This window comes from Ruminiclostridium herbifermentans, assembly GCF_005473905.2.
GTDB classification, from domain to species: Bacteria; Bacillota; Clostridia; order Acetivibrionales; family DSM-1351; genus Ruminiclostridium; species Ruminiclostridium herbifermentans.
The window spans coordinates 1,140,858-1,256,200 of record NZ_CP061336.1 but is presented as its reverse complement, the minus strand read 5'-3'; the positions used below and the strand labels follow the sequence as shown (position 1 = coordinate 1,256,200).

95 protein-coding genes, 5 tRNA genes, 3 rRNA genes and 1 other annotated feature (2 of these 104 cut by a window edge) are annotated in these 115,343 nt (G+C 32.9%); of the genes, 13 read left to right on the top strand and 90 right to left on the bottom strand.

Annotated features, from left to right (window positions below; all coding sequences use genetic code 11):
• The 19 genes from EHE19_RS05490 to EHE19_RS05400 all read right to left on the bottom strand — a co-directional run.
• Nucleotides 1-167: the start of a hypothetical protein gene (locus tag EHE19_RS05490; RefSeq protein WP_137698438.1), read on the bottom strand. The gene continues 349 nt to the left of window position 1, outside the view; the window shows 167 of its 516 coding nt (coding positions 1-167); it begins with the start codon at nt 165-167; its stop codon lies beyond the left edge, outside the window.
• An 838-nt stretch (nt 168-1,005) separates the two neighbouring features.
• The gene (locus EHE19_RS05485; protein WP_137698437.1) at nt 1,006-1,419 is read right to left on the bottom strand and encodes a VOC family protein; all 414 of its coding nucleotides are present in this window, start codon (nt 1,417-1,419) and stop codon (nt 1,006-1,008) included.
• A gap of 422 nt (nt 1,420-1,841) precedes the next feature.
• Complete coding sequence (locus EHE19_RS05480; protein WP_137698436.1) at nt 1,842-2,699, bottom strand: aminoglycoside 6-adenylyltransferase; 858 nt, start codon at nt 2,697-2,699, stop codon at nt 1,842-1,844.
• A gap of 91 nt (nt 2,700-2,790) precedes the next feature.
• Nucleotides 2,791-3,162 carry a sugar phosphate isomerase/epimerase family protein gene (locus EHE19_RS05475; RefSeq protein ID WP_244648334.1) on the bottom strand — a complete coding sequence of 124 codons (372 nt, stop codon included), beginning with the start codon at nt 3,160-3,162 and terminating at the stop codon, nt 2,791-2,793.
• Between the two features lie 382 nt (nt 3,163-3,544).
• Nucleotides 3,545-4,471 carry a hypothetical protein gene (locus EHE19_RS05470; protein WP_137698435.1) on the bottom strand — a complete coding sequence of 309 codons (927 nt, stop codon included), beginning with the start codon at nt 4,469-4,471 and terminating at the stop codon, nt 3,545-3,547.
• Nucleotides 4,472-4,487: 16 nt separating this feature from the next.
• Nucleotides 4,488-5,195, bottom strand: a complete 708-nt coding sequence (locus EHE19_RS05465) for an MBL fold metallo-hydrolase (RefSeq protein WP_137698434.1) — start codon at nt 5,193-5,195, stop codon at nt 4,488-4,490.
• Between the two features lie 197 nt (nt 5,196-5,392).
• Nucleotides 5,393-6,343 (bottom strand): YwqG family protein, encoded by a 951-nt coding sequence (locus tag EHE19_RS05460; protein WP_137698433.1) that lies wholly within the window; start codon nt 6,341-6,343, stop codon nt 5,393-5,395.
• Between the two features lie 27 nt (nt 6,344-6,370).
• On the bottom strand, nt 6,371-6,988 hold the full coding sequence (locus tag EHE19_RS05455) for a flavin reductase family protein (RefSeq protein WP_137698432.1): 618 nt from the start codon (nt 6,986-6,988) through the stop codon (nt 6,371-6,373).
• Between the two features lie 16 nt (nt 6,989-7,004).
• Entirely contained in the window at nt 7,005-8,783 is a 1,779-nt protein-coding gene (locus EHE19_RS05450) for a glycoside hydrolase family 9 protein (protein ID WP_137698431.1), read from the bottom strand.
• 390 nt (nt 8,784-9,173) lie between these two features.
• Entirely contained in the window at nt 9,174-10,919 is a 1,746-nt protein-coding gene (locus EHE19_RS05445) for an NADH-dependent [FeFe] hydrogenase, group A6 (protein ID WP_137698430.1), read from the bottom strand.
• Between the two features lie 17 nt (nt 10,920-10,936).
• Nucleotides 10,937-12,730, bottom strand: coding sequence for an NADH-quinone oxidoreductase subunit NuoF (nuoF, locus tag EHE19_RS05440; RefSeq protein ID WP_137698429.1), 1,794 nt, complete (start codon nt 12,728-12,730; stop codon nt 10,937-10,939).
• A gap of 46 nt (nt 12,731-12,776) precedes the next feature.
• Nucleotides 12,777-13,145 carry a (2Fe-2S) ferredoxin domain-containing protein gene (locus tag EHE19_RS05435; RefSeq protein ID WP_137698428.1) on the bottom strand — a complete coding sequence of 123 codons (369 nt, stop codon included), beginning with the start codon at nt 13,143-13,145 and terminating at the stop codon, nt 12,777-12,779.
• Nucleotides 13,129-13,725 carry an ATP-binding protein gene (locus tag EHE19_RS05430; protein ID WP_137698427.1) on the bottom strand — a complete coding sequence of 199 codons (597 nt, stop codon included), beginning with the start codon at nt 13,723-13,725 and terminating at the stop codon, nt 13,129-13,131. The genes EHE19_RS05435 and EHE19_RS05430 overlap by 17 nt, the downstream gene beginning before the upstream one ends.
• A gap of 329 nt (nt 13,726-14,054) precedes the next feature.
• A complete protein-coding gene (gene nuoE, locus EHE19_RS05425; RefSeq protein WP_137698426.1) occupies nt 14,055-14,549 on the bottom strand; it encodes an NADH-quinone oxidoreductase subunit NuoE in 495 nt (164 codons plus the stop codon).
• Nucleotides 14,550-14,940: 391 nt separating this feature from the next.
• Nucleotides 14,941-15,225 (bottom strand): DUF1292 domain-containing protein, encoded by a 285-nt coding sequence (locus tag EHE19_RS05420; protein ID WP_137698425.1) that lies wholly within the window; start codon nt 15,223-15,225, stop codon nt 14,941-14,943.
• Nucleotides 15,226-15,348: 123 nt separating this feature from the next.
• On the bottom strand, nt 15,349-15,774 hold the full coding sequence (gene ruvX, locus EHE19_RS05415) for a Holliday junction resolvase RuvX (RefSeq protein WP_137698424.1): 426 nt from the start codon (nt 15,772-15,774) through the stop codon (nt 15,349-15,351).
• Nucleotides 15,775-15,885: 111 nt separating this feature from the next.
• Nucleotides 15,886-16,152, bottom strand: coding sequence for an IreB family regulatory phosphoprotein (locus tag EHE19_RS05410; RefSeq protein WP_137698423.1), 267 nt, complete (start codon nt 16,150-16,152; stop codon nt 15,886-15,888).
• A 126-nt stretch (nt 16,153-16,278) separates the two neighbouring features.
• Nucleotides 16,279-17,658, bottom strand: coding sequence for a tRNA (N(6)-L-threonylcarbamoyladenosine(37)-C(2))-methylthiotransferase MtaB (gene mtaB / locus EHE19_RS05405; RefSeq protein ID WP_137698422.1), 1,380 nt, complete (start codon nt 17,656-17,658; stop codon nt 16,279-16,281).
• A 394-nt stretch (nt 17,659-18,052) separates the two neighbouring features.
• The gene (locus tag EHE19_RS05400) at nt 18,053-19,444 is read right to left on the bottom strand and encodes a TrkH family potassium uptake protein (RefSeq protein WP_244648333.1); all 1,392 of its coding nucleotides are present in this window, start codon (nt 19,442-19,444) and stop codon (nt 18,053-18,055) included.
• A gap of 561 nt (nt 19,445-20,005) precedes the next feature.
• Between EHE19_RS05400 and EHE19_RS05395 the strand changes: the two genes are divergently transcribed.
• The 6 genes from EHE19_RS05395 (at nt 20,006) to EHE19_RS05370 (ending at nt 25,615) form a co-directional block, all read left to right on the top strand.
• Entirely contained in the window at nt 20,006-21,382 is a 1,377-nt protein-coding gene (locus EHE19_RS05395; RefSeq protein ID WP_137698421.1) for a pyruvate carboxylase subunit B, read from the top strand.
• Between the two features lie 12 nt (nt 21,383-21,394).
• A complete protein-coding gene (locus EHE19_RS05390) occupies nt 21,395-21,721 on the top strand; it encodes an OadG family protein (RefSeq protein WP_137698420.1) in 327 nt (108 codons plus the stop codon).
• Between the two features lie 36 nt (nt 21,722-21,757).
• Nucleotides 21,758-22,150, top strand: coding sequence for a biotin/lipoyl-containing protein (locus tag EHE19_RS05385; RefSeq protein ID WP_137698419.1), 393 nt, complete (start codon nt 21,758-21,760; stop codon nt 22,148-22,150).
• 14 nt (nt 22,151-22,164) lie between these two features.
• Nucleotides 22,165-23,304: a sodium ion-translocating decarboxylase subunit beta gene (locus EHE19_RS05380; protein ID WP_137698418.1), complete on the top strand. Its 1,140-nt coding sequence runs from the start codon at nt 22,165-22,167 to the stop codon at nt 23,302-23,304.
• Nucleotides 23,305-23,629: 325 nt separating this feature from the next.
• Nucleotides 23,630-23,695, top strand: a sequence feature (sodium ion sensor (DUF1646 type); this cis-regulatory element may regulate processes involved in with the transportation of sodium ions).
• Nucleotides 23,696-23,953: 258 nt separating this feature from the next.
• Nucleotides 23,954-25,027: a DUF1646 family protein gene (locus EHE19_RS05375; RefSeq protein ID WP_137698417.1), complete on the top strand. Its 1,074-nt coding sequence runs from the start codon at nt 23,954-23,956 to the stop codon at nt 25,025-25,027.
• A 360-nt stretch (nt 25,028-25,387) separates the two neighbouring features.
• Nucleotides 25,388-25,615, top strand: a complete 228-nt coding sequence (locus EHE19_RS05370) for an HPr family phosphocarrier protein (protein WP_137698416.1) — start codon at nt 25,388-25,390, stop codon at nt 25,613-25,615.
• A gap of 47 nt (nt 25,616-25,662) precedes the next feature.
• Here the strand turns inward: EHE19_RS05370 and rnr are convergent, their stop codons facing one another.
• The 12 genes from rnr to pgk all read right to left on the bottom strand — a co-directional run bounded on the left by rnr (nt 25,663) and on the right by pgk (nt 42,928).
• Complete coding sequence (rnr, locus tag EHE19_RS05365; RefSeq protein ID WP_137698415.1) at nt 25,663-28,098, bottom strand: ribonuclease R; 2,436 nt, start codon at nt 28,096-28,098, stop codon at nt 25,663-25,665.
• A 259-nt stretch (nt 28,099-28,357) separates the two neighbouring features.
• Nucleotides 28,358-29,854, bottom strand: a complete 1,497-nt coding sequence (locus EHE19_RS05360; protein WP_244648332.1) for a hypothetical protein — start codon at nt 29,852-29,854, stop codon at nt 28,358-28,360.
• Between the two features lie 169 nt (nt 29,855-30,023).
• Nucleotides 30,024-31,448, bottom strand: coding sequence for a sensor histidine kinase (locus EHE19_RS05355; protein ID WP_137698414.1), 1,425 nt, complete (start codon nt 31,446-31,448; stop codon nt 30,024-30,026).
• Nucleotides 31,449-32,147, bottom strand: a complete 699-nt coding sequence (locus EHE19_RS05350; protein WP_137698413.1) for a response regulator transcription factor — start codon at nt 32,145-32,147, stop codon at nt 31,449-31,451. It abuts the gene before it with no gap.
• A 355-nt stretch (nt 32,148-32,502) separates the two neighbouring features.
• On the bottom strand, nt 32,503-33,552 hold the full coding sequence (locus EHE19_RS05345; RefSeq protein ID WP_244648331.1) for a polysaccharide deacetylase family protein: 1,050 nt from the start codon (nt 33,550-33,552) through the stop codon (nt 32,503-32,505).
• A 325-nt stretch (nt 33,553-33,877) separates the two neighbouring features.
• Nucleotides 33,878-34,435 (bottom strand): HDIG domain-containing metalloprotein, encoded by a 558-nt coding sequence (locus tag EHE19_RS05340; RefSeq protein WP_137698412.1) that lies wholly within the window; start codon nt 34,433-34,435, stop codon nt 33,878-33,880.
• 147 nt (nt 34,436-34,582) lie between these two features.
• Nucleotides 34,583-34,825: a preprotein translocase subunit SecG gene (gene secG, locus EHE19_RS05335; RefSeq protein ID WP_137698411.1), complete on the bottom strand. Its 243-nt coding sequence runs from the start codon at nt 34,823-34,825 to the stop codon at nt 34,583-34,585.
• A gap of 529 nt (nt 34,826-35,354) precedes the next feature.
• Nucleotides 35,355-36,650, bottom strand: a complete 1,296-nt coding sequence (eno, locus tag EHE19_RS05330) for a phosphopyruvate hydratase (RefSeq protein ID WP_137698410.1) — start codon at nt 36,648-36,650, stop codon at nt 35,355-35,357.
• 816 nt (nt 36,651-37,466) lie between these two features.
• Complete coding sequence (locus EHE19_RS05325) at nt 37,467-38,537, bottom strand: hypothetical protein (RefSeq protein ID WP_137698408.1); 1,071 nt, start codon at nt 38,535-38,537, stop codon at nt 37,467-37,469.
• A gap of 581 nt (nt 38,538-39,118) precedes the next feature.
• A complete protein-coding gene (gpmI, locus tag EHE19_RS05320; RefSeq protein WP_137698407.1) occupies nt 39,119-40,654 on the bottom strand; it encodes a 2,3-bisphosphoglycerate-independent phosphoglycerate mutase in 1,536 nt (511 codons plus the stop codon).
• A gap of 200 nt (nt 40,655-40,854) precedes the next feature.
• A complete protein-coding gene (gene tpiA, locus EHE19_RS05315; protein WP_137698406.1) occupies nt 40,855-41,607 on the bottom strand; it encodes a triose-phosphate isomerase in 753 nt (250 codons plus the stop codon).
• Between the two features lie 136 nt (nt 41,608-41,743).
• On the bottom strand, nt 41,744-42,928 hold the full coding sequence (gene pgk / locus EHE19_RS05310; protein ID WP_171003615.1) for a phosphoglycerate kinase: 1,185 nt from the start codon (nt 42,926-42,928) through the stop codon (nt 41,744-41,746).
• A gap of 474 nt (nt 42,929-43,402) precedes the next feature.
• Between pgk and EHE19_RS05305 the strand changes: the two genes are divergently transcribed.
• The 3 genes from EHE19_RS05305 (at nt 43,403) to EHE19_RS05295 (ending at nt 46,875) form a co-directional block, all read left to right on the top strand.
• Entirely contained in the window at nt 43,403-43,945 is a 543-nt protein-coding gene (locus EHE19_RS05305) for an RNA polymerase sigma factor (RefSeq protein ID WP_137698404.1), read from the top strand.
• Nucleotides 43,946-44,375: 430 nt separating this feature from the next.
• Entirely contained in the window at nt 44,376-45,185 is an 810-nt protein-coding gene (locus EHE19_RS05300) for an alpha/beta fold hydrolase (protein ID WP_137698403.1), read from the top strand.
• Nucleotides 45,186-45,990: 805 nt separating this feature from the next.
• Nucleotides 45,991-46,875 carry an alpha/beta fold hydrolase gene (locus tag EHE19_RS05295; RefSeq protein WP_137698402.1) on the top strand — a complete coding sequence of 295 codons (885 nt, stop codon included), beginning with the start codon at nt 45,991-45,993 and terminating at the stop codon, nt 46,873-46,875.
• A gap of 182 nt (nt 46,876-47,057) precedes the next feature.
• Here the strand turns inward: EHE19_RS05295 and EHE19_RS05290 are convergent, their stop codons facing one another.
• From EHE19_RS05290 to EHE19_RS05150, 29 genes are all read right to left on the bottom strand, one after another.
• On the bottom strand, nt 47,058-47,972 hold the full coding sequence (locus tag EHE19_RS05290; protein WP_137698401.1) for an alpha/beta hydrolase: 915 nt from the start codon (nt 47,970-47,972) through the stop codon (nt 47,058-47,060).
• Between the two features lie 19 nt (nt 47,973-47,991).
• Nucleotides 47,992-49,524, bottom strand: coding sequence for a methyl-accepting chemotaxis protein (locus tag EHE19_RS05285; RefSeq protein ID WP_137698400.1), 1,533 nt, complete (start codon nt 49,522-49,524; stop codon nt 47,992-47,994).
• A 570-nt stretch (nt 49,525-50,094) separates the two neighbouring features.
• A complete protein-coding gene (locus EHE19_RS05280; protein WP_137698399.1) occupies nt 50,095-51,006 on the bottom strand; it encodes an alpha/beta hydrolase in 912 nt (303 codons plus the stop codon).
• Between the two features lie 230 nt (nt 51,007-51,236).
• A complete protein-coding gene (fabV, locus tag EHE19_RS05275; RefSeq protein WP_137698398.1) occupies nt 51,237-52,424 on the bottom strand; it encodes an enoyl-ACP reductase FabV in 1,188 nt (395 codons plus the stop codon).
• Between the two features lie 891 nt (nt 52,425-53,315).
• The gene (gene gap, locus EHE19_RS05270) at nt 53,316-54,326 is read right to left on the bottom strand and encodes a type I glyceraldehyde-3-phosphate dehydrogenase (RefSeq protein ID WP_137698397.1); all 1,011 of its coding nucleotides are present in this window, start codon (nt 54,324-54,326) and stop codon (nt 53,316-53,318) included.
• Between the two features lie 146 nt (nt 54,327-54,472).
• Entirely contained in the window at nt 54,473-55,378 is a 906-nt protein-coding gene (locus EHE19_RS05265) for a DUF2156 domain-containing protein (protein ID WP_244648330.1), read from the bottom strand.
• Nucleotides 55,379-55,715: 337 nt separating this feature from the next.
• Nucleotides 55,716-56,210 (bottom strand): tRNA (uridine(34)/cytosine(34)/5-carboxymethylaminomethyluridine(34)-2'-O)-methyltransferase TrmL, encoded by a 495-nt coding sequence (gene trmL, locus EHE19_RS05260; RefSeq protein WP_137698396.1) that lies wholly within the window; start codon nt 56,208-56,210, stop codon nt 55,716-55,718.
• A gap of 135 nt (nt 56,211-56,345) precedes the next feature.
• A complete protein-coding gene (locus EHE19_RS05255; RefSeq protein ID WP_137698395.1) occupies nt 56,346-56,810 on the bottom strand; it encodes a chemotaxis protein CheX in 465 nt (154 codons plus the stop codon).
• A 203-nt stretch (nt 56,811-57,013) separates the two neighbouring features.
• Nucleotides 57,014-57,370, bottom strand: a complete 357-nt coding sequence (gene spoVAE / locus EHE19_RS05250; protein WP_137698394.1) for a stage V sporulation protein AE — start codon at nt 57,368-57,370, stop codon at nt 57,014-57,016.
• A 92-nt stretch (nt 57,371-57,462) separates the two neighbouring features.
• Nucleotides 57,463-58,482, bottom strand: a complete 1,020-nt coding sequence (gene spoVAD / locus EHE19_RS05245) for a stage V sporulation protein AD (RefSeq protein WP_137698393.1) — start codon at nt 58,480-58,482, stop codon at nt 57,463-57,465.
• A gap of 103 nt (nt 58,483-58,585) precedes the next feature.
• The gene (gene spoVAC, locus EHE19_RS05240; RefSeq protein WP_137698392.1) at nt 58,586-59,035 is read right to left on the bottom strand and encodes a stage V sporulation protein AC; all 450 of its coding nucleotides are present in this window, start codon (nt 59,033-59,035) and stop codon (nt 58,586-58,588) included.
• Nucleotides 59,036-59,564: 529 nt separating this feature from the next.
• Nucleotides 59,565-59,723: a hypothetical protein gene (locus EHE19_RS05235; protein ID WP_171003614.1), complete on the bottom strand. Its 159-nt coding sequence runs from the start codon at nt 59,721-59,723 to the stop codon at nt 59,565-59,567.
• A gap of 22 nt (nt 59,724-59,745) precedes the next feature.
• Nucleotides 59,746-60,492 carry an RNA polymerase sporulation sigma factor SigF gene (gene sigF / locus EHE19_RS05230; RefSeq protein ID WP_137698391.1) on the bottom strand — a complete coding sequence of 249 codons (747 nt, stop codon included), beginning with the start codon at nt 60,490-60,492 and terminating at the stop codon, nt 59,746-59,748.
• A gap of 742 nt (nt 60,493-61,234) precedes the next feature.
• On the bottom strand, nt 61,235-61,663 hold the full coding sequence (gene spoIIAB, locus EHE19_RS05225; RefSeq protein ID WP_137698390.1) for an anti-sigma F factor: 429 nt from the start codon (nt 61,661-61,663) through the stop codon (nt 61,235-61,237).
• 287 nt (nt 61,664-61,950) lie between these two features.
• Nucleotides 61,951-62,292, bottom strand: a complete 342-nt coding sequence (gene spoIIAA / locus EHE19_RS05220; RefSeq protein WP_137698389.1) for an anti-sigma F factor antagonist — start codon at nt 62,290-62,292, stop codon at nt 61,951-61,953.
• Between the two features lie 301 nt (nt 62,293-62,593).
• Complete coding sequence (whiA, locus tag EHE19_RS05215; RefSeq protein WP_137698388.1) at nt 62,594-63,547, bottom strand: DNA-binding protein WhiA; 954 nt, start codon at nt 63,545-63,547, stop codon at nt 62,594-62,596.
• A 26-nt stretch (nt 63,548-63,573) separates the two neighbouring features.
• Nucleotides 63,574-65,571 carry an amylo-alpha-1,6-glucosidase gene (locus EHE19_RS05210; RefSeq protein ID WP_137698387.1) on the bottom strand — a complete coding sequence of 666 codons (1,998 nt, stop codon included), beginning with the start codon at nt 65,569-65,571 and terminating at the stop codon, nt 63,574-63,576.
• 64 nt (nt 65,572-65,635) lie between these two features.
• Entirely contained in the window at nt 65,636-66,952 is a 1,317-nt protein-coding gene (locus tag EHE19_RS05205; protein ID WP_137698386.1) for a gluconeogenesis factor YvcK family protein, read from the bottom strand.
• Complete coding sequence (gene rapZ, locus EHE19_RS05200) at nt 66,949-67,824, bottom strand: RNase adapter RapZ (protein WP_137698385.1); 876 nt, start codon at nt 67,822-67,824, stop codon at nt 66,949-66,951. The genes EHE19_RS05205 and rapZ overlap by 4 nt, the downstream gene beginning before the upstream one ends.
• A gap of 161 nt (nt 67,825-67,985) precedes the next feature.
• Entirely contained in the window at nt 67,986-68,906 is a 921-nt protein-coding gene (murB, locus tag EHE19_RS05195) for a UDP-N-acetylmuramate dehydrogenase (RefSeq protein ID WP_137698384.1), read from the bottom strand.
• Between the two features lie 320 nt (nt 68,907-69,226).
• Nucleotides 69,227-69,961, bottom strand: a complete 735-nt coding sequence (locus tag EHE19_RS05190) for a phosphatase (RefSeq protein ID WP_137698383.1) — start codon at nt 69,959-69,961, stop codon at nt 69,227-69,229.
• Nucleotides 69,962-69,990: 29 nt separating this feature from the next.
• The gene (gene hprK / locus EHE19_RS05185; RefSeq protein ID WP_137698382.1) at nt 69,991-70,947 is read right to left on the bottom strand and encodes an HPr(Ser) kinase/phosphatase; all 957 of its coding nucleotides are present in this window, start codon (nt 70,945-70,947) and stop codon (nt 69,991-69,993) included.
• Between the two features lie 361 nt (nt 70,948-71,308).
• Nucleotides 71,309-71,382: transfer RNA gene (locus EHE19_RS05180), tRNA-Gly, on the bottom strand.
• Between the two features lie 51 nt (nt 71,383-71,433).
• A tRNA-Gly gene (locus EHE19_RS05175) sits at nt 71,434-71,508 on the bottom strand.
• 129 nt (nt 71,509-71,637) lie between these two features.
• Complete coding sequence (locus EHE19_RS05170; RefSeq protein ID WP_137698381.1) at nt 71,638-73,290, bottom strand: S8 family peptidase; 1,653 nt, start codon at nt 73,288-73,290, stop codon at nt 71,638-71,640.
• Between the two features lie 3 nt (nt 73,291-73,293).
• Entirely contained in the window at nt 73,294-73,554 is a 261-nt protein-coding gene (locus tag EHE19_RS05165) for a peptide maturation system acyl carrier-related protein (RefSeq protein ID WP_137698380.1), read from the bottom strand.
• A gap of 11 nt (nt 73,555-73,565) precedes the next feature.
• On the bottom strand, nt 73,566-74,681 hold the full coding sequence (locus EHE19_RS05160; RefSeq protein ID WP_137698379.1) for a TIGR04066 family peptide maturation system protein: 1,116 nt from the start codon (nt 74,679-74,681) through the stop codon (nt 73,566-73,568).
• Nucleotides 74,644-76,146, bottom strand: a complete 1,503-nt coding sequence (ccpM, locus tag EHE19_RS05155; RefSeq protein WP_137698378.1) for a Cys-rich peptide radical SAM maturase CcpM — start codon at nt 76,144-76,146, stop codon at nt 74,644-74,646. Before ccpM ends, EHE19_RS05160 begins: the two co-directional genes overlap by 38 nt.
• Nucleotides 76,147-76,285: 139 nt before the next feature.
• The gene (locus EHE19_RS05150; protein ID WP_137698377.1) at nt 76,286-76,456 is read right to left on the bottom strand and encodes a CLI_3235 family bacteriocin precursor; all 171 of its coding nucleotides are present in this window, start codon (nt 76,454-76,456) and stop codon (nt 76,286-76,288) included.
• A gap of 994 nt (nt 76,457-77,450) precedes the next feature.
• Between EHE19_RS05150 and bioB the strand changes: the two genes are divergently transcribed.
• Both bioB and EHE19_RS05140 read left to right on the top strand, forming a co-directional pair.
• Nucleotides 77,451-78,455: a biotin synthase BioB gene (bioB, locus tag EHE19_RS05145; RefSeq protein ID WP_137698376.1), complete on the top strand. Its 1,005-nt coding sequence runs from the start codon at nt 77,451-77,453 to the stop codon at nt 78,453-78,455.
• 87 nt (nt 78,456-78,542) lie between these two features.
• The gene (locus EHE19_RS05140) at nt 78,543-79,085 is read left to right on the top strand and encodes a biotin transporter BioY (protein WP_137698375.1); all 543 of its coding nucleotides are present in this window, start codon (nt 78,543-78,545) and stop codon (nt 79,083-79,085) included.
• Between the two features lie 250 nt (nt 79,086-79,335).
• On the opposite strand, the gene EHE19_RS05135 is transcribed toward EHE19_RS05140, so the two are convergent.
• The 3 genes from EHE19_RS05135 to EHE19_RS05125 all read right to left on the bottom strand — a co-directional run bounded on the left by EHE19_RS05135 (nt 79,336) and on the right by EHE19_RS05125 (nt 82,003).
• The gene (locus EHE19_RS05135; protein WP_137698374.1) at nt 79,336-80,067 is read right to left on the bottom strand and encodes a DUF554 domain-containing protein; all 732 of its coding nucleotides are present in this window, start codon (nt 80,065-80,067) and stop codon (nt 79,336-79,338) included.
• 12 nt (nt 80,068-80,079) lie between these two features.
• Nucleotides 80,080-81,417 (bottom strand): CCA tRNA nucleotidyltransferase, encoded by a 1,338-nt coding sequence (locus tag EHE19_RS05130; RefSeq protein WP_137698373.1) that lies wholly within the window; start codon nt 81,415-81,417, stop codon nt 80,080-80,082.
• A gap of 199 nt (nt 81,418-81,616) precedes the next feature.
• Complete coding sequence (locus tag EHE19_RS05125) at nt 81,617-82,003, bottom strand: hypothetical protein (protein ID WP_137698372.1); 387 nt, start codon at nt 82,001-82,003, stop codon at nt 81,617-81,619.
• Between the two features lie 228 nt (nt 82,004-82,231).
• Between EHE19_RS05125 and EHE19_RS19935 the strand changes: the two genes are divergently transcribed.
• Complete coding sequence (locus EHE19_RS19935; RefSeq protein ID WP_280513965.1) at nt 82,232-82,363, top strand: hypothetical protein; 132 nt, start codon at nt 82,232-82,234, stop codon at nt 82,361-82,363.
• A gap of 163 nt (nt 82,364-82,526) precedes the next feature.
• Here EHE19_RS19935 and EHE19_RS05120 read toward each other — a convergent pair whose 3' ends face one another.
• The 14 genes from EHE19_RS05120 to EHE19_RS05055 all read right to left on the bottom strand — a co-directional run bounded on the left by EHE19_RS05120 (nt 82,527) and on the right by EHE19_RS05055 (nt 98,115).
• On the bottom strand, nt 82,527-83,390 hold the full coding sequence (locus EHE19_RS05120) for a TerC/Alx family metal homeostasis membrane protein (RefSeq protein ID WP_137698450.1): 864 nt from the start codon (nt 83,388-83,390) through the stop codon (nt 82,527-82,529).
• A gap of 546 nt (nt 83,391-83,936) precedes the next feature.
• Nucleotides 83,937-85,031, bottom strand: a complete 1,095-nt coding sequence (locus tag EHE19_RS05115) for an aldo/keto reductase (protein ID WP_137698371.1) — start codon at nt 85,029-85,031, stop codon at nt 83,937-83,939.
• A gap of 79 nt (nt 85,032-85,110) precedes the next feature.
• The gene (locus EHE19_RS05110) at nt 85,111-85,860 is read right to left on the bottom strand and encodes a M48 family metallopeptidase (RefSeq protein ID WP_137698370.1); all 750 of its coding nucleotides are present in this window, start codon (nt 85,858-85,860) and stop codon (nt 85,111-85,113) included.
• 46 nt (nt 85,861-85,906) lie between these two features.
• Nucleotides 85,907-86,242 (bottom strand): arsenate reductase family protein, encoded by a 336-nt coding sequence (locus tag EHE19_RS05105; RefSeq protein ID WP_137698369.1) that lies wholly within the window; start codon nt 86,240-86,242, stop codon nt 85,907-85,909.
• Between the two features lie 34 nt (nt 86,243-86,276).
• Nucleotides 86,277-86,903 carry a PilZ domain-containing protein gene (locus EHE19_RS05100; RefSeq protein ID WP_171003613.1) on the bottom strand — a complete coding sequence of 209 codons (627 nt, stop codon included), beginning with the start codon at nt 86,901-86,903 and terminating at the stop codon, nt 86,277-86,279.
• A 177-nt stretch (nt 86,904-87,080) separates the two neighbouring features.
• Nucleotides 87,081-87,716, bottom strand: coding sequence for a PilZ domain-containing protein (locus EHE19_RS05095; RefSeq protein WP_137698367.1), 636 nt, complete (start codon nt 87,714-87,716; stop codon nt 87,081-87,083).
• 164 nt (nt 87,717-87,880) lie between these two features.
• On the bottom strand, nt 87,881-88,522 hold the full coding sequence (locus EHE19_RS05090) for a PilZ domain-containing protein (RefSeq protein ID WP_137698366.1): 642 nt from the start codon (nt 88,520-88,522) through the stop codon (nt 87,881-87,883).
• Between the two features lie 598 nt (nt 88,523-89,120).
• Nucleotides 89,121-89,237 (bottom strand): 5S ribosomal RNA (gene rrf, locus EHE19_RS05085).
• A gap of 237 nt (nt 89,238-89,474) precedes the next feature.
• Nucleotides 89,475-92,520 (bottom strand): 23S ribosomal RNA (locus tag EHE19_RS05080).
• A gap of 441 nt (nt 92,521-92,961) precedes the next feature.
• A tRNA-Ala gene (locus tag EHE19_RS05075) sits at nt 92,962-93,037 on the bottom strand.
• A 326-nt stretch (nt 93,038-93,363) separates the two neighbouring features.
• Nucleotides 93,364-94,885 (bottom strand): 16S ribosomal RNA (locus tag EHE19_RS05070).
• The 16S, 23S and 5S rRNA genes sit together here with 1 tRNA gene alongside, the layout of an rRNA operon.
• A 1,389-nt stretch (nt 94,886-96,274) precedes the next feature.
• Nucleotides 96,275-96,892 (bottom strand): class I SAM-dependent methyltransferase, encoded by a 618-nt coding sequence (locus tag EHE19_RS05065; RefSeq protein ID WP_137698093.1) that lies wholly within the window; start codon nt 96,890-96,892, stop codon nt 96,275-96,277.
• 32 nt (nt 96,893-96,924) lie between these two features.
• Complete coding sequence (locus EHE19_RS05060; protein WP_137698094.1) at nt 96,925-97,518, bottom strand: uracil-DNA glycosylase; 594 nt, start codon at nt 97,516-97,518, stop codon at nt 96,925-96,927.
• Between the two features lie 42 nt (nt 97,519-97,560).
• The gene (locus tag EHE19_RS05055) at nt 97,561-98,115 is read right to left on the bottom strand and encodes a uracil-DNA glycosylase (RefSeq protein WP_137698095.1); all 555 of its coding nucleotides are present in this window, start codon (nt 98,113-98,115) and stop codon (nt 97,561-97,563) included.
• A 410-nt stretch (nt 98,116-98,525) separates the two neighbouring features.
• Between EHE19_RS05055 and EHE19_RS05050 the strand changes: the two genes are divergently transcribed.
• A complete protein-coding gene (locus EHE19_RS05050) occupies nt 98,526-100,520 on the top strand; it encodes a phospholipid carrier-dependent glycosyltransferase (RefSeq protein WP_244648329.1) in 1,995 nt (664 codons plus the stop codon).
• 135 nt (nt 100,521-100,655) lie between these two features.
• On the opposite strand, the gene EHE19_RS05045 is transcribed toward EHE19_RS05050, so the two are convergent.
• The 13 genes from EHE19_RS05045 to essC form a co-directional block, all read right to left on the bottom strand.
• A tRNA-Tyr gene (locus tag EHE19_RS05045) sits at nt 100,656-100,740 on the bottom strand.
• Between the two features lie 3 nt (nt 100,741-100,743).
• Nucleotides 100,744-100,819, bottom strand: a tRNA-Thr gene (locus EHE19_RS05040).
• Between the two features lie 423 nt (nt 100,820-101,242).
• Nucleotides 101,243-101,917 (bottom strand): hypothetical protein, encoded by a 675-nt coding sequence (locus EHE19_RS05035; protein WP_137698096.1) that lies wholly within the window; start codon nt 101,915-101,917, stop codon nt 101,243-101,245.
• 122 nt (nt 101,918-102,039) lie between these two features.
• Nucleotides 102,040-103,128 carry a hypothetical protein gene (locus EHE19_RS05030; RefSeq protein WP_137698097.1) on the bottom strand — a complete coding sequence of 363 codons (1,089 nt, stop codon included), beginning with the start codon at nt 103,126-103,128 and terminating at the stop codon, nt 102,040-102,042.
• Nucleotides 103,129-103,260: 132 nt separating this feature from the next.
• Nucleotides 103,261-104,163, bottom strand: coding sequence for a hypothetical protein (locus tag EHE19_RS05025; RefSeq protein WP_137698098.1), 903 nt, complete (start codon nt 104,161-104,163; stop codon nt 103,261-103,263).
• Nucleotides 104,164-104,178: 15 nt separating this feature from the next.
• Complete coding sequence (locus EHE19_RS05020) at nt 104,179-105,210, bottom strand: copper amine oxidase N-terminal domain-containing protein (RefSeq protein WP_137698099.1); 1,032 nt, start codon at nt 105,208-105,210, stop codon at nt 104,179-104,181.
• A gap of 650 nt (nt 105,211-105,860) precedes the next feature.
• The gene (locus tag EHE19_RS05015) at nt 105,861-106,208 is read right to left on the bottom strand and encodes a hypothetical protein (protein ID WP_137698100.1); all 348 of its coding nucleotides are present in this window, start codon (nt 106,206-106,208) and stop codon (nt 105,861-105,863) included.
• A gap of 68 nt (nt 106,209-106,276) precedes the next feature.
• Nucleotides 106,277-106,447, bottom strand: coding sequence for a hypothetical protein (locus tag EHE19_RS05010; protein WP_171003601.1), 171 nt, complete (start codon nt 106,445-106,447; stop codon nt 106,277-106,279).
• Between the two features lie 47 nt (nt 106,448-106,494).
• A complete protein-coding gene (locus EHE19_RS05005; protein WP_137698101.1) occupies nt 106,495-107,301 on the bottom strand; it encodes a hypothetical protein in 807 nt (268 codons plus the stop codon).
• 319 nt (nt 107,302-107,620) lie between these two features.
• Nucleotides 107,621-108,763, bottom strand: coding sequence for a hypothetical protein (locus tag EHE19_RS05000; protein ID WP_205314727.1), 1,143 nt, complete (start codon nt 108,761-108,763; stop codon nt 107,621-107,623).
• 29 nt (nt 108,764-108,792) lie between these two features.
• A complete protein-coding gene (locus EHE19_RS04995; RefSeq protein ID WP_137698102.1) occupies nt 108,793-111,693 on the bottom strand; it encodes a phage tail tip lysozyme in 2,901 nt (966 codons plus the stop codon).
• A 122-nt stretch (nt 111,694-111,815) separates the two neighbouring features.
• Entirely contained in the window at nt 111,816-112,124 is a 309-nt protein-coding gene (locus tag EHE19_RS04990; protein WP_137698103.1) for a WXG100 family type VII secretion target, read from the bottom strand.
• 156 nt (nt 112,125-112,280) lie between these two features.
• Nucleotides 112,281-115,343 carry the 3' portion of a type VII secretion protein EssC gene (gene essC / locus EHE19_RS04985; protein WP_137698104.1) on the bottom strand. Its footprint extends 846 nt past the window's final position, so 3,063 of the gene's 3,909 nt are visible here — the last part of the coding sequence; its start codon lies beyond the right edge, outside the window; its stop codon occupies nt 112,281-112,283.

The window sequence follows — 115,343 nt, the reverse complement described above, 5'->3', positions numbered from 1 at the left end:
TTTATAGTAACTGTAGACTTTTTTTGAGTTGCTGTTTGACTGGACATACTTGCCCCGCTTTTACTAGGCTCTGAGCCAGCCTCATTAGCAGTACTACAGCTAACTAAAAAAAGTGATAAATACAATAAAGTAACCACCAAAATACAATGCTTCATAATATTTTTCATAATATATTATTCACTCCTATAATTTCATCCTTACTATTTAGCCAATTGCGCAAAAGTCATCGGTACAGAAATTTATAAATAGTTTATTGACAAATTAATCAATTATTGCACATAAAAGTCTATCGGCGCAGGGACTTATCAAAAAATTTTATTGTCAAATTAATAAAATTCTATCGGCTTAGGGCTTTATTTAACTGATTATATCGGCAATCAATGTACTATTAACCACATTTTTACCAGTAGCATAGTATATTATAATGGAAAATTCTTCGAGTTTAAAGATAAAATTACTTTTGCTGTCTTATGAAACTAATAGAAATAAATAATGCAACACCTACTATAAATGCCGCTATATAAGCAACAACATTATCCGGATCGCTCGCTAGCTGCTAATACAAAAAAACCTTTTTAACTTCACTATAATCGGGACTATACTCCTTAACTGGATATAATAAAATTATTCCACATGTAGCACCAGCATATAAAATTGACTTCAAAATCCTTAATGTCTTATTTTTATGTATTATTTTTGTAGTCTTATTTTATGTTTTTTTCTAGTCTTAGCCATATTAATAGCAGCCTATCCTCAATTATATTAATATTTTTCATTCGCTTAGAATTCATTATTATGCATACCTATAACTTTACTTCGACTAAAAATATGTAGTAAACTTATTCTAAACTAATAGATTTTTTCTCATCCTCATCTTTACTTACGACCCTATTTTAAAGACTTCTCACCTTATAAATCCTTCAAAACAAAAAATAGCCTGCTAAGAATGATCCAAGGTTTCCAACCCTATAACTTAGAATTTGTTGCTTATTCTCTAAAATTAATTTAAAAGTCACACATTAGTTCCCAGTGAACCCCGAAACGATCCTTCACAGTACCAATTATCACCATGTAAGGTGGCCTTTCCAGCGGTTTTATTACTTCTCCTCCCTCGCTAAGTACAGAAAAAGCCTTTTCAACCTCTTCTGCTGTATCAAACCCAACAGCATAAAACACTTTTTTGGTTAGAATCACTTCCTCTTGGTCGGACAAATCATTAATTCTAACCTCTTGCTCACCAAACATAATCTCTGAATGATAAATGAGTGGTTCTTTTTCCGCATTTGGTTGTTCCCAGCCATTTTTCACAGCATCAGAATAATATAATAAACTCCTTACCGTACAGCCAAAAGCCCTCTTATATAGCTCTATTGCTTCCTTTGCCTCACCGGAAAAACATAATTTCTGTATAAATTTCATGTTAGACCTCCTTAAAATGTATGTAAATCAGTTTACCAATTCCTTAATTCCAATATTACTATATCAAACCCATCAAATCATATCATTATCATAAGAATCTATTGATAATCTAATTACTACTCATTTATTTATTAATAATGAATTTCTAATACTTTTTGTTTTAGTGAAATAAAGATAAAGAATGCCCATACTGCTTATCTTACTAAGTTAGCAAACTAAGTATTTAGCTTTCCTGCTTCAACTTGCTGCAACTCTCATTATATTTAACTCCTTGCCATTATGGATTTGTTTTGCTTTTAAGTTTTGCCTTAAAGTCTTGCCTTAAAGTTTTGATTAAATATATCAAAAAAATAATATCTTTTTTCTTCTTAAATTACTATTCTCTCTTATTCGTTTTTCTATTACGCAGAATGCTCTTTCTGTTATAATTCATTATTTTTCATCTTAAGCAAATATTCCATCATATTGTCATCATCACTTTGATTATACTCATATTCAAAGTAATTGCCCACAAAAGATGCAGTTGTGCGGAAAAGTTCACATGATGCGAAAATTGCTGACCATAAATTTTCAAAATTTGTATATGTTTTTGTATATAATTCATATAACTCATAAGGCAGATATTCTTTAAAATATTTGCCCCACATGCCTGTTGTAACTGTGAAATTTGTATTTATGCCAATATACCACTCAAGCATTTTATCAAGTTCTGCATGAACAGTTTCATGATACATTCGCATTGCATAAGGAAGCTGGTCACGTACAATACCTTTCGCAACATTATTTAGACACCACCAAAACTCATTGCAGCAAGAGTCATATTGGGTCTTGGTTGGTTTCTTTATCCAATACCCTGTATCGTTTGGTGATGGAATAGTGGGCAAAATATTATCCTTATCTAAAAGAGGAATAGTTAAACTATCTGCTAGATACTTCTCATACATGGCTTCTATGATTTGTATATGTAAATCAATACGATTGCCATCCTTGAATAGCATTAGCCAACAATAAGAACGGCTATAGTCTGCACTTTGCCCCCAGCCTAAATCATTTGAATCTGGCTCCTGTACCATTGCAATATCCCCAAAATTCAATATCCAACTCTTGTCTTTTAAGAAAGGTGCTGTTTCAGTTACAACATAAACAATATCAAAATCCTGATATTTATCCTTTTTTACATTAGGATTAACTCGAGAACCATTCATATAAACTGCTCGAATGCGCTCGTCGGCTTTTGCAATATTAAGTATCAAATCAAACATTTCTTGTTCTGTTCGCATTATATCTAGCTCCTGAAATATGGATAGTAGTTGAGGTTTGTCTGTTTTTTATTATTTGGTGAATCTTAATGCTTCAAGCCTTTTAGCTCTTTCAAATGCTTTGTATAAAAAATTCCTCATCTTCCAGTTCCTTATAACTCCAATTCATAGCCTCTATTGCAGTTGCACCTGAATAACCCGTATCTGCGAGCTTTTTCATTGCAGCAGGCCAGTCAATTGTACCGTCAAAAGGTAACTGATGTAAGGTGTTTCCATTATAATCATGTAAATGTAATGCCACCAAACGTGAGCCGTACATGGATAAAAGATCAAAGCTCGGATAATATTTATAGTGATGGCAACAGTCATAGCAAAATCCAATACGTTGGGAATCTACTTGCTGTAACATAAAAGACAAATTATTAAAATTCTTTAAATTTTCTTGTGCTACATTGACTCCAAGCTGTTCAGCCTTTTCAGCCATTTTCTTGATTCTATCCAGTCCTATACATTGTATGGTTTATCATCATTTGGCAGATGTACCACCATGGTCGGAATCTCAAATTCGGCACAATCTGCAATGTAACTATTCTACACCAAACCCAAAATCCCTCCCAATATATATCATTTTTCCCAATTGTATAGTTTACACCCAACCTATTTTACATATATTTACAAATAACCTTTTATTTGAAAGCAACAAAAAAGACGCCATTTCCACAACAGCATCTCATATGTTTCACTTATACCATATCAAATTAATAAAAATATTTTACAAACAATTTATACCGCAAACGTTTCGTTTAAATGATTTCTATAATAATAACTTTTGCGTTTCAATATATCCAATTCTAGCAACATCACCACTACCACTCTTCTGTAAAACTAAAATTCATTAGTTCAAATTTTCCTTCGTTATATTCCACATCAGCACTGATTTTACCTATGTAGCAAGCTTGTGGTACGTTTTCGCAAATGATACCCACACCAAATTCAGATTTTAATTTGTTATTTTCACATGTAAATGAGACTATACTTGCAAAATACAATTCTGAACTGATTTTTCCATACTCATCGGTTTGAAATTCCTTAAGGCTTACAGTATATGATTTAGTGTCAATACTGATTTTTCCCATCAATTGACCTGAATCAAGATAAGTTTTAAAAGAAATTTTATCCTTTAACTGACTTATATAATCGTCAGCGCTAAACATATGGTCTTTATAGTCTTCTGTCTTTTTATTTTCTGATTGGTTCTCTAAAGATATGTTAACATTGGACAATTCGATAATATGTAATTCCTGTATTGAAACGCCTGTACCTGAGTCAGTATATAAAATAACGGAAAGTTCATCAAGCCCATCTTTATCAAAATCTCCCAGCTGCATTTGTGGAAGGATAAACCTTGGTGTTAAGCATATCCAATCATAATAACTTTTATTTCCACCAATGCTTAATATTACTTGACCATCTTTCGTGTCATATAGATATATTTCCTTCTCTGGTATAGCTGCTAATAATGGCAGCTTTGACGCCTCGTATTCCTCAGGTGTAGTAATAACCTTTTTATTCTTGTCATTAAACTCTTTTTCGATATCACTTTCTAAAATATCCTTATGGGATAACTCTAATTGTTCCTCTATCGAATGTGAAGAACTTGAAGAGCTCTCTTTCTGGGTATTCATCCCCGCTTGAACTAATATGTTATTGCTATTATCACATGAAGCAACAAACAAGACTATCACTAATAAATACATACTAGCCAATATCTTTGTTTTCGACTTAAATAACATATCTCAAGCCCTTTCTTTAAGCCCTCTCCTCAACTTTTCTATATACCCCACCATGATAACAAATATATGTATTTGCCTCATAGCCTAATATTTTTGAAATAGATTTGTTTGAATTTTCTATATCCAGTGTAAATTGAGGATTTGCTATAACTAACTGATTATTCTCTAATGCAGCAGCATCACCAGTTATTATTGTTCTATGCTTCCTTAAATACAATGATATATGCCCTGGAGTGTGACCCGGTGTGCCGACTATTTCACAGCCCCCGCACCAGTCCATAGTGTCACCATCATTTACAATTATATCTACTTTAGCTGGCTTAACAGCCTTCAAGACCTTGCAAAAAGCCAGCCCAAACGGCTTCTGCTCATCGCTTAAGGTTTCTTGCAAAGCTTCTGCCTGTTTTAGCCTTAATGATACCTTTTCTCCTGAAATATATGGTGCCTCCAATTTACTTGCAACAACCTTTATATTGGGATATTTAGCTTTGAAATCTGCCAAAGCACCCATATGGTCATGGTCATGATGTGTAATTAATATTTTTGTAAGCCTATTACAATCTAGATTTTCTGCTTTTATAGCCTCTTCAATAGCAGATAAAGCCCCTGTATATCCACAATCCACAAGTATCATTTCAGTATCATCCATTAAAATAATAGGATGTATCACATCTTCTATTTCACCAAACTTAAACTTTACATTTAAAACTATTATATTCTTCATAAGAAAATCCTCGTATTTATCATATATGCTATTGACTCAAACTCCGCAGTTGAAAATACTCCTTAAATAATTTTATAAGGTAGCATGGAACAAGCTTACTGAATAAATACAATTCTACCATCCATTAGATAACTTAGTTGTAAGTATTACCCATCAAAAGTGCCTATTATGAATCTCAAATAATTCAGCTTAAATATCTAATAACACTGCAAAATCAGCCAACAGTTATCAAAATTACAATTTTTCAAATCATCTTTCTTTATGTAGAAATATATACGACCGCAATCTCCAAACATTAATTCAAAACTACCCTTTGTAACAGTATCCAGTTGAAAAAGCAGCTGCCACTGTTCACTATTTTCATGCATCTCCTTTAATTTTTGGGATTCAACATCTGTGCTACTACCACAATAAATGCCATTCGTAACCTTTTCACATTCTAGAAGCATTGAGTTTTGAATAATGTCAGCATAACCTAACAATTTACTTATTGTCTCCTCCGGTTCATAGCCTGACAAAACTCTTTCTTCATCATATACATCCCAATTGCTATAATTATATAACTCTGAAAACTCCTCATAATCTGGCAAATCATACTTCTCAGAAAAATTCAATTTAATTTCAGGCAGCCTAAATTCAGCTTCCATATCAACTGGAAAATCTGTTCTTGACAACTCTGATAAATTTCTGTTAAAATAATAAACTCTTGCGCTTCCTTTATCCTTGGGATCAAATCCCCAAGTCATAGTTGATAATTCATAGAAGAAATAAATGATACCCTTTTCTGGTAATAAATTATCCTTATCATATTTTTTAACTTCTTCACAATTAATTTGAGCTAAGAAGCTTAGAGGTCTTTCTTCAGTAATACCCTCATAATTTTCTCCTGTATAATAGTACCAATCAAATCCCTTAGGTAAATCAGGCTTTCCTCCAAACTTTGAGGCTCCTATTGGCAACTCAAGATTATTAACCGCATCAAAATCAATTTTTATTGATGTCTTAGCTATCTCTTCGAACTTCTTCACTAAATCTATTTCAGTTTCCATGCTACTAGCCTCCCTATAGCTACTATAATCTACAGAACTGGATGTACCTAAAACTGACATAATTAATAGCAACAAAAAACTTATTATCTTATTAAACATGCCAACCTCCCAAAAGCACTCCTCTTTCTACTTCCTCTTTCTACCCCTACTCTTCCTCACCAAGTCTGTCCTCTTTAAATTCTTCCTCTTTGTAACCGAATATCCGAAAAAACCTAACGGCTTTGAAAGAGAAAAATATTCACCATGAGAATAACAAATCAAGTCAGCTTTTTTCAAATCTAGCTTTCCCTTATCGTCAAGCAGTTCTTCCTTCACATTGGTTGCAACAACTTCAGCAATAAACATATCATGAGAACCAAGTTCTATGACCTGCTTTACAATACATTCCAAATTTGAAGGGCTTTCTTTTATCATAGGAGCACTTACAATAGAAGCCTTTTCAGGTGTCAGCTTCATGGCTTCAAATTTATCAAGATCTCTGCCTGATTTCACACCACAAAAATCTGTAGCAAAGGCAAGTTCTTTTGTGGTTAAATTAATTACAAATTGGCCTGTCTCTTTTATTAGTGCGTGAGAATAACGTTCTTTTCTTATTGATATTGATACCATAGGAGGATTAGAATTTATTGTACCTGCCCATGCTAATGTAATTATATTGGGTTTACCATTTTTATCTGCACAAGATACCATTACAGCAGGTACAGGATTTAACATGGTAGATGGTTTCCAAACTTGCTTTGCCAAATTAATACCTCCTATATTACCTTTGCTGATTTAAATATCCAAAAACGAATATTGCTGGCGAATTCCAATATGTTGCAACCTCATTGGTTCCATAGGATGACATATCATCAATATAGCATTTTGCAGGAGCAAGTCCTGATAGCTTAGATTTTGATACACTATCATCTAATGTAGAATTAGGGCCGCCAACAACTAAACCAGGTACAGGCTGTTTTACTGTATCACCTAAAGAAGGTCTGTGATGAGGCTGCATAACTTGCTTAGAACCAAAGCCTGTTATATAACATTGGCTGAGCGTATTTCTGCCCATTAAATAGTGTGCCGCATTTTTCGCTGTTTCAGTATATTCTTCATTATTGCTGAGCCTATCAGCCACCAGCAAATGTTTAGCATGGTTGGCAACATTCATATTGCTTCCCCATGTATACTCCAGCTTGTGCATTGCAAGAAAATACCCGTCTTTTTTTGCAGTATCTACAAACATATCAGCTTTTTCTATCCAACTCTTTCTTATTTCTTCAGATTTCTTTAAATCAATCTTATCTGAATCACAAAACATATATGCTATTGCGGCATAACCACTAACATTCTGCCAGCCAAGTCCAAATCCATTTGAGTGAAAATTTTTAACAAAATAATCACCATACTTTTTTTCTCCTGTAGTTCTAAAAAGTTCTGCAGCAGCCCAAGCTATTTCATCTGAGCCTGAATTATCACCATATTCACCAGTTAATATATCAGAAGGATTTTTAAACTCAACAAATTTAGAATTATTCTCAAGCCATGTCCATGCCTTCAGTGATGCATTTAAGCAGCTATTGGAAAATCCAGAATTTATATCCTTATATATTCTTGCAGCCATAGCAGTTACTGCAGCAAAGTCAGCTGTTGCAGTCGTAGATATAGGCATTACATACATATCATCCACATCAATATCTGGCATTAAGGTCATATCGGGAAACCCCATCGCCGTTACCTTGTGATAAACGCCTCCTGATAATTTATCCTGCATTTTTAACATCCAATCAATACCATACTTAGCTTCATCAAGTATATCTGGTATGTTGTTTGAACTTTCAGGAATATTTGTATTATCAGTAAAGCTATTTGGATAAAACTCATATGCCATCAACAAATCAGCCGCTGTAACTGCTGCTGGAACGACATATCGTCCATAATCACCAGCATCATGCCAGCCTCCGCTAACATCTATTTCTTTATCGTCACTACCATATATTTTGGCCATAGATTTGTGACAGGCTCCATGTGTATATTCACCTGCATGATTGCTATCTAACTCAATCCCACAGCGCTGCAAATATAATGCCTTTAACATTCCATCGGCAATTCCCGTGTATATACTCTTATCACCTATTTTAAAAGTGTAGGACTTACCTAACTCTGGTATTGATATGTAGTATTGTCCTGCACTGGTAATTTCCGAAAAATCAGCATAACATACCGTATCTCCACTGGAGTCATCCTTAACCTTTCCATCAAGATTTTTCGTCAAAACTACTTTATTATTAGTAGCATCAACCACATTGAACGAACTATACTGTCCATTAATAACAGCGATTTTTTTGTCTGAACTAAAATAACCTATTTGATTAACATGAATATTTTCACTAACAAGTTGTTCCACAGTTTGATTAACCCCCGTTGTAGCAGCACTTGTACTTTGTGTTGCTGTTGCTTGAGAATCAGTTTCTGATTTTTGCAAAGCACATGAGGTCATTGATAAAATCAAGCTAACAGACAATGAAAGAACTATTGCATTTTTTATTCCATACATAGTACATATACCCTCTTAAATAATAGTTATATTGCATTTTTATAAATGCTAAGTATATTATATAGATTTTTAGTAGGAAAGTATATAGATAAGTGTGTTTTTGATTTTGCAGCAAAATATAATAAACACATAAAAAACACTCTAAATATATAATTCTATTTTTCTTACATAGTACTTTAAAGCAAATTTTAACTAACTATTTTCCTTTACTTACGTCATTTACGCTTTAAAACCTTTACCCCACAAGTTATTGGCATTATGCAAATTAAGTTTTTTAAAGCAAAATGGTTTTGGAAAAGTATCAAAACAATAAAAGGTTCTAAAATCCAAATACAGCAAAAGCTTTACTTGAATCTTAGAACCTTTGTATTATAATACTAACCAAAAAGACTATTTTTCTGGATAATTGGCTCTAGCTGTATAATGAGTATGCAATAACTCATGTGCCTTGTGGCTTCCTGGTTTCTCAAAATACTCTTCATACATCTTCTTTACAATTGGATTTTCATGGGACTTTCTGATTGGTAAGCTTGCATCTTCTTCATATATAGCCTTTGCTCTCTCAGCTCTCAAATCAGTCCAGCTTCTAACAGAAGATGGCTGTATAGGCTGTCCGCCACCATTTACACATCCACCTGGGCAAGCCATAATTTCAACGAAATCATATTCTGCTCCATCCTTCATGCTATCAAGAAGCTTTCTAGCATTACCTAAACCATTTGCAACTGCAGCCTTAATTTTCTTCCCGCCAAACTCAACTGTGGCTTCCTTGATTCCTTCTGTACCTCTAACAGCAGTATATTCAATATTGTCTAGAGATTTACCCTCTAAAATCTCAGCAACAGTTCTAAGAGCGGCTTCCATAACACCACCAGTTGCACCGAATATTACAGCTGCACCAGTTGCTTCACCCATAGGATCGTCAAATTCTCTATCTTCAAGATTATTAAAGTCAATACCAGCCTCTTTTATCATTTTAGCAGCTTCTCTAGTTGTAAGAACAACATCAACATCAGCTAAGCCATTAGCAGATAATTCAGGTCTTGCAGCCTCATATTTCTTAGCAGTACATGGCATTATTGAAACAACAAATATTTTTGCTGGATCAATTCCCATCTTCTCAGCATAATATGATTTTAATACAGCACCAAACATTTCATGAGGTGACTTACATGAAGAAAGATTGTCTAGGAATTCTGGGTAGTTGTGCTCACAGAATTTAATCCATCCTGGACTACATGATGTTATAACAGGAAGCTTTCCGCCATTTTGAATTCTATTGAGGAGTTCTGTTCCCTCTTCCATTATTGTTAAGTCAGCAGCAGTATCTGTGTCAAATACCTTAGCAAAACCTAATTTACTTAATGCTGCAACCATTTTTCCTGTGCATCTAGTTCCTATTGGTAAGCCAAATTCTTCACCAATTGCAACTCTAACAGCAGGAGCAGTCTGAACTACTACATGAAGTTCTGGATTTGCTAAAGCCTTCCAAACCTTATCTGTATCGTCCTTTTCTCTTAATGCTCCAACAGGACAAACACTTATACACTGTCCGCAATTAGTACATGGAACATCTGCCAAGGATAAATCAAATGCACAGCCTATAGCTGATTTGAAACCTCTTTCAGTAGCACTTATAACATTAACAGTCTGCACATCTTTACATACACTTACACAGCGTCTGCAAAGAATACATTTATTCTGATCTCTTACAATTGAAGGTGAGAAATCATCTAATGGATAGTTATTTGTTTCACCCTCAAATCTGAGTTCTTTAATGTTTAACTCTTCAGCAAGAGTTTGTAATTCACAATTTTTGCTTCTAACACATGTTAAGCACTTTTTATCATGATTTGATAAAATAAGTTCTAAAGTAACCTTCCTTGCTTCTCTAACGCTTGGACTTTGAGTATATATTTCTAAGCCTTCTGATACAGGATATACACATGAAGCTTGAAGAGTTCTTGCTCCCTTTATCTCAACAAGGCACATTCTGCAAGCGCCTACTTCGTTTATATCTTTTAGGAAGCAAAGTGTTGGTATTTTTATATTAGCCTGTCTAGCTGCCTCTAAAATAGTTAAACCTTGTTCAACTTGAAGTTTTTTGCTATCTATTGTAATATTTACTGTTGCCATTTTTACACTCTCCTCCCTTATATTTTTGAAATAGCTTTGAATGGACATTTTTCCACACAAGCACCGCATTTTGCACATTTAGCCTGATCTATAACGTAAGGAACTTTCTTTTCTCCACTGATACAGTTCATAGGACAAACTTTTGCACACAATCCGCAGCTCTTACACTTAGCAGCATCAATAGTGTATTGAAGCATAGCTGTACAAACACCTGCTGTACATTTCTTATCTTTAATATGTGCCTCATATTCGTCTCTAAAGTATCTTATTGTACTAAGAATAGGGTTTGGAGCTGTTTGACCCAATCCACACAATGCAGCAGTTTTGATATTCTTTGCTAATTCCTCAAGCTTTTCAATATCTCCTTCTTCACCTTTTCCTTCAGTGATTCTTGTCAATATCTCAAGCATACGCTTAGTTCCAATTCTACATGGAGGACATTTACCACAGGACTCATCAACTGTAAATTCCAAGAAGAATTTAGCTATATCAACCATACAGGTATCTTCGTCCATAACAATAAGTCCGCCAGAACCCATCATAGCACCGATTGAAAGCAATGAATCGTAATCAATAGGTATATCCAAATGCTCTGCAGGAACACATCCGCCTGAAGGTCCTCCCATTTGAGCAGCTTTAAATTTCTTACCCTTTGGAATTCCTCCGCCTATGTCATAAACAACTTCTCTTAGAGTTGTACCCATTGGTACTTCAACAAGACCAGTATTATTAATCTTACCACCAATTGCGAAAACCTTTGTTCCTTTACTCTTTTCAGTTCCGATGCTTGAGAACCACTCAGCACCCTTTAATATAATAACTGGTATATTAGCATAAGTTTCAACGTTATTTAATATTGAAGGCTTCTGCCATAGACCCTTAACTGCTGGGAATGGAGGTCTTGGTCTTGGCTCACCTCTGTGACCTTCAATTGATGTCATTAGCGCAGTTTCTTCACCGCAAACAAATGCTCCCGCACCAAGTCTAATTTCTAAATCAAATTTGAAGCCAGTACCGAGAATATTGTCACCAAGTAATCCATATTCTTTAGCTTGCTCAATAGCAATTTGTAATCTCTTAACTGCTATAGGGTACTCTGCTCTTACATATACAAAACCTTGTGATGAACCAATTGCATATCCTGCTATTGCCATCGCTTCAATAAGTGAATGTGGGTCTCCTTCAAGAACACTTCTATCCATGAATGCTCCTGGGTCACCTTCATCGGCATTACAACATACATATTTAACATCATTTACCTGCTGTGCAGCAAAACTCCATTTTAAGCCTGTAGGGAATCCTGCGCCACCTCTTCCTCTTAAGCCTGATTGTTTCATTACGTCAATAACCTCTTCAGGCTTCATTTCAGTTAATACTTTCTCAAGTGCTTTATAACCGTCAAATGCTATATATTCATCTATGTTTTCAGGATTAATAAGTCCGCAGTTTCTTAATGCAATTCGAGTTTGTCTTTTAAAGAAATCAACACCCTCTAGTGATTTTGATATATCCTCAGCTTCCTTTTCACCAGCAAGCAGCCTCTTTACTATTCTTCCTTTAAGCAAATGCTCTTCTACTATCTCTTTTACATCAGAAACCTCTACTCTAGTATACATTGCACCTTCTGGGTACACTACAACAATAGGACCCTCTGCACAAAGACCAAAACATCCTGTTTTAACTATTTGAACTTCCTTGTCCAATTTGTTTGCTAAAAGTAAAGTGTTCATTTCTTCCATTACTTTTACTGAGTTGGAAGATGTACAACCAGTACCTGCACAAACCAGCACATGTGCTCTATATAAATGCATTTTTTAAAACCTCCTCACAATTATTTAGGAATAAACAATATATTTATTACTTCTCTACCGCTCCAATAGTCAAGTCAAGGCACACTTGGCCGTTAACTATATGTTCAACAACCACTCTCGCCGCTTTTTCAGCAGTCATTTTAACATAGGTAGTTTTATTTCCGTCTTTGTCAATAACCTCTACAACTGGCTCAAGCTTACATACACCAATACAGCCTGTCATAGATACGGAAACGTTATTTAAACTTCTTTTATTTATTTCTTCAACAAATGCATTCATAACTGGTCTAGCACCTGCCGCAATACCACATGTAGCCATTCCTACAACAACTCTGATTCCATCAGCATTTGTTCTCAGAGAAATTTTTTCAAGAGTCTTCTTTCTTATCTCCTCTAATTCAGCTATCGATTTCATTAAGTACACCTCCAAAAATATTTTTTAAACCTTCATTAATATACTCTTTCAACCACTGTATAACTGCGAATTCATTTATACTAATCAAATTTTGCATTTCACTTCCGCCATCTTCACCGTTAAGGGTTTTCTTTATTTCTTCCGTATCAAGTATAAATGTTCCCTTCACGCTCTCTGCCAGCAAAATAAAATGGGTATCCGGACTTGCAGTTATTAATGCAGTCATTGTGCTTCCAACGTCACCTATAGGAAGTCGGTCAATATGGTCAATTGAAAAAGTAGCAAATACTTTTGTTCCTATATTTTTTTCAGAGCAAATATTGAATTCGCCTTCACATTTAAGTGCAGATTCTTTAAGCATAGGTATTCCCAACCCAATTTTCCTAGTGGTCCTTGTAGTTGTAAATGGATCATCAACTTTTTTTAAAAAATCACTGTCCATACCGATACCGTTATCTTCAATTATTAATCCAAGTTTATTGCACTCAGCCTTTTCGAAAATATGTAATTTAACAATTGTTGAATTTGCTTTTAAAGAATTTTGAACTATATCAAGAATGTGAAGTGACAAATCCCTCATAAAAATACTCCGTAATCCGTTCATTAAATTAATATTTGAGTTCTTTTTATAACGCCTAGATTCAAAATGAAATTTATCGATTTTAAATAACTATTATCTTAAAGTTTTTCGTTCCTTAAAACCTCGTTCTTAAAATTCGATCGAAAAAATCTAATCGAAAAAAATCCAATCGAATAAATTTAATCGAAAAATTCAACAGAAAAAATTCAATCTTAAAAAACTTCATTAACATCAGCGGCGTATAATAGAGGCAGGAATCATTCTCACCGTCTAAAATTCAAAGCAGTAACCTCCCCACTTATAAAAGCGGAGGACATTTTCTCGCCTCATTATAGGTCTTTATATTTTTCTAGAATACCAGCAACATCATCAGCTACTAGTCTTCCATGAACATCTTCATTTATTGTAAGTACTGGAGCAAGACCACATGCACCTATACATCTGCATGCATCAAGTGAAAATTTTCCATCTGGAGTACACTGTCCAACATCAATACCCAATAATTCTTTAAATTTTTCGAGTATTTCCCCGGCACCCTTTACATAACAAGCAGTACCTAAACAAATATTAATACTAAAACGACCTTTTGGATTTAGTGAGAACTGGGTATAAAATGTAACAACGCCATAGATTTCAGCCAATGAAACATTAAGTCCCTCTGAAATCTTTTTAAGAACATCAACAGGTAAATAGCCATATGCTTCTTGCGCTTCATGCAGCACAGGAATCAAAGCACCCCTTGTGTCCTTGTATTTTTCAATAATTTCTTTGAGCTTCAAGTCATTTTGATCTACGCATCCGCAGCAACACTTGTTTTCACTCATTAATTAGACCTCCCTTAACAGCATGTTAATATATTCACAATATCGTTAATATTATAACAAATTATTATTACATATACAACAACTTGTTATAAAACTTGAAAGAAATTTAAATTTTTTGAAGATTTTATATTTGTACTCGATTCGCAGTTGAATATAATATTTAAGCCTAGCAATTAAGTGTGACAGCAATATCAAATGAAAAGACATATAATTTCATAAAAATAAGTTAGTTTACTGAATAACAAATCTGGTAAACTTGAGAATAACTTGTCTTTTCATTCGATAGCTAGATTATAAATAATTGCATTAATTAATTTACGAGGCCAAGTTTGAGTTTTTGCACATCAAAAAAAACTATAAGCCTTTCAGCCTATAGTTTTTAATATTCAAATTATTCATCAAAGTCGTATTCTTCTTCCATTCTTTCTTTAAACTCTTCAAAAACCTCATTTAATTCTTCTTCATTATCAACTGTTATAAAGGCATCTTCACCGTCTTCATTGTGGTCTACCTTTAGAATAACAACTTCATCAACTTCCTCATCCTGCTCATCTAATGGAAGCAGAATAACGTATTCATTTCCATTCATTTCAATTGTATCAAGATGCTCGAACTCAACTTCTTCTCCATCTTCTCCAATTAAAACTACAATATCATCTCTTTCATCTTCACCCATATCTATTTCCTCCTAAATATCCGAGTTTATATTTTAGAATCATGTGTAAATATTATTAAGTATTACTACATGAATTATTCAAATACCGTTCTATCATAACACACTTGTACATTATTTCCAACATTAAGTTTTATTATTTGCTTGTCTATCCAAATATCCTTGTAGTATAAACACTGCAGACATCGTATCTACTATATTCTTCTTGTTAGTCGCCTTAATGCCAAGTTCGTTCATGGTTCTGTGAGCAGAAACAGTTGTGAGTCTCTCATCCCATTTAATAATGTTAAACTCTCCAAAGGATAGAAGCTTATTAATAAATTCTTCTGTTCTCTCAGCCCTTGGACCCTTAGTACCATTCATATTTAAAGGGTATCCAATAACAATATCTTTTATATCATATTGGGTAATTATTTCTTGAATTCTAGATAATGCCTTCTTTAGTCCATCCTTGCATTTTACAGTTTCAATACCCTGAGCTGTCCAACCCATAGGGTCACTAACAGCAATGCCTATCCTTGAATCTCCATAGTCTATGCCTAATATCCGCATCTATTTCCTCCATAACCAACACATGCCAGCAATATGCATAACTTGCATAGTCTAATATACAAATTAATAGGCATTCCCATATAGCGAGAATGCCTAATGTGTCATAATTATTTATTCAGCAGCATTATTATTACTCTCTAGATAAAATTTCAAAACCTCTTCAAGAAGTTCATCTCGTTCTAGTCTTCTAATAATACTTCTTGCATTCTTAAAGTTTGTAATGTAAGTAGGATCTCCTGATAATATATATCCTACCATTTGATTAATAGGATTATACCCTTTTTCTTTCAACGCTCCATACACGGAAATCAGTATTTCCTTTGCTTCGTTCTCCTTGTCATTATCTACATTGAACATCATTGTTTCGTTAATACCCATCATATCACCTTCCTACCGCAACTGACTTAAAACTCCATTCTTAAGTATGGATAATCCTACATATCTATACTAATACATCCTGCTTCCTTTTGCAACCAAAAATTGTCCTTTAATGCCTTTAAATAATTATGCCTTCAAAATTATGCCTTCAAAGAAATCACCATTAACCTTTTCCAGCTTTGTGTTTTTTAAAACACCCTTTAACTCTTTGCCACCTTCTGCTATAACCCTTATATAATTCTTTGTAAGACCTTCCATGAATCCTTTTTTGCCATGCAACTCTTGTTCGTAAAGTACTTCCATCTCTCTTCTCACATAGTTATCTAAATACTCTCTTTCAAGATTATTAGATAATTCCAGCATTAGCTGACTTCTTCTTTCTTTTTCTTGGGGGCTTACTTGATTATCAAAGCTTGCGGCAGGCGTTCCAGTCCTTGGCGAGAACTTAAAAACATGTATCTTAGAAAATCCCATTTCTCTAGCAAAATTTAAGGATACTTCAAAGTCTTCTTCTGTCTCTCCTGGAAATCCTACCATTATATCTGTTGTTATAGCAACATCAGGAATATGCCTCTTAAGAAGCTCTACAGAATATCTATACTCATTGGTGGTGTACTTCCTGTTCATTGCTTTAAGTGTGTTATCACAGCCACTTTGCAAAGATAAGTGATAATGAGGACATAGCTTTGGCATCTTATTAGCGGCTTTCACAAATTCCTCAGTAATAGTAGTTGGTTCTAAAGAACCTATTCTTATTCTTTTAATTCCTTCAATTACATTTATTCTTTGTATTATATCAAGCAAGCTTGTTGTTTTTAAATCTTTCCCATATGAAGCAAGATGAATACCTGTCAGTACAATTTCTGTAAAACCATTTTCAGATAACTCTTTAACCTCTTGTATTATAGCCTCTGGTTTTCTGCTCCTGATTGGGCCTCTGGCATAAGGTATTATGCAATATGAGCAAAATTGACTGCAGCCCTCCTGTATTTTCAAGCAAGCTCTGGTTCTCTCTTTATATGAGCTTACCTTTAGTTCTTCAAAATCTCTAGTAGACATAATATTATCAACTGCATTTATTTTACATTCCCCTTCTTCTATTCTGTTAATATAATCTAATATTTTGTCCCTATCTTTAGTGCCTATTACCATATTAACTTCTGGTATCTTCAGAATTTCATTAGAAGAAGTCTGAGCATAGCATCCCATTACTACAACTATTGCATTAGGATTGTTCTTTTTTGCCTTTCTGATTGATTGCCTTGATTTTCTATCACTAAGGCTGGTAACTGTACATGTATTAATTATATAAACATCTGAACTTTGTTCAAAGGGTACAACCTCATACCCATTTTGTTCAAAAATTGATGATACGGCTTCCGATTCATATTGATTTACCTTACAACCGAGAGTAAATATTGACATTCTTTTTTTACGCTTATATATTTTTAAAAACTCTTCATTATCAAGTGATAAGTCTATATTTTCATTATCTAAATTCTGCATTGATACTATTTTCCTTCCGATATTTTAACACAAACTATATTTTTTTAGCGAAGCAAAAAAAAACACTATAACTTTTATGAATTTTTGAAATACTTATATTTCCAGATTATTAGAGTATATTTCTCGCTGAAATACCTCTTATGCATTAAAATTTTCTGCAATCAAAAAAATCGAAAAATTTTATTTTAAATCCAGACGTTATAAAGTATAACATTTTGCGTATAAGCTGTATACGGGCATTATATAATAAAAGAATATAACTCAAACTTTACTGTTATATATCGCTTAGAGACTTTATTAACTTCAGGTGATGCTTCAATATCAAATAAAATCTGTCTGCAGTAACCGTAATAACTTTTGTAACAAAATGTATCCATCCTGTATTAAATCCTTCTTATCCTATTAATATTTTGGCTTCTGGATATACCATATCCGATGTTCTTCTCGATTGCTTTAATGTAAGCGCAATAGCAAAGGATAATGGTCCAACTCTGCCAAGAAACATAGTTAAAATTATTAGTGACTTACTAATATTGTTCATAAATGCAATAGAACCTAATGTTGATCCAGTTGTTCCAAATGCTGATACCGTTTCGTATAATATATTAAGAAAAGAGAAATTGGGTTGCATAGAAACAATAGCTGTTGCAATAACAGTTACAACAATCATGCTTAGACCAGTTATTGACAGCGCTTTGTTTACAGTATACTGATTTATTCTATTTTTAAACAAAACAATACTGTCCGAGCCCCTTACTTGGGAAAAAATAGCCATAATAAGTACGCCAAAGGTAGTTATCTTTATACCTCCTCCAGTTGAGCCAGGAGCTGCTCCCACAAACATTAGGAAAAGTGTGAATACCTTTGACATTTCCTTCATCTCTCCGACATTTATTAAGTTAAAACCAGCAGTTCTTGCTGCTGTAGATTGAAAAAAGGAAACATTAATTTTCTCAATCAAACTCATTGGTCCTATTGTCATAGGGTTACTGTACTCATTTACAAAGAAAAACAAAGTTCCTGAAATAAGCAAAAATGCAGAAATGGCAAGTACCAGCTTTGTATGAAACATCAATTGCTTATTTCTTCTGTACTCATACAAATCTCTCCAAACTGAAAATCCAAGTCCTCCTATAATAATCATTACAGCTAAAGTATATATGATGATTGGATCATTATAAAAAGGTGTCATATTTAGGTATTCGCCTTTGACAACAGCACTAGTAATATCAAATCCTGCATTGCAAAAGGCTGAAATAGAATTAAAAATCCCCATATAAATTCCAATAGCACCAAATTGAGATGCAAATCTTATAGAAAAAATTAAAGCACCAATCAACTCAATTATAAGAGTTACTGTTACAATTTTCTTTATTATTTTGAGAACATCAGAATAACTAAAAAAGTTTATTGACTCTTGTGCCAATATTCTCCCCTTTATTCCAACCTTTTTTCTAAGTAATATTGAAAAAAAGGCTGCTAAAGTTATAATTCCTAAAGCACCTATTTGAACCAGCGTCAAAATTATTATCTGCCCAGCAGTTGACCAATAGGTGTAAGTATCATAAACAACTAAACCTGTTATACAGGATGCAGAAGTAGCTGTAAACAGGGCATTAATAAATGGTGTCCATTCCCCTGTTCTAGAAGAAAAAGGCATAGACAAAAGGATTGAACCAATTAATGTTAACGCAACAAAGCTAAGAACAAGCATTTTTGTTGGAGCAATTTTAAAAAAATATCGTTTTTTATGTTTATCTTTTTTATTATATGTTAAGTAAATCAATTTCTCACCTTCTTAAAATAACAAACTTAAACCCCGCACATAATATTTAGTATATTAAAATGCTAAGTTTGAAAACCAAATAATGTGGTATTATTATAAATGAATATATTAAACTAATATTACAAAAAAAAATAATATTAGTATAGTATATCATTATTATTTTTATAATTAAATGCATAATTATTAATAAAATTTATTTTTATGTTAACCGTATTTATACTATTGTAACAAATCTAAGTAATATTAATAATATATGTCTTGTTGATATGTATAAATAATGGTACAATGTTAGTAATTTCTGATATATCCGATTTATTAACTTAACATTACAATTTAATATAGTAGTTTACGGTTGAACGAATAAAGAAATATAAAAAGTAGTATATTCGTTTGAGAATGTTTAAGGCTTTTAGGGTGGGAAGCTTGTGTTTTTCGAGTTTTTCATCCTTTTGTATAAATATGAAAAATAATTTTTACAAAAAGCCCAATATCTTTTGATAAGTTACACTTATAGTTTTTTCGTTTTACAGCAAAATAATTTATAAGGAGATGATAAAAGATATGAAAGTAAAATTTACCGAAACCGTCTTACGAGATGCCAATCAGTCTCTTATCGCAACACGAATGCCCTTCTCAGATTTTGAAGGTATTTTGGAGACTTTTGACAAGGCAGGCTATTACTCACTTGAGTGCTGGGGTGGCGCTACCTTCGACTCATGTCTCAGGTACTTAAACGAAGATCCTTGGGAAAGACTTAGAAAAATTAAGTCTAAGGTTAAAAAAACACCTTTGCAAATGCTTCTGAGAGGTCAGAATATACTGGGTTACAAGCACTATCCTGATGATGTGGTAAGAAAATTTGTTGCTCATTCCATAGACAATGGAATGGATATTTTTAGAATTTTCGATGCTCTAAACGATTTTAGAAATATCGAAGTAGCCATTGATGAAGTTTTAAAACGTAAAGCTCACGCTCAAGGTTGTATATGTTATACGACAAGTCCTATTCATAACCTAGAAAAATATTCAAAAATGGGTAAGCAATTAGAAGATCTTGGTGTCAACTCCATATGTATTAAAGATATGGCCGGAATCATGGGACCACAAGAAGCCTATGATCTTGTCAAAACACTCAAAGAAAGTGTAAAGATACCAGTATTTTTGCATACTCACTCCACAACAGGTCTAGGTCCTATAACTTATTTCAAAGCAATAGAGGCTGGTTGCGATGGTATAGACTGTGCCATTTCCTCATTTGCTGGCGGTACCTCTCAGCCTGCAACCGAAACCCTTAATTATGCATTAAAGCAATCTGGTCATGAAACCGGACTTGATGAAAAAGTGCTAAAAGAAATAAATGACTTTTTTAAGCCTTTAAAAGCAAAATATGTTTCTTCAGGACAAATGGATGCTTTTGTTATGGGAACAGAAACAGATGCTCTTGTATATCAAGTACCAGGCGGAATGTTATCTAACCTTATTGCACAGTTAAAATCCCAAAACGCAATAGATAGACTGGATGAAGTTTTAGCTGAAACGCCAAAAGTCAGAAAAGATTTGGGATACCCTCCTCTTGTTACACCAATGAGTCAGATGGTTGGAGTTCAGGCCGCTACAAATGTACTAGTTGGAGAAAGATACAAAAATGTTTCAAAAGAAGTTAAATCGTACTTAAAAGGTGAATACGGTCAAGCTCCAGGTGAAATTGATGCAGAACTCATAAAGAAAGTATTAGGTGATGAAAAACCTCTTACAATTAGATACGCTGATACTCTTAAGCCAGAATTTGACAAAGTTAAAAATGAACTTAAAAACATAGCTAAGAATGACGAGGATGTTCTTTCATATATTCTCTTCCCTCAAGTAGCTGAAAAGTTCTTTAAAGAGAGAGAAGAAGCATCAGCTGTTAAGGTTTCTTATTCTATTATTAAAAAGTAAAGGGTGGTGCAAATGAACATAATTGAATCTTTAGTGGTATCAATATTCTCCATTGCACTAGTATTTTTTGTCCTAGCATTCTTATATTTTCTAGTAAAAATATTAACTAAGCTATTAAGTTCTATAAATGCCAAGTTAATTGAATCACAAGGTAATAAAACCAGTGCTCCGGATACTGATACTAACGAGTCTACTAATTCTATTGAATGCTCCTCTGGAGAACTAAAGCTTATAAATGTAGATGAAAGAACCGCTGCTCTGATTATGGCAATAGTTAGTGACGAAACTAAAATTCCTCTTTCAGAGCTTATATTCAAATCTATAAAAGCAGTAGACTAAATTGATTTGCAAATAATCTGAAATGGAGGTTATAAAATGAGATATATTGTTACAATTAACAATAAGAATTATGAAGTAGAGGTCGAAAGAGGACAAGCAAATATAATAAAAACAACTGAAGTAGCACCAGCGGTAACTCCAGCTCCTTCTGCTGCTATATCTGCTCCAGTTCCTCAACCATCACCAGCACCAGCAGCAGCCGTTGCATCTGTAAACGGCGAGCCTATTAAAGCTCCAATGCCTGGGCTTATATTGAACTGTAAAGTTAATCCTGGCTCAAAAGTAAAAAGAGGCGATGTGCTTTTTATACTTGAAGCAATGAAAATGGAAAATGAAATAGTCGCACCTATCGATGGCACAGTTGTTCAAATTCTTGCCGCCAAGGGTTCATCAGTATCAACAGGTGAAATCCTTGCCGTCATTCAATAGAGAGGTGAATAAAGATGTTTTTAGATGCATTAAAAACTATCTGGGAGACATCCGGTTTTGCCGCAATCACTTGGCAAGAATGTATTATGATTGGAATAGCCTGTGTACTCCTATATTTTGCAATAGTTAAAAAGTTTGAGCCAATGCTCCTATTACCTATTGCTTTTGGTATATTGCTTGCAAATTTACCTCTGACTGGACTTATGAGCGCACCTGTAGAAGGTTCAACTGAACCTGGAGGATTATTGTATTATCTGTATAAAGGTGTAAAACTGGGTATTTATCCGTCACTCATATTCCTTGGAGTTGGTGCAATGACCGATTTTGGCCCACTAATTGCAAGACCGTCAGGACTCTTTTTAGGAGCTGCAGCTCAGCTCGGAATATTTATAGTATTTATTATAGCAGTTTCAACTGTTTTTACTCCTCAAGAAGCTGCATCAATAGGCATTATAGCTGGTGCAGATGGACCTACTGCTATATATCTAACCACAAGGCTTGCTCCTGAACTTTTACCAGCCATAGCAATAGCGGCCTATTCATATATGGCATTGATTCCAATGATACAGCCTCCACTTATGAGATTGTTAACAACCCAAAAAGAACGTGAAATAAAAATGGAACAGCTTAGAGAAGTATCAAAGCTTGAAAAAGTATGCTTCCCTATAGCTGTTACAATCTTCTGTGTATTGTTGCTTCCATCAGTTGCACCATTAATAGGAATGCTCATGCTTGGTAATCTCTTTAAAGAGTCGGGTGTAGTAGAAAGACTTTCAAATACAGCTCAAAATGCGTTAATTAACATAGTAACAATATTCCTTGGAGTAACAGTAGGAGCCACAGCAGTAGCAGATAATTTTTTATCGCCTAAGACACTTATGGTTATTGGCTTAGGGTTGGTAGGCTTTGTGTTTAGTACCATTGGCGGTCTGCTCTTAGGAAAGCTTCTTTGCTGGATGTCAGGAGGAAAAATCAATCCACTTATTGGTTCAGCAGGTGTATCAGCTGTTCCTATGGCAGCAAGATTATCACAGGTAGAAGGTCAGAAAGCAAATCCATCTAATTTCTTGCTGATGCATGCAATGGGACCAAATGTAGCTGGTGTAATAGGCTCTGCTGTTGCAGCAGGTATATTGCTGGCATTATTCGGATAAATAATAAATAAGTTCTTGAAAAACAAAACTATGGAGTGGGCATATAAAGCTACGTTCCATAGTTTTTTGTTTTAATTTTGCAGTAATAGTTTATGATTATTGCAAATTTACCAAGAAAATGTTATATTAAGTTATGTTAGCTAAAAAAGTGTAAATGAATCTGTATTAAGCAAGCAAATTCCACAAGTTTTTCATTTTTAATAACTGTAGTAAATATGATTTGCATATACGTTTTTGTATTGTATATTATTCGAATAGTATTATTGAAAATGAAGAAACTAAATTATTATTGAACAAAATTATTATCAATTGAATATATGAATACGGTTGGGCGGAATTACAAAATTGTTTTCGCTTTCAAGAAAATTTAAGTCTTCTGGGGAGGGAAGCTCAATTTTGAGTTTCTTTCCCTTTTTGTATATTAAAATGAATGAACTATGTTTATGTATTTACTAATTTGTATGATATCTGAAAATAATATTTTATTTTCCATATCTAATAATAAATAAGTACACATAATGTGTTCAAAGCATGATTTATTGCTTATACTGATTTAATGTTTTAAAATAATGCTTTCCATTTTTTAATGTGAAATAGTATTATTCAGTAGCAAATTATATAAAAAATATTTACCATTGGAGGAGTAGTAATGATTATAGGTCTTTTAATTGTATTAGCACTAATATTTATACTTCCATTTGCCATCCGCACCATCGAGCACAACTTGGAGTACTTTTTATTAGTAATGGGAATTGCTGCAGTAATTATATCGAAAACAATTTCTTTGGATTTGTTTCTTCATATCTTTACAAATTATCTTTTATACTTTATTACTGCCGCAGTATTAATAGCTGGATTAATTTTCAGAGTATCTGTAAAAAAGATACAGCAGTTTGTTAATTTTGTCACTGTAAAAATGCCTATTGAATTTTTTATATTTCTTTTAGTAGTAATTTTAGGTTTAGTGTCAAGCTTAATAACTGCAATAATAGCAGCTCTAGTATTAGTAGAAATGATTCATGTTTTACCCCTTAACCGTAATCAAAAAACAACACTTACTATCATATCTTGTTTTTCTATAGGCTTAGGTGCAGCATTAACACCTATTGGAGAACCTCTTTCAACTATAGTAATTTCAGCACTTAAAGCTGATTTCTTCTATTTATTAAGAGCCATTGGCATCTATGTAATTCCATGTATTGTTGTACTAGGTTTGTTAGGTGCATTTTATATCGGACGTACAAATAAAAAAGATAAAAATACTGCTAACATTGAAGGAAATGCAGAAATAAACGTAGGTAACGCTGAAATTACTGAAAATAAAGAGGAACCAGAAAGCTTAAAGGATGTTTTTATACGTGCACTAAAAATATTTTTGTTTGTTATAGCACTAGAACTACTTGGTGCAGGTTTTAAACCTCTTATTAATACTTACGTTATCCATTTAGACAGCAGATTACTATATTGGATTAATATATGCTCAGCCGTATTAGACAATGCTACACTTGCAGCTGCAGAAATAAGCCCTAAAATGAGCTTGCAGCAAATACAGGCTATTTTAATGGGACTTTTGTTAAGCGGTGGAATGTTAATTCCTGGTAATATACCAAATATAATATCGGCTGGAAAACTGCAAATAAAAAGTCGTGAATGGGCAAAAATAGGAGTTCCTCTCGGTTTCACTCTATTAATAATATACTTTTTAGTAATATTTTTCATTTAAGTATTACTGATTATATAGCTTGCTAATAGGGTCAAAGCTTAGTATTAATGAATAAGAACTTAATATCTATATTCTTTAAAACGCTATTGTCCTCGTAACAGCTTAGTATTATTGAATGAAAACCTTACAAAATTTTGTAGCCAAGGCATTAGCTAGGCTACTGCTTAATATAATTGAATGAAAACAGAAGTAAAAGTTTGTTAGATATGCACAATATCCACTATAACCGTTATAAAATCAGTACTTTCAAGTTATTTTTGATTCAAAACAGGATTAACTTACCTGCTTTGCCAATTGACTATACTGCAAAAAGCAGTTAATATAAAAGTATATGTTTTAACTATTGTTAGGAGGATGGATATGAAAACTTTTGATATTTCTTTAAAATCTATCAATGATGTAAAGGATTTCGTAAATATTGTTAACAAATATGACTTTGATGTTGATTTATCATCAGGACGTTATATAGTTGACGCTAAGTCAATCATGGGTATCTTTAGTCTTGATTTAAGCAAACCTATTAAGTTAGAAACTCAAGTTGACGATTGCGGAAACTTCATTGAAGAAATTAAGCGTTTTATAATATAATTACGCACACAATAAAGCGAGAGGTTAATACCTTCTCGCTTTTTGTTTTAGTTTATTGCTTTCCTTTTTCTTTTTTTCTTACCAGTTATTTGGTCTAATACTTTTTTATCGATAGCTTTTCCCTTTTTCGTAGTTTGTTTAGTTGTTCCATTGGACTCAGAATTTGATTTTGCTTTCTTTGACTTGCCTGAATTGGACTTACTATTTTGTGTCTTGAATATATTTTCAGATTCTGAAGTTCTAATATCATTTGAGGCTGTTTTCCGTTTCTTTGAATATCCGCTTCCTTTTCTCCTGCGCGTGGAAAAGTCATCTGATGAATAAACATCAAAATCCTCAAACCAGTCGTCTTCTTCTGAGTCAACTAATAAGAATTCAATTTTCTTAGCAGAAATATCAGCTTTCGCAAGTATAACCTTTACCGTATCACCAACTCTATAGGTTTTATTAGAACGTTCTCCTATTAAACAATAGTGGCGATCATCATAATTGTAATAATCATCTTCCATGCTGCTCATTCTGACAAGCCCTTCAATTGTGTTATCTAATTCAATAAACATACCAAAATTAGTTACATTCGAAATAATACCCTCAAATATTTCACCTTCATGGTCTTTCATATATTCAACTTTTTTGAGATCCTCAGTTTCTCTTTCTGCCTCGTCTGCCATTCTTTCTCTTTCAGAACACTGCTTTGCTACCTCTGGCAGAATTCCATGAAGCTGCTCAATTTTTTGCTCACTCAATTGGCCCTTTAAATATAGTTTCATAATTCTATGAATAATTAAATCAGGATATCTTCTAATAGGAGATGTAAAATGGCAATAGTATTTAGCAGCAAGCCCAAAATGTCCTACGCTTTCATCACTATATTTTGCCTTTTGCAAGGACCTTAGCATAACCGAACTAATAATCCTTTCATACTTTGTCCCTTTGACCTTATCTAGCAAGTCCTGTAACGCTCTAGGATGGATTTTGTTGATACCCTTAATACTGTAACCTAAATTATATACAAATTCATTTAATGCGATAATTTTTTCATCATCAGGGTTTTCATGAATTCTATATACAAATGGTGTATTAGTCCAATAAAAATGTTCTGCCACTGTTTCATTACAAATCAGCATGAACTCCTCAATAATTTGATTTGCAATTGTAATTTCATATTTCTTTACCTCAATTGGCTTACCTTGGTCATCAAGAATGACTTTAGACTCAGGGAAATCAAAATCCATTGCACCTCTTTTAAATCTTCTATTTCTTAGAATAAGCGCAAGTTCATGCATAAGGTTAAAGTCTGGCACTAATTTTTTATATCTTTGTATCAGTTCCTCATCTTTATCTACCAATATTTTATATATATTTGTATAGGTCATTCTTTCATCAATGTTTATTACACTTTCAAATATATCATGGTTTATTACTTTACCTGTTTTATCAATATCCATCATAACGGTGAAACTAAGTCTGTCCACCTGTGGATTCAAGCTGCATATCCCATTTGACAGCTTTCTTGGCAGCATAGGTATAACCCTGTCAACTAAATAAACACTAGTGCCTCTTTTCAAGGCTTCTATATCAAGGGGAGAATTCTCTTTTACATAGTTTGAAACATCTGCAATATGAACCCCTAGACGATAATTTCCGTTTTCAAGCAGTTCTACAGATACGGCATCGTCTAAATCCTTAGCATCCTCACCATCAATTGTTACCATTCTCAAATTTCTAAGGTCTCTTCGCCCCTTTAGCATAGCTTCAGTAACCGTATCCGGAATATTTTCAACCTGCTTGTTTACCTCTTCTGGAAAATCCTCTTCTAGATTATAAGACTTAATAATAGATAATATATCAGTCCCTAAATCATCTTTATGACCAAGTATTTCGATAACCTTTCCTTCTGCATTTCTTCTCTGCTCAGGATATTTTACAATTTCAACAACTACCTTTTGGCCCTTTTTTGCCCCATTAAATCCACTCTTGGGTATAAAAATATCTCCTGATATCCTTTTATTGTCGGGTACAACAAATCCAAAGTTCATACTTTTTTCAAAAGTTCCAACCAATGTGACATTTGCCCTTTTAAGAATTCGGACTATTTCACCTTCCATTCTTCTTTCAGAAGTGCTTTTTCTATTTACTCTAGCTGCAACTCTGTCATTGTGCATAGCACCGTTAAGGCTATCGGCAGGAATAAATATGTCCTCTATCATCTCATCGTCAGGAATAAGAAATGCGTAACCTCTCTCATGGCCTTGTATTCTTCCAATTACTAAATTTAGTCTTGAAGGAATTCCATATCTATTTCCATTTGTTTTATATATTCTGCCTTCATTCTCAAGTTCTTGTATAACTTGATTAAAAATCTCAACATCACTAGAAGGAACTCCAAGTATCATTCTAAGTTCTTTTAGTAAAAGAGGCTTATATGCTTCCTCAGTCATAAAGCCAACAATGCGTTCTTTTCTTTCCTCTAAATCAACCATTTATTATCTACCTTTCAATATATTAACTCATCAATGTGTACTTTCGAGCCTAGAATTTCTTGTACGCATCAACTCCACCTAAACCGTAATTGACTAAAGCCATCATACGATAAAACGGATACTTATGTTAATATTATTCTATAATTACTATTATTACAATTATTTTATTAAAAATTCACGCTCTCTTAGTTCAATTATTGGTTAGAAGAGCATATAAAATAAAAATATTACTATTAGAGTGTTTAAGTTCTAGAGTGTTTTAGTTCTTCACCTCGGTGAATATTCTGTCAACCAATCTTGCCCATATATCAGCGTATTTGCCTGTAGCCCACTCTGCCATTATAATCGTGTCTCCCTCTGATAATGGTATTTTCATCAGTTGTTTATTAACTATATTCCTTTTCTGGACAGGATATATATTTAAACTATCTCTTGAAGTAAGAATTGCAATTTCTTTATTTGGTGACATATATGCGTCGATGGTCCACGGCAGCTTGGATTTAATATTATTCCATGGAATGTCCATTTCATCATAGGAAATCAAATTGGACGGAACAACTAAATTTAAATCAAATTCTTCGTATTTTTGACCATTATAGTCTTCCTTGAAATGTAATCTACTTTTAAATATCCAGTGTCCATTACGCCTTTTTAGTGTAAAATTACCCTCATCGAATTCTCCTATAATGTTCTTTAGCTTGTCCTTATCAAAGGTTGAAATAATGTCCTGTCTAGCCTGTTCAAATTCATTTGATACATTAAAGGTATTGTCAAGTATTATATCCGATATTTTAACTGTTCTTCCCGTTCCTAAGCTATCTATAGGCAAAACACTAAGCTTGAGATCATGCTCAATGCCAACATAATCGTTACCTAAAAATAGAATTTTGGCTCCCGGCTTATCTGCAAGAATATTATTCATGCCATCATTTCTCGGTATGAGCTGCAATTTTGAATTTGCAAATGGCACAGCATAAATCTTTTGATCCTTATGGATACCACCTACCTCCCAAAAACCATAAGCTCTAGGCACCAATAACTGTTCTCTATAGCTTACTGTTTTGATTTCCCTGTTCTGTGAGTATATCCAAATTGTACAATATGTGTTATCTGCCGACCTAACACCAATTAAAACACCTGATCTCAATAGTGGATCTTCTTCAAATTCCTCATTGCTTTTATTGTCAGCAACTTTTCCAATGCTGCTTTGCTTTACTTTATCATCCACTGAGTCAGATACTTTCTTTAATACTAAAAAACCATCTTCCATATATACATATGCTGTCATATCATCAGTGACAATGAGTTGATTAAAGAATTTATTTGCTGTAGAGATAGTTACCACATTAACTTTTTCCTTTGTGATTCCTATACTATCATTATTAATTTGATAAGTACTTTTTAGAAAGGTGTCAGCTGCTGTTCTAATTGTCTTGTATTCTGGATTTGTGCATACCTCTATTCCAATTGCACATATTTCATTATCAAATACCGCTTCCTTACCTATATATTTTTTTCTGCTGCTTTCTTCGGCTTCATTTAAATCACTCTGTCCTTTTACTATTGATATATAATTTTCAATCCTCCATGTCCCCTGAATTATTAAATTCCCAATCTCAGGCGGCTTTATAGTTTCCTCAATATTAATCTCAATGCTTGTACAGCCTGATAAAGAGAAAGACAATATAAGTATACCCATTATAAAAGTAGCTAGCTGCCTAAAAAAGCGCACTTTTTGCTTTAATTTATTCCTCAAGATTATTGCCTCCCATACAAGAATCGAAAACGCACTTTGTTTGTAACTATCCAAATATCCAAAACCTTGCGGTTACAGTTCAAAAACACACTATCATTTGTACTTGCACTTACAGTCAAAAAACACTTGGGGTTGTTTCTGCTCGAAAATTCACCATGTTTGCACTAACTTAATTTTCGAGCTTGTAGGGCAGTCTTACCTCTACTACAGTTCCTACATTTAATTGGCTGTTTATAGTAAGGCTTCCGTTGTGCATTTTTATAATTTCATCACATATTGTTAAGCCAAGCCCAGTCTGTGACTTACTTGTTTTCCCTTTAAAAAACTTTTCCTTTACAAATGGAAGTTCTTCGCTGCTAATTCCACACCCAGAATCTTCAACATTAAAAACTAACCAGTCATTCTCGGCAAATACTTTAAGCGCTATGCTTCCTCCTGACGAAGTAAACTGTAGTGAATTGCCAATAAGATTAATTAGCACCTGCTTAATTTTATTCCTATCCAAATAAATTGGAGGTACTTTCTCACAAGTAACGCTAAAGCTAATATTCTCCTTTATTGCCCTTTTGCTCATTTGCTTTCTTATATAATCAACAATAAGTGTAATATCAGTTTCTTCCTTTTTTAGTTCATCCTTATTAGAAATAAATCTAGAAAAGTCCAATAGTTCTTCAACCATTTTAGTAAGTCTGTCACATTCTTTGGTAATTATATTTATACCATCATTAAGAATCTCTCTGTCATTAAAACCATCATCAATAATAGTATCCGCCCACCCTCTTATTGATGTTAACGGAGTTCTTAGTTCATGAGATACCATAGAAATAAAGTCATTTTTAACCTTATCTCTATTTTGAATTTCCATGGCCATATAGTTTAATGTATCTGCTAGCTTGCCTATTTCATCATTTTTGTCCTTTTTTATTCTCACCTCTAAATTGCCAGAAGCCATTAATTCAGCGGCTTCCATTACAACCTTAAGGGGTCTGACAATACTAAGGGCCAATAAAATACTCATAACAATGGCAATTAATATAACAAAAATCCCAATACATATAAATATTAATGAAATATTCATAATGATTGCATCAATTTCATCTAGTGAAGTCAAAAATCGTAAAACACCTACGCCTCCACTATCTGACTTTAATTGATAAGATACAGCCATTATACGTTCTCCGCTGTTATTTCTTCCTATCCAAACGCCTTTTTCATTTTTTAATGCAGATTTAAAATCCTCGCTTTGTAATAAATCCTTATAAATAATACCCTTTGAGTCAAGTATAACCTCTCCTGAAAACAGCACTATTTGAACCTCAGCATTTGTTTGTTTCCAAAATATTTCTGCATTATCAACTATATTTACTTCTAAAGGAACATTTGAATAATATTGAGAATATAAATCTGCTGTGGTTTTGATTTGATTTGTTAGAATACTTTCTACATTATTATAGAAATAAAAATGCGTAAAATAAATAAGTAGTGCTTCAAATATTAAAACACTAATAAATATGACAATTATAAAATTTGCAAGCAATCTGGTTCTTATGCTTTTGGGGGAAGTATTGTCTTTGCCATGTGTCTTAAAAAACATTTACTTTTCCTTTCTCCATCTGTACCCAGTACCCCAAACAGTCTCTATATACATTGTTTGCGAATTTTTATCCTCAATTTTACTTCTAAGCCTTCGAATATTTACATCAACTATCTTTGTATCTCCAGAAAAATCATAGCCCCATACCTTGTCTAAAAGTTCATCACGTGTAAATGCCTTATTTTGATTCTCAAGAAACAGCTTTAATAACAAGAACTCTTTTGGCGTCAATAAAATTTCTTTGCCATGCTTATATACTCGTTGAGAATAAAAGTCAAGCTGGAACACATCACTATCTACAGTATCCTTTCTCTCATTGGATGAATCCTTTAATGCCATTCTCCTTAACAAGGAATTTGTTCTCAAAATTAATTCCATAGTATTAAAAGGTTTAAGAACATAGTCGTCTGCACCATTCTGTAAACCTTTAATTTTATCAATATCCTGTCCTTTAGCAGTAAGCATAATTATTCCCAAATCAGCAAACTCCTTCCTAAGTATTTCACACACTTGGAACCCATCGATACCTGGAAGCATAACATCTAATAATACAACATCAGGCTTTTCAATTCTAGCTTTTTCAAGCCCTTCTTCACCCGACGCAGCTTCACTGACTATAAAATTATGCTTTTTAAAATTTATTTTCAGAAAACCTCTTATGCTTTCTTCATCCTCTATAATTAGTATCTTATTCCCCATAAATACACTCACGCCAATATTTTACAATAAAAATAAAATATTGGTGTAAACTTCATCCCCTTCTAATTAGCTATACTTTTAACTTCTCAGTCCAGAAATATCCATAAATTTATATCGTACATACATCAATTATACAATAATACGTTTATGCTCAATTTTATATCCAAAACCATTCGCAAAGTCTTTTAGTTATCGGCAGTAAATCGAAAGCTTTTACAAACCATTGATAACTCTCCTTCATCGATAAATTTTACGTGAGAATTTTTTCAGTTTGTTATCATAAAGACTTTAATTTGAAGAAATTAATTATAAATTACAAAGTCTCGTTTCAAAAGCTTAATATGGTCTTATTAACTTATTTAGTTTTTCCATATGCATGTGCATAAACCTTTCCTTTTGATAATTCCATTCCCTTTGCTTCATAAAGCTCATCTATCGTAACTAGCTGATACCCTCTTGAACTTAGTTCCTTTATAATTACTTCAGCTGCCAAAGCCGTAGCCTTATATATATCATGCATTAATATTATATCCCCATTTTTAACTTTTTTTAAAGCTGCATTAACTATCTTCTGCTTGTTTCTGCTTTTCCAATCAAGTGTATCAATGGACCACAATATAAGGGGTGCATCTGCATACAATTTTACGTTATCATTTATATTACCATATGGGGGGCGTAGTAAGCTTGGTCTAATATTAGTTATATCTTGAATTATATCTGAGGTTTTTGTTAAATCATTAATTATTTCTTTACTTCCCAATTTTGTTAATTGTTTATGATCATATGTATGATTTCCAACTTGATTGCCACTTTGAACAATACGCTTTATTATGTCCTTATTCTTTTCGGCTCTGCTGCCCAAAACAAAAAATGTAGCAGCACCATTATATTTTTCCAGAGCATCTAATATTTTATTAGTATACTCATAATGTGGCCCATCATCAAAAGTCAATGCTACCATAGGTTTCTTGGGATCAATTTGTCTATCAATATTTTTAGCTATGCTGTCATCTTTACTTGATTCTAATAACAGATTATCACTTAAAGAACTCCCCTGATCCATATTATTATTATTGATTATCTCCTCTTTGTTGTCCTGTAATTGCTTATCATGCACAAGTGAGGTTATAGGAGTGTTTGTAAATATATCTGTCCCCATGCTGTTTGCAGCAGGATTTTGTTCTGTTGTATTGTCTGCTATATGTAAGTCATTATCTGTTATATTAGGTGCTGATTTATAAATTATCTCAGTGCTGCTTGTATGTTGTGAACTTTCTAGCAAACTTGTATTAATTTGAGCTTGAACTTCATTTGATTGATAACCTGCCATGACTTTTATGTAAAAAATTAAAATTAAACACATAATAGATATTATAGTTAAAAATAAAATTATATATTTTTTCACAGTTTTTCCCCCATTGCGTCTCTTTTGTTAAATATAAATAATATGGAATTATTTTAATCATAGCATTATGCGGCCGCAAAAGATAGAAATAATTTTAATAACTATTTTAAGCTATACACAGCAAAAGCAAGTGGCTCATAGTATTGAATAATTTAGCGCATTTTACCCAACGCCCGCATATGCAGTTTTTATTTCCAACTCTAAATATAAAAAATATTATAAATCAATTGTATACAATTATAATAGCCAATGGGTTACAAAAAAGCAAAAAAAAAGTTACAATGTAGTAACTTTTTATATATTTAATAGCAAAGTTAAATTAATTCTATTCAGCATAGAGATATTCTTCAGGAACTCTCTGCATAGCTTTAACTGAAATTTCAATAAACTTCTCAAGGGTCAAGCTCAACTCATCAAGGTGCTTCATTTTATCATAGCCTGCATCCCCTACCAATTCTTGTTCAGATAGCATTTTTAAGATTTCTTCTGCATAGACATCAGATATTTTTTTATTTGGAAGTTTTGATGCACTTTTAATTATCAAATCAGAAATAGGATCTGACAAAAACAAAACCTTATCAATTTTTCTATTTCTTGGTATTTCCAGAGAATCATTATGTGCACGTACGCAATAAACAATGGTTGGGTCAACATCAAGATTTTCTAAAATGTCAGCTCCAATAACACCATGAAGCATCGGGTTATTGATTGTTCTTTCATAATCTATATCATGTAATAACCCAGCCATTCCCCATGTATCTATATCATCATGATAATACAACGCAAATTCTCTCATTATTGCCTCGGAAACTATCGAATGCTGAAGCATATATTTATCTGATAGCCTTATTTTCAATTCTTCGAGAGCTTCATCCCTTGTCATAATGTTTCCTCCCTTGAACTGACTACCTATATCAGAATCCAGTATCAGTTTTTATATCATTAATAAGCTCTTACATTCTACAACAAAAAACCCAAGCGCACATTAAGTACTCCTGGGCTTACATTTCTAAAAACTCCTTAAATCTTTTTACTTCATCAATAGGTAGAGAGCAATTGAAGTTCCCAAAAACGCAATTGCAGCAACAGCTGTGTACTTTGAAAGTAATGCATCAATTGTACGACCTTTATTTTTACCAAAAAAAGTCTCTGCTCCACCTGCAATAGAACCAGACAAACCAGCTTGTTTTCCAGACTGAAGTAAAACAATAACAATAAGCGAAAGAGCAAGAATAATGTGTACTATATTAACAATCCACTTTGCAATTTCCAACAAAAACACCTCCTAAAATATACAAAGTCAATTACTACCCAGCTAAAGCTGCTTGTAGCAAAATAATTAAGATCTATACTGTGTTCAAAACTAATATAATGCCTAAAAGCTACCGTTGTGAACCTGTAATTGACTTAGTAAATTGTAGCATATTAGCGAATAAAAAACAAGCCTATCCAACCCTTTTTTATTCATTTAATTTAAAAATTTGTTACTATTAAGCCTTTGACAATACAGTATACACAACAGTAGAATGCTTAAATAGTACTCCCTTGCAATACTTATCTCTAACTCGCACTAGTACTATTTCTTGCAATAAGGCATTGGAATAGAGAAAATATTGCTTTAACAGTTCCCGGCACACTATGATCAAGTAATACATTAATTAGTAAAATGCTTGCGTTCGTTTGATACTCAAAAGTGCACCATGTAGAAACCAACTATACTTTATAGTTATTTTGGCAACATACCATTAATTGTTTTGAACACATATAGACTTAACTAATACTATATTTTATGAGGTTATATATTATCTAAGATTAAACCATGCTTTGAGTCCTGGGTATTCGGCAACCTCACCTAGTTCCTCTTCTATTCTAAGTAATTGATTATACTTAGCTACTCTATCTGTTCTTGAAGGCGCACCTGTCTTTATTTGTCCGGAGTTTGTCGCTACTGCAATATCCGCAATAGTTGCATCTTCTGTTTCACCTGATCTATGGGAGGTTACAGCAGTATATCCGGCTCTGTTTGCCATTTGAATTGCATCTAAGGTTTCAGTTAATGTTCCAATTTGATTTACCTTAATCAGAATTGAATTTGCAACACCCTTTTTTATACCCTTTTCAAGCCTTCTAGTATTTGTTACAAACAAATCATCACCAACCAACTGAATCTTCTTCCCAAGCCTTTCAGTCAGCAACTTCCAGCCTTCCCAATCCTCTTCTGCCACTCCATCTTCAAGAGATATAATAGGATACTTATTAACTAAGTCTTCCCAATATTCAACCATTTCTTGTTTTGATTTTCTAATATTTGATTTCCAGAAGAAATATGAACCATCCTCTTGATACATTTCTGTAGCAGCAGCATCTATTGCTATTCTGAAATCATCTCCTGCTTTATATCCTGCTTTTTCTATTGCCTCAAGGATAACTTTTATTGCCTGCTCATCAGTTTCTAAATTTGGAGCAAATCCGCCTTCATCTCCTACAGCTGTACTCAAGCCTTTACTCTGCAACACTTTTTTTAAGTTGTGGAATACCTCTGCACACATTCTAAGTGCTTCCTTAAAACTTTCAGCACCAACAGGCATAATCATAAATTCCTGTATGTTTACACTATTATCAGCGTGTTTACCTCCGTTAATTATGTTCATCATAGGAACTGGAAGAGTCTTGGCATTTGTACCACCAATATATTGATATAGACTTAAACCTAGTGCTTCAGCAGCCGCCTTTGCAACTGCAAGTGATACTCCAAGAATTGCATTTGCACCTAGTCTTTCTTTGTTTGGAGTGCCGTCTAACTCTATCATCAGCTTGTCTATTGCAGCTTGATCAAGCAAATTCATGCCTTCTACTTCAGGCGCAATTATGTTGTTTACATTTCCAACTGCAGTTTCAACTCCCTTGCCCATATATCTGTCGTTATTTTCATCTCTTAATTCTATTGCTTCGAATGCACCAGTTGATGCTCCAGATGGAACTGAAGCGCGTCCTATATATCCGCCCTCAGCAATAACTTCAACCTCAACTGTTGGATTTCCTCTAGAATCAAGTATTTCTCTTGCAAAAACACTTTCAATCGCAATATACTGTTTCATATGCTTCTCCCTTCAATATTTATATTTTAGAATTACATTACAATTGTATACTGTAATTATACCCTTTTTTGTTTTCTTTATTTATTATGTTATACCATATTTTTAAATAAATTTCCAAAAGTATTTTAACTTTTTTATACAGTTATAGCAATTTATAGTTATTTTATTTTTATTTTTCTTGAAGTTTACTAGAGGGGCTGTCCAAGAAACGCATCTTTGGAGCAGTTCTACACAGAATTGTCAGCACCAATCCTCTTAAGATCTTTAACGGCACCTTTATTGTACCCCAATTATTTCATTATAAATTTCTAGTGTAAACCATAGATTATACTGCACAAGAGATTTTCTACTAGTTAAATATTTATTATTTTATTTTGCATAGCCCCTGAGCACACCATGAAACATGGATGGTGAATATGGAAATAAAGATACAAAGAGGCTCTACAGAAAATTTTCTGAGAGCCTAAGAGTTTTTTGACTTATAACGCCTAATTCCAAAATGAAATTTTTCGCTTTTATTAAGCTCGAAAATACATCTTGTTGGTACATACTTTATTTTCGAACTATTGCATTGCAGGCGCTTAAGCAAGGCAGTATATATTCTAGCTGTTTGAAAATTAAAGCCATTCTCGCCACTTATAGAAGTGGAGAACTTTTCTGCCTCGTTATATAACCTTCATTGAATTATTTCTAAATTTATGCAGTTCTTTCTCAAATTCATCTATTAAGTATTGCCTTCGATTCTCAAAAGTCTTATGGTCTTGAATAAAATCGGTATCTTCAGGTATAAAGTTTAATTCGGTACATTCAAAATTATTAATCTTTTGGGGCGATATAAGTATTAGCTTCCCCATAATGTGGTTCATATTTGCCCATCCCTTCTATATAACTTTTTCTTTTTTCCTTACTCTTTTTTAATATATCAAATTTTTTTGCTACAACCTTAAATAACTGCTCTTGATAATAACTAACTGTCAGTACATGTATGTATGCCATAAATGGCTTAACAAATTCCCTTATCTCTTCCGTAGTTCTCCCTATTAGCATATTTTCTTTTATTTCTATTTGTAATAGGGACACAATACCTTCATTTTCACACATAACAGGAATTGCAATGTACTGTAAAATTTCATTTGTTCTTTTACCATATACTAAATGTTTTTTTATCTCTTCAGCACTTTTCAAAATAAAAATATTATTCTGATTTTCAATAAATATTTTTACTTGAAAATAATTGTGCTCCTCATTAAGATAGAAATGCTTATCAAATAAACTTGGTGTTATTTGATTTGCATTTCCATAGCTTATCATTTTTATATATTCTGCTCCTGTTCTTTTTTCTTTAAACCGCTGCATCAATGAAACCTGGTGAGAGTCTTTATCAGTAGAAGCTTTTATTGCATCATATATGTTATGACATACAAGTGCTGCAACATCCTGATAACTATAATTTTGAAAATCAGATTTCATTGGAATAGAGTTTGCCTTAACAGAAATGCTTTTTGTTATTTCATATATTTTTTTACCTATAGTATCATTTATTACTGTTTCTCTATTCACAATTTCTTTCACACATTTAATTAATTTGTCCTGATATTTCTGATAATTATCTATCAAAATTGTTATCCAATTGAATATAACAATAAACACACATGTTATTAGTATATGCCATTTATCTTGATAAAATTCCTGTTGATTTATTTTATATGTATTAAAATCAGCTAATTTCATTTGAATTGAAAAAACAGTAGTGATTATGAAATTCACCAATGTTCTGACATATGAAGACTTTAAAATATTATAAATACAGAAAATGAAATTCCCAAATCTCTTGTTTTTTCTAGCCAATTGCTTTACATGCAGAATAAATCTAGAAGGTTTTTTCATTTATCTATCCCCCTTTAAATCAATGCTACATATATTTCTATATTTGAATATTATCTCCTTTTTTGCGGAAATAAAAAACGATATCCCATTATTAAGAGAATATCGTCCAAAGGCATATATAGGCACTTTAGCCATTAAAATTTTATTTATATAATCTTTATATAATTTCCTATTTTTTGTTCCCAATTCTGTAATTTTCCCAAATAAAAATTGCTAATGTCCACTTGAATGATAATCTTTTAAGGTGAATGCTGTTAGAATATCTATTGTCTTATGTGATTCACTAAAAAATAATAAGTTCAATTCAAGATCTGTTAGAGTAAGCAATAAACATTGTAATAAATATAAACACGATTCTGCGTTTCTGCTTTTAGTTCTTCTGTACGTCATCAATGAAAATTAAAATAAATAAAAGCATGAACTAGTTGTAAACTATCGCCAACTAATTCATGCTATTATTTGCAATTTACAGTTTTACCTCAACTATTGACATAGAACCACTAATTCATGCCATTGTTTCAGTAATAAACCTTTAAATATTCTCCTGCACCGAAAGAATTTTACGTGCAAAAGTTAATTAATTACTTAACTAATAGTGATTCTCCAGTCATTTCTGCTGGTTTTTCCACACCCATTATATCCAATATTGTTGGAGTCAAATCTGCAAGTTTGCCTTCTTTTAGCTTAGCATCACCTATACCTATTCCAATCAATGGAACTACATTTGTAGTATGTGCAGTAAAGGCTCCACCATTTTCGTAGTCTAGCATTTGCTCTGCGTTTCCATGGTCTGCTGTTATTAGCACAACGCCTCCCTGAGCAGTAACTGCATCAACTACCTTGCCCACACACTCATCCACAGCCTCTACAGCTGCCTTAGCTGCTTCAAATACACCTGTGTGACCAACCATATCGCAGTTTGCAAAGTTGAGTATAATTACATCATATTGCTTCGAGTTAATTCTTTTTACAGCCTCTTCAGCAACCTCATAAGCACTCATCTCAGGCTTTAAGTCATAAGTTGCAACCTTTGGTGAAGGAATAAGCGCTCTATCTTCACCTTCATACTGAGCTTCAACACCGCCATTAAAGAAGAATGTTACATGTGCATATTTTTCAGTTTCTGCAATACGCAGCTGCCTATACCCAAGTCTGCTAATATACTCTCCAAAAGTGTTATCCAAAGTTTGTGGCTTAAATGCAACCGATACATTAGGCATTGACTTATCATATTGAGTCATACAAATAAAATGTAGTGGGAATAAGCCCTTTTCTCTTTCAAATCCTTTAAACTCAGGATCTACAAAAGTTCTTGTTATTTCTCTTGCTCTATCAGGTCTGAAATTAAAGAAAATAACTGAATCGTTTGCACCAATTGTAGCAACTGGCTTTCCATCCTCTAAAATAACAGTTGGCTTAACAAACTCGTCATATTCCTCACGAGCAAAGGACGCTTCTACAGCCTCTACAGCAGAATTTGCAGTTAATCCAACTCCATTAACCATAGCATCATAAGCAAGCTTAACTCTTTCCCAACGGTTGTCTCTATCCATAGCATAATATCTACCCATTACAGAAGCAATCTTTCCAACTCCAATTTCGGAAAGCTTAGCTTCTAACTCTTCAGTATATACTTTAGAACTATCTGGCGGAACATCTCTGCCATCATAAAAACAGTGCACAAATACATCCTTAAGGCCATTTCTTTTTGCCATCTCAACTAATGCGTATAAATGAGTATTGTGGCTGTGTACGCCTCCATCAGATAAAAGGCCGAATAAATGAAGCTTTGAATTATTTGCTTTACAGTTTTCTACCGCCTCTAAGAATTCTTCTTTTACATAGAAATCGCCATCCATAATTGACTTAGTTATTCTTGTTAATTCTTGATAAACTATTCTACCAGCACCAATATTTGTATGCCCTACTTCTGAATTTCCCATTTGTCCATCTGGAAGTCCTACATTCATACCACTTGTGTGAACTATAGTATTAGGGTATTTTGTCATATAGCTATCCAGATTTGGCTTGTTTGCTGCGGCAATAGCATTACCTTCTACTTTAGGATTATATCCGTAGCCATCAAGAATCATTAATGTTACTAATTTCTTTTCCATATAGTCTTCTCCTTCATATTTGACATTTATCTCCTATAAACAGACTTGCAACTTATACAAGTCGACCCCCCAGAGCCTGCCGGAGGGTCAATATATTCATGATTATTTTATAGATAGAAATTTTACAACAATAAAAAATTTCGAAAATTTTCTATCAAAAACATATTTCTAAGAAAAAATAAACTCTAAAATACTTATTCTTAAGCTTTAGCTATGATTGTGAAATCATCAATCTTAAGACTTGCTCCACCTACTAATCCACCATCGATATCTGACATAGCGAATAATTCAGCAGCATTTTTAGCATTAACACTTCCACCGTACTGAATTCTAGTAGCATTTGAAACGTCTTCTCCGTAAAGTTCTTTAATTGTATTTCTGATAATTGCACAAACTTCATTTGCTTGCTCATTAGTAGCAGTTTTACCTGTTCCAATAGCCCAGATTGGCTCATATGCTATTACAACCTGCTTAACTTGTTCAGCTGAAAGGCCAAGTAAAGCAACTTTTATCTGATATCTTACATGGTCAGCTGTAACACCTTGTTCTCTTTGAGTCAATGTCTCTCCACAGCAAATGATAGGAGTCATTCCATGCTTAAATATAGCGTGAGCCTTTTTATTAACTGTCTCATTAGTTTCTCCAAAATATTCTCTTCTCTCTGAGTGTCCAATTATTACATAATCAACACCTAAATCAGCAAGCATTGGGGCTGAAACTTCACCTGTGAAAGCTCCGCTTTCTTCCCAGTGCACATTCTGAGCTGCAACCTTTATATTTGATCCCTTTGCTGCCGCAACAACTCCTGGCAAGCATACAAATGGAACACCTACAACAACCTCTGATGCAGTATCTGCAACTTTTTCTTTTAATGCATTTACAAATTCAACTGCTTCTGAAGCAGTTTTGTTCATTTTCCAGTTACCTGCTGCAATAGTTCTTCTATTACTCATATTATCCTCCAACACCCTCTAGGGCACAAAAATTTGGTATTTCACAAAGATAAGCCTCTGCATAGCAGAATAAATTGCTTATTATAAAGTCTTATCCACATTACAACTCTTTTATAATCTATTTAAATAAATTAAATTATTTGTTCATAAGAACATCTATACCTGGAAGAATTTTACCTTCTAAGTACTCTAATGAAGCTCCACCACCAGTTGAAATATGTGTAATCTTATCAGCAAAGCCTAATTGCTCAACTGCTGCTGCTGAATCTCCGCCACCAACTATAGAAATTGCACCTGATTCAGCAAGTGCCTTTGCAACTTCTTTTGTTCCTGTTGCAAAGTTAGCGAACTCAAAAACTCCCATAGGTCCGTTCCAAATAACTGTCTTTGCATCCTTAATAGCAGAAGCATATTTTTCGATAGTAACAGGTCCGATATCCATTCCCATCCAACCATCTGGCATAGCATTTGATGCAACGATTTGCTTTTCTGAATCATTATTAAATTCTTTAGCAACTGCATTATCGCTAGGAAGTAATAAACTAACACCCTTTGCTGCTGCTTTTTCCATCAAGTTCTTTGCTAATTCAACCTTATCTTCCTCACAGATTGAAGTTCCTATGTTATATCCTTTTGCCTTTAGGAAAGTATAAGCCATACCTCCACCAATAATCAATGTGTCAACCTTGTCAATTAAGTTTTCTATAACTGCAATCTTATCAGATACCTTTGCACCACCTAGTATAGCAACAAAAGGTCTAGCTGGATTTGCTAAAGCTTTACCCATTATTTCAATTTCTTTCTTTATAAGGAATCCGCAAACTGCTGGTAAATAATCTGCCAATCCTGCAGTAGAAGCATGTGCTCTATGAGCTGTACCAAATGCATCATTTACAAATATTTCTGCCATGCTTGCAAGTTCTTTTGCAAAATCAGGATTATTTTTAGTTTCTTCTTTGTGGAATCTTACATTCTCAAGCATAAGTACTTCACCGGATTGTAAAGCAGCTGCTTTAGCTTTAGCATCTTCACCTATTACATCCTTTGCCATTATAACATTCTTGCCAAGTAACTCGCCAAGTCTAACAGCAGTAGGCTTCATGCTGAATTTATCTTCAAATCCATCCTTTGGTCTTCCTAAGTGTGAAACAAGTATAGTTTTTGCTCCCTTATCAACAAGATACTTAATAGTAGGAAGTGCACCAACAATTCTCTTATCATCAGTAATTTTTCCATTTGCATCTAATGGTACATTAAAGTCAACTCTAACTATTACCTTTTTACCTGCAACGTCAATGTCTTCTATTGTCTTCTTATTCATTAACTTCACGCTCCTATATGTTTTATTTATTTAATTGATTCTAAATTAGAAAAATGTATTTAATATTCGTATATTATCCACATTTCTACCGAAATAACCAAAGTAATTTTACCTCTTTTTTCATGTTATTTCAATAGTTTGTGAGTAAATTAACAAAAAACTCAAAACATTTATTAAGATAATATCATTAGAAATGATGTGAATTATTATAGATATCAAAATGCGTTCTGCATTCCTACATCTTAAATAATATAACAATCAATTTTACTATCTTCTTATTGTTTTGAGAATAACCTACATCAAAAATACACAAAAGTTCAATTGAATTTTACAAAATTTGTTATTATTTCCAAAATTCTATATTTGCTGCACCAATTATAAATACAAATATATACATTAATTGTAAATATACGGAACAATTCTACAAGTTAAATCATCATTCATATAAATACAATTACTGGAGTAGCTAAGCCTATGATCAATGAGTCTAATATTACTAATTTTGAGAATGAATTTCTAGTTATGGAAGACAAACTTTTTAATGTTGCATACAGAATATTGAGAAACCATTGTGATGCGGAAGATGTTGTACATGATGCATTTATAAAAGCTGCAGAGAACTTAACTCAGCTAAAAGATACAGATAAGCTTTCATACTGGTTATGTACAATTACTCGTAATAAGGCTCTGGAGAAGTATAATAAAAAGAAAAGAGAGGTTTTAATGGACTGCGGAATCTATGACAATGTCCAATACAATTATCTTTCAAGTTTCCATCCCGATTTTATTCTTCCCGAAAAAATATGCATTAACAATGATTTTGAAAAATATTTAAAAGAAAAAATCAGCAATATTCTTGATCCCTGTAGCAGAGACATCCTTTTTGCTTATTATTTTGACTATATGAGTTATAAAGAAATAGCGCAAAAATTCAATATGAAAGAAGGAACAATCAAATCTAGAATAAGCAGAAGCAAAGCAAAAATTAAGCTTTTGCTACAAAATGTAATAGTTTAAAAATAATTTGTATAATTATGGGAACTTTTATGCTTTTAAATAATCTAATTTTATAGAAGCAGTTATCACCTTAGTATCAATTCTAGATAGATATGAGGTAGTAGCTTCTATTGTTTATAAAATAATATCTATTTTTACAGTCAAAGTGGAATACTCGCAAAAATGAAGCATGCCTTTGAAAACTGCTTTTTGTACAACACTTGTAGTTAATTAGTACAGTTTCGAGACCAAAATTACTAAAGTATTGTAAATAGATCTATCAAATGAGGATAATAATTCTTCGAATAGCTTTAGTTCTTTAAGTAATCCTTTAGTTAGAACATAGTACTTTTTTGGTCAGAATAATCCATAATCTACTTTGACAAAATATTATTCCAATTATATTAATAATTTTTGTGCCCTGAACGCAATTGAAAGGAGCGGTGCTAATATGTTTTCAAATAGCTGTGGATACAACCTTTATTATGAAATATCCGGTAACAATAAAGGAGAATGGTTATTATTACTACACGGAATAGCGGGTTCTACAAGGTGCTGGAAATATCAAATAAATGATTTAAATGCTCATTTCAAAATATTAAATATTGACCTTGCTGGACATGGAAACTCCGGTACTTTAGGAACAGCACGCTATAGTGGAGAAATTATTGCAAACCATATTCGAATCTTACTAGATGAATTGAACATTGATAAAACTCATATTTTGGGTCTTTCTCTAGGTACCATTATACAACAATACTTTTGTGAAATGTTTCCTGAAAGGGTAATTTCTAATGTATTTACAAGTCCAATTTGTAAACCAAACTATCTTTCATATATTATGAACAGCTTTGCAGATAAAATATTTTTAAAATTATTTAGTAAAAACACATATTTAGATATAATGGCTTACCTGATGCTTCCTGGAAAAATTCATGAAAAATCTCGGAAGTTCTTTCTTAGTGAAACTTCTAAAATGAGTAATGAAGAATTTATTAAATGGTGGAAGGTAACGGTAAAAGGTGATCATTATTTTTATACGTCAAATTGCAGTATTCCTTCTCTAATCATTGTTGGTGAAAATGACTTTTGTTTTTACGATGATGCGGTTGCACTTAAAGAAAAGTATACGAATAGCGACTTTATAGTTATAAAAAATGCAGGTCATGTTCTCATATTTCAAAAACCTGAAGAATTTAATTCAATTGTAATTGATTATATCAACAAGCAAAAAAACAGCACAAAAATGTTTATTAAATAATACATTGTGCACACATGATAATCGTACAACTTTTATAAATGAGCTATTCAAAATATATTTTTAATTAGTATTTCAATTAGTTTTTGATTATAGTATAATACCACCCTTCCACAATATACATCCATATTCATTGTTACACTAAAGCCTACATCGTATAGATTTTGCGGTAAAGTTAACTATTCTTCTACTATAAGTTTAAACAAATATCTTTAACTAATTATCCTATTTATTAAAGTTGTACTCACATATAAGCAATAAACAATAATTAGCTTACCTACACTCTAAGTTCAAATTAGCCCAACCCATTTAAAATAAATATCAAATTAATTTCAGTGAGCAGAGTTATAAAAATTACTCTGCTCATTTTATTATTAATCCCCTTAATGAATAATAGAATTGTTTTACTGCTTACTCAGCTTTACCATATAAAAAACATCTTATCAGTAATTTGTTGACGAAAAAATGCAATAAATTAGTATTGCTTAGAAGCATATATTCTAGCCATCTTTTCACATATTTTTATTACATACCAATTCATTCTAATATTTGAAGTCTAATCCTCTATATATGCGCTGTCGATTTTTGTATTATTATAAATTTTTACAGTATATAAATGGTGTTTTTTATCGTTATTTTATAATTTTTGTCAAATACGAATTGACTAATTATAGATTTGATGTATAATTATAGTATGAATTGAATTGGTATGTATTATCAACATTTATTTACTTAAGTAAAAAAAAGTAAATAAGTTCTCTCACTTCAATTGTATGACTTTTAAAAAATAAAAAAAGGAGGAATCAAAATGATTAACAACTTAAGAAGTTTTGCAAAGTCAGATTCTACAAATGAATTGCCAGTAGAAGACTATGCAGAAATTTGTGGTTCAAAAATGTATTATGAAATTTCAGGTAACCCTAATGGAGAATGGTTAGTTTTAATTCATGGCATGGCAGGATCCACCAGATGTTGGAAGTATCAGTTTGAAGATTTTAACAAACATTATAAAGTGCTTAGCGTTGATCTTTTGGGACATGGGAATTCATCTATTCGTAAAAGCGATAAGTACTGTGGACCAATTATGGCAAATTATATAAGAGTACTTATGGATATGCTTAAAATTGAAAAAGCTCATATACTAGGATTATCTCTTGGTTCTATTGTAGAGCAATACTTTTCACAAATGTTCCCTGAGAGGATAATTTCCCTCATATTTGCAAGTCCTGTAACTAAGCCAAACTATGTATCTATGATATCAAACTTCCTTTCAGAGAAAATATTACTGAAAGTATTAAGTAAGAATACATATTTAAAAATTATGGGTAATTTAATGCTACCTGGAAAAGCACATGAAAAATCAAGAGAGTTCTTTATTAGAGAAACCCTAAAAATGCCTGATTCAGAATTCCATAAATGGTTTAGGATAGCTCTTGATGGAGATCATTATTATTATCTCACAGAGTCAAATATTCCTACTCTAATTGTTGCTGGAGATAAGGATTTCTGCTATCTAAAAGATGCAATTGCATTACAGGATAAGTATATAAATAGTACATTGAAAATTATTAAAGATGCAGGGCATGTATTTATATTCCAAAAAGCTAAAGAGTTTAACCAAATAGTTATTGACCATCTCAATTCATTACAAGCTGCTGCTGTTGCAGAAGAAAAATCAAAAATCGCTGCTTAATCAAGCTTATTTTAACAACAGACACAAGATAAATAGACATGAAAAACTCATGATAAGCTTATCAATATTCCTATTTCCCTTGTTATTAATCGAATATCAAAAAAACCTGTATTAGTAAATACTTATAAACCAATCTACTAAATACAGGTTTTTATTTATTCAATAAATTAAACATCTAAATATCACATTTTACCAGCAAATGTCTCTGCAAGATACTCATTAATAATCTCTGCAGGTTTATGCCCCTCTTTATCATATCCTAACATCATATTACAATGCCAATATCCTTTTACTATTTCTAAACGTGCATTTTTAGCACCTTTTTGGATTAGCTTATTATATAAATTTATTGAGTTACTTCTCGGAACAAGCCAATCATCTCCGCCATGTAATATTAAGCAAGGCGGCTCTTTTCCAGTAATATGAGAAATTGGTGAGCAGTCTTTCTTATCTTCATCATTTAACATTGCCAAAATTGAAGATTCTATAAGAGGATGAAAATAATTTTCTCTTAAACTAAAATCATATATACCACTAACAGGTATCCAACATTTAACTTTTTTGATATCAATATCATATTTATCGTGCCACTTTCTGTCAGAAACAAGAAGTGCCGTCAGGTGTGCACCAGCTGAATGTCCAATTATAGCTATTTCCTCTGGATCACCACCATAATCTTCAATATTGTCAATCACCCATTTTAAAGCAAGTGCACAATCATCTATTTGATACGGATGTTTTATATTCGGTGCCAATCTGTAATTAACTGATACAACTGCATAACCTCTTTTTATCCATTCTAGCGCATAAAATCTAGTATTACTTTTATCCTCAGTAGTCCATCCGCCACCATGAATAAAGAAGATAACTGGTCTTTTTTTATTATTTGGTTTTCTTAAACGATGAATATCAAGTCTTTGTAATGGATCGTCCCCATATGGCTTAGCGAAATAATCCTTTCTATTAGGATCTGGCAATGCATACAAAAAAGTATAAGTAGCAGAGCACTGTCCATAGATTGCCCAATCCTTTTCTTGTAAAGAATTTAAAGGTTCCTTTGAATCTACAAATTGTGGATATTCTTCTGCATAACTCATATTTCACTACCTCCATTCCTTAAATTTTAAGTATCATTTCGTTTATCTCTTTTGCAATATCATTAAGTGCACGAGCAGATGTAAATAACTCCTCACTTGAAGCAAAAGCTTCTTCAGTTGAAGCAGTTGTAGCTTCTATGCTTTGAGTAGTCATCATTGCTGCATTTTTTACCTCAACTATAAAACTATTGATTATCTCAGTATGTGAAAGTTGTTGTTCTGATACATCTTGTATATTTAATAATGATACAATTGTAGTACTTAGTGCATCAATAATACTTTGATAGTATTCTCTCGATTTATTGATAATTTCAACACCTTCATCTACATTTGTCACCAAATCATCTACTTTGTTTTCATGCTGGAATATATCTTTTAGGTTTTTTGTTATATCATCCAAAGACCTTTGGCTTTGCTCAGCAAGTTTTCCTATTTCTCCTGCAACAACAGCAAAACCTTTCCCGTACTCACCAGCCCTTGCAGCCTCAATTGTAGCATTTAATGACAGTAAATTTGTCTGTTTTGAAATTCCTTGAATACAAGCTACTATTTTATCAATCTTCTGGGCCTTTACATCAAGTTCTTTTGCACTTGCATAAGTTGCAGTGGCACTTTCTTTAATTTTCATTATTTTTGCAACTGCATCATCAATGGAATTCCGTCCTTTTCCAGCAATTTCTTTAAGTTCTTCAGAATTATTTATAACGCTAATTGTATTTTCTTTCATAAGCTTCGTTCCTTGAACAAGCTGTGAAATAAGTTCCGTAGCTTCCTTAACACTTTCAGAAGTATTTACTGCACCTGAAAGAATATCTGATGTATTGACAGCTGTTATTTCTGCTGCTTCTTGTTGTTGAGATGCCAGTTGTGTAATTAATTCGCTTGATTGTGAAAGAGTATTAGATACATCCTTAATTTTTGATACCATCAACTGCAAGTCATTTAGTGACTTGCTTACATTGAATTCGTTCTGACAAGATTTATAAAGTAAGTTTCTTCCCATTCGAGCACTTATTACAGTAAAAACTCCTCCAAAGCTTAAAATCTGCAGCCTTGTTGTTAAATCTCCAAGTGAAGTGCTTAGTACTTCTGGGCATGCATTAATATAGAATGAAATAACACTTATTGCTGTTCCAAATAGCGCACCAAATATTGCAACTCCCATTTCAAGATAGAAGGATGAAATGAAGAATATTAAGATAATTATTCCCCAAGTATCTCTATATGGAACCAAGAATGATACTGCAATATAATTAATACAACCAACAGTTACAATTATGTATTTGTAAACACTTACATATGTCTTTATATCCTTCTTTTTTAAAATTTGATTAGATATAAACATAAGTGTGACATTAAAGATTACTGGCACAGAAAAATAGAGTAAATTCATCCATTCAAATATAGGCATTATACCCATAATTTTCATAACTGCGTAAAAACCTACTCCAGCAAAACCACCAACAGTACAATAAAACGCTATTGCATCACTAAGCTGCTTCTGATAGTTCAACAAATTCTTCGTAAATAGACTGTTTAAATCTTCTGGCATTAAGTGAGTCACTCCTTTTAGTTTATTTTATTAAATATTTAGTTATTGCATATTAATAGGAATAATATTTCAGAATATTAATTATTTACTAAACATTATAGTGTTCACCTATTATAGTCAATATTTCATTATTCTACATTTGTTTACTAATTCCTTCCATGATTATATTTTTTTTAAACTTTTTATAAATTTAATATCAGTTGTCATATTAAGCCTTATTAATTCGTTTAAAAATACATTATTTTAGTTATTTTTCCCTATTACACTTTATTTCTACATAAAGCCGAATTAATATTTCTCTTTTATAGAATTCTATCAGCTAAATATCTTATAATATCTGCGGATAGTTTGAGTTTGAAGGCTATCTCAAAACAATTTTGTACGACATGTTACTTCTTCAAGCATTAAATACATAAATGTTTTTCGATAGTGTTATTGTAATTTAACATAGAAACCTATATCAAATTTAACCAAACTGCATTTTAAATTCCTTAAAAGCCAAATTTACCTAAAAAGCAATATGAATATCGTCCAATATATAACATCACGAAGAGTGAGCCATTTCTGACTTTAATCAGATAGCATTTCCTCAAGATAATCATTAATTATCTCTGCTACCTTATGACCTTCTATATCATATCCCAGCATCATGTTAAAGTGCCAATATCCAGGGACTTTTATGTATTTAACCTTATCAGTTCCCTTTTCTATAAGCATTTCATATAGCTTTAATGAGTTTGTTGATGGAACAAGCCAATCATCTCCACCATGTAATATTAAGCAAGGAGGTTCTTTTCCTGTAATATGTTTGATAGGTGAGCAATCATTTATATCAGCATCACCAAGCATTGTATCTATTGATGCTTTTATAATAGGATGTAAGTAGTTCTCAGGCAAGCTAAGGTCATATACACCACTCACTGGTATCCAACATTTTACTTTGTTTATATCAATTTCAAATTTTTTATGCCATTTTTCTCCAGACACAAGAAGCGCTGCTAAGTGTGCACCAGCTGAATGCCCAATTACACATATTTCATCTGGGTTACCACCGAAATCCTTAATATTATCAATAAGCCATTTAAGCCCTTTGGCGCAATCTTCTACCTGTAATGGGTGGATAACATTAGGTGAGAGTCTATAATTAATTGCTACAACTACATAATCTTTTTTTACCCAGCTCAGTGCTCCACTATATATACAGCTATTTTTATCTTCAGCGTTCCAACCCCCTCCATGTATAAACAGTACTACTGGTCTTTGCTTCTGGGCATTAGTCTTTAATCTACGAATATCAAGATTTTGCAATGGTTCTTCACCATACTGAACTTCAAAATAATCTATACTACTTTGGTCTACTAAATGATTTAGGCTATTGTATACTGTTCCGCAATTACTGTAAATTTTAAAGTCCTCTTCCTGCAATGAAGCTAATGGCTGTTTTGATTCTACAAATTGAGAGTACTCCGTTTCATAACTCATATGTCATTCCTCCATACTTGTTAATTTAGTATAATAAAATTATGTATTGTGTTGTCAAATTTTTCTTTTCATATATTATACTATTATCTCATTATTCTACATATATTTACTTTCACCTCCTTAATTTACATATTTTAATTTATCGGAACAAAAAAAAGCTAAATTAATGATTTTTACAACAAATCACTTAATCTAGCTTATAAATATTTTATTAATTTATAAATCAATATTTAATTAATACTATCAATCATTACATTTATATCCACATCTGCACTATAGTCAATAGCATCAAATCCAAAACCGAAAAGTTTAAAAAACTCAGCTCTGTACCCTTCAACATCAGATATATCAGCTATATTATCACTATTAGCTTCATTCCACAGTTTTGATACTTCTACTTGAATGTCATCGTCCATTTCCCAATCATCCATACAAATTCTGCCCTTGCTGTCCAGCTTCAGATCACCTGAATACAGTCTATCCTCAAACATGCGGTACATTTGTTCTATACAACCCTCATGGACATTTTTATTCTTCATTACTTTAAATAGTAGACTTACATAAAGAGATATAACAGGTATAGCAGCACTTGCTTGTGTAACAACAGCTTTGTTTATTGATACATAAGCTTTGCCGCCAATATCCTTAAGCTTGTCTGTAATTTGATACGCAGTAGCTTCTAGATCATCTTTTGCCTTTCCAATGGTTCCCTCTCTATATACAGCGTGTGTCACTTCAGGTCCTACATATGAATACGCTAAAGTTATAACATTATTTTCAAGTACATCAGCCTTTTTAAGTGCATCCATCCACATTGACCAATCTTCTCCACCCATAACAGCAATAGTTTGTCTTATTTCATCATCATTTGCAGGCTCTATAGTTATGTTTTCAACCTTTCCTGTATGAAAATCTACTGTTTTAGAAGTAAATGCCGAACCTATCGGTTTTAGAACTGAATTAAATACTTCACCAGTATCCGGATGTGTTCTTCTTGGTGAAGCCAAACTGTAAATAACCATATCAACTTTACCGAGGTCTTTTTTAATTAGTTCTATGGTTTGCTGCTTAATTTCATTTGAAAAAGCATCACCATTTATACTTTTTGCATAAAGCCCCTCTTCTTTTGCAATTTTCTCAAAAGCAGCTGAATTGTACCAACCAGCTGATGCTGTTCTGTTACCTGAAGCAGGCTTTTCAAAAAACAAACCAATAGTTGCAGCACCACAACCAAATGCTGCTGCTATCCTAGATGAAAGTCCATAGCCTGTTGAAGCCCCAATTACCAACACTTTTTTTGCACCATTAATCTTTTTTTGATTTTTTACATACTCCACTTGTTGCCTTACATTATATTCACAGCCTACAGGATGTGAAGTTGTACAAATAAATCCACGAAATTTTGGTGTTACTATCATATTAACCTCCTACGCCCACTTTGGGCACAAAAATAATTCATTTTTTAAGTGTATTTGTATTAAACAAGAATAAAAGCTGTTAGCACAGAAAAAGCTATACAGACAAGTGCCAACCTTGCATTGTCAAAGTTACTCTATATAAAAGTACTAAATTGCTACTTATATCAGATGAATCATTAAGTCATATATATTTAAGAGACACAATATTACAACTGACTTTGTTTATTGCAAATAATTATCATCACATATATAACTTAAAAAGCAACAGTGCTTATACAAATTTGTATTTAAGTCATTTAAGTTTTGAAAAATATTAACTAAACTAAATATAAATATTTTATATTCGTTTTATAAGATAATATTATTAACATTTTATAGTTATTATAACATAAATTTTTTAATTTTAAAACTAGATATTATAACTTGGTAATAACTATTTATATAACTTGGTAACAATTATTTGTATCAACGGTTCCAGTCTTTAGAAATTCTATATCTAAAAATAATAAAGTGCATATCATAAGTGACATGTCCTTTAAATATATATTTCAATTCATTGTTTTCAAAAACTATATACTATAATATTTTCTATTACCATAGAATCTAATTATTGCTTTTACAAAACTCTTGGATTATAAATTCCTCCAACTATTTGACTATCAATTTTAGATGAGGTGACAATAAAACAGCACTCCTTTTAGATAATCAATTTCATCTAAAAAAAGTGCTGTTAAAAACTTTAGGGATAATAATTGTATTGTAAGATTGTTCTCGTTATTAACTAAAACAAAATTACTTCAATCAATAATTAATCAATAATTAATCAATAATTCACGATTTAGAAACAAATACTTGAAACTAAATCGTAAACCCTTGCTATTAAAGTTTTAATTATTGAGCGTCAACCTTAGCCATGTGCTCGATGAGGTTAACAACTTTGTTTGAATAACCCCACTCGTTGTCGTACCATGATACTAACTTAACGAAGTTTCCATTTAATGCGATACCAGCTTCAGCATCAAATATTGAAGTACGTGCATCATGGATGAAGTCAGTTGAAACAACTGCATCTTCTGTGTATCCGAGGATACCCTTTAATTCATTTTCTGAAGCCTTCTTAACAGCATTCTTGATTTCTTCGTAAGTTGCTGATTTTTCAAGACGTACTGTTAAGTCAACAACTGAAACGTCAGCTGTTGGTACTCTGAATGCCATACCAGTTAATTTTCCGTTCAATTCTGGAATAACCTTTCCAACTGCCTTAGCAGCACCAGTTGATGATGGAATGATGTTTCCAAGGATTGATCTTCCGCCTCTCCAGTCTTTCATTGAAGGAGCATCAACTGTCTTCTGAGTGTTAGTTGCAGCGTGAACTGTAGTCATAAGACCTTCAACTATACCGAAGTTGTCGTTGATAACCTTAGCTAAAGGAGCTAAGCAATTAGTAGTACATGAAGCGTTTGATACAACTGTCATGTCCTTAGTGTATTTATCATTGTTAACACCCATTACGAACATTGGTGCGTCAGCTGAAGGAGCACTGATAACAACTTTCTTTGCTCCACCCTTTATGTGAGCTGAAGCCTTTTCTGTAGTAGTGAATACACCAGTTGATTCAACTACGTATTCAGCACCACAAGCGCCCCAAGCGATAGCTGCTGGATCTTTTTCAGCAAATACAGCGATTTCTTTGCCGTTAACAACTAATTTTCCATCTTTTGTTTCAACAGTTCCTTCAAATTTACCATGAACTGTGTCATAAGTTAACATATATTTCATGTACTCGAGATCGATGAATGGATCATTGATTCCCTTTACTTCTACATTAGGGTTGTTAATTGCAGCCCTGAAAACAAGACGTCCAATACGTCCGAAACCGTTAATACCCATTTTTACTGCCATTGTTGTAACCTCCTAAAATTTTATTAATTAGTCAAGCAAATTAATGCTTATCAACATAACAATTGGTTTGCATTTCCTAAACCAATGATAATTTTATATTATTTTGAAAACATAATCAATAGTATAAACGCCAAATTATTAATATTTTAACAAAGTTCAACTGTGAATTTTTCCAGTAACATTGCAGGATTATATGATAACTTTGCTTTTCTTAATCCACTAATTCCCAAATCTTGTTCTCTATTCACATATTCAACACCATTCCATCGATTTGTCAAAAACTGCTGATTAATTAATGTGTAAAGGCCATTTATCGTAGAATTTGCCTTTTCCACATGAATTACAACTGTATTGCTATTTAACATCTCACCTATTGTAAATGCTTCAGGTTTACCATCAACCCTAATCAATGCACCCTTAACATTCAACAATTTATAATTATTTAACAAGTCCAAATTTGCTTTTCTTTCAGCAATAAGGCTTTCATCTTCAGAATAATTTCTTTGTATCGACCATTTTTCTAAAATGTCTATACAGTCTGATATATTTTTATCTGATATTTCCTCATAGCTAAAAGTATGCAACTTTTTAAACTTATTAATATGGTTTCTTTTACCATCGAGTTTCTTCCCTTTTAGAGTTGAAAGCTTCTGTACATAGTATATATAGTCGAAGTTATCCCTATCCTCTTTCGATGTAAACCTAATATCTAAATCTTCTAAAACAGAAATTTGCTGAGCTGATACTCGGCACATAATGAACTCCCAATTGTGCTGATAAAAATAATCCCTAATAGAATATATCGCTATTTTCAAATTTTCAATATTACTATAGTCTCCTATTGGGAAATATGAAAACGGTTTGTCCTCACCAATAGATATTATGCACAAAAATTCATTAATAATGCTATATCTTATTTTGTAATAATCTCTCCACATATAAAAATTTGTAAAATTTAATTCGGACACCTGCGAATCTAATTTTTTTAGATAGTCATCAAATATTTTTTTATCAAGTAAAGATACTTCTGATAACTTTAAAATTGTCTGCAATATAAACTCCTCCATTTATGCGAAAACTCATTAACAAGTCTTTCTTCATTCACCATTTGACCCACCACCTACCTAAATGATAATTACATAAAAAATCATTAATAATAATTATACTATATCTATTTTAATATACCCATTTTTATTTATTTATCACGGGATTACAAATTAATATTTATAAGCTTTGTACTATTATTTTGTTTTTTTATTATAATAAAAACATCTACAAGTTGTGCTTATTTTATCACTATTTACAGGTTAACTTACTCATTGTTATTACTTATGCCAGTACTGCTTATATAAAATTGAAAACTTATTTATTAATATATTAGAATTTGCTTTACCATTCAAATTTAACTAAATGTCCCTTTGTTTCTAGTTTTCCAAAGTTTTGTTGTCTAAGAACTTCATAAACAACAATAGCCACAGAATTTGATAAATTGAGTGATCGTATTCCCTCTTTCATTGGAATTCTAATGCAGCTTTCCTTATTCTCTTTGAGCAATTCCTCGGGCAATCCTGCAGTTTCCTTTCCAAAAAGTATAAAGCAGTCCTCCTCGTATGTAATATCGCTGTACTTATTTAAAGCCTTTGTAGTTGAGTAATATAATTTATTATTACCGTGTTTTTTCATAAACAATTCTAGATTATCATAATATTTTATTTGTGCATCATCCCAATAATCTAATCCAGCTCTTTTCAGATATTTATCTTCTATTGAAAATCCAAGGGGTCCTACCAAATGTAGAATAGCACCTGTAGCTGCGCATGTTCTTACAATATTTCCTGTATTTTGAGGAATTTCAGGTTCCACTAAAACGATATTTAATGACATTTATCTTCATTCCTTTCATTTTTTTAAGATGTCAAATAAAAAAGATGGCCTATACCATCTTTTTTATTAAATATTTAGAAATATATACTTTCTTAAATGTAATGTCATATATTCTATCAACTATGTAACTATTTCTCAGTTCTCAACAGACAAATCAATCTCCAAGATTTCTGTATCTGTTATACATAGAGGAATACATATAGTTTGCATTTTTGATTGAGATATTGACAAATTTTCACCCAAAAGTAAAGAAGGAGGTGTTATTTCTATTCCTATACCTTTATTATAAAGCAAAGTTGCAGCATTACCTAAAATCATATTTGTTAATTCAGATAATGCACTCTTGGATATCTCATTCAATTCTTCAACTTGCATACCACCCATCATAGCTGATGCTACTCTGAAGGCTGTCTCCTTTGACATAGTAAAAATTGTTTGACCTCGCATTTTACCAGTGATACCAACCATTATAACTATTGATTCTCCCTTGTATGGAGAAGTTCTAAGAAAAACCTTACCAAGCTTTGCTTCAATTCCAGCTACTTGCTGTAAAACTGTTTGACTCGCTTCAATAAAAGGATTAATATATTCTATATTCATAACAATCCACCTTAATATATATAGTAAAAAACATAGTTGTAAACAAAGGCTATACTATAAACCTATAAAATCATAATTAATTATATACAATATTCAATCATAATTCTATATGTTTTTTAAAAATTTATACTTAAAAAACTTCTTATCTACGACATAATTTTTGCAGTTGAACCAATCTATTCTTTAACTGTTAAAGTATCCTCCTACTTCTTAGCTTTTGACCTAGATATAGCTGCCATTATATATCCAAAGAAAACAGCAGCAGAAAGTCCTGCTGAAGCTGCTTTAAAACCACCTGTAAAAATTCCAAGTAAACCAATTCTGTCTACCTCGTTAAAAACACCTTTAGCCAAACTATAGCCAAAACCAGTAAGAGGTATTGTTGCACCAGCTCCGCCTATATCAACAATTTTTTGATATATACCAAATGAAGCAAGTACAGCACCTAATACAACATATAATACTAAAATTTTTGCAGATGTAAGCTTAGTTTTATCTATAAGAAGTTGTCCAATTGCACAAATAAGTCCTCCTACTAAAAAAGCATTTACATAACTCATAATTTATATCCAAACCAGTTTTTATAAACTCTATTATTCTGGTTTTATCCTCCTTTACTTTAAATAAACAACAAAATTAGTGTATTCTATTTTTAGTCAATACTTCTATGAATACTTACTGCATGTGCAATACCAGGAATTGACTCCTTTTGCTGTAAACTTATAGGACTCATCAGCGCTCCAGTTGCAATAAATAATACTCTTTTCAAATTCCCTTTCATAATTTCTTTATATATGTGTCCAGCAAATACAGTCGCAGAACAACCGCAGCCGCTTCCACCAGCATGAGCATCCTGTTCTTCTAATTTGTAAATCATTACGCCGCAATCATTATACATAGCTTCTATGTTAAGCCCATTCATTTTTAAAATATCTAAACACAATTGCTTTCCAACCTTGCCTAAGTCTCCTGTAACAATTAAATCATAATACTCAGGCACAAGTCCCGTGTCTGCAAAATGTGTCAGAATAGTATCTGCAGCCGCTGGTGCCATTGCAGCACCCATGTTATTAATATCAGTTACACCTAAATCATTAATTTTACCAGTAGTTATATGCTTAATATACGGACCTGTTCCCTCAGCTGATAATAAAACTGCACCTGAACCTGTTACAGTCCACTGGGATGTTGGAGTCCTTTGATTTCCCAATTCTAAAGGGAATCTGAATTGCTTCTCTGCCGAGCAAAAATGGCTTGATGTAAGACACACAACATTATCTGCAAAGCCACCACCAACAAGCATACTTCCCAAACTCATTGACTCTGCCATAGTTGAACATGCACCGTATAAACCGAAAAATGGCACATTTGTATCTCTAAGCCCATAGTTTGCTGCTATACATTGATTCAACAAATCTCCAGCTAGAATATAATCAATTTTATCATTACTAATTCCTGCATTCTGAAGAAGCTTTGAAAAAGTTTCTCTTACCAGCTTGCTTTCTGCCTTTTCCCAGCTATCCTCTCCCCAAAGTTCATCTGGTAATATATAATCAAAGTCTCTTTTCAAATCTCCTTTTCCTTCTTTAGGTCCAACAATTGAAGCAGTAGCCTTAATTGATGGAGGATTATTTAAAACAACAGTCTGTTTTCCAATATGTTTTTCTGCCATAGTTATCTCCTTATTTCAATGTATAACGATAATTATAAGTATAAGCTTTTAAACACAGTTTGATACATAACTGCTGATATTAATATTAGCTACTTTTTTAGCACTATAGAAAAGATATAAAATAATGTATTACACCTACTACCATAGCAGAGCATATACCAAATACTATTACAGGTCCGGCAATTACAAACATTTTTGCTCCCATTCCCATAATAAATCCCTCAGTTTTAAATTCCATAGCTGGCGAAACTACTGAATTTGCAAAACCTGTAATTGGCACAATTGAACCTGCACCTGCAAATTTTCCAATTAAATTATATACATTTAGAGCAGTCAACAATGCCCCTAAAAAAATCATAATTATGCTGGTAATACTAGATACCATTTCTACATCTAATCCTCTTCCCTTAAGTACATTCGTAATAAATTGTCCAATATCACAAATTAATCCTCCTACAACAAATGCTTTTATCATATTAGTAAACAATTTCGAGTTTGGAGAAACACTTTTCACATATTCTGCATACTCTTCCTTAGTAAAAACCTGTTTCATACTAACCTCCCACACCTTATATATAATTCAATTTTGTAAATAATCATCAAATCACCTGTATTATTGGCATAAATATATTTTTATTTCTAACAAAACAACGCAATAAAAACTTTTGTGCAAAAAATCAACATATAGCCAGTTGTACCTTCTAATTTTCCAAATAAACAGCATATATCTAATTATGTCTTCTGCTTTGTCCGAATAAACAGCATTATATATTCTAGCTACATACCAACATTAATTTAGTCAATATAAATCCATAATATACTCCTTCTATCTTGTTAATTTTTGTATTTGGTAATAAGCCTTTTTTAATGCAGCTAATTTTGACATTCTCTAATAATTCCAATTTAATATCAAGAATTTTGCTCTTCAAATAGCATAAAATGAATCTACTATTGATTTTTACAAAAATAAAAATAAGATATATTTCTATATCTTATTTTTTACAAAATAAATTTAAATTATTATAATTTCTATAAAACTATTATTTCCAATAAAGTCTATAAATAAAGAAATGCATCAAGCCTTATAGCTGTTCTAACTCATATACATAAACCGCCTTATTAGGAGTTTCAACATTATCCATACAAAAAAACACAATAAGGGAAATAACTCCACACAAGATGAGTATTGCTAACATAATCAAAAAAACTTTCTTCTTTTGTAAGTTTGCAGTTTTAAACATTTTCATATCCTCATATCATATGTCAATTGTTATTTGCTATCATTTTTAGCTTAATATCGTTTAAAATTTTTTTCTCTATACGAGATACCTGTACTTGTGAAATCCCAAGAAGCTTTGCTATCTGTACCTGTGTCTTTTCTTTAAAATATCGCAATATTATTATTTGCCGCTCTCTTGTATCTAATGTATCTAGAATCTGCCTTATTGCAATTTTATCAATTAAGTCTATCTCGCTGCTATTATTATCAGCATTTATTCTATCTATTAGCAATATTGGTGAGTTGTCACCTTCCCCAATAGTACTATATAACGATTCAGGAGAACATCCCGCTTCAAAAGCCATAACTAATTCTTCTGCAGAAACATTCATTTTTGAAGCAATTTCTGTTATTGTAGGCTCTCTACCAAGTTCCTTGCACATAATCTCTTTCGTTATTCGAGCTCTTGAAGAGATTTCTTTGAGGGATCTACTAACCTTTATTATCCCATCATCTCTGATAAACCTTTTTATTTCTCCAATAATCATAGGAACGGCATATGTAGAAAACTTTACATTATAAGCTGAATCAAACTTATTAATGGCTTTAATTAGTCCAATACTACCTATTTGAAACAAATCATCAATTTCATAGCCTCTATTTTGAAATCTTTTTACAATACTCCAAATAAGACCCATATTTTTTTCAACTAATATTGTCTGTGCTTGCCTGTCTCCAGCCTTAGCATCTTCAATAAGTGACCTTACCTCTTCATCTGTTATTTCCTTCATAGCTTTCTAAACCTTCCTGTATATTTTTTTACTCTCCCCTGCATATGTAATGAATATCTTGCTTCATTATAATTATTAGCATTAAATTATATATTTATACATAAATAACATATATTTACATTTAATAATACAAATATTCTTGCTTGCTTATAATTACTCAAACTACACAGTACATATACTGCTTAAAAATATTAGTATCGGGTGTGATAGCAATATCAAATGAAAAGTAAAGCATTTTAAATTTATAGATAAGCTTACCCATTAATAAGATAATTGGTAAAACTAAATATATTCCGACTTTCCATTCGACAGTTAGATTAGAAATAATTGCTTAGATTTGTTATTGAAAAAACTTGCTTATATTATAAAAATTATAAATTTATGGTGTCAATGATATCAAAAAATTAGTATTCATGTATTAAAATTAATTATCAAATTCTAGTTTTTCTTCAAACTGATACGATATAGGTTTTTAGCACACCATGAGCCATGAATGGTGAATGTGGAAAGTCAGCTTTAAGCATTGATAAACTCAAAACTTAAAGTGCACATGTAAGCATCAACTATACTATTGAGTTATTTTGGCAAGAAACCAATGATAATCTATTGCACCGACAGACATTTTGAGTGTTTTAAAATTCATCCCAGCTAATTCTTTTCCCATCCCATCTTTTTCTCGCTCTTCTAGCGTTAGAACTATCTCTTCTAAGTAAAAGCGACTAGCTTGGAAACTACACCCAAGCTAAGTCTTCTTTAGCTTTTTAAACATTGTAACAGTTGTCCCCTTATTTAGTTCTGAAGATATTTCAACCCCATCCATAAAGCTTTCCATAACTGTAAAGCCCATTCCAGAGCGCTCTAAATCTGGTTTTGACGTATATAAAGGCTGTCTTGCTAATTCAACATCCTCTATACCCTTTCCTTTATCAGATATTTTTATTTCTATTCCTTCCTCATATAATTTGCAATACATTTCTACTATTCCAGTATCATTCTCATATCCATGTATAATTGCATTAGTTACTGCCTCTGAAACAGCAGTTTTTATATCGGCTAATTCTTCAATTGTTGGGTCAAGCTGTGATGCAAAAGCTGCTGCCACAACTCTTCCAAATGCCTCATTACTTGATTTGCTCATAAATTCCAGCTTCATTTCATTTATTAGCTGCATTTTCTTTTCCTCACTCTCATATTTGCATTAAAGCATTTATAACGCCTAGATTAAAATGAAATTTTTGATTTTAGAAAAATCCAATTATTGAAAAAATCAATTTAAAAAATTCGTTAATCAGTAACATGTAAACGGGGCTGAAGATATTCTCACGGCATTTAGCAAAAACAGCACCCGCCACTTATAAAAGTTTGAGATATCTTCTAGCCTCGTTATACCGCAGGTACTAATTACTTTTTTTATTAAATAAAAAATAACCGTATTTAAATACAAAATAATATTTTCAACTAACTGCACATGCTTGAAATGGCTGCATCTAAGTCATTATAAGCAGGTATAATTTTTAATATTCCTGACATTTCAAATATTTGCATTATCTTTGGATTAGCATTTAAAATAGCTGCCTTGCCGTTTAATTTCTGAATATTTTTATATCTTCCAACAATTACGCCAATACCTGAGCTATCCATAAAATTAACACATGAAAAATCAAAAATTATATTTTTAACAGTAGACTTTACAAGTTCACTGTCTATTTTTTGCCTTAAATACTGCGCAGAATGATGATCCATATCTTCCATAATTCTTATAATTAAAGTTGTACCTTTTTTTGATAATTTTACATCCAAAACGAATTTCCTCCTTTGTAAATTAACTTCTTTTAACTGCATTTTTTCTCTTGTATGAATATTCGAGATTTGCTTTAAAATTTTCACAAAGTATTAAATTCGTTATTTCCCTATTTTTTCCTTTTATAATGTTGAACAACCTAAACTAGTCTCATATCACAGCAATAAAAACCACTTTTAGTTTTAGAACTAAGCTAATACCATCTAATAGAAAGTATTGCCTCCAACAAAATTGCTTCCTCTTTTTTTAATAGCTTCTTTTTAATAGCTTCTTTTTAATAACTTCTTTCATGTCAGCAATTTATACTGGCCCGTTATAATCACTTTTCTCTCTAATTTTTTCAGCTATTTCATCTAATTTTCTAAGTCGATGATTAACTCCTGATTTTCCTAACTTAGGATTAAGCATTTCCCCCAACTCCTTAAGGCTTAATTCAGAATACTCAAGCCTTAGGTTTGCAATATCAATTAAATTGGGAGGAAGATTGCTTATACCTATAGTAGATTGAATCAATTTAATATTTTCAGCCTGTCTGACAGAAGCATTTACTGTTTTTTCCAGATTTGCCGTCTCACAATTTACAATCCTATTAACATTGTTTCTCATATCCTTTAGTATTCTCACATTTTCAAACTCCATTAATGCACTATGAGCACCAATAATATTTAAAAAATCAACTATGTTTTCTCCCTCTTTTATATATGCAACATAGTTACCTTTTCTAGTTATAATTTTCACATTTATTCCATAGTCTTTAAGAATTTCTTTAATAATTTCAGTACATTTTTCATTTCGAGTGGCAATTTCTAAATGATAGGTTTTTTCAGGGTCGCTAACTGAACCTCCCGATAAAAAGACTGCTCTAAGAAAACTCTTCCTGCAGCAAACATTTTTTAAGGTTGATTCTTCAATATCCAAATCATCATTATGAAACACACTTATTTCGGAATCATAAAGCAATTTATTAATAATTTGCATAGATGCAAAAATTATTGAATAGGAAATATGTTTCTTAAGCTTACTGTTTCTTCTTATGGAAACCTCAGGACTCAAGCCATATACTTTTCTAACTGTAGTATACAATCTCCTTGCAAACGCAGCATTTTCAGTAACTACCTTCACATTTCGCGAACCTTTTTCATGAGTGAAAAGATTACTAGCTAAAATTACCCCCATAATTTCGGACTTCCTGCAGCATAAATCATGCAGTTCTATTCTACAAAGTTCATCCTTTACTAAAGTTGAAAAAGACACCCCATTCACTCCCTAATAGCCTAAAATCAAATTGAAAAGTCATAAAATTCTAAGTCCTCAAGCCGAACATCCTCAATTGCTGCTCTTAAAATTTCGGACACGCTCCATGCCTGTGCAAAACAACCTCTAGGATAATGCGGAACATCTCCATCAAATATCTCGGAAATGCTGCCTAATCCTCCATCCTTCAGATGATCAATAAATAGCAAAATAAAATCTGCTGCATTCCTTCTAGCCTCTTGAGTTGAGCCATTAACTCTAACATAAGCTTTTATAAATCGTCCAAGGGGCCATGTCCAAACAGTTCCTTGATGATATGCTCCATCTCTGCTCCATACATCTCCAATATATTCACCCCTATATTGATGACTTTTTTGAGTTAAAGACCTTAAACCATACGGCGTGTAAAGTTCCTTCCAAACCTTTTCGACAATGCTTTTTGCTTTATCCCCTTCAACAACTGAAAATGAAAGTCCAACTGCCATTATTTGATTTGGTCTGATGCTAGGATCCTTACCAAAATCATTAACTACATCATATAAGCAATTGTCAGCACCATTCCAGAAAACTTTATCAAAAGACTCTTTAACCCTGTGGGCTAAATTAATATAAATATCTCTCTCTTCAAATTTCTGTGACAAATGAGACATAATCATTAACGCATTGTACCATAAAGCATTTATTTCCACAGCCTTTCCATGTCGTGGAGTTACAACCCAATCGCCAACCTTTGCGTCCATCCATGTTAATTGAGTGTGAGGATTTCCTGCTGTTATAAGACCATCCTCAGTCATTCGTATATCAAAAAGTGTACCATCTTTAAAACCTGTAAATATATCCTTTAAACAACCATATATTTTTTCTTTTATGAAATCATAGTTATTTGTATACTCTAAATAATTGTAAACTGCCTCAAAATACCATAAAGCAGCATCAACACTGTTATATGCAGGCTGTAAACCATCATCAGGAAATACATTTGGAATAAGACCATGTGCTACATATTTGGAAAAGGTATATAGAATATCCTCCGCATCCTTATATCTGCCTGTGGCTAATGTAAGTCCGCTGAAAGCTATCATTGTGTCCCTTCCCCAATCAGTAAACCAAGGATATCCTGCAATTACAGTCTTTGATTCTGTAGATTTTCTATATACAATAAAATTATCTGCTGCAAGCACCAACCTTCTGCACAGCTTATTTTTATAATCTTTTATGTTCAGCAGTTCCAAAAGACGCTTTTCTTCTGAAGCAATTACCTCAGCCGCATCAACTTTACTACTATCTATTTTTTCGCTTGTAGCAACAAAAGATATTGTTTTACATTCATAAGGCATAATTTCAACACTAAAGCTTCCAGGCATGAAATGATCCTCAAAGCTATGTAACCCTCGCTCCTGCTCAGTATTATATAGCATATTATAAAAATAGCAGTTGTCCAACTTTTTAAATTGACTAGTGCTTGTACTAAGATTTAAAGTTACATCTGAACCCTTTGGTGAAATACTAACTTGATTTTTATTAATATCTATATCAAAATTTAAGTAACTGTAATTACTTTGATGATGATGGTCTCTGTAATTAACCAATGGCGACAGCTTAAAAGTCGCAGCCTTTGAACCGTTTCTTATTTCATAATGAACTACAGTTGTATTTTCTCCATATTTCATGGCAATTTTCTTTTTAATGAAAATATCTTGATAGCTAAATATAAACTCAGGAAGTAACTGATAATTCACTCTTTGAAGTTGATGAAACCCCCTGTTAATATATCCATCTGATGTCTTAAAAGAACTAAAAGCTACTGATGTTCCATCTTCAAAAATCAAATCCTCTAAAAGATTAGACAAAAGCAGATGCCTGCTTGTAGGCGGTTTCAAAGCCGCAATTAATAAACCATGATATCTTCTGCTATTTGAACAAATCAAGGTTCCTGAAGCATATCCGCCTATTCCGTTCGTAATAATCCATTCCCTTTCGCTTCCCTGCTCGTAACTATACCAAAAGCTTTTTCCAAATTCCATATATACACACTCCTGTCTAGTTTATTAAGTATCCGCATCATATGGCTGGATTACCTTTATTCTTTTACGTATTTAAACGTTCCCTTGCATAATAGTAGTCAAGAACCCTATCCTTATCACGAGACAAGACAAACTCTGAAACCAATTCAATAATTTTTTTGGCAAGCCTATTAGAGTCATGCCTTACCAAATTGTTATTAACTGCCTTAAAATCACCAGTAATAAGTTCTATTCCCATCTTTTCAACTACTTCAGCATCAACCCTTACAAGTTCTGCCCCATCTAATAAGTATCTCTCTTTAAGGTCATCAGGAATAGAAGCAGTATTAACAATGCAAAAATCTATTATTCCCTTTTTTGTATGTTTTTCAATGGCTTTTATATGATCGCTAAGTGAATAACCCTGTGTCTCACATGGCTGTGTCATAACATTGCATACATATACAATAATAGCCTTTGTTTTTTGCAGTGCCTCACATACACCTTCTACTAAAAGATTAGGTATTATACTGGTGTATAGACTTCCTGGACCTAATACTACTATATCTGCATCCATAATTGCATCAATTGCTTCATTTAAAGGCTTCACATTCTTCTGATTAAAATATATTCTTTCAATGTTTGACACATCATTTGAATCTCTATGTCCAATATTGAATTCGCCTAAAATAACTTCTCCTCTGTCTGTTTCTGCACACAATCTAACATCATCAAGAGTAATTGGCAAAACCTTTCCTGTTACAGCCAGAACATCACTCATCTTTTTGACAGCCTCTTCAAAACTATCGGATATACCATCCATAGCAGCCAGAAATAAATTACCAAAGCTTTGCCCCTTCAACATCCCATCCTGAAATCTGTATTGAAGAAGCTTTTGCATAATAGGCTCAGTATTAGCTAAAGCAAGAATACAGTTTCGAATATCACCAGGCGGCAGTATACCAAGATCCTCCCTTAAAACTCCAGAACCTCCCCCATCATCTGCAACAGTTACCAATGCAGTCAGATTTGATGAGTACTGCTTTAATCCTCTTAACATAGTAGAAAGCCCCGTACCGCCACCTATAGCGACTATTTTGGGACCTTTTACAGATATCCTTTTTTCATTAAGAAGACTACTTAAGCCTTCTGGATTCAAGGTATTTATTTTATTATTACTCAATGCTGATAATACAGATTTTGCTAATGCTTTTAATGCAAACAATACAGTAAATATACCTATAAACGCTAAAATAATCATAAGGATAATAAATTGCATTCCTTTACTATAATAATTTATAGCAAATGTAATACTTAAGCAAAAAAGTATAAGGCCTACTGCCAGCAGTAACCCCCACCTTTTTATCTTAGCACCTGGTACCACCCAGTCCGTTGCTTTCATTTACCAACACCTCTGCTATCTTTCTCTATATCCCTATGTTCAATTACTACTCTGTGTTTTTTTTCTTCTAATCTTCTAAAAACCTCATCAGCTATAGCAACAGACCTGTGCCTTCCTCCTGTACAACCAATTCCAATGTCCAATTGAGACTTGCCTTCTTTTATATAATTAGGAATAAGGAAGTCCAGCATATCATCTAATTTCCCTAAAAACTCCTTTGTTTCAGGGGCATTTAATACAAATTCTTTTACCATTTCATCCTTACCAGTTTTTAGCTTCATCGGTGCAATATAATAAGGATTTGGAATAAATCTAACATCAAATACTAAATCACAATCTGTTGGTATTCCATATTTAAAGCCAAATGAAACAATATTTATAATTATACCTGTAAAGGTTTTACCCTCTAGAAATATGTTGTTAATTTCCTGCTTAAGCTGACGTGTGGCAAGAGTTGAAGTATCAATAATATAATTAGCCTTAGCTTTTATTTTTTCAAGAGCCTTACGTTCCTCTTTTATTCCCTTTAATAATCTTCCCTCTTGTGAAAGCGGATGCTGCCTTCTGCTTTCTTTATATCTCTTAACAAGAACATCATCATCAGCCTCTAAAAATAATATCTCGTATGAAAAACCCGATTGCTGAATCTCATCAAGAGCTGGGAAAAGATCATGCAATAATTCTCCGCCTCTAATATCTATAACTAATGCTATTTTTTCCATTTTGCCTTCACTCTGAGCACTAATTTCAGCAAATTTAAGTATTAATGAAGGCGGCAAATTATCAACACAAAAAAATCCGATATCTTCCAAATATTTTGTTACGAGACTTTTTCCTGCCCCTGACATGCCAGTTACTATTACAAATCTCATTTGTATCCCCCAAATCTTTCTCATGTAATTTTCAAAAATTTTGCTGATAAAGGCAATAACCTCTTAAAACTGTATCTTTTTCATGCAAATTTCTTGTTTTCTAGAACTCCTTTGATATAACACGACATACATTCTTAGAATCCTATAATTAGTTAAAATCTCTATATATTAAAATCTCCGACTATCCTTAGTTCAGGTTCAAGTTCTACATTAAACTTTTCACTTACATTTTTTTGAATATATCTAATTAAATCAAGTACATCCTTACAAGTAGCATCACCAGTGTTAATAATAAAACCACTATGCTTATCTGATATCTTCGCACCACCTATACTAAATCCTCTGAGTCCGCAATCATCAATCAGCTTCCCCACAAAATAACCTTGTGGTCTTTTAAAAACACTACCTGCACTAGGCCATTCCAGAGGCTGCTTATCTCTTCTTTTAAAGTTAAAATCATCCATTAAATCTTTAATTTTTTTATAATCACCAAAATTAAGCTTAAGCCTAGTTTTTAAAACAATACCTTTTGTTTTTTGGATAATACTCGTTCTATATGAAAAGCCATGTTCTTCGCCTTTTACAGTAACTATTCTCCCATTTGCATCAAGATATTCTGTCTCATCAACTACCGTAGACATTTCTCCAATATATGCTCCAGCATTCATTGTAACAGCCCCGCCTATAGTACCAGGAATACCTTCTGCAAATTCAAGGCCAGATAGCGAATTTTGAAGCGCTATTTTTGAGGCTTTTGAAATAAGCATTCCAGCCTCAAGCTCCATATATTCGCCATCAATCGAATATCTGTCCATATTGTCATAAATTTTAATTACTACACCTCTGATACCCTTGTCAGATACTAAAAGATTAGTTCCGTTTCCCATGACCATGTAAGGTACATTGTCACTTACAAGACACCTCATAACATCCTCAATCTGCTTACTGCTATCAGGTAAAATTAAAAGGTCTGCTGGTCCGCCTATCTTAAAAGAAGTGTGGCTTTTCATAGGTTCATTTATAAAAACTTTTTCTTCTCCTAAAGTAGAAATAAGCTTTTTGATAAGTTCATTATTTTGCAATACCCTATCCCCCCCTTTCAAAGAACCTAATATATTTCCTATATTAATCCTAACATTAATAAAATAAATATCTGCTTTATTATTAATAAAATCTACTTTCGCATACACTAAATATTATGCCCTTAATAATATAAATATCGTAGCATCAGACTTGAGTCGTAATTGATATTAGCCATTAATCAGCATAAATTTTGTTAAATCTTAAAATGTAGATTATATGCCTTTATAATAGCCATACACTTTCACAATAATTAATTTAAAAACTATTAGTTTAGTTCCTACTACTAAAAAAAGTATATGCCACACAACAAGCTTTAATACTATGCTTTAGACAAATTCTGAATCCTATTTCGTCTTTCAAGCAAGTATGCATCTATTTTTTCTATTGAAGTTGTAATCACTAATTCTTCAGGCATATCAGCCTCTTCAAGCAAATTGGTAACAAAATCAAACTTACCTATACCAAAGCTTATATGGGCATCGCTTCCTGTTGTAATTCTAACACCATGCTTTTTACACATTTGAACTATCTGAAAGCAATTTTTCTCACTGCCCTTTCTAACAACTGCAGACTGATTATTAATTTCAATAAGCTTATTATTATCCTTAGCGGCTTTAACTACCTTTTCTATATCTATCTGAAATTGAGGATTTCCGGGATGGGCAAATACATCTATATATGGATTTGATAAAATCTCTATTGCCGCATTTGTATGTTCTTCAATTGTTGCAGGTTTAATGCATATATCATGATAGCTAGCAAGCACCAAATCCAATTTTTCTAAATAGTAATCATCTAAATCAATTTCCCCATTATAGTTAATAATATTTAACTCTACACCTTTTAAAACACGAACACCATAAAGTGTATCAGGTATAACTCCCAAATTCCCAAAGTGATAACGAAAAGGCGCACCTGACATAGCAGGGCCATGATCTGACATATTTATAACTTGCATTCCATTTGCAAATGCCTCTCTTGCATTCTCCTGAATTGTACTGTATGCATGCCCGCTTGATATTGTGTGAGTATGTGTATCCGCTATTATTTTCAACTTTCTCCTCCTATAAATGGTTTTAATCCTTAGCCCATATACCCAGATTCATTATTGTATATATTATTCTTATTAATATTACCTAATACCCTCTCACTTAGCGCCTGTGCAGCATTATATCCCATCTTCTTTTGTCTGTTGTTCATTGCTGCAACCTCTACTATTATAGCCAAATTTCTTCCTGGGCTTACTGGTATTGTCAGACACGGCACAGTCAAACCTAGTACTTCTGTAAACTCATCTTCCAGCCCCAGTCTGTCATATATCTTCTTATCATTCCACGGTTCTAATTTAATAACAAGATTTATATTTTCTGTCATCTTGACTGAACCAACACCATATAAATTTTTAACATCCAGTATTCCAATTCCCCTGATTTCTATAAAATGTCTTATTATATCAGGGGCTGTACCTACTAGTGTCCTATCAGATACCTTTCTAATTTCAACATTATCATCTGCTACAAGACGATGCCCTCTTTTTACAAGTTCGAGTGCAATCTCACTCTTTCCCACACCACTTTCACCAAGTATAAGTATACCTTCACCATAAACCTCTACCAGTACGCCGTGCATACTTGTTCTAGGGGCTAGCTGAACATTAAGATATCTAATAACACCACTCATAAATCTAGAAGTAATGTCATCTGTTCTAAGAACGGGTATATTGTATTTCCTTCCCACCTCAATCATTTCAGGGAATACACCAAGTCCTCTTGCAACAACCATGCAAGGAAAACCGCATTTAAAGAAATTATCCAGTCTTCTATATCGGTCGCTTTCTCTAAGCTGCATTAAATAAGCAGTTTCTCCTTTGCCAATAATCTGCATTCTATCAGTTCCGAAGTATTCCATATATCCAGCTAATTGTAGTCCAGGTCTATTTACATCCGCAGATGTAATCTCTATTTCCTCAAAATCCTTACGTCCAGTTAATTCTTCTAATTGAAACTCATCCATTATTTCTTTTAAAGTTACAGAAAACACCAGAAAGCACCTCAATTCCGTCAATATACATACTCTTGTATTATATAATACCTGTGCTAAAAAGAAAACACGGTAATACAATTAATTTACAGTATACCTCATATGAATGTTACTATTCAGTCTATTAATTTCAAGTCAATTACTATCATCTAAACATTCGATGATATTTGCTAATAGTTTAGGTAAGAAAGCTACTCTCACCAACATGTTCAATAACCCACTTATAGTTCGCTATAATGAGCAGCATGTTCTTACAAAGTGATAAGAATTTCTGCTGTTCACATGATAACTTGATAATAACCGTACTTCTTCAACGCACATAAAGAAAGAACTATTCTAATTCAGAACAGTTCTTCCTTTGTGGAGCGGGTAGAGGGAATCGAACCCTCGCAATCAGCTTGGAAGGCTGATGTTCTACCATTGAACTACACCCGCATAAAACCATATACAATTTATACAACAACTAACGCAAAACTATGTAAATAATGGAGCGGGTTAAGAGATTCGAACTCTCGACTTTCACCTTGGCAAGGTGACACTCTACCACTGAGTTAAACCCGCATGACCTTTACGCAAGAGTTATTATACATATCATAAATCATTTTGTCAACACATTTAATTAAATTTTTTACTAAAATTATCTAAAAACTATCTAAATTTTTTACTAACTACAAACACAAAATATAACTCTTATTCACAGTTAAGCTTGTTATTCTCGTCAAACAATTCAACAATATATTGATAAAGTGTCTCTATATAGAATTCATTTGTAATATTTATTATTTTCTCACCAGTACTCTCATGTTCATCACCTGCGATGATAAGTATATTTTTGCTTTCTGTACTAATATCAATAATATCGTATGTATTTTGGTTTTGACCGCTTAGAATACAAATTTTAATATCTATTTCATATCTGTTTTCCAGCCATTTAAAATAATCAGTTTCTCTATTTAAAGCATCAATACCCAAAATAATTATATCAGGATCATATATCCTGCTTAGGTGTTCAAGAGAAATGTACTCCGACTCTTCTCCTTGTACATTTCCCATACTCGGCAAGTATTCTATCCCATATGCAATTCCTCTACATGAATCTGACACTGCAATAGCGTTATAACCTCTTTCACAAAAAATATCCTTTAATTTTCCTATACAATTAAGAAATACAATACTGCTAAAATCATATATAGCTATAACAGGCATATCAATATATGCTTTTTCACCACTTGTTACCTTTGTATAGACTGACGGATGAAATATTTTTATCCTTTCACTATTGTCATTGTAGTAAATATTTTGATACAGATTAGTATCTCCAAGGCAGACTAGGTTCATATCCATGCTTCCAAGAAAATCAACTAAATCGTTAAGATTAGTGCCTTTTAATGTGCAAGTTGAAGGGGGCAAATTGGCTATAACAGTATCAATTCCATCAAGAATGTCCTTACTTTTTTTTAAGTATTCAAAAACTCTTTCAAAAACTTCCCCACTTTTGCAACATTCAATGTCAACTACTCTTTTAACAATTCCCTTGTAAGGTATATTTACATTTTGTTTTTTTGAACAGTTTGTATTGAATATTATAGCATTCTCTATCCAGTCAGCCCTTGGGTACATGTTTGCATGCCAATTTGCAGACAAGTCATTTTCCGCACCCTCCGCAAGCTTGCGCTTAATTTCATGAAAGGACATATTAGGATTATTTTTTAAAATATTATATACTATTGCAGTTATCATAGGTGCTGCGAAACTGTTACATGGAGTTGTTGTTTTTTCACTTCCATCATATTTTACTAGAGAATGTGATGCGCATGCTGTTATATCAATTCCATCTAAAGAATAATAATTGTACCTATACTGTCCTTCCTGCAACTTGCCTTCAACATCACATTTTACCCCGATAACATTGGATAAAGAGGCTGGTTGAGTAAATACGTTCCCATTGTTACATGCTGCAACAATAATGACTCCTTTATGAGCAGCATAATTAACAGCCTTTCGCACCTCTTCATAATCCCAAAAGTTAATTGTACCAAGGCTTAAGTTTACTAGCTTTATTTTATTGTCCCCACACCAATAAAGCGCTTTAACAAGCTGGTCTCTGACTCCTCGCCCGGTATCATTCAGCACTTTTATACTGCCCAATCTAGCATAAGGACTATATTTTTTTATTATAGCACCGCAAATAGTACCGTGGCTAGGCTCGTATAGGGAGCAATCCTCTCGCTGAAGTATTTGAAGATCTCTGGTTACTTCTAAATTCAACCACAGACTTCCTGTGTTATAAAGTTTTTCATTTACCCCGTCATCAATAATAACAACTTTCAATTGAATACTCATTTGTCATCCATTTCTCAATTCATCATATATAATTTTACAGATACCGTTATATGTACTGAATTGACCAGAGACAATAGCATCTTGTGGAATTTTTATTGAAAATTCCTTCTCAACATCAAAAAATAAATATAATAAATCTCTAGGAGGCATGCCAAACTCTTGTCCTAAAAGTTTTTTATCTCTAAACTTATCTTTATTTTGGCCCATCTCTATCCCAAATCTTCTCTTAAATATATCATCTAGCTTTTTCTCTATGTGTTCCATTTTTTACCTCCTTAAAAAGCCGATACTTCTGCATAGCTGCTTAATTTATCCAATATGAATTTGTACATTCTATCCCCATGATCTTCCTCAAGAATATTATAGATTGGTGTTTCTAACCCAGATAAATTTTCTATTTTTTTATTAATAGCCGTAGAATCCAGCAGGGTATAGCACATTTCTAGAGATGATTCAGTTTTTATCCAGTCAAAATGATAATTTGATAAATTGAAGCAATCCACTTTAAAGCCTAATTTATATTGCAAGGATTTGCAAACGTTTTCAAAATAAGCAGGTTTATATTCTTCATACAGGACACTGCAAATGGCTGCATCTGGAATAACAGCCTGAGAAATTTCATAGGAAGTAATTCCATAATTGCAGGTGTACTTATTATTAAGTTTCATTGTCCCACCAGGCAGCCCTATAATTATAACATCTGGCTGTTCTTCCTTTTCAATTTTCTTTATATAATGGTTGAACAAGGTTATCTTTTCTGGCTCTGATAAGCTATTGCCAAACATAAAACTCGGCATAGAGTGAAAACCTAAAAGTTCACAATATTTTTTTGTCCCTACTTGGCTAACTTTATAACCTTCATTAATCAACCTTTTTCTGAGCGCTAGCTGAACTTCAAATTTATTTGTTCTCTCCGATATTCCTAATACAAAAATAACTGGTGTATTTATGCTATAGATTTCACTTTTTTCTGGGGATGACCATACTTCATTATCACTCAAAAACTCACAACTTACATCATTTTCCAAAGCAAGGTCAATTAGTTGCTTTTTTATCTTGTCGCAAACTATTAATTCACAAAGGATATTCTTCTTTTCTGTTATGGCTTCCAACATTTTGGGATAAACTACTTTTTCAAAATCTAGTTTCCAATGAGAATCAATAAATAGCACAGTTTCACAGGCATCTAAAGCTTCTTTAAAATTCCCCTCAACCTTTATTCCTATTTCTTTCAACTTGCCTGCACTTCCTGCATCCTTGCCTACTAGACCCCATCCATTAGGAGAGACTAATTTTGTTATTACATATCCATGTAAAAGTTCTGTATGCTTAATTACAGCTGAAAAGTTATTATCAAAGGGATATACCAGCAACTTTTGTTTCTGTAGCATCTTCTTTTACCTCCAATTGTTTTTTTGTAAATTGAACAATAGGTTCTTCCTCTTCATCAAAGTTATATCCCAACTCTAATAATGTACAGAAGTCCTTCAATTGCTCTTCTATTTCTCTTTTTGTATTTACACATTCCTTCAACCTCTTTTCTGAGGTCAACTCTTTTGTGTCGTCTGCAAAAGCAGCACATTGGTTACAATATCTAAAAGCCCAACAATTCTTGCAGCTTTCCTCAGTAACCTTAGCTACATTGAGTATTCTAAAGCACTTTTCTAAATCAAAGCCATCCTCTACGTTCCCTATCTTCATTACCTCGGAAGCTTCGCTTACCCGCTCGCAAGGGTAAAATACACCGTCTGTATCCATAAACAGTCTCATCTGTCCAGGTATGCATGGTCCTCCAGGATGACCATAATCAGAAAGACCTAATGTAAGTGTTCTTTTATTAGTATATTTGCTTTTTAACCTATCAAAATAAAATAGGTTTAACTTACTAACATACTTTTTTTCAAGCCGTCCCAGCTTGTGTAAGAAAACTTTAAAAAATTCATATCTATATTCTGTTCTAAAATTTTCATTTGTCGAGAAAGGTTCTTCCAAATAATTTGTAGAAGGCAAAGTAGACATTTGAGTAATATCCTTTACCATATCGTAATTCATAAAAAACTCCGATATGCACTTAAAGTCAGCCATTGGATCAACAACCACATTAAACAATATATTTTTAAAATACTCAGGGTATTTTCTCTTGAGATTTTCCATATTCTCCATTATTTTATCAAAAGAACCTTCCCCGCTGCCTGCAAACTTTCTATGATTGTTATGAATTTCTCTTGGTCCATCTAGACTTATGCTAAGCATGATATCGTTTTCATATAAATACTTTATAACATCTTCATTTAGAAGTGTTGCATTGGTTGTAATTGAAAAGGACAGTTCTTTTCCCTCAGCTTGTTCCTTTGCATATTCTACACACTTCTTTATAAGTTCAAACTCCAAAAGTGGTTCTCCACCGTAAAATCCCACATTTATATTTTTTGAACCTTGAGAATGTTCAATTAAAAAATCAATTCCCTTTTTTGCTATATCAAAGTTCATCCTTTTACTTTGATGTCTCCTGTTCTGATAATGACCAGAATCACCCGAATAAATACAATATTCACACCGCAAATTACATTGCTGTGTTACCTGTAAAATAATCTTTTCTAGGGTACTGTCTAGAATATCATTCAGATTTTTACTTGCAGGATGCAATATCTCTTTTACCTTGTTATTTGATAAAAATCCATTCTTAATCATTTTATTAACTTCATTTTCGGTATTTAATTGAATTTCATTTGTCTTTCCATTTAAATAATCATAGGCTTCCTTACTTACCTTTATAATTTTGCTTGTGTTGACGTCATATATATAGTATCCGCCTGCTGTACAAAATGGATAAATAAACGGTTTTAATTCAAGCATAAACGTCCTCCGCACATTCTTTAAATTAGTCCAGCAAAAATAACTTTTTGCTGGACTTTTAACAATCAATTTCCTGTTGAGTAATATATCATGGGATATATTACTCTTATATTTCGTTAGATTTGAGGTTTAGGCTGTTTTAGTAATATTGTCCGCGCCAGATATTATGATTTATACTGAATAGATCGGATGGACACATGCTGTTGCAAGCAGCATTACAATCAGTAGCCTTATTGCTATAAGCCTCAACACTCTCTACCATTTCGTGAACTTTTTTTCCTAATTTTCTCATCATTTCACCTCCTAACATTTTGACCTCCGAATGTCAAAACTCGCGACTACTCTGACATTCAATCTATACTGAATCCCTATAATTCCTCGAGGTTTATTTTAAAGGAGTCAATATCAAATAACCTGCTTGTCCATGAAAGAATTATGGACTCCATCATCTTTTCATATCCTTAAAAAATGATGGTAAACTACATATACGTTGACGGATTATTTTTACTAGGTTATTAGCTAAAATTGAGTATCTCACATATCTACATTCACAATTAAGCTAAGCAGCAATTTGTTTTATCGGAAATAATATTAACACAGTAATTTTTTTATAGATTGCATTTTTATTGTAATTTTCATGTAAATCATATGATATTATTTATCCTCCTATTAAAACCTACAAAATTAATCAAGATAAATAAAACTAATGAACATGGAATACTTGCAGCTATTATCAAAATCAAATTCCAGCACTCTCTAGTTTTGCAGTTTTCTACAATGCTTATAGTTTTCAGTCAACCCCTTAATTTTCATAAATATTTGCAATTAAAATCATTTATGTATCATCTATACTTTTTCAAGTATTTTGGTAACAAAGCATTGTTAAGATGGCGTTTGAACTAAGGTCTGTTTATAACCTACGACTGTATTTCTGCGGCAAAGTATTGTAAAGCTTTAGCATTGTAAGGCTTTTCACGTATAAGTATAGTAAAATGATTGATTTAATTTGTTGATTAGTCATCTATTATATGTGGCTGGATAATAACACTACAACACCAATTGTCAACCACAAAACCATTTTATAGTTGACAATTATTCATTAATCCTTTATACTGCAAATTAAAATAAGAAGTAATTCTTGTTACTGCTAATTCTAAAAAGCGTAATGTTAGTTCTAAATTTGTTTAATGTTTTACAAAGTGAAGACTGGAAATGTAATTAACTAAGTCATAAATATTATATTGGAGGTGACAAGTCCATGTAATTTCCTACATTTATGTAGAATAAAGGACATGAACATAAATATGATAGATTTAGCAAAAGAGATTATCGCAGGCAGGCGTTTAAAAAGAGGAGAAGATTTTAGTATCTTTTTAACTGCTGCTTCAACTGAACTATTTGAAGGTGCAAATATGATCCGTGAAGCATTATGCGGCAACCATGTTGACCTTTGTTCCATTATAAACGGTCGCAGCGGCCGATGTAGTGAGAACTGCAAATTCTGTTCTCAATCAGCTTATCATAAAACAGAAATAAAAGAATATGATTTTTTAGACCCTGATGTAATTTTACAAGCTTGCAAAGCAAGTGAATCCAAAGGTGTACATCGTTTTTCTATTGTTACATCAGGAAGAACCTTAACAGATGAGAATTTTGAAAAGGCTATTGCTGCATATGAAAAAATGCATAAAGAATGTAAAATTGGACTGTGTGCCTCTCATGGTTTTTTAACTTTGGAACAATTTTATCGTTTAAAAGAAGCTGGAGTTTCAATGTACCATGAGAATATAGAAACCTCTAGACGATACTTTCCAAATGTTTGTACTACTCATACATACGAAGATAAAATTCATTCAATTGAGTTAGCAAAAGCAGCAGGCTTAAAAATTTGCTCTGGTGGCATTATTGGTATGGGTGAGAGTTGGAATGACCGTATTGATATGGCTATAAGCCTGTCAGAATTACAAGTAGACTCTATTCCAATTAATGCCTTGATGCCAGTTAAAGGTACAAAATATGAAAATTTAAGTCCTCTTTCTGAAGATGATATTTTAAGAACAATTGCTATCTTTCGTTATATTAATCCAGCGTCATATATTCGTATGGCAGCAGGCAGAAGCTATTTCAACGATGGCGGTTCAAGTATATTTCTATCTGGTGCTAATGCAATGCTTACTGGCGATTTATTAACAACTGTAGGTAGTAGCACTAAACAGGATATAGAAATGTTAACAAATATGAATTTTAATATTGAAAAAACACTTAGCGACTCAAAATGCAAATTTGAAAAAGTAGTTGTCCAATCTTAATGTAAAACCGGATTATAAAGCCAATCCTTTTTACTTCTTTTGAAGAAGTTGAGTTAACAAATAAATATATTGAAACGGAGATTAATTATGGAAAAGAAATTTAATGTTTATCAAATTGTATTTATAGGAATTATGTCTGCAGTAATTTGCATATTAGGACCATTGTCATTTCCAATAGGCATAATACCCATTTCCTTTACAAACCTTGCTATATATTTTGTGCTTTATATACTTGGCATGAAAAAAGGTACCATAAGCTACATAATCTATATGCTAATCGGCTTAGCAGGTATTCCTGTATTCTCTGGTTTCTCAGGCGGCCCTTCTAAGCTTTTAGGTCCTACAGGCGGATACCTTTTTGGATTTATATTTATGGCACTGATAGCTGGATTTTTTATAGACAAATTTTTTGACAAATGGTACTTATGCATTATAGGCATGATATTAGGTACTGCTGTTTGCTATACTCTTGGCACTATCTGGCTGTCATATCAAGCAAATATGTCAATAGGTGCAGCACTTTTTGCAGGCGTAATTCCATTTATACCAGGAGATTTTATTAAAATAATTATAGCTTCATATCTAGGTCCTCAGATGCGTAACAGATTAGTTAAGTTCAATTTACAATAAGAAGTAGGTTTGAAAAATGCAAAGTTGACATTTGGCGCATTCATCGTTCTCACATATCAAAAAGCTTCTTAAGCTTTTTGTGGATTTGAACAAGTTTTCTTAAATGCATGAATTAGTTTATGGATATTGAACCATTAACTATTTCATGCATTTTAATTTGGCAGCAAACCATTGATAATTCTGCCACACAAATAGAGTTTATATACGAAGTTTAAGTTATTTAAATATACTGTAATATACGTAAAAACTGCTAAAACCCTAATAAACTTTTAATTATGTAATATAATACAGGAATAAATATGGCAGGAAGTAAATTCCCTATTTTTATTTTCTTAATTTCTAGTAAGTTCAATCCAATAGAAAATATCAGTATGCCTCCTATTAATGACATTTGGGAAATTACCATATCATTTAGCCACGGTTTTACAAAACCAGCTAAAAGAGTTATACTTCCTTGATAGATAAAAACTGATACTGCTGAAAATGCTACACCTATTCCTAGTGTGGCTCCAAAAATAATTGCTGTAACACCATCAAGTATAGATTTTGCAAATAATGTAGAGGTATTTCCTAAAAGTCCATCTTCTAGCGCTCCCACAATAGCCATAGCTCCTACACAATATATCAAACTAGCAGAAACAAAACCTTCTGAAAATGAGCCTCCCTTTGTGGGTATTTTGCTTTGAATCCACGTTCCCACATTTTCTAATCTTTTTTCAATTTTAAGAAATTCACCTATTAATCCGCCAATTACTAAGCTAAAAATCATTAGCATTGTAAATTGAGTATCCAATTTATTTCCACTAACTATAGTTATCATTTCTTTAATGGTTCCAGATATCCCAATAAACAACACCGAAAGTCCAATACCTTGCATGACTATTTGTTTGTATCTTTCTGGAATCCCGCTTTTCAGAAAATATCCTGCAATACCGCCTGCAATTACAGCTCCAGTATTTACAATTGTCCCAACACCTATCAACTTGTCCACTCCCTATGAAATATTATTCTTCGCTAAGTCAATCAATATTTGCCTGTCATTGAGTTCAGGATTCTCTAATACACATTCCAGCAAATAGTTTAGCATGTTATTTAGTTCCTTGCCAGGGTTCATGCCAATGGAAATCAAGTCATATCCATTAACAGCCAAATCCTTTTTACTCAAGCAATGACTTTCAGCCTTAATTTTGTTATATATTTTTAAAATATTTTTGAACTTTACTAATCTTTCCTCTAGATATACGCTATTCTGACTCATTGCATCAGCTTTTTGAACTTCTATTAATTCAAGAAAAGAATCTTCTCCAACCTTGTTGATTACCTTTTTGATAGATTTCTCATTGTCAAATATATCTGAATCATGGTGAAGTACAAGGTTTGTTATTTTTTTAATTGATTCTTTATCAAATCTAAGCCTATTCAATATATTTCTAGCTAAATCTGCTCCAACCTGCTGATGCCCATAAAAATGGTCTATCCCTTTTTCATCAGTTGTTTTTTGTATCGGTTTCCCAATATCATGCAAGAGCATTGTCCATCTAAGAATATTAGTGTTTTTCACATAATCTACTGAACGTAAAATATGTTCTGAAACACTATACATATGATAAGGATTGTTCTGCTTAGTGCTATAGCATGCAATAAACTCAGGAATTATATGTTCTAACAAGCCTGTCTTATACAACAAATCAAAATGCATTGGATTAGGAGATACTAAAATTTTATTTAGTTCATCTCTTATCCTTTCATTACTTATATTTTCTATCAATAAAGAATTTCTCTTAATTGCATCAAAAGTAGCTGCGTCGATACTAAAACCCAGCTGGGCACTAAAGCGTATGGCTCTGAGCATCCTTAATGCGTCTTCCTTAAATCTCAAATTAGCATCTCCTACCGCTCTTATCTGACAATTGTCCAGATCCTTAAGTCCCTCAAAATAATCAATCAGCCCTTCTTTAGGATGATATGCAATAGCATTTATTGTGAAATCACGCCTAGCTAAATCATCTTTTAAACTAGAAGTAAATTGAACACTATCAGGTCTTCTATTGTCAGAATATTCACCATCAATACGATATGTTGTAACTTCACAAAACTCATCATTTATAAAAACGCTTACAGTGCCGTGCTTGATACCCGTATCGAATGTTTTCTCAAATATTTTTTTTATATCTTCAGGAAATGCATTTGTTGTAATATCCCAATCATAAGGAATTATTCCAAGGATACTATCTCTAACACAGCCACCAACTATAAAAGCTTCAAAACCAGATGAATTCAGTTTTTCTATAATAACCCCTACATTGTCAGGGATAAATAACTTGTGTTTCATTATTCCCTCGCCTCATAAGTATATTTGAACTTTAAATAACATGTTTATGCAAAAAATAATATTTTCATTTCAGCCAAATATGAGGAAATAGAGTAAAGTCACCAAAATATAATTAAATAAATCCAATATACTCCAGCTCTTTACCTATTCAACCCATTTATTATATGTAATTGTAACACAAATATCAAATTAAAATACACTACTTGTTATGTACAAAAGCAACTATGCTAGAAATTAATATTTCTGCAACTACTCCCACTGATGCATTATTATTATGTGGACAGGAGGAGCAAAGAATTGTATTATTGTTTCTGGCAAGGCAGTCATTAGTAAGGGAGCAGGATGGTGGTGTAGCTGGTAAGATCAGCAACCTTATGTATGTAGGCTCCTTCCCTATTATCACTCCAGTAAAACCGCTGCCAGCCGCTCCTCCGCAGTTAACAAATATAGTAACAGTATTTCCAATAAATTCTTCAAAGTCAAGATTTCTCAAATTCTCTTTCTTGTAAACATCAATATCTACCTTTTCATAATACTTGGTATCATATCTCTTTTTATGATGGGATGACTTTTTTTTTGATTTCATTATTCATACCTCAATGTATACTCCTAATTTATTATATTACACTTGCAGAATATTGCTAATGAAGTAACAAATTTAATTTTAAAATTTTGTAACACTTAATTTTAATGTGAATACTATATTATTAGCCAAGTAATTACTTATTTCTTACAAGTATCCTAAGTATATTATAGTGTACTTTGCTTGGAATTTTGCTTAATTTATTTTATTTTGGGAGGGAGTGTCAAAATAATGTCAAAAAAAGGTGGATGTCTTGGTGATTGCTTCTGCAACCTATTTGATGGTGATACAATTTGGGTAATAATAATTCTTATTATCCTATTCTTGTGCTTCTGCTGTGGAAAGCAAGACGATTGCTGCTAAAAATCATCTGTTCCAAGCCTGCAAATTGGTTAGACCAATGTTGCTAATGTCTAATAAAAATAAACTCATAGGTATCGTTTGCCTATGAGTTTATTTCTATATAAATATATCCAAAACTTTTCCTGTTATAAAAATTGTGAATGTAGAAGCATAAATGTTTTTACTAAAGATCAACTTTTTTCAATTTAACTTCTTCTTCATCTTTCTTTTCTTTTCTAGTAGCTATAAGTGAAATAATAATACTGCCCACTAATAAAGCAAAAATTGTTGCAAGAGATATTACAATAGGAATCTCAATATGGAAGAATAATATTCCCAGCTTTACTCCAGTAAACATCAATATCAATGCCACACCAACCTTAACATATTTAAACTTCTCATGTAATGCATTAAGCACAAAATACAAGCTTCTTAGCCCAAGAATGGCAAAAATATTTGAGGTATATACAATAAATGGGTCTGTAGATATTGAGAATACAGCAGGTATTGAGTCAATAGCAAAAAGAACGTCTGATGACTCAATAATTATTAGTACAGCAAATAATGGTGTAGCTAATAATTTTCCACCATGTCTAATAAAAAACTTTTCTTCGTGCAATGTGTCTGAAACAGGGATAATTTTCTTTAAAATTTTTAAAACCTTACTATCAGTGTAATCCTTATTATCTTCATGCCCAAATATCATTTTGAAGCCGCTTACAATCAAAATTAATCCAAAAATGTATAATATCCAATGTATACTATTAACTACTTTTATTCCTAATAGAATAAATATTGCTCTTAATACAATAGCACCGATAATACCATAGTTTAAAGTTCTTCGCTGATATTCCTTTTTAATTCCAAAGCTGGTGAATATCATTAAAAATACAAATAGATTATCTACACTCAAACTTAGTTCAATAATATATCCACCAAGAAATTCTAACGCTTTTGCTGACCCCTCAAAATACCATACTCCAAGATTAAATAATACAGCTAAACTCATCCACATCAAAACAAACTTTACTGCTTTCCTTGCAGTCATCATAGCAAGCCTCCTTTAATAATACAACATCGCAAAATTAAGCTTTCCCACAAAAGTCATATTTCAAACAAAAAAACCTTGAATGTGTATGTCTACATCATTCAAGGTCTTGCTTTCCACTATGGAGAATAAAGCCAGGCATTTCTTGCCGATTGTTGACTTTATCGCTTTCAAGCTACTCCCCTTTACTTTCTATTAAGTCTAACAAAATAATTTACATTAGTCAATGATTAAAACTCGAAAATAAAGCTTTTTTCATACATGGTGTATTCTCAAATCAAGAAAACCACAAGTCTTTAAACATCACTTTTTAAATAAAGCCGTCTATGAGAACAAGGCAGCTCTATTTATATCTACAATTCTATTTTCCAATATCTAATTTAATCCTTACCGTTTAATCAAATGAGCAGTTCTTTATATTTCAATCTTATCATCACCTGTATTAGCATTTTGTCCTGACACTGCCAAAAGATTATATTTAGGTAAGAAACTAATGAATAATTAAGCTAAAATTTCTAAGCTATAAGTTCTTATATAAGTACTTTTCTAATATTCTGTTCCCCATTCATATGTCTCTTTAAGTCTACTAATTATTGGCAAATGCTGAGTACATTTTCTTTCACATAGCCCGCAGCTTATACACTCATTTGCCTGTTTGTAGTTAATACCCCAATGGTATCTTAAATAATCATAAATCCCTTTTGTGTCACCTAGAATATGATTGTTGTATGAAAGCATGAACTTTGATACTGGTATTCCTTTTGGGCAGTGCTCACAATATCTACAGCCTGTGCAGAGTTTATCCATAGAACTAAACAATCTTTTTTCAATTTCTTTTAACTTGTTTTCATCCAACTTCACTAGGCTGTTTCCAATTTTACAATTTTGAATTACTTCTTCCATACTTCCCATACCACATAAAACAGTTGTTATTTCGTCATGTGAAGCATTAAACTTAATTGCCGCATCAACTACTGTCTTGTCATCTGCTCCTCTGATAAAATCAAAATAATCTGCCTTTTGAGGTATTAGGCCCCCTCCAAGCGGGTTCATTGTAGCAATACCTAAACCTTTTTCATAGGCTGCTTTTAAACCCTTTTGCCTAAAAGGAAAGTTAATAATATTATAACCAACAGTCATTCCCTCAAAACATCCCTCATTTACAATTGTTTCAATTTCATCACCACTACAGTGGGTTGAAAAGGTTATATGTTCAATGAGACCTTCTTCCTTTGCCTTAAGCGCAGTCTCATACGCTCCGCCCTTAACCATTCGGCTTCTATAATCATCAATATCTAAAATACACCATATGTGAAAGAAATTTATCTTTTCTAAGTTCATTCTTTTTAGTGAAGTTTCCAACGTCTTGCGTAGCTTTGTTCCATCTCTTTCACTACATTTTGTTGAAACATAAAATGGGTTCTTCATCATTTTAAAAGCATGAGCCATAATCTTTTCACTATGATCGTCACAATATCCTGGAGCCGTATCAAAATAATTAACTCCAAGTTCATTTGCCTTAACAACAAACTCAGCACACTTATCGTAGTCGTATTCTCCATTTACTTTAGGAAATCTCATTCCACCAAAACCAATTACAGATATATCTTTTCCAGTCTTTCCATACTTTTTGTAAATCATGTGCCCTCCACTTTTTATAATATTTTTTAACAATATATTGTGCTCTAAATAGATTTTATATTGTAATATCGTAAATAATTCAATCAAAGTTTAAACTTTCTCCATTATGTCTTAACCAATCTCTATAATTCTTATACTGTGGAGAAAAAGTACCAACAATCTTCCAAAACTCCTCAGAATGATTCATGGCAATCATATGGCATAATTCATGAACGATCACATAATCAAGCACTTCTAAAGATGCCATTATGAGTTTCCAATTCAAATTTATATTACCTTTACTACTGCAACTACCCCATCTAGTCTTCTGCTCTCTAATTGTCACTTTCTTGGGGAACACACCTATCTGTGCTGAATAATGATTAATTCTTTCTGCAGCTATGTGTTTGAATTGTTCTATATACCATTGTCTCAATATTTTTTTTATATTATCAGTATTAAAATTAATGGGTAAATCAATTACAATATTTTTACCCTCTATCTTAACAGTTGCTTTTTTACAACTGCTATCTCTACAAATTTTTAGTTCAAATTCATTTCCTAAATATAAAAATGATTCGCCATTATAAAACATTTTAGGGCTTTTAGCTTTTTCTGCTCTACTCTTTAACTCCAAAAGCTTTTTTTGAATCCATGAAGACTTTTTATACATGAGTTCATTAATGTAACTTTCCGAAACTCTATATGGACTGGTCACTTTAACTAATCCATTTTTATCTATAGTAATTCCAATTGTTTTTCTATTGCTTCTAGTTACAATATAGTTTATCTCAGTATCTTCAACTTTAATGTTAAAAAGCTTCTGGTTTTTCTGAATATCACTTCCCAATTAAACTAACCCCCACACTTGAAATGCATACAACATTTCAAAGTTTCTATTCCCATTGCTCCCAGATTTCTGGTTTATATCCAACAGTAGCCTTTTTCCCATTTCTTACAATCGGTGCATTGAACAGTTTGGGATTTTTTAAAAGAACTTCCTCAGCTACTTTTCCAACTCCTAAATTCCTCATGTTTAGTCTTTCATAATCCTTACCGTCTACATTTATCAATTCTCTAATTCCCACAGAAGCTTTTATACTTTCGTATTCACCCTTACTAAGACCATATTTATGCAAATCAATATATTGGTAGCTTATTCTTCGCTCTTTAAAATACCTTTCAGCTTTTTGTGTTTCAAAGCCTTTTGCTCCATAAATTTGAATATTCATACCTTTGACCTTTCAAATACTCTTTAACTTAATATTAGTAATTATATCCTAATAAGTGTTTATAAATTAATGCATTCTCATCTTTTAATAACTGATAAATTTTATTTTTCGTATTATATAAATTACTTCTGTCTTTGTTTATAATTTGAATTCCATATTCATATCTATTAAAGCTTTTAGTTTTTCTTACAACTACAGCTTCAAATTTTAAAATATTATTTGTTAAAAATATATTAACTTCTAAATTACTACCAATTTCATAATTGCCTTTTGAATAAATACGCATGCCTGAGTAGCTAATGTCTATTATACACGCATCATCCCAATTACTAGTTCCCATTAGTCTTACATCTGCAAGTAAGGATGCAGGATACCTATAAAATTCTCGCCTTTTTTGATCTTCATAATCTACATTAATCCTTTTTGAAAAAATAAGATAGTTATCATTATTTAGGGTAAAAGCAATAACTCTTCCTCCATAAAGCAACAGTTCACCATCACATCCGAGCGTTGCTAATATAACAGGGTCACCCTTAACAAAACTAATATCTTTTCTCTTGATATTATCGAATTTTATAGTTATTAATTTGTTAATATCTCCGCTTACTACTGTACAACTCAAAGGTTTTAATTTAGCATAATGCTTCAGTACTAAGTTCATTTTGCATCCCATCCTTCAAGTATTATCTCTAATACTTGTATGTATTATAATTTTTAGAAACTGTTGATGCATGTAAATTGTTAAAAGATAATATAAAACAAAACTTAGTTTATATTCTTTTACTGTATGTCCAATATTGTAATCTAAAATTAGGCAATTCAAGACAAGCTTATATAATTAAACTTTAAAAGCTAGACTAGATAAATGTCTTAACATTATATCTTTTTCATTTTGTATTATTGAAGCAACCAAACTTTGTGCAGAATACATAGCATTCTTATCTCTATGTATTATTTGTAACCCATACTCATTTCTGCCAAAGTATTTTGATTTTCTCAATATTCCGGCTTCAAAGGTCATAACGTTCGTACTAAAATATAAATTTATGTCTATTACGCTGTCTATTTCAAAATCTCCAGGAGAATAAATGCACATACCCGAATAACTTATATCCTTTATACATGCAGCTTCTCTCTTACTAGAACCCACTTGCTTTATATCTGCAAGCAATGAAGTTGGAAACCTATTAAATTTTCTTCTTTCTTCTATAATTGGTTCTACTTCATTAGAGCATATAATGTAACAATTTTCTCTTGGCATAGAAGCAACTACACTACCGCCATTAATCTCAATATTTTCCTGATGTGATAACAACCCTATTAATACAGGATCTCCTTTTAAAAAATCTGCCTCATTGCTCTCATTTTCACATAATTTTACAGTAAATAATTTTTTTATATCCCCACTTAATACTGTACACTTAATTGGTTTAAGTTTACTATAATGCTTTAATACTAAATTTAAATTCTGCATATTTCCTCCAATATTTGCTACGTATATTAGTATGAATAAGTTTTGTTATTAATTGCTGCGATTGATACTGTGAATAATTTTGATTTTATTGGTTCAAGGAATTTTAAAAAGCCATTATAGATTTTTTATAGTATTTTTGATTACGATATCACCTTCTATTATAGTTATATTGTAGATTTTGCATTTATTAGCTGTCTATGGATTAAATTTCTTTCATTCTGAACTAAATTATTTAGCTGAGCCTGTGTAGAAAGCATAGAATTCTTGTCTCTATGTATAATTTGAATTCCGTACTCATTCCTTCCAAAATTTATTTTTTTTCGTACAATACTTCCATCAAATGTTACTACATTATTACTTAAAAATATGCTTATGTCAACTTTATCATCTATATTAAAATCTCCTGATGAATAAACACCCATACCTAAATAACTAAAATCCTTTATGTATAAACTTGCTCTATCGCTTGAATTTTCATACTTTATTTCTCCCAATAATGATGTAGGAAATCGCTCATATTGTCTTTTTTCCTGTTCTTTCGATATATTCAAAACTTCATTTTTACATAGAATATATTTGTGGTTTTGCTTATTAGCACCAATTACACTTCCTCCAGCAAGGTTCAAAGAATCATCTTTATTCAATGTTCCTATTAATACAGGATCCCCTTTAATTACTTCTAACCCCTTACTCTCATTATCAACAATTTCTATTGTGAATAAATTATCTTCATCACCGCTTACTACTTTACAATTTATAGGCCTTATTTTATTATAATGCCTTAACACTAAGTCAACCTTTTTCATTATGTCCTCCCTATGTAGTCAAGTGTTAAATAATAAAGTAATCTAATATTGTTAACTATAATTTTGCTAAGTTATCTATATAAAAATTATACACCTTATACGAAAATATGCCAATAACATAAAGAAATTTTACACTATGAAGCACTTATTTACCTATATTCCCACGTTTTATAACATAATGAATAAGAGTCCATATTGATATAGCTTTCTGAGAAATGTATCTATTTTAGCGCGTATTGTTTACATAACATATCGTAAATAGCTAAGAAATTAAGAAGTAAAATAAATAAAAATTTTCTTGAATCATATAGTATAATTTCAACAAAGTTTAGAATATTAATCATTACTATAAAATTCCACTGAAAATAAGCAATCACTGCAATACCATTGAAAAATGACTTTTTATAAATTGCTCTTTTGGGGTGCATTATTTCATGCATACTATACGTAATTAAAAAACTATATGAATCGCATAAATGCAAATTTTCATGAATAATTTCAATAAAAGTTTAGGGTGTATCTGAACTAAAATTTAGACTGCAAAGTAATTATAAATAAAAACAGAGTTCCAAGCTATGCGCTCGAAACTCTGATATAATTCTGGCAGAGACTTACTTTCCCAGGCCGTCGCCAGCCAAGTATTATCAGCACTGAGATGCTTAACTTCCGTGTTCGGTATGGGAACGGGTGTGTCCATCTCGTCATATCCACCAGAAACTTTATCTCTTCTTAAAGTTTTACTCCTCGAAGAGTTTTTGACTTAATTTTTTACTGCTATTCATTAAATGTACCTTTACTGCTTTTGTATGTTAATACATTTCATATACTCTGTCAAGCATATTTTGTACATTCAGAACTAAATAATGTTATCGATTGAAGATGTACTTTCCTCATTTCTAGATTAAAACGACCTACTCTTGAATACCTGTTGGAAACTTTTGTTCCTCTTCTTTGGGTCAAACCCTCGACCTATTAGTATCAATCAGCTAAATACATTACTGTACTTACACTCTTGACCTATCAACCATGTAGTCTACATGGGGTCTTACCTATTGCTAGTGGGATATCTCATCTTGAGGTGGGTTTCACGCTTAGATGCCTTCAGCGTTTATCCCTTCCGAACTTGGCTACCCAGCTGTGCCATTGGTATGACAACTGGTGCACTAGAGGTTCGTCCATCCCGGTCCTCTCGTACTAAGGACAGATCCTCTCAAATATCCTGCGCCCGCGGCAGATAGGGACCGAACTGTCTCACGACGTTCTGAACCCAGCTCGCGTACCGCTTTAATTGGCGAACAGCCAAACCCTTGGAACCTGCTACAGCTCCAGGATGCGATGAGCCGACATCGAGGTGCCAAACCTCCCCGTCGATGTGGACTCTTGGGGGAGATAAGCCTGTTATCCCCAGGGTAGCTTTTATCCGTTGAGCGATGGCAATTCCACTTTCATACCACCGGATCACTAAGTCCTACTTTCGTATCTGCTCGAGTTGTAGCTCTCGCAGTCAGGCTACCTTATGCCTTTGCACTCGATGCGCGATTTCCAACCGCGCTGAGGTAACCTTTGAACGCCTCCGTTACTCTTTAGGAGGCGACCGCCCCAGTCAAACTGCCCACCTGACAGTGTCCCAGTACCAGTTTATGGTACCTGGTTAGAGTTCCAGTACTTTTAGAGTGGTATCCCAACGTCGACTCCATAATGGCTGGCGCCACTACTTCTCAGTCTCCCACCTATCCTGTACAAAAAATACCGAAACCCAATATCAAGCTACAGTGAAGCTCCATGGGGTCTTTCCGTCTAGCCGCGGGTAACTTGCATCTTCACAAGTACTACAATTTCGCCGGGTACGTTGTTGAGACAGTGCCCAAGTCATTACGCCATTCGTGCGGGTCAGAACTTACCTGACAAGGAATTTCGCTACCTTAGGACCGTTATAGTTACGGCCGCCGTTTACTGGGGCTTAAGTTCATGCCTTCGCTTGCGCTAAGCAATTCCCGTAACCTTCCAGCACCGGGCAGGCGTCAGCCCCTATACTTCATCTTTCGATTTAGCAGAGACCTGTGTTTTTGATAAACAGTTGCTTGGGCCTATTCTCTGCGACCACTATCTCTAGTGGCACCCCTTATCGCTAACTTACGGGGTCAATTTGCCGAGTTCCTTAACAACGCTTCTCCCGCTCGTCTTAGGATTCTCTCCTCACCTACCTGTGTCGGTTTGCGGTACTGGTACCTTTATTCTGGATAGTGGATTTTCTCGTCAGTGTGGAATCGGTCACTTCGGTACTTATTTTCCCTCCGCATCACGCCTTCGAAACATCTAGCGGATTTGCCTACTAGACTATCTACCTCGCTTGCGCATACTTTTCCAGCTGTATGCTTGACTTATCCTCCTGCGTCCCCACCTCTCTCATAACGAATAACGGTAGTACAGGAATTTCAACCTGTTGTCCATCACTTACGCCTTTCGGCCTCAGCTTAGGTCCAGACTTACCCTGGGCGGACGAACCTTCCCCAGGAAACCTTAGGCTTTCGACGGTAAAGATTCTCACTTTACTCTCGCTACTTATTCCGGCATTCTCACTACTGCTTCGTCCACACGTCCTTCCGGTCGTGCTTCAACCTACAACAGTAAGCTCCCCTACCACCCTCGTGTGCTCCATGCTATACCCGGTATACACTTTAGCCTTAAAACCATTTTACGAAAACCTCTGAATTATTCTTAATGGTCGGTTTTCGTGAAATGTTTTTAATCCATTTCTTCTGGGTATACCATGGAACACACGCTGATCCATAGCTTCGGTATACAGTTTAGCCCCGGACATTTTCGGCGCAGGCTCACTCGACTAGTGAGCTATTACGCACTCTTTGAATGAGTGGCTGCTTCTAAGCCAACATCCTAGTTGTCTTAGCAAACCCACATCCTTTTCCACTTAACTGTAATTTGGGGACCTTAGCTGATGGTCTGGGCTGTTTCCCTTTTGACCACGGGACTTATCTCTCGTAGTCTGACTCCCAAGTAACATCATTACGGCATTCGGAGTTTGATAGGGTTCGGTAACCTGGTAAGGCCCCTAGCCCATTCAGTGCTCTACCTCCGTATGACTCTAACTTGAGGCTAGCCCTAAAGCTATTTCGGGGAGAACCAGCTATCTCCGAGTTCGATTGGAATTTCTCCGCCACCCACAGCTCATCCCAGACCTTTTCAACGGTCATGTGGTTCGGTCCTCCACGAGATTTTACTCCCGCTTCAACCTGTCCATGGGTAGGTCACCCGGTTTCGGGTCTATAGCATGTAACTTTGTCGCCCTATTAAGACTCGGTTTCCCTTCGGCTCCGTACTTTACGTACTTAACCTCGCTACATACAATAACTCGCCGGACCGTTCTACAAAAAGTACGCTGTCGAGCTTTAACGCTCTTCAACTGCTTGTAAACATAGGGTTTCAGGTTCTCTTTCACTCCCCTCCCGGGGTTCTTTTCACCTTTCCCTCACGGTACTGCTCCACTATCGGTCACCAGTTAGTATTTAGCCTTGGATGGTGGTCCACCCTGCTTCCCACGAGGTTTCACGTGCCTCGTGGTACTCTGGATACTAGCCTGTCTCTTCACATTTCGCATACGGGACTTTTACCCTCTATGGTCTCAGCTTTCCAGCTGCTCATTCTGCTATGCTCTGAGAATCATTATGCTAGTCCTCAACCCCAAGAAATATTGCTATTTCTTGGTTTGGGCTAATCCGCTTTCGCTCGCCACTACTTACGGAATCTCTTTTGATTTCTTTTCCTGTTGGTACTTAGATGTTTCAGTTCCCAACGTCTGCCCTCGTTACACTATTTATTCATGTAACGATGACCAAATGTTTAGTTTGGCCGGGTTCCCCCATTCGGATATCTACGGGTCAATGGCTATTTGCGCCTCTCCGTAGCTTTTCGCAGCTTGTCACGTCCTTCATCGCCTTCTGGTGCCTAGGCATTCACCCTACGCTCTTAGTAGCTTGACCTCTTTTCGAATTATCTTCGATAATTTGGATTCTCAAGTATATCAATTGCTTCTCACAATTGATTGTGATTGTCTTAACCTATCAATGAGTTCTTTCCTAAGAGTCACGTGTACCTTTCTTTTGCAAAAATTGTACATATTACCCTTATTATTTGTCGCGTAAATATTATTCACAATGTAAATTATATCTACGTTTTCTCATCTTCATTAAAACTTGTTTCTATAGAACTTCATTTCCAATAAAGAATTTTAAATTCTATAAAAAACGCATTTATCGATACATTATTTAGTTCTCAATGTACAACACGAACCTCGGTTCGTTTACTATGCTTTCCATAGTTAATCCATGTATTAAATCTTTCAATTCTCAACACGGACTTTTATTATACCAGCTTTCATTAATATGTCAACTGGTTTTTTACCGGAATCTTTTATTCCGATATGGTGGAGATAATGAGAATCGAACTCATGACCCCCTGCTTGCAAGGCAGGTGCTCTCCCAGCTGAGCTATACCCCCACGGTAAATGTTAGATATAACTTTTGCCTTTTAGAGCAATCGTTCGTCTCTAACTGCAATATCCATATTTCAAAACCTTAAGACTTTTAACTAAAAACCAATTTCGAACATTTGTTCTTTGACTTGATTTCTATGTATTAAAATATCTTGGGCTTTGAAAACTAAACAGTGACTAAAGGATTTACTTCGTAAATCCTCATGTAAGGTACTCTAAGATAATGTTTTACCAGACTTCGCGAGCTCTGCTCAAGCTAATTCTGACACTATCTTCGACCTAAAGATTCTAGATAATCACAACTTACGCTGCATCATCTGTGTCTCCTTAGAAAGGAGGTGATCCAGCCGCACCTTCCGATACGGCTACCTTGTTACGACTTCACCCCAATCATCGGCCCCACCTTCGGCGACGTCCTCCTTGCGGTTAGACTATCGACTTCGGGTGTTGCAGACTCTCATGGTGTGACGGGCGGTGTGTACAAGGCCCGGGAACGTATTCACGGCAGTATGCTGACCTGCCATTACTAGCAATTCCGACTTCATGTGGGCGGGTTGCAGCCCACAATCTGAACTGAGACTATTTTTATAGATTTGCTCCACTTTACAGCTTTGCTTCTCATTGTAATAGCCATTGTAGTACGTGTGTAGCCCAAGACATAAGGGGCATGATGATTTGACGTCGTCCCCACCTTCCTCCGATTTATCACCGGCAGTCTCGTTAGAGTGATCATCTGAATGTTATCAACTAACAACAGGGGTTGCGCTCGTTGCGGGACTTAACCCAACATCTCACGACACGAGCTGACGACAACCATGCACCACCTGTACAGCAGCCCCGAAGGGCTACGACATCTCTGCCGTATTCCACTGTATGTCAAGCCTTGGTAAGGTTCTTCGCGTTGCTTCGAATTAAACCACATACTCCACTGCTTGTGCGGGCCCCCGTCAATTCCTTTGAGTTTCAACCTTGCGGCCGTACTCCCCAGGTGGGATACTTATTGTGTTAACTCCGGCACAGAAGGGGTCGATACCTCCTACACCTAGTATCCATCGTTTACAGCGTGGACTACCAGGGTATCTAATCCTGTTTGCTCCCCACGCTTTCGCGCCTCAGCGTCAGTTACCGTCCAGAAAGCCGCCTTCGCCACTGGTGTTCCTCCTAATATCTACGCATTTCACCGCTACACTAGGAATTCCGCTTTCCTCTCCGGCACTCAAGAAATATAGTTTCAGATGCAGCTCCAGAGTTAAGCCCTGGGATTTCACATCTGACTTACATTCCCGCCTACACGCCCTTTACACCCAGTAATTCCGGACAACGCTCGCCACCTACGTATTACCGCGGCTGCTGGCACGTAGTTAGCCGTGGCTTATTCTTCAGGTACCGTCATTTTTTCGTCCCTGACTAAAGAAGTTTACAATCCGAAAACCTTCATCCTTCACGCGGCGTTGCTGCATCAGGGTTTCCCCCATTGTGCAATATTCCCCACTGCTGCCTCCCGTAGGAGTCTGGGCCGTGTCTCAGTCCCAATGTGGCCGATCAACCTCTCAGTTCGGCTACCAATCGTCGCCTTGGTGGTCCGTTACATCACCAACTAGCTAATTGGACGCGGGCCCATCTTTCACCGGATTGCTCCTTTGACATCATGGTAATGCTACCTCGATGTGTTATGCGGTATTAGCACAAGTTTCCCTGTGTTATCCCCCTGTGAAAGGCAGGTTGCCCACGCGTTACTCACCCGTCCGCCGCTAAGTTAATCAAAAGCAAGCTTTCAATTAACTCCGCTCGACTTGCATGTGTTAGGCACGCCGCCAGCGTTCGTCCTGAGCCAGGATCAAACTCTCAAATTAATATTTAAATTTGAAAATTTAATTGCTCATTAAAATTGCTGACTTATTGTTCCTTGTTCTTTAAGAACTAGGTTGTAAAGTTCGCAAGTTACTCAATTTAAAGTCCATTATATAGACTTTGGAATTTTTCGAGTTCCTTTACATGGTCTTTTATTAAAAGACTTGTCACTGTTTACTTTTCAAAGTCCAATTTCAAATTAATAAATACTGAATATAACCCCAAAATTTCTCACGACTCATTTATATATGTAAACTTGCCGTTCAAAATAATTTCACTATCACTACAGCATTTATTCACTTGAATAATCACCGGCTATGGCCGCGCGACTTTTTATATATTACCACACTGTAACTTACTTGTCAATAGTTTTGTAGATTTTTGTCTGTCATAAATTACTACATAAAGTATTGTTTTGTTCGTTCAGCAACAGCCTAGTTATAATAGCATAATCCAATATGCAATGTCAATACATAAAATTTTAATTATATAGTGGTAGGTAAAATACTCAATTGAAAAGTTAAATCCCACCCCACCCCTATCTACACTACATATGGAATTTACTCTTACAATTCTATGAGTGGAAATTAGTTTTACAATGTTAAACAATTACTTTTATTTTATCTTTCTTAGCTACTAATTCTCAAATAAGAATCACTGTCAACGATTTTTCAGTTATGCGTATACCATTGACAGTGGTCTCTATTTTAGTTATATTTATGGCAAATAATTAATATAAAGTAACAGTGGAATTTAACTTTTCAAAAATGGTATTTTCATTCCATTGATGAATTGTTGCGCCTAAAAATCAATATTTTTCGTACATTTATATATAAATCCACACCAAATTACTTTAATTTAAACTAATTTAACATCTTTATTTATCAGGTTCTTTATCATGAATGGAATTTAACTTTTCATTTCACCTGGTAGGTAAAATGAGGCTTATTTGAAAAAGTTATTCCACCCTAAAATAATAAGCGGCGGAATTAACTTTTATCGTTTGACTAATGTTTATACTATGCTTCATATGATAGTTAACAGCATATGCTATCTGCTCATCACAATACATGCAATATCTTATTTTGTGTGGATGAATAGATTGATTTTTCTGATATTTATTAACCCAATAAACTAGATAGATATTCAAGCCTACGAACAGTTAAAGCAGCATTGTTATGTAGGAACAAAAAATAATTTTACAACTCTAAGCATGAATACATAGACAATCTCCTAGTTAAAGTCTATATCCAGGATTTAGTCTGCACCTCCATTACACTCACATCTACTCTGCGCATAGGATTTACTCTTACAGATTTATATGTGGAAGTTAGTTTTATAAGAAAAAATAGTATTTTTACTGCTTAAATTGGTTAATCAGCAATCCAAAGCTATTTATTAACCTTATTACAAACCACAGTAAAATCATTACTGAGATATCCCTCTATAACTTTAATTTTAAAATGATTTGAATAATTATCTTCTATCAATTTACATATTTCATCTGGTGAAGTATAAAAATATTTATCCTCTCTATTTGGAGACTTGTCATACAAGAGATTAAAAGATATGGTCTCTTTACAAATACTATTAAACAGCCCAAGTGCATCAATGATAAATTGTTTATTATTCCCTAGATTAATATTAAAAATCCCAGAAGCAAAAACATTATCAAATTCATTATAAGTAAAAGGATTTTCTTTAAAAATATCTATACAAAGAAATGTTCCTTTTAAATTTTTGCTTTTGGCAATGGCTATCATATGTTCAAGAATATCAACTCCTGTATACTCAAAACCAGAAAATCTTTGTTCTAGAAACTGCAATAAATTACCTGTTCCACAACCAATGTCAAGGATTTTTTTTCTATCCAAGTTCAAATCGTTAACCAAAGCTACAAATCTTTGTTGCTGTGCAGCTTCACTTTCCCACCCAAGTAAGTAATAATCCGGCTGATTAGGCTTATTATTTTGCATATAATACTTTTTAATTTTCTCAAATTTTCTCATAATAACCTCCAAAACAACATTCAGGCACAGAACTATGTAAAGAACTCGGTAATCATATTCTTTAATTTCAGTACATCGTTATAATATACTTCCTTTAATGCTCTGTTATAAATAATACTTGCTGGATGATACAGAGGAAACAATTTAAATTCATTCCCTGATACATTACAAGAGTTAAAAATACCATGCATATCACCTATTGATACTTTAAAATCATCCATAATTGACTTAAGTGGTACGTTTCCCAGTGTAACAATTATCTGCGGTTTGAGTATGTTTATTTCATCATGAAGCCACTTTTGGTTATTCCTAATGTCTTGATTTGTTGCAGGCCTATTGATTATTCTTTGCGTTTTGGGATTTAATTTTCCCAATCTATATTTTATTGCATTTGTAATAAACAAAGCATCACGATCAATACCCAATACATTTATAAACTCATTTAAATTTTTACCAGCAGCCCCTACAAATGGTCTTCCCAACATAACCTCATCCTTGCCGGGTGCTTCACCTACAATAACTATGGGACTGGTTAAGCAACCATCACCAAGTACTATCTCCTCCTGATTAAATTCCTCTTTATATCTGCAATATAATTCATCAAGTTTTTGTCTTATTTCTTTCAATTTTACCTTCTCCCAACAATACTGTATTTAATCAAGTATGAGTTACAGAATTTCTGCCATTTTTAACTTTACATTTTTTATATCTTTAAAAAGCAATACTTTCTTTGTTGAATCTCTTAACAGTGCTGCAGGATGAAAAGTTGGCATAATCCAGCAGCCCTTTTGCTCGTGCCATTGTCCCCGTATTTGAGTGATTTTAATTTCTTTTGAAATGACATATCTTGCCGCAGTGCTTCCAAGACATACTATTATTTTAGGTCTTATCAAAGCTACTTGGTTTCTCAAATATGGCAAACAATTTTCAGCCTCAGAATCAGTTGGAACTCTGTTATTTGGCGGTCTGCATTTAACTACATTAGCAATATAGTAATCCTCAGGCTTAAAAGCTAAAGCCTCTAATAGAACATCCAGAAGTTGTCCGGCAGCCCCCACGAATGGCTCACCTTTTAAATCCTCCTGCTCCCCTGGTCCTTCACCGATAAACATTACAGGCGCTTTTATATTTCCTCTTCCAATAACTATATTATTTCTCAGCTTTCCAAGTTCACATAATTGGCAGCCTTCACATGCCAATATTAGTTGTTCCCACGTCAGCATATAAACCTCCACGTCCCATTCCATTGTTCATAATTATAACACACCTTATTGATTTTACAATTTAAAAATGCTACCTCGGTATATAATACCTAAATACAAAAAATAAAACTCAATAAATAAAACTCAATCCTTTTAATATTTCTTATAATAGATGTTACGAGTGCTGCACTTACAAGAATAAGAAATCAATCCTTTCAATATTTATGGTAGCCTCAACTTATCCGACAAATATACTTAAATCAGTCAATATAAAAATTATTGCAACTATCCCAATCCCTTAAAAAATCAACTTGTATAATTATTGAATCAATTTCATTAAATGCTTTATTCTTATAAATATTTGTATTGCAATTCACACTATAATATAATAAATGTAAACTTTTAATTGCATTTATATAGGAGGAGTAATTTTGAAGGACAATTTTGTAAATGCTTTTAACAATATCTGGAACTATATTTCAAATATAAAAATGCCTGGATTTGCAACAATGATGTTAATAGTACTGACTTTATCACTTATAATAATTGGAATTTGGGGCTTTTTACGAATAAGAAACATACAAATAGGCAACATTGTAATCACAGAATATGGTTTACTTGATGTTCAAAGAGAAAGCAAGCCATTATTTAAGCTTACAAAAACAGATTTCATTATAATGCTTGTGATGACTTTGATTTATGCTATACCCGCTATTTTCAATCTGGGTAGTTTTAGTGTTCCTGAAACAGGTTGGGCCCCCGCAGCTAAAAATGATGGTATTATAATAGATTTAGGCCGAAAAGTAAAAGTATCAAAAATAATGCTTTATCAAGGTTATAATATAGAAAAATATGACGGAACAAAATTTCAAATTAATTACTTAAATGATTATAATAAATATATTGAATCCGAAACCCTTGACAAGACTGGATTTTATTCTTGGAAAGTATCTACAAAAGAATTTGAAACCAGTAAAATAAAAATCATACCAAACAGTCCAGGTGCTACAATTAATGAAATAGCTATATTTGAAAAAGATTCTACTACTCCTCTTGCTATAAAAAGCATATCACCTTCTAATGATAATCCAAATGTTATTCCATTTGAAAGTCCTGATGGAACAACTTACAATATATCAAATTTATTTGATGAGCAGGATAAAGTAGACTTCTACACCCTGTATAGCACAAGCACATATTTTGACGAGGTATTCTATCCAAGAACTGCACTTGATTTTATAAATAGAATAAATCCATTTGAACGTACACATCCCCCTTTAGGAAAGTACTTTGTTATGGTTGGTATGTTAATTTTTGGAGTTAATCCATTTGGCTGGAGAATTATTGGAACTCTATTCGGAATAGCAATGATTCCGCTAATGTATTTTTTTGGTATGAAAATATTCAAAAAGAGATTTTATGCATTTTGTACCGCATTTTTAATGATGTTTGACTTTATGCATTTTGCACAAACAAGAATTTCAACCATAGATGTCTACGTAACTTTCTTTGTAATTTTGATGTACTATTATATATATGACTATTTTGTTAAGAGATCTTATAAAGTGGGGTATAAAAAATCACTTTTACCACTATTTTTATGTGGTCTTTTCTTTGGTATAGGAATTGCCACTAAATGGATTGCAATGTATGCTGCAGTAGGTATATTTCTAATATTTATTATTGCAAAAATTGATGATGCCGCCTGCTATGTTGCTTACAGAAAATCAGGGCTCTCTTCTGATCTATTTAGTAAGTTCTGGAGCAAATATTTTATTAGAACCGCTATGGCTTGTGTTTTGTTTTTTCTGGTTATTCCGAGCATCATTTACTTTGCCTCATATACATCAATAATGTTAGTTCCCGACAACGGAATAAAGGAATTCTTTAATAATCAAGTTCATATGTATACATTTCACAATGAGCTTGATATAAAGCATTCCTATTCATCCCCATGGTGGGCTTGGCCTATCATGGCAAAACCACTTTGGTTCTTTGGCTCAAAAGCATTAGCAGCAGAAAATCTCACCTCAAGCATCGTATGTATGGGGAATCCTCTCATATGGTGGTTTAGCATTCCTGCACTAGTTACTGGAATTATATTGGCAATTAAGAGAAAGGACAAATTTATGGTGGTTCCATTATTTGGAGCACTGTTTCAATATATTCCTTGGATGGTTGTACGCAGAATGACTTTTATATATCACTATTTTTCTGTTGTACCTTTTATAATAATTGTTATGGTTTATCTAATAAAAATATTCTCTGAGTATGGTGGTAAAAGTGCAAGAAGAGTTGTATATCTATATCTCCTTTCGGTCGCACTGCTCTTTGTAATGTTCTATCCAATTCTTTCTGGAATGATAGTCCCTAGATGGTATGCAAGTATCCTTCAATGGTTTCCAGGTTGGAGTTTTAGATATTAATATAAATATACTTCAACTAAGCTAGACTTTATTACTTATAATCAATATAAATATAATATACTCATTACATTACAATTAAAAGACAAATTAAAAGCCCTGTACACAGCGTAATCGCGAATGTACAAGGCTTTATTTTGGTGGAAGGAGATGGATTCGAACCATCGAAGCGAGACGCAACAGATTTACAGTCTGCCCCCTTTGGCCACTCGGGAACCCTTCCATATGGAGCTGGCGGACGGAATCGAACCCCCGACCTGCTGATTACAAGTCAGCTGCTCTACCTGCTGAGCTACACCAGCACATATGCTGAATATCAAATAATCAGTGTCTTCAAACAAGTAATTTGCCCTCCGACTTGAACTAGTATACCATCGAAGATATTATATGTCAACATATTTTTTAGAAATTTTTAATTAAAAATTGCATCGCTTATACCTTATATGCAGTTTATGTTCGCTAGATATAATTTTCCGTTCATCTTACTTAAGAATCCTCATCCTCGTCATTTTTATATAAGTGTAATATTTCAACAAAATCAGTAGGAATCTAACAAGTCATTTAGATAGCAACCATACTTGAACGGATTAACCAAAATACTTCTTGCAGATAGAGTTTTTAGTTCCGTTGTACTCTAGTCTTATCCATTCTGATATTCTGAAAGCTGTGTTTTAATTCTTAAATTATAAATAATACTTCAAGCTGAATCTGCTTTTATTTCTTTTCTAGCTGTTTAAGTCATCATACACCGAACCTTTTACCGTAAATGTTATTGAGTCCCATGAGGAAGGTCCTTTTGCTGTTAATGGATTGGGTCTTCCATTTGTAAACTCTCCAAGTGACACATTTATTTTATAGTCTTTGTTTTTAGCCTGTACATTTATGTAATAGCGTATTTGATTTGGGTTCACTATAAATGTAATAGTAGTTTCTTCAACAACCTTATGTATATTCGCTTCTTTGACATATTCTCTGTATTTAAATGCATCTATATCATCAATCCCTCCCCATGAGTCTTCTGTTCCTGAATAGCTCCAGCCCTCAAGGATTGTTCTGAATAGTTTGTCCGTATTTTTCAATAATGTACTTTCAGATGCATACTTGTAGTTGTTAATATTCCCTGGCCCGATGTCATATTTTAATTCGTCGTTTGATATAAGTTTATAGTCTTCGGTTTTGGATATAGGCAACTTTGTTACTGTTTTTCTTGATGAGTCTACTGTCGGTATTCCTAACTGTACGTCAAATGCATTTTTTACATTTTCCACAATTCTGCTATGTTCGCTTGTCTTTCCTGTGTACTCTCCATTTATGTATTTTACTGTCCTTACTTTTGCTTCATATACAGAATAGGGTATGTAAAAGTATCCCGATTTTATAGGATAGTTATATTTTTGCAAATCCACGTCTGTTGCAAACGGAGCTTTTACAAATTTTCTTTTCTTATAATTTCCCGGATTATTCCTTGCATTTTGGCGGTCGGATGCAAAATTGTCTTCAAGTGTATAAACCTCGCTTAAGCTTACTTCGCCTGATCAAGATGCTGGAAGGTTCTTGTTTTTCCATAATTACCAGGAGTCTCCACTAACGAAATAGTCTGATCCATTACATCTAGTTCTCTCATATATCTTGTAACTGGAATCTGATATCTATCACCCTCCCATATTAATGTATTATCCCATCCTCCATTACTTTTGGTTACTCCTATATCATCACTATAGTCTTGTAAAGGTAAACTAGAACCGTTATATATCAGTGCCTGTATACGCACATTATCTTTTACGGGTTTTGGTAAAAAATCAGCTCTCTGTGTTACCGTTTCTGTTGTATAACCATAATAATGATCTCCTTCAGATTCTCCACATGTTCTTGTTCTTGTTTTTTTACCTTCTGAATTTGTAGTTTCTGTATAGCAGCTATCCGAATGGGAATGGTAATAATATCCTGTGTAATACTTATTTTCTGCATTTCTTGATATGTTTCCGAAAGTACTAATTGAAAAATCTATTTGGGGAGCCTTGCCGTTATCTTTATTATCTCCGGTATATTTCAAATCGCCTTTATTGCTATATATACCAGTGCTTTTGCTATATCCGAACCCTAGTCTATTTGTTATCCATCTCACTACAGGCATTCTAATTATGTTATTACTACTATCGTTTATTGCACCGTACTGATTATTTATATCATTAAGTTTGCTATCTTTGACTAATCCATATTTATCTTCTAAATTCCATGACAAATCTCCTGTTGTGCTGCTAATCCAATTGCTATTGAATAGGTATCCCTTAGGAGTTGGTTCATCTATTTTCGCCTCTAAAATGTTACTGTCGTTTATATCCAATTCAAATTCCTTTGAAAACACATCATAGTCAAGGTACTTATCTGTTAGTTGAGTGGATGCAGACTGATATATTGGTGCTGTATCTATATTATTATCATAATTCATCTCTTCATCAACATTTTTATCAATATTTATTGATGCTGTAATTTTAACTCTTTGTGCATTATGCTTAGTCTTCCAATTAAATATATAATATCTTTTTGTAGTATTATCATCTATATTGAAATATATATTGCTGTTTCTTATTAGGATTTCCCTTGAGGACATTCTGTATATCTTGTTTTCACTAGAAGTAGTTAGATTTCCAAGCCAATCTATGTTATTGATTTTTGATGTGAGGTTCGGAAGCTTTTTTGATACTCCTAAATTAGCTGTATCCTCTAACCATTTGTTTAAAGCTTATTTTTGCAAGGTACAACCACCCTTAATTCCACTTGTGCTTGGAGCACATAATTCCCCACCCGTAATTGATATATTAATGTTTGGTACTGCATCACTATTATAATTTAATGCATTCATCTCAACTACTGCTTCATATACCTTTTCTTCATCACCAACATAATAGCCATCTTCTGTTCCTGTTCTTAAAATAACAGGATAAAAATCAACAATGTTGCTTTCGCTTTCTGGTCCGAACAGAATTGTTTGCCTTCTAGTTATCATATCATCTATTGTATTAGTTCCAAAAGAAACACCCAACCACTTTCCAGCACTTATTTGTTCGACAGTATAGTAAAGGTTCAAGTCTTTAAAATCCTCTTGGACATACTTATACGTACCTTCTCCAACTTTTATTCTTGTTTTTGTATTTCCCTCTAAGACAGTAAAAAGAGGTTCAAGTTTAATTGTTCCACCTTTTTTCTTTATTTCTTTAAAAGCTTCGGATCCATATAAATCTTCTATAGACTCTGTAATATCACCGTCTGCTCCTGTAATTCCCTTTACTACACCCTTTGCTGATTTATATATTGCAACTGCAAAATTTCGGTCTCCTACTGCGGCTGATGAATATTTCAAAAACGGTTGCATTTCTGTTGCTTTACCCGACACATCATCATGTTTATGATCAGCTTTAACCACTGTACCATCTTTATCAATTACCGTCACCAAAAATCCCTGTGTCTTCCAGTGAAGGCAAGAATACTCGCTTGCCTTCTTTGATGTAACTGGGAACACTAAATAGTTGCCGAATGCTTCTAATTTTGGAGTGTCTTCATCATCACTATCAACCTTTGCTAATGATGTCATTGACTGAAGTATAAATGTAAATATTAAAAAAGTACATAAAATTATCTTTTTCATATTAATCTATTTCTCCTAAATATATCTGTTATCACTAAGAGGAATAACCTTTTGATAGAAATATTTACTTCCACCTAAGTATCCAATTTTAACATCAATATCCATCTCAAGCCATGTATTTAGTTTTGCTCCCTTTCCGAATCCACTTTCAATATCCGAACATGATGTTAAATAACACCGTATTATCCCCCTTACTCTTACTGACCCTGATGCATCTTCATATATCATAGACGTATCTGTATAGAACTTTCCCTTAACTATAACTTTATCGTTATCATAATCTTCCCACCATCTATCAAGAGCTAACTCAGAAGATGAATACGGTCTAAGAGCATCTTTGAATACTTTTTCTCCCCTTGTGTAGTCAACATTCCAAAATGCATCTATTGCACCTGTAGCGAACTCTATGTAGTCTGTTATACGAGATGAATCTAATTTATTCATTTCCTCAATAAATTCTTGATTCGTTTTGGTAAATCCCAACCCGCTATTGTCACCAATATTTAAGGCATATGCATCCAGCCTCTTTTTTTCTTCCAAAGTTATCGCTCTGTCTGGATTTGGATTTGTCCCTAATTCGTCCCCAAAATTCTGGTCTTCTTTTATTGTTATATTTACTGTATGTGTTGTTCCATCCCAGGTAACAACTGCTCCCAATGCTTCACTTACAAAGCGTATAGGTACAAGTATTCTTCCATTTTTATTGGTCGCTATAGTATCCATTGTCTTGTTTACACCATTAACTGTGTAGTTTTTCTTGTCTGCATATAATGTAACCTTATCCTTGCCCTTTACCACAACTACAGATTTATTACTTCCAACCCATGATACAGAAGCTCCTAATGCTTCACTAACAAATCTTACCGGTACCTGTACTCTGTTATTTCCATCTAAGCATGGCTGTGTGTCTGGAAATTTTATCTTACTTCCGTTTACTATAACAGTAATGGTTATATTATTTGCTGCTTCTGATGTTGATACCCCTATTGTCAAGCTCATTGACAGTATCATTGCTAGTGTAATAATGTACGAAATAACTATTTTCATCCTTTAACTTCCTTTCTGTTTATTATTTTTATATTTTATTAATCATCATTTTTATTTCAATTTGTTATTTTTCAAGCTATATAGGTTAGTATCTCTAATCAGCTTGATATCAAAATACAATTCTATCCAATTTATTATCTTTATTAAGCAAAAAAGTGTCTTTACAAAAGGTTCCTCAAACTTATATTGTTCAAAATATATTATCATTGTTTGTAATATTCAGAATAATAACCATCTGGCTTTATAGACATTAAGAATAGGTTTATTAGTTCTGAATCTACATCAATACTGTTAATATTATACATTTTCCTTTTATTATTGTCAGTATCTTCTACTTCTATATCTTCTTCTCCTAAACTAAATTCTCATACAAACCCATCATAGACTAACACTTTAAAATCATATCCATTTCTATTTTGTCAAGTAATTTCTCTTAGTATAATACGCAGTAGTATTTAACCTGCATTAATGATCATCTTTTATAAACAGTTTTCCTTTTGCAGTATACATAAGTACATATAACAAAGCAGGGTTAAAAATATTAAAATAAAGTGATTAATATAAACATGGAAGATTAAATCATCACCAAAACTTGGATAAGTAAAATATATTAGTAATGTCATAAAAACCAATTTGCGTTTTATCTCTACCTACTCTATAAAAGTTCCAGTACCCGAATTTATACTTTCATCTGTCCAACAGTTGGACCAACCGTCTATATACTTACTTATTTTAATTAATGCATCTTGAGCATTTTTTACTATTTGATTATCCTTATCTCCATATATGGCTATATCGTTAGATCCTTTGACAATATTTGTAGAATTATATGATGATGTAATATTAGAAATACTGTTTTTATTATTTGTGCTTGAACCACTTGATAATGTAGTTCCAATAGGTGCAACTCCAAACGAAAAGTCTACCGTTTCTTTTATAAGCTTTTGCATATCTAGCTCATCTTGTCTGTACTTATCTGATATCTTCTTTAAAACCATTGACTTGTCATGTAGTTTACTTGTTATAGCTTGACAAGTCTCCTTATCTCTTGCATTAGTTCATACATCTAGTATGTATTCTGACGCACATAACTTTCAGAGTACTGGGCATTCGTGTCTTGTATCAAATTTGATATATTTCTATACATGCCCGTCCCATTATTCTCTATTAATTTGCTTAACCGGTTAATCTCAATTACTAACTCTTCAATTTTGTATGGTTCTACTACTGTTCCCATTACTTCACCCCGATGTTATTTTCAACAAGCTATATAATTTAATACCCTTACTCAGCGGTTGGATAGCAAAATACAATTCTATCCAGCTTGTTATTATTAATGAGCAATATAAGTGCCTTTGCAAGAGGATCCTCAAATTTATCTTGATCAAAATATATTATCATTGCTTGTGAATATTCAGAATAATAACCATCTGGTTTATAGCTTTCAAGAATAATTTTTATAAATTCTGAATCTTCATTAGTACCGTTAATATTGTATATGTCCCTCTTACCATATTTACTTAATATTTCATCTGTTGTCATACCAACTCTTAAGCCACAATCCAATTGAACTTTTTCGTTAGTTATGTCAAACCTAAATATATTGTCAGTATCTTCTACTTCACTATCTTCCTCTCCCAAACTAAATTCACATTCAAACCCATCATAGGCTAACACTTTAAAATACTTAAAATAGTCTTCTTCTGTAGCTGGTGGATTTATTTTAAATTTATTAATTTCCTTTGGTAATCCAAAATCTTTTATTAATTGGGCATATGTACTATTAAGAACAGGTTTATTATTTATATATATGTCTTTTTCACCAAATAAAAAGGGTTCTGTCACTGTATTTTTTTCCTGATTATTATCCATTTGTTCTAACTCCTTATTAGAATTTAAATTCTCTTCTACTGTATCTCCTTGGCTAGAAAAACTTGGAATACTATCAATATTAGTGTTTACACTTGTACTATTCTCTGAAACAGAGTTATTAGTATACATATCTTTTACATTACTAGGATTTTCATTATTACTGCAAGCCGGCAAAAAAACAACACTGCACAAGACACAAAGTATCAACTTTTTTTTCATAATAGATTCCTCATATTCTAAATATTTTTGATAAACTTAACACATTGTGTATTAATGAATCTTGCTAGTCGACTGTTGCGCATCATTTAGAAGCAATGCGTAGTTCATCTGCAAAGATAACTTAGTACAACGAGTTAAGCTTATTGAATTTTGTACTTACTAACTTTCAAATTGCTATAAGATTTTGTTTAATTCGCATAATTGTAACCTATTTCAGCCACAAGCTATCATCCATTTAGCTCTCTATATAATAATTGATATATTACATTTTTTAGAATGTATCTCTAGAAATCAAAGTTACCCAAAATACATATCCATTTTAATCAACATTATATTGCTCTTCTAATACTTTTACCAGTGTATACTTATTTTCCCATGTAAGTTTCTGAATAACCCCTGAGTCTGCATTATCTTTTTGATAATTTAACAGGTAATCATCATGCACATCAAATTCTGAAAGCATCTCATCACATTTTACTTTAATAAAATTCTTGGCAGAATCATCATAGACATATAGAATATATTCATTATTTAAAGTACCTGGTTCTTCCAAAAATCTAATATCTGCATAACCATCCATATTGACATCTAAAAATTTAATGACATCATAAAATTCTCCATATGTGGACAATGTAAGCAACTTTTCTCCCTTATCATTCTTCAGGATAAACTGGTATTGATATTTTTTATCAATACTTAATTCACCAATATATTTTGTTTCCTCTTTATCTTGAATAATTTCATATTCCACATTTTCGAGCTCATCTTTATTATAAGTAATGGTTTCCTTAATATGTGCTTTATAAGAGTTAGCACATTCTATTTCTAGTATTTTCACCTCATAATTCACTTCATGGTCATTTTTGAATAGATAGGAATCTAAATTTCTATAATCAGATTCTAACAAATAGCAAGCATCCTCATAGCAAACTATATAATTTGACAATTTTTCTCCTGTTATAATATATAAACTAGTAATTGCAGAATCATCATTCACATTATTATAAATCATAATCTTTTCAAAGTTTGGAGAAATCTTTGTTAAATATTTTATGATACTTTCTTTATCATAAAAATTCTGTTTCTTTATTTCACGAATTGAAACTGTCATATTTGTTTCAGATAGAACTTTTCCAGTATCAATTGCGCACTTAAATATTTCTTCATCATCATTAAGTGTATCAGTGACTATATGATAGTCATCAAAGTTAATCAAAAGTTTACCATATTTTATTTCTTTATGAGTTTCATCTTTATATGTTTTAACATAATTAGATGGATTATTTGATTGAGATAATGAATTACTAGATGCAGATACGTGTTCTATATTGCTATCTCTTGAAATATCTTTAGCTTCATTTGTAATAGTTGATGTACTAACTTGCATATCTGTCACGGCATCACTACAACCAGTTAGCATCAGTACTGCTACAATAATTATTCTCAGCACGTTTCTTTTCATATTTTATATTCCTTTCACACTGAATAAGTTCAACTATTACCCATCATTACATTGTATATGTCTATTGAACTATTCCCTCTTCCTTTAGCTTTTTCATTAAAATCACGTGGTTTTTCATACTTTGAACAAACTATGCTACCTGCTCCATATGCAGCATCAGCTCCATTTATATTACCATATTGAGATTTCCAGTCTTTATAAACATCACTGTATCTTCCTTCTAATTCCTTTACAACCATTAATCCCTCTGCTTTAAGGCATTGCTCTTTTGTTGGATAACCATTTTCCCCACAAATCTCAATGTAACATTCAATTAAGCCCATAGTTCGACCACCAGTCCATTGAATAGAACCAAGTCCAAACTTCCCTTTATATCCATCCTTTTCTAGCTCCTTAAGTAATTCATATGTCTTTTTTATTCCAACCTCTGAAATATTTTTTCCAGAAAACACATTTCTATAGTCATAATTTTTATCCATATATAGCAGATATTCTGGTTCTTTTTCTGGATTACTTTTATAATTAGAGCTTTCAAATTTGCCAGCCGATCCTTCAGCCATAATATTGCCAAGAACCCCTGCCACAAATTCTACTTCATAACCTTTATTAAGTAAAAGACTAGCTACATATACCATTGATTCTTTCTTTTCTTTAGACAAACCTAAGCTGGTATCATTTTTGAGCCTATCAATTATGGCATTACCAGTAACTACAGGTTCTTTTACTTCATCTACTTTTGGCTTGTTTTCATTGTTCTCCTTAGGCGGCGTTTCACTATAATCTTTGGTCTTTGGCACCTTCAACTTTTGTCCAACTGATATTTTATTAACATTTGTAATATTATTTAGCTTTGCTAATTCTGCAACGGTTGTCCCAAATTTCTTTGCAAGAGCACTTAATGTGTCTCCGCTCTTTACAGTATATGTACTATAAGTAACAGAATTATTTACTTTTGTATCAGGTGGATTATTATCTTTATTAGTAGTAGTATTATTACTATTATTAGTAGCACTTGGAATCTTCAGCTTTTGTCCAACTGATATTTTATTTACATTTGTAATATTATTTAGCTTTGCTAATTCTGCAACTGTTGTCCCATATTTCTTTGCTAGCGCACTTAATGTGTCTCCACTCTTTACAGTATATGTGGTGTAAGTAACTGAATTGTTTACTTTGGTTTCAGCTGCACTATTATTAGCACTTGGAACCTTCAACTTTTGTCCAACTGATATTTTATTTACATTAGTGATATTATTTAGTTCTGCTAACTCAGCTAAAGTTATGCTAAGCCTCCGTGCAATCTCAATTAATGTATCTCCGCTCTTTACAGTATATGTAGTATAAGTAGTTGAATTGTTTACTTTGGTTTCAGTTGCACTATTATTAGCACTTGGAACCTTTAATTTTTGTCCAACTGATATTTTATTTACATTTGCAATGTTATTTAATTTCGCTAATTCGGCAACTGTTGTTCCATATTTCTTTGCCAGCGCACTTAATGTGTCTCCACTCTTTACAGTATATGTGGTATAAGTAACTGAATTGTTTACCTTGGTTTCAGCTGAACTATTATTAGCACTTGGAATTTTTAATTTTTGTCCAACTGATATTTTATTTACATTTGCAATATTATTTAGTTTCGCTAATTCGGCAACTGTTGTTCCTAACTTATTAGCAATTGCACTTAATGTGTCTCCGCTTTTTACAGTATATATATTGGAATTGGTGGAGTTATTGGTATTAGTAGAACTATTGGTATTAGTAGAAGTGCTGGAATTTTTGGATTTATCTTCCTTTTCCGGAGTTTGCACAACAGTATTCCCTGCTGTAACACCTTCAGCAAAGTTCGGTCTACAAATATAGTTAAATAAGCCTTGTATGGTATTAGAATACTTTGAATCCCAATCATTAAACTTGGCATTTTTACTACTACTTAAATTCATATTATCTTTTCCAGCTTCAGTTACAGTAATAGTACCTGTATGTGGACCTTTTCCTCCACTTGAGTGAGCATAATATATTACATTACCTTCAACCTTGTATACAACTCCAATATGTCCTCCATTATCAAAACGTATATAATCACCTGGTCGAACATCAGCAAAATTAGTTATTTTGGTGCTATATTTAAGAGAAGTCATATTTGCTGCACTAACACCGTAAGCACAAACATCTTTTACATTTTTCAAATCGCTTATATTATTTCTATAGTACTCAGATGCTTTTCCATTAGTAGCATTGTCAAGGACTCTTAATACAAAACCAGAACAATCTATTCCAAGCTTTATATTTTCTTTTTTAGCTAATGCTATTATTTTTTCTTGAAGTTTTGGATCATCTGCCTTTAAGCCTTGAGCAATCATCTCCTTATTAAGTTGCTCAAGGGTCATTTTTCCTCCCCACTCATAATATATTTGTAGGTTATCACTCTTTTTTCCATTAGCATCAGTAAAAGTAAAGTTAACGTATTTATCAACCATATCTGTCAGTTTACTAACATCAACAACACCTTCTTTATTAGCTGCTGCTGTAGTATTTGAAACACTACTTTTGTTAGTAGTAATTGAAACATTAGATAATGTGCTTCCAACAGATGCTGCTCCAAACGAAAATTCAGCCCCTGCTTTCATAATATTTTGCATAGCAAGCTCATCTTGTCTGTACTTATCTGCTGTCTGTTTTAACACTTTTGCATTGTCCTGTAGTTTATTTGTTATAGATTGAGCAAGTCTCCTTATTTCTATCAGTAGTTCCTGCATCTCTGATGTATTATTACTAACATAATATTCAGAGTACTGGGCATTCGTGTCCCGTATCAAATTAGTTATCTCTCTATGTATACCCGTCTCGCTATTCTCTATTAATTTGTTTAGTCGATTAATTTCAGTTGCTAGCTCTTCAATTTTATCCGGTTCTACTACTGTGCTCATTAACTTCCCCCCACATAATTAAATACCTATTATATTCTTGATTTATAGTCTCTTTAAGACCAATCAAATAACTTCCTATAAACTTAGCCACTTCCTAGAGATGTCTTTATCCGAAAAAACATTTATTTTACCGAATAGGAATTCTTTCTATTTTGTTCTCTCTGCTTAATCTGCCTTTCATTTTCTGCTCTTTGAACATTGTTTGATAAACTGGTTGTACAGCTTTCAAGATTTCTTATTTTATTATTTAATGATTTTATTTCATTATGTATTTCATTATACTGGTTCCTGAAAACTTTACCTGCATCAGCTTTCCACCATGTTTGCGAATTGTTTACATAGTCCTTACAGCGATCTCTCCCTAAGCTAATATCTTGATTATTTGAATTTATACTTCTTGCCTTATTTTTTATCTCGCTAGGTGTAGCCATCTAACAATCCTCCATTAAAGTTTAGTAACTATAATATCTTTTCGTCTTTGTACAAAATATTTAACATAAATAATATGTAATATTCCGTAGTTTTCTTAAATTACTGGAAGTTAAAACTATGTGGGTCAAAAGAGTCTCTCTTAAATGCTACATATATTACTTATAAGAAATTGCACTACGCATCCCTACGAACTTATTTTTAGTAATAAAATAACCATCTCCAATTTCTAGTTCTCTCTCTTGAGTACCATATGGAATCTTCACATTAAATACACTTTGCTCCTTTATTCTTCCAAGAAGTACTCCTACTTGTTCTTCCCTTATAGCTTTCGCCAAACTATCCCAATTCCCTTCAATTCCCGAAGTATTATCTAAGGCAATAATAGCTATCTTTAAGTTTCTTTCCTGCTTTACAATTCTCTCAAGCAAATCTTTTAATGAATAATTATCGCTGTTGGTTAATTCAGTTAGATTATCTATTATAAATACAATTTGCTGCCAAGAATCTTTCAATTCCTCCAAATCACCATTATCTTTTTTAGCTTCTTTCATTTGCTCTCTTCTTAATTCAATTTCTGCTGTTATACCTTCCACAAATTCAGACATATCTTGAATTCCAGCAACGTCTATAACAGATGGAAGTTTAAATAATTGGTAGATTCCCATTGAATTTGAATCAAGTGCATATACCTTTAATTTATCTGTACCAAGTTTTTCGTGAAGAATTTCTATCCAGGATACCACCAGAGTACTTTTTCCAGACACTGGTTCCCCTGTAATTATAACAGTAGGCGTTGCCGCTATATCCAAGCAAACCGGCTGAAGATCATTATTATTAAGTCCAATAACTAATTTATCTGCATTTATATTGACTTCATTTATGTCTATCCTTGTAGGCATCTCAGGAATTAATTGTGCTTTCTTAACCTTAGCACTATGCATATGATTTTCAAATATATTAATTATATCCTCAACACTTTTGTTTTTAAATTCTGGAAGAGAAACTTGAAGTTCGACAGGTGGTTTGTTTCTCACTAATGCTCTACCTGGAATAGGTGCAGGCTCTAGCCCTTCTGTCCTACCTACAATGTCATTGTACTCACCTTTTTCAGTTAATTGGAAGGCTATAGCCATCTTAAAGTTTACTGAGAATTTATATCTAACCAGCGTTGCATTAGATACTGTCACTGTTAAATAGATGCCATATTTAGTTCCTTCTCTAGCTATTAACATCATTCGTTCATCTACTGACTCATAAGTTTCAGATAACGCAAAATAATTATCAATAATAATTAGTATCGCTGGTAAAACTTCACTCTTATTTTTTTCTTTAAAGTCATTGAAATTCTCACTTCTATATCTCTCAAACAATTGCTTTCTTTCTTCAATTACCCTAAAAATATAAAGCATAAACTGTTCTATTCTTGTTTCTTGCTCAATAGTCATAACTCCACCACAATGAGGAAGCCTATCGAATTTTTTTAATGCTGTTCCACCAAAATCCATTATGTATATATTAACGTTATTTGTCGAATATTTGTGTGCTAATGACATTATAATTGTTTGGAGTAAATATGTTTTTCCTGTTGCTGCAGCTCCATATATAATTAAATGTCCATCTTTCATATAATCTATTGCTAAAGGTTCCTGAGTTTGTGCTCTAGGATTGTCAAGTATACCTACAAGCGGTCTTAGTTCAACACCTTCCTGCTCCCAGATTCCCGATTGATAGTTAAATCCACTACCTTCTTTATAAATATCATCTAGGTACAAAACATCCTGTAGTGGTGGAAGCCATGGTCCATTTAAAGGAGCAATGCTATTTTTCTTTGCTTGTGCTGCTATATACTCAACCATTGCTTTAAGTTGAGAAGTAAGGTCTACACTTGCTATCTTCTCTTCCTCTAACGGATAAATTTGTGTTGCTTTACCGTTCAGTGATACTTTATATAGTTTCTTCTTAATATTCTTATCTGACTTCATTATTCCATCTGGGTCATAATCAGCTCCAGACCATGTAGATTGAAACAGCTCAAATATTTCATCATTACCAACTTGAATATACGCACGCCCAGGTTCCTTAATTCTTGCAGCATCTGGTCTTTTTATTACGTCTTTACTATCTGCCTCATCCTGAACCTTTAAACATATTTTAAATCTAGAGTTACTCCATATCTGGTCATCTACAACACCCGCAGGTTTTTGAGTTGCTAAAATCAAGTGAACACCTAGACTTCTTCCTACACGTGCCGTACTTACTAATTCCTTCATAAAATCTGGTTGTTCAGCCTTTAGTTCAGCAAACTCGTCCGCTATCATTACTAAATGTGGAACTGGTTCTTTAGCCACTCCATTATGATATAGCTTTTGATATTTATCTATATTATTTACCTCATATTCAGAGAAAATCCTTTGTCTCCTCAAAAGCTCACTCTTAATTGAAAGTAATGCTCGTGTAGTTTGATTTCCACCCAAGTTTGTAATTGTTCCTACCAAGTGAGGCATTCCTTTAAATACATCAGCCATTCCACCACCCTTATAATCAATCAATACAAAACACAAATCGTGTGGATGAAAATTAATTGCAAGAGAAATAATGATAGACTGTAATAATTCACTTTTTCCCGAACCTGTAGTTCCGGCTACTAGACCATGAGGACCATGACTTGTTTCAAATGCATGCATGTCAAGATAGAAAAGTTCTCCTCCCATACGTGCACCAATAGGCACACTCAAGCCTTTATAGGTTCTATTTTTATACCATTTTGTTAATATATCTACTTTTTCTACTCTATCAACATCTAACATCTGTAGTAATGTGATTGATTTTGGCAGTGAGAAATTAGCAGTAGAGCTTTTTATTCTAATAGGACAGAGTTTTCTTACTTCTCTCTCAAGTTCTGAAATATCAATACTATCAACAATAATGGTTGATTTTTCTCCTGTTTCCTTATTAGCATATTCCGCATTTTTATTTTGACATGTTATAACAGTTTTGCAATTCATAGGAAGATACGATTGGCTTTCTGCTGTAAAAATTGCAGATACACCAATATCCTTATTGCAATTGTATAAATACTTTGCGATTGCTTCGTTTTCTAGCAAGGTTGCATCCTGTATAATAAATACATAATGTGTATACTTTATATCACCCTGCCATCCTTTACTTGCATTCATTTCTCGGAGCTTAAAAATTTCATAAAGGCTATTTAATGTCTC

Excerpts from the sequence above, each read along its gene's own strand:
- EHE19_RS05485 (WP_137698437.1), bottom strand. The coding sequence starts at position 1,419 with ATGAAATTTATACAGAAATTATGTTTTTCCGGTGAGGCAAAGGAAGCA.
- EHE19_RS05480 (WP_137698436.1), bottom strand. The coding sequence starts at position 2,699 with ATGCGAACAGAACAAGAAATGTTTGATTTGATACTTAATATTGCAAAA.
- EHE19_RS05475 (WP_244648334.1), bottom strand. The coding sequence starts at position 3,162 with ATGGCTGAAAAGGCTGAACAGCTTGGAGTCAATGTAGCACAAGAAAAT.
- EHE19_RS05470 (WP_137698435.1), bottom strand. The coding sequence starts at position 4,471 with ATGTTATTTAAGTCGAAAACAAAGATATTGGCTAGTATGTATTTATTA.
- EHE19_RS05465 (WP_137698434.1), bottom strand. The coding sequence starts at position 5,195 with ATGAAGAATATAATAGTTTTAAATGTAAAGTTTAAGTTTGGTGAAATA.
- EHE19_RS05460 (WP_137698433.1), bottom strand. The coding sequence starts at position 6,343 with ATGTTTAATAAGATAATAAGTTTTTTGTTGCTATTAATTATGTCAGTT.
- EHE19_RS05450 (WP_137698431.1), bottom strand. The coding sequence starts at position 8,783 with ATGTATGGAATAAAAAATGCAATAGTTCTTTCATTGTCTGTTAGCTTG.
- EHE19_RS05445 (WP_137698430.1), bottom strand. The coding sequence starts at position 10,919 with ATGGCAACAGTAAATATTACAATAGATAGCAAAAAACTTCAAGTTGAA.
- nuoF (WP_137698429.1), bottom strand. The coding sequence starts at position 12,730 with ATGCATTTATATAGAGCACATGTGCTGGTTTGTGCAGGTACTGGTTGT.
- EHE19_RS05435 (WP_137698428.1), bottom strand. The coding sequence starts at position 13,145 with ATGAAATCGATAGCTGAATTAGAGGAGATAAGAAAGAAGACTCTTGAA.
- EHE19_RS05430 (WP_137698427.1), bottom strand. The coding sequence starts at position 13,725 with ATGAGGGATTTGTCACTTCACATTCTTGATATAGTTCAAAATTCTTTA.
- nuoE (WP_137698426.1), bottom strand. The coding sequence starts at position 14,549 with ATGAGTGAAAACAAGTGTTGCTGCGGATGCGTAGATCAAAATGACTTG.
- EHE19_RS05420 (WP_137698425.1), bottom strand. The coding sequence starts at position 15,225 with ATGGGTGAAGATGAAAGAGATGATATTGTAGTTTTAATTGGAGAAGAT.
- ruvX (WP_137698424.1), bottom strand. The coding sequence starts at position 15,774 with ATGCGGATATTAGGCATAGACTATGGAGATTCAAGGATAGGCATTGCT.
- EHE19_RS05410 (WP_137698423.1), bottom strand. The coding sequence starts at position 16,152 with ATGGGTATTAACGAAACAATGATGTTCAATGTAGATAATGACAAGGAG.
- mtaB (WP_137698422.1), bottom strand. The coding sequence starts at position 17,658 with ATGCAGAATTTAGATAATGAAAATATAGACTTATCACTTGATAATGAA.
- EHE19_RS05395 (WP_137698421.1), top strand. The coding sequence starts at position 20,006 with ATGAAAGTAAAATTTACCGAAACCGTCTTACGAGATGCCAATCAGTCT.
- EHE19_RS05390 (WP_137698420.1), top strand. The coding sequence starts at position 21,395 with ATGAACATAATTGAATCTTTAGTGGTATCAATATTCTCCATTGCACTA.
- EHE19_RS05385 (WP_137698419.1), top strand. The coding sequence starts at position 21,758 with ATGAGATATATTGTTACAATTAACAATAAGAATTATGAAGTAGAGGTC.
- EHE19_RS05380 (WP_137698418.1), top strand. The coding sequence starts at position 22,165 with ATGTTTTTAGATGCATTAAAAACTATCTGGGAGACATCCGGTTTTGCC.
- EHE19_RS05375 (WP_137698417.1), top strand. The coding sequence starts at position 23,954 with ATGATTATAGGTCTTTTAATTGTATTAGCACTAATATTTATACTTCCA.
- EHE19_RS05370 (WP_137698416.1), top strand. The coding sequence starts at position 25,388 with ATGAAAACTTTTGATATTTCTTTAAAATCTATCAATGATGTAAAGGAT.
- rnr (WP_137698415.1), bottom strand. The coding sequence starts at position 28,098 with ATGGTTGATTTAGAGGAAAGAAAAGAACGCATTGTTGGCTTTATGACT.
- EHE19_RS05355 (WP_137698414.1), bottom strand. The coding sequence starts at position 31,448 with ATGTTTTTTAAGACACATGGCAAAGACAATACTTCCCCCAAAAGCATA.
- EHE19_RS05350 (WP_137698413.1), bottom strand. The coding sequence starts at position 32,147 with ATGGGGAATAAGATACTAATTATAGAGGATGAAGAAAGCATAAGAGGT.
- EHE19_RS05340 (WP_137698412.1), bottom strand. The coding sequence starts at position 34,435 with ATGACAAGGGATGAAGCTCTCGAAGAATTGAAAATAAGGCTATCAGAT.
- eno (WP_137698410.1), bottom strand. The coding sequence starts at position 36,650 with ATGAAACAGTATATTGCGATTGAAAGTGTTTTTGCAAGAGAAATACTT.
- EHE19_RS05325 (WP_137698408.1), bottom strand. The coding sequence starts at position 38,537 with ATGAAAAAACCTTCTAGATTTATTCTGCATGTAAAGCAATTGGCTAGA.
- gpmI (WP_137698407.1), bottom strand. The coding sequence starts at position 40,654 with ATGGAAAAGAAATTAGTAACATTAATGATTCTTGATGGCTACGGATAT.
- tpiA (WP_137698406.1), bottom strand. The coding sequence starts at position 41,607 with ATGAGTAATAGAAGAACTATTGCAGCAGGTAACTGGAAAATGAACAAA.
- pgk (WP_171003615.1), bottom strand. The coding sequence starts at position 42,928 with ATGAATAAGAAGACAATAGAAGACATTGACGTTGCAGGTAAAAAGGTA.
- EHE19_RS05305 (WP_137698404.1), top strand. The coding sequence starts at position 43,403 with ATGATCAATGAGTCTAATATTACTAATTTTGAGAATGAATTTCTAGTT.
- EHE19_RS05300 (WP_137698403.1), top strand. The coding sequence starts at position 44,376 with ATGTTTTCAAATAGCTGTGGATACAACCTTTATTATGAAATATCCGGT.
- EHE19_RS05295 (WP_137698402.1), top strand. The coding sequence starts at position 45,991 with ATGATTAACAACTTAAGAAGTTTTGCAAAGTCAGATTCTACAAATGAA.
- EHE19_RS05290 (WP_137698401.1), bottom strand. The coding sequence starts at position 47,972 with ATGAGTTATGCAGAAGAATATCCACAATTTGTAGATTCAAAGGAACCT.
- EHE19_RS05285 (WP_137698400.1), bottom strand. The coding sequence starts at position 49,524 with ATGCCAGAAGATTTAAACAGTCTATTTACGAAGAATTTGTTGAACTAT.
- EHE19_RS05280 (WP_137698399.1), bottom strand. The coding sequence starts at position 51,006 with ATGAGTTATGAAACGGAGTACTCTCAATTTGTAGAATCAAAACAGCCA.
- fabV (WP_137698398.1), bottom strand. The coding sequence starts at position 52,424 with ATGATAGTAACACCAAAATTTCGTGGATTTATTTGTACAACTTCACAT.
- gap (WP_137698397.1), bottom strand. The coding sequence starts at position 54,326 with ATGGCAGTAAAAATGGGTATTAACGGTTTCGGACGTATTGGACGTCTT.
- trmL (WP_137698396.1), bottom strand. The coding sequence starts at position 56,210 with ATGTCATTAAATATCGTTTTAGTGGAACCTGAAATTCCTCAAAATACA.
- EHE19_RS05255 (WP_137698395.1), bottom strand. The coding sequence starts at position 56,810 with ATGAATATAGAATATATTAATCCTTTTATTGAAGCGAGTCAAACAGTT.
- spoVAE (WP_137698394.1), bottom strand. The coding sequence starts at position 57,370 with ATGAGTTATGTAAATGCTTTTTTAGTAGGAGGACTTATTTGTGCAATT.
- spoVAD (WP_137698393.1), bottom strand. The coding sequence starts at position 58,482 with ATGGCAGAAAAACATATTGGAAAACAGACTGTTGTTTTAAATAATCCT.
- spoVAC (WP_137698392.1), bottom strand. The coding sequence starts at position 59,035 with ATGAAACAGGTTTTTACTAAGGAAGAGTATGCAGAATATGTGAAAAGT.
- EHE19_RS05235 (WP_171003614.1), bottom strand. The coding sequence starts at position 59,723 with ATGTTTAAAACTGCAAACTTACAAAAGAAGAAAGTTTTTTTGATTATG.
- sigF (WP_137698391.1), bottom strand. The coding sequence starts at position 60,492 with ATGAAGGAAATAACAGATGAAGAGGTAAGGTCACTTATTGAAGATGCT.
- spoIIAB (WP_137698390.1), bottom strand. The coding sequence starts at position 61,663 with ATGCAGCTAATAAATGAAATGAAGCTGGAATTTATGAGCAAATCAAGT.
- EHE19_RS05210 (WP_137698387.1), bottom strand. The coding sequence starts at position 65,571 with ATGGAATTTGGAAAAAGCTTTTGGTATAGTTACGAGCAGGGAAGCGAA.
- EHE19_RS05205 (WP_137698386.1), bottom strand. The coding sequence starts at position 66,952 with ATGAAAGCAACGGACTGGGTGGTACCAGGTGCTAAGATAAAAAGGTGG.
- rapZ (WP_137698385.1), bottom strand. The coding sequence starts at position 67,824 with ATGAGATTTGTAATAGTAACTGGCATGTCAGGGGCAGGAAAAAGTCTC.
- EHE19_RS05170 (WP_137698381.1), bottom strand. The coding sequence starts at position 73,290 with ATGAGTATTCAATTGAAAGTTGTTATTATTGATGACGGGGTAAATGAA.
- EHE19_RS05165 (WP_137698380.1), bottom strand. The coding sequence starts at position 73,554 with ATGGAACACATAGAGAAAAAGCTAGATGATATATTTAAGAGAAGATTT.
- EHE19_RS05160 (WP_137698379.1), bottom strand. The coding sequence starts at position 74,681 with ATGCTACAGAAACAAAAGTTGCTGGTATATCCCTTTGATAATAACTTT.
- ccpM (WP_137698378.1), bottom strand. The coding sequence starts at position 76,146 with ATGCTTGAATTAAAACCGTTTATTTATCCATTTTGTACAGCAGGCGGA.
- EHE19_RS05150 (WP_137698377.1), bottom strand. The coding sequence starts at position 76,456 with ATGTTAGGAGGTGAAATGATGAGAAAATTAGGAAAAAAAGTTCACGAA.
- bioB (WP_137698376.1), top strand. The coding sequence starts at position 77,451 with ATGATAGATTTAGCAAAAGAGATTATCGCAGGCAGGCGTTTAAAAAGA.
- EHE19_RS05140 (WP_137698375.1), top strand. The coding sequence starts at position 78,543 with ATGGAAAAGAAATTTAATGTTTATCAAATTGTATTTATAGGAATTATG.
- EHE19_RS05130 (WP_137698373.1), bottom strand. The coding sequence starts at position 81,417 with ATGAAACACAAGTTATTTATCCCTGACAATGTAGGGGTTATTATAGAA.
- EHE19_RS05125 (WP_137698372.1), bottom strand. The coding sequence starts at position 82,003 with ATGAAATCAAAAAAAAAGTCATCCCATCATAAAAAGAGATATGATACC.
- EHE19_RS19935 (WP_280513965.1), top strand. The coding sequence starts at position 82,232 with ATGTCAAAAAAAGGTGGATGTCTTGGTGATTGCTTCTGCAACCTATTT.
- EHE19_RS05120 (WP_137698450.1), bottom strand. The coding sequence starts at position 83,390 with ATGACTGCAAGGAAAGCAGTAAAGTTTGTTTTGATGTGGATGAGTTTA.
- EHE19_RS05115 (WP_137698371.1), bottom strand. The coding sequence starts at position 85,031 with ATGATTTACAAAAAGTATGGAAAGACTGGAAAAGATATATCTGTAATT.
- EHE19_RS05105 (WP_137698369.1), bottom strand. The coding sequence starts at position 86,242 with ATGAATATTCAAATTTATGGAGCAAAAGGCTTTGAAACACAAAAAGCT.
- EHE19_RS05100 (WP_171003613.1), bottom strand. The coding sequence starts at position 86,903 with ATGAACTTAGTACTGAAGCATTATGCTAAATTAAAACCTTTGAGTTGT.
- EHE19_RS05095 (WP_137698367.1), bottom strand. The coding sequence starts at position 87,716 with ATGCAGAATTTAAATTTAGTATTAAAGCATTATAGTAAACTTAAACCA.
- EHE19_RS05090 (WP_137698366.1), bottom strand. The coding sequence starts at position 88,522 with ATGAAAAAGGTTGACTTAGTGTTAAGGCATTATAATAAAATAAGGCCT.
- EHE19_RS05065 (WP_137698093.1), bottom strand. The coding sequence starts at position 96,892 with ATGAGAAAATTTGAGAAAATTAAAAAGTATTATATGCAAAATAATAAG.
- EHE19_RS05055 (WP_137698095.1), bottom strand. The coding sequence starts at position 98,115 with ATGCTGACGTGGGAACAACTAATATTGGCATGTGAAGGCTGCCAATTA.
- EHE19_RS05030 (WP_137698097.1), bottom strand. The coding sequence starts at position 103,128 with ATGTCCTCAAGGGAAATCCTAATAAGAAACAGCAATATATATTTCAAT.
- EHE19_RS05025 (WP_137698098.1), bottom strand. The coding sequence starts at position 104,163 with ATGAAAAAGATAATTTTATGTACTTTTTTAATATTTACATTTATACTT.
- EHE19_RS05020 (WP_137698099.1), bottom strand. The coding sequence starts at position 105,210 with ATGAAAATAGTTATTTCGTACATTATTACACTAGCAATGATACTGTCA.
- EHE19_RS05015 (WP_137698100.1), bottom strand. The coding sequence starts at position 106,208 with ATGGTTTTAAAGAAGATATCAGATAAGTACAGACAAGATGAGCTAGAT.
- EHE19_RS05010 (WP_171003601.1), bottom strand. The coding sequence starts at position 106,447 with ATGGGAACAGTAGTAGAACCATACAAAATTGAAGAGTTAGTAATTGAG.
- EHE19_RS05005 (WP_137698101.1), bottom strand. The coding sequence starts at position 107,301 with ATGAAAAAAAAGTTGATACTTTGTGTCTTGTGCAGTGTTGTTTTTTTG.
- EHE19_RS05000 (WP_205314727.1), bottom strand. The coding sequence starts at position 108,763 with ATGAAAAGAAACGTGCTGAGAATAATTATTGTAGCAGTACTGATGCTA.
- EHE19_RS04995 (WP_137698102.1), bottom strand. The coding sequence starts at position 111,693 with ATGAGCACAGTAGTAGAACCGGATAAAATTGAAGAGCTAGCAACTGAA.
- EHE19_RS04990 (WP_137698103.1), bottom strand. The coding sequence starts at position 112,124 with ATGGCTACACCTAGCGAGATAAAAAATAAGGCAAGAAGTATAAATTCA.